At 63.3% G+C, this 87,588-nt stretch carries 77 protein-coding genes and 4 pseudogenes; 45 read left to right on the forward strand and 36 right to left on the reverse strand.

What is annotated here, in order from left to right:
- The first annotated feature begins 187 nt into the window (after nucleotides 1-187).
- A complete protein-coding gene (locus tag AWB74_RS27995) occupies nucleotides 188-943 on the forward strand; it encodes a COG4705 family protein (RefSeq protein WP_061149900.1) in 756 nt (251 codons plus the stop codon).
- Between the two features lie 62 nt (nucleotides 944-1,005).
- Here the strand turns inward: AWB74_RS27995 and AWB74_RS28000 are convergent, their stop codons facing one another.
- The 6 genes from AWB74_RS28000 to AWB74_RS28025 all read right to left on the reverse strand — a co-directional run bounded on the left by AWB74_RS28000 (nucleotide 1,006) and on the right by AWB74_RS28025 (nucleotide 7,089).
- Complete coding sequence (locus AWB74_RS28000) at nucleotides 1,006-2,799, reverse strand: serine hydrolase domain-containing protein (RefSeq protein ID WP_235024701.1); 1,794 nt, start codon at nucleotides 2,797-2,799, stop codon at nucleotides 1,006-1,008.
- A 219-nt stretch (nucleotides 2,800-3,018) separates the two neighbouring features.
- Entirely contained in the window at nucleotides 3,019-3,234 is a 216-nt protein-coding gene (locus tag AWB74_RS28005; RefSeq protein ID WP_061149902.1) for a hypothetical protein, read from the reverse strand.
- Nucleotides 3,235-3,304: 70 nt separating this feature from the next.
- Complete coding sequence (locus AWB74_RS28010) at nucleotides 3,305-3,895, reverse strand: ParB-like protein (RefSeq protein ID WP_061149966.1); 591 nt, start codon at nucleotides 3,893-3,895, stop codon at nucleotides 3,305-3,307.
- Nucleotides 3,896-4,027: 132 nt separating this feature from the next.
- Nucleotides 4,028-4,327, reverse strand: coding sequence for a hypothetical protein (locus AWB74_RS28015; RefSeq protein WP_235024696.1), 300 nt, complete (start codon nucleotides 4,325-4,327; stop codon nucleotides 4,028-4,030).
- A gap of 136 nt (nucleotides 4,328-4,463) precedes the next feature.
- Nucleotides 4,464-6,428 carry an RICIN domain-containing protein gene (locus AWB74_RS28020; protein ID WP_061149904.1) on the reverse strand — a complete coding sequence of 655 codons (1,965 nt, stop codon included), beginning with the start codon at nucleotides 6,426-6,428 and terminating at the stop codon, nucleotides 4,464-4,466.
- Between the two features lie 25 nt (nucleotides 6,429-6,453).
- Nucleotides 6,454-7,089, reverse strand: a complete 636-nt coding sequence (locus tag AWB74_RS28025) for an SCO family protein (RefSeq protein WP_061149905.1) — start codon at nucleotides 7,087-7,089, stop codon at nucleotides 6,454-6,456.
- 470 nt (nucleotides 7,090-7,559) lie between these two features.
- On the opposite strand from AWB74_RS28025, the gene AWB74_RS28030 reads away from it, so the two are divergent.
- The gene (locus AWB74_RS28030) at nucleotides 7,560-9,224 is read left to right on the forward strand and encodes a PQQ-binding-like beta-propeller repeat protein (RefSeq protein ID WP_061149906.1); all 1,665 of its coding nucleotides are present in this window, start codon (nucleotides 7,560-7,562) and stop codon (nucleotides 9,222-9,224) included.
- A 67-nt stretch (nucleotides 9,225-9,291) separates the two neighbouring features.
- Here the strand turns inward: AWB74_RS28030 and AWB74_RS28035 are convergent, their stop codons facing one another.
- From AWB74_RS28035 to AWB74_RS28130, 20 genes are all read right to left on the reverse strand, one after another.
- Nucleotides 9,292-10,224 carry a vWA domain-containing protein gene (locus AWB74_RS28035; protein ID WP_061149907.1) on the reverse strand — a complete coding sequence of 311 codons (933 nt, stop codon included), beginning with the start codon at nucleotides 10,222-10,224 and terminating at the stop codon, nucleotides 9,292-9,294.
- On the reverse strand, nucleotides 10,221-10,760 hold the full coding sequence (locus AWB74_RS28040) for a hypothetical protein (RefSeq protein WP_061149908.1): 540 nt from the start codon (nucleotides 10,758-10,760) through the stop codon (nucleotides 10,221-10,223). The genes AWB74_RS28035 and AWB74_RS28040 overlap by 4 nt, the downstream gene beginning before the upstream one ends.
- Nucleotides 10,757-11,737, reverse strand: coding sequence for a vWA domain-containing protein (locus AWB74_RS28045; protein ID WP_061149909.1), 981 nt, complete (start codon nucleotides 11,735-11,737; stop codon nucleotides 10,757-10,759). Before AWB74_RS28045 ends, AWB74_RS28040 begins: the two co-directional genes overlap by 4 nt.
- Nucleotides 11,738-11,742: 5 nt before the next feature.
- Nucleotides 11,743-12,621 carry a hypothetical protein gene (locus AWB74_RS28050; RefSeq protein WP_061149910.1) on the reverse strand — a complete coding sequence of 293 codons (879 nt, stop codon included), beginning with the start codon at nucleotides 12,619-12,621 and terminating at the stop codon, nucleotides 11,743-11,745.
- Nucleotides 12,618-13,481: a DUF58 domain-containing protein gene (locus AWB74_RS28055; protein WP_061149911.1), complete on the reverse strand. Its 864-nt coding sequence runs from the start codon at nucleotides 13,479-13,481 to the stop codon at nucleotides 12,618-12,620. The genes AWB74_RS28050 and AWB74_RS28055 overlap by 4 nt, the downstream gene beginning before the upstream one ends.
- A gap of 3 nt (nucleotides 13,482-13,484) precedes the next feature.
- Entirely contained in the window at nucleotides 13,485-14,504 is a 1,020-nt protein-coding gene (locus tag AWB74_RS28060; protein ID WP_061149967.1) for an AAA family ATPase, read from the reverse strand.
- 166 nt (nucleotides 14,505-14,670) lie between these two features.
- Entirely contained in the window at nucleotides 14,671-15,798 is a 1,128-nt protein-coding gene (locus tag AWB74_RS28065; RefSeq protein ID WP_061149912.1) for an aminotransferase class V-fold PLP-dependent enzyme, read from the reverse strand.
- A 38-nt stretch (nucleotides 15,799-15,836) separates the two neighbouring features.
- A complete protein-coding gene (locus tag AWB74_RS28070) occupies nucleotides 15,837-16,880 on the reverse strand; it encodes an XdhC family protein (RefSeq protein ID WP_061149913.1) in 1,044 nt (347 codons plus the stop codon).
- Between the two features lie 69 nt (nucleotides 16,881-16,949).
- Complete coding sequence (locus AWB74_RS28075) at nucleotides 16,950-18,308, reverse strand: MFS transporter (protein ID WP_061149914.1); 1,359 nt, start codon at nucleotides 18,306-18,308, stop codon at nucleotides 16,950-16,952.
- Between the two features lie 148 nt (nucleotides 18,309-18,456).
- The gene (locus AWB74_RS28080; protein ID WP_061149915.1) at nucleotides 18,457-20,115 is read right to left on the reverse strand and encodes a UbiD family decarboxylase; all 1,659 of its coding nucleotides are present in this window, start codon (nucleotides 20,113-20,115) and stop codon (nucleotides 18,457-18,459) included.
- A gap of 83 nt (nucleotides 20,116-20,198) precedes the next feature.
- Nucleotides 20,199-21,671, reverse strand: a complete 1,473-nt coding sequence (locus AWB74_RS28085) for an NAD-dependent succinate-semialdehyde dehydrogenase (protein WP_061149968.1) — start codon at nucleotides 21,669-21,671, stop codon at nucleotides 20,199-20,201.
- Between the two features lie 71 nt (nucleotides 21,672-21,742).
- Nucleotides 21,743-22,336 (reverse strand): UbiX family flavin prenyltransferase, encoded by a 594-nt coding sequence (locus AWB74_RS28090; RefSeq protein ID WP_061149916.1) that lies wholly within the window; start codon nucleotides 22,334-22,336, stop codon nucleotides 21,743-21,745.
- A complete protein-coding gene (locus AWB74_RS28095) occupies nucleotides 22,323-23,990 on the reverse strand; it encodes a UbiD family decarboxylase (RefSeq protein WP_061149917.1) in 1,668 nt (555 codons plus the stop codon). The genes AWB74_RS28090 and AWB74_RS28095 overlap by 14 nt, the downstream gene beginning before the upstream one ends.
- A gap of 87 nt (nucleotides 23,991-24,077) precedes the next feature.
- The gene (locus AWB74_RS28100; protein ID WP_061149918.1) at nucleotides 24,078-24,806 is read right to left on the reverse strand and encodes an enoyl-CoA hydratase/isomerase family protein; all 729 of its coding nucleotides are present in this window, start codon (nucleotides 24,804-24,806) and stop codon (nucleotides 24,078-24,080) included.
- A 65-nt stretch (nucleotides 24,807-24,871) separates the two neighbouring features.
- Nucleotides 24,872-27,238 (reverse strand): xanthine dehydrogenase family protein molybdopterin-binding subunit, encoded by a 2,367-nt coding sequence (locus tag AWB74_RS28105; protein ID WP_061149919.1) that lies wholly within the window; start codon nucleotides 27,236-27,238, stop codon nucleotides 24,872-24,874.
- 4 nt (nucleotides 27,239-27,242) lie between these two features.
- Entirely contained in the window at nucleotides 27,243-27,755 is a 513-nt protein-coding gene (locus tag AWB74_RS28110; protein WP_061149920.1) for a (2Fe-2S)-binding protein, read from the reverse strand.
- A 14-nt stretch (nucleotides 27,756-27,769) separates the two neighbouring features.
- The gene (locus tag AWB74_RS28115; RefSeq protein WP_061149921.1) at nucleotides 27,770-28,657 is read right to left on the reverse strand and encodes an FAD binding domain-containing protein; all 888 of its coding nucleotides are present in this window, start codon (nucleotides 28,655-28,657) and stop codon (nucleotides 27,770-27,772) included.
- A gap of 30 nt (nucleotides 28,658-28,687) precedes the next feature.
- Nucleotides 28,688-29,392 (reverse strand): SRPBCC family protein, encoded by a 705-nt coding sequence (locus AWB74_RS28120; protein ID WP_087039226.1) that lies wholly within the window; start codon nucleotides 29,390-29,392, stop codon nucleotides 28,688-28,690.
- A gap of 78 nt (nucleotides 29,393-29,470) precedes the next feature.
- Nucleotides 29,471-30,265, reverse strand: a complete 795-nt coding sequence (locus AWB74_RS28125; RefSeq protein ID WP_061149922.1) for an alpha/beta fold hydrolase — start codon at nucleotides 30,263-30,265, stop codon at nucleotides 29,471-29,473.
- 75 nt (nucleotides 30,266-30,340) lie between these two features.
- The gene (locus AWB74_RS28130) at nucleotides 30,341-30,736 is read right to left on the reverse strand and encodes a carboxymuconolactone decarboxylase family protein (RefSeq protein ID WP_061149923.1); all 396 of its coding nucleotides are present in this window, start codon (nucleotides 30,734-30,736) and stop codon (nucleotides 30,341-30,343) included.
- A 127-nt stretch (nucleotides 30,737-30,863) separates the two neighbouring features.
- Here AWB74_RS28130 and AWB74_RS28135 point away from each other — a divergent pair, with 127 nt between their 5' ends.
- From AWB74_RS28135 to AWB74_RS28155, 5 genes are all read left to right on the forward strand, one after another.
- Nucleotides 30,864-31,577: a GntR family transcriptional regulator gene (locus AWB74_RS28135; protein WP_061149924.1), complete on the forward strand. Its 714-nt coding sequence runs from the start codon at nucleotides 30,864-30,866 to the stop codon at nucleotides 31,575-31,577.
- 288 nt (nucleotides 31,578-31,865) lie between these two features.
- On the forward strand, nucleotides 31,866-33,164 hold the full coding sequence (locus tag AWB74_RS28140) for an MFS transporter (protein WP_061149925.1): 1,299 nt from the start codon (nucleotides 31,866-31,868) through the stop codon (nucleotides 33,162-33,164).
- Between the two features lie 87 nt (nucleotides 33,165-33,251).
- Nucleotides 33,252-34,643, forward strand: a complete 1,392-nt coding sequence (locus AWB74_RS28145; protein ID WP_235024697.1) for a uracil-xanthine permease family protein — start codon at nucleotides 33,252-33,254, stop codon at nucleotides 34,641-34,643.
- Between the two features lie 159 nt (nucleotides 34,644-34,802).
- Nucleotides 34,803-35,849, forward strand: a complete 1,047-nt coding sequence (locus tag AWB74_RS28150) for a porin (RefSeq protein WP_235024698.1) — start codon at nucleotides 34,803-34,805, stop codon at nucleotides 35,847-35,849.
- Between the two features lie 164 nt (nucleotides 35,850-36,013).
- Nucleotides 36,014-37,456 (forward strand): DEAD/DEAH box helicase, encoded by a 1,443-nt coding sequence (locus AWB74_RS28155; RefSeq protein WP_061149928.1) that lies wholly within the window; start codon nucleotides 36,014-36,016, stop codon nucleotides 37,454-37,456.
- Between the two features lie 40 nt (nucleotides 37,457-37,496).
- Here AWB74_RS28155 and AWB74_RS28160 read toward each other — a convergent pair whose 3' ends face one another.
- Nucleotides 37,497-37,760, reverse strand: a complete 264-nt coding sequence (locus AWB74_RS28160; RefSeq protein ID WP_061149929.1) for a hypothetical protein — start codon at nucleotides 37,758-37,760, stop codon at nucleotides 37,497-37,499.
- Nucleotides 37,761-38,044: 284 nt separating this feature from the next.
- Between AWB74_RS28160 and deoC the strand changes: the two genes are divergently transcribed.
- The 8 genes from deoC to AWB74_RS28200 all read left to right on the forward strand — a co-directional run bounded on the left by deoC (nucleotide 38,045) and on the right by AWB74_RS28200 (nucleotide 47,676).
- Nucleotides 38,045-39,052, forward strand: a complete 1,008-nt coding sequence (gene deoC, locus AWB74_RS28165; protein WP_061149970.1) for a deoxyribose-phosphate aldolase — start codon at nucleotides 38,045-38,047, stop codon at nucleotides 39,050-39,052.
- A 28-nt stretch (nucleotides 39,053-39,080) separates the two neighbouring features.
- Nucleotides 39,081-41,471: an aldehyde dehydrogenase family protein gene (locus AWB74_RS28170; protein ID WP_061149930.1), complete on the forward strand. Its 2,391-nt coding sequence runs from the start codon at nucleotides 39,081-39,083 to the stop codon at nucleotides 41,469-41,471.
- A gap of 61 nt (nucleotides 41,472-41,532) precedes the next feature.
- Nucleotides 41,533-42,006 carry an RbsD/FucU family protein gene (locus AWB74_RS28175; protein WP_061149971.1) on the forward strand — a complete coding sequence of 158 codons (474 nt, stop codon included), beginning with the start codon at nucleotides 41,533-41,535 and terminating at the stop codon, nucleotides 42,004-42,006.
- Complete coding sequence (gene rbsK, locus AWB74_RS28180; RefSeq protein ID WP_061149931.1) at nucleotides 42,003-42,935, forward strand: ribokinase; 933 nt, start codon at nucleotides 42,003-42,005, stop codon at nucleotides 42,933-42,935. The genes AWB74_RS28175 and rbsK overlap by 4 nt, the downstream gene beginning before the upstream one ends.
- Complete coding sequence (locus AWB74_RS28185) at nucleotides 42,932-43,975, forward strand: ABC transporter permease (RefSeq protein ID WP_061149932.1); 1,044 nt, start codon at nucleotides 42,932-42,934, stop codon at nucleotides 43,973-43,975. Before rbsK ends, AWB74_RS28185 begins: the two co-directional genes overlap by 4 nt.
- 54 nt (nucleotides 43,976-44,029) lie before the next feature.
- Nucleotides 44,030-45,034: an autoinducer 2 ABC transporter substrate-binding protein gene (locus AWB74_RS28190; RefSeq protein ID WP_061149933.1), complete on the forward strand. Its 1,005-nt coding sequence runs from the start codon at nucleotides 44,030-44,032 to the stop codon at nucleotides 45,032-45,034.
- Between the two features lie 54 nt (nucleotides 45,035-45,088).
- Nucleotides 45,089-46,618 (forward strand): sugar ABC transporter ATP-binding protein, encoded by a 1,530-nt coding sequence (locus AWB74_RS28195; protein ID WP_061149972.1) that lies wholly within the window; start codon nucleotides 45,089-45,091, stop codon nucleotides 46,616-46,618.
- Complete coding sequence (locus AWB74_RS28200; RefSeq protein ID WP_061149934.1) at nucleotides 46,615-47,676, forward strand: ABC transporter permease; 1,062 nt, start codon at nucleotides 46,615-46,617, stop codon at nucleotides 47,674-47,676. The genes AWB74_RS28195 and AWB74_RS28200 overlap by 4 nt, the downstream gene beginning before the upstream one ends.
- A 73-nt stretch (nucleotides 47,677-47,749) precedes the next feature.
- On the opposite strand, the gene AWB74_RS28205 is transcribed toward AWB74_RS28200, so the two are convergent.
- The 3 genes from AWB74_RS28205 to AWB74_RS28215 all read right to left on the reverse strand — a co-directional run bounded on the left by AWB74_RS28205 (nucleotide 47,750) and on the right by AWB74_RS28215 (nucleotide 49,745).
- A complete protein-coding gene (locus AWB74_RS28205) occupies nucleotides 47,750-48,472 on the reverse strand; it encodes a DeoR/GlpR family DNA-binding transcription regulator (RefSeq protein ID WP_061149935.1) in 723 nt (240 codons plus the stop codon).
- Between the two features lie 140 nt (nucleotides 48,473-48,612).
- Complete coding sequence (locus AWB74_RS28210; protein ID WP_087039229.1) at nucleotides 48,613-48,996, reverse strand: hypothetical protein; 384 nt, start codon at nucleotides 48,994-48,996, stop codon at nucleotides 48,613-48,615.
- A gap of 41 nt (nucleotides 48,997-49,037) precedes the next feature.
- Nucleotides 49,038-49,745: a TetR/AcrR family transcriptional regulator gene (locus AWB74_RS28215; RefSeq protein WP_061149937.1), complete on the reverse strand. Its 708-nt coding sequence runs from the start codon at nucleotides 49,743-49,745 to the stop codon at nucleotides 49,038-49,040.
- Nucleotides 49,746-49,936: 191 nt separating this feature from the next.
- Here AWB74_RS28215 and AWB74_RS28220 point away from each other — a divergent pair, with 191 nt between their 5' ends.
- Genes AWB74_RS28220 through AWB74_RS28245 form a run of 6 tightly spaced genes read left to right on the forward strand, consistent with a single transcriptional unit; the run spans nucleotide 49,937 to nucleotide 57,243 of the window.
- On the forward strand, nucleotides 49,937-51,211 hold the full coding sequence (locus AWB74_RS28220; RefSeq protein WP_061149938.1) for an alpha/beta fold hydrolase: 1,275 nt from the start codon (nucleotides 49,937-49,939) through the stop codon (nucleotides 51,209-51,211).
- Nucleotides 51,212-51,247: 36 nt separating this feature from the next.
- Nucleotides 51,248-52,120 carry a VOC family protein gene (locus tag AWB74_RS28225; protein WP_061149973.1) on the forward strand — a complete coding sequence of 291 codons (873 nt, stop codon included), beginning with the start codon at nucleotides 51,248-51,250 and terminating at the stop codon, nucleotides 52,118-52,120.
- Nucleotides 52,121-52,152: 32 nt separating this feature from the next.
- On the forward strand, nucleotides 52,153-53,853 hold the full coding sequence (locus tag AWB74_RS28230; RefSeq protein WP_061149974.1) for an AMP-binding protein: 1,701 nt from the start codon (nucleotides 52,153-52,155) through the stop codon (nucleotides 53,851-53,853).
- A 34-nt stretch (nucleotides 53,854-53,887) separates the two neighbouring features.
- On the forward strand, nucleotides 53,888-54,670 hold the full coding sequence (locus tag AWB74_RS28235) for a maleate cis-trans isomerase family protein (protein WP_061149939.1): 783 nt from the start codon (nucleotides 53,888-53,890) through the stop codon (nucleotides 54,668-54,670).
- A gap of 11 nt (nucleotides 54,671-54,681) precedes the next feature.
- A complete protein-coding gene (locus AWB74_RS28240; RefSeq protein ID WP_061149975.1) occupies nucleotides 54,682-55,833 on the forward strand; it encodes an FAD-dependent monooxygenase in 1,152 nt (383 codons plus the stop codon).
- Nucleotides 55,834-55,854: 21 nt separating this feature from the next.
- Nucleotides 55,855-57,243 (forward strand): MFS transporter, encoded by a 1,389-nt coding sequence (locus AWB74_RS28245; RefSeq protein WP_061149940.1) that lies wholly within the window; start codon nucleotides 55,855-55,857, stop codon nucleotides 57,241-57,243.
- Nucleotides 57,244-57,304: 61 nt separating this feature from the next.
- On the opposite strand, the gene AWB74_RS28250 is transcribed toward AWB74_RS28245, so the two are convergent.
- The 3 genes from AWB74_RS28250 to AWB74_RS28260 form a co-directional block, all read right to left on the reverse strand.
- Nucleotides 57,305-58,666: an MFS transporter gene (locus AWB74_RS28250; protein WP_061149941.1), complete on the reverse strand. Its 1,362-nt coding sequence runs from the start codon at nucleotides 58,664-58,666 to the stop codon at nucleotides 57,305-57,307.
- Nucleotides 58,667-58,751: 85 nt separating this feature from the next.
- Nucleotides 58,752-60,953 (reverse strand): acetate--CoA ligase family protein, encoded by a 2,202-nt coding sequence (locus AWB74_RS28255; protein ID WP_235024699.1) that lies wholly within the window; start codon nucleotides 60,951-60,953, stop codon nucleotides 58,752-58,754.
- Between the two features lie 11 nt (nucleotides 60,954-60,964).
- Nucleotides 60,965-62,161 (reverse strand): acyl-CoA dehydrogenase family protein, encoded by a 1,197-nt coding sequence (locus AWB74_RS28260; protein ID WP_061149943.1) that lies wholly within the window; start codon nucleotides 62,159-62,161, stop codon nucleotides 60,965-60,967.
- 149 nt (nucleotides 62,162-62,310) lie between these two features.
- Here AWB74_RS28260 and AWB74_RS28265 point away from each other — a divergent pair, with 149 nt between their 5' ends.
- The 7 genes from AWB74_RS28265 to AWB74_RS28290 all read left to right on the forward strand — a co-directional run bounded on the left by AWB74_RS28265 (nucleotide 62,311) and on the right by AWB74_RS28290 (nucleotide 69,877).
- Entirely contained in the window at nucleotides 62,311-63,156 is an 846-nt protein-coding gene (locus AWB74_RS28265; RefSeq protein ID WP_200822039.1) for an IclR family transcriptional regulator, read from the forward strand.
- A gap of 347 nt (nucleotides 63,157-63,503) precedes the next feature.
- Nucleotides 63,504-65,003 (forward strand): aldehyde dehydrogenase, encoded by a 1,500-nt coding sequence (locus AWB74_RS28270; RefSeq protein ID WP_061149944.1) that lies wholly within the window; start codon nucleotides 63,504-63,506, stop codon nucleotides 65,001-65,003.
- Between the two features lie 331 nt (nucleotides 65,004-65,334).
- Nucleotides 65,335-66,696 (forward strand): MFS transporter, encoded by a 1,362-nt coding sequence (locus AWB74_RS28275; protein WP_061149945.1) that lies wholly within the window; start codon nucleotides 65,335-65,337, stop codon nucleotides 66,694-66,696.
- A gap of 34 nt (nucleotides 66,697-66,730) precedes the next feature.
- A complete protein-coding gene (locus AWB74_RS28280; protein WP_061149946.1) occupies nucleotides 66,731-66,916 on the forward strand; it encodes a hypothetical protein in 186 nt (61 codons plus the stop codon).
- Nucleotides 66,917-66,999: 83 nt separating this feature from the next.
- Complete coding sequence (locus AWB74_RS45780) at nucleotides 67,000-67,356, forward strand: hypothetical protein (RefSeq protein ID WP_143749317.1); 357 nt, start codon at nucleotides 67,000-67,002, stop codon at nucleotides 67,354-67,356.
- Between the two features lie 223 nt (nucleotides 67,357-67,579).
- On the forward strand, nucleotides 67,580-68,899 hold the full coding sequence (locus AWB74_RS28285; RefSeq protein ID WP_061149947.1) for an NAD(P)/FAD-dependent oxidoreductase: 1,320 nt from the start codon (nucleotides 67,580-67,582) through the stop codon (nucleotides 68,897-68,899).
- A gap of 72 nt (nucleotides 68,900-68,971) precedes the next feature.
- Entirely contained in the window at nucleotides 68,972-69,877 is a 906-nt protein-coding gene (locus tag AWB74_RS28290) for a dihydrodipicolinate synthase family protein (RefSeq protein WP_061149948.1), read from the forward strand.
- Between the two features lie 74 nt (nucleotides 69,878-69,951).
- Here AWB74_RS28290 and AWB74_RS28295 read toward each other — a convergent pair.
- Nucleotides 69,952-70,629, reverse strand: a pseudogene (locus AWB74_RS28295) (amino acid permease); the annotation flags it as partial.
- Between the two features lie 32 nt (nucleotides 70,630-70,661).
- Between AWB74_RS28295 and AWB74_RS28300 the strand changes: the two are divergent.
- The 3 genes from AWB74_RS28300 to AWB74_RS28310 all read left to right on the forward strand — a co-directional run bounded on the left by AWB74_RS28300 (nucleotide 70,662) and on the right by AWB74_RS28310 (nucleotide 73,633).
- Nucleotides 70,662-70,907: a type 2 periplasmic-binding domain-containing protein gene (locus AWB74_RS28300; protein ID WP_061149950.1), complete on the forward strand. Its 246-nt coding sequence runs from the start codon at nucleotides 70,662-70,664 to the stop codon at nucleotides 70,905-70,907.
- Nucleotides 70,908-71,178: 271 nt separating this feature from the next.
- Nucleotides 71,179-72,759 (forward strand): isocitrate lyase, encoded by a 1,581-nt coding sequence (locus AWB74_RS28305; RefSeq protein ID WP_061149951.1) that lies wholly within the window; start codon nucleotides 71,179-71,181, stop codon nucleotides 72,757-72,759.
- 403 nt (nucleotides 72,760-73,162) lie between these two features.
- Complete coding sequence (locus AWB74_RS28310; protein WP_407642473.1) at nucleotides 73,163-73,633, forward strand: hypothetical protein; 471 nt, start codon at nucleotides 73,163-73,165, stop codon at nucleotides 73,631-73,633.
- A gap of 6 nt (nucleotides 73,634-73,639) precedes the next feature.
- Here AWB74_RS28310 and AWB74_RS28315 read toward each other — a convergent pair whose 3' ends face one another.
- Complete coding sequence (locus AWB74_RS28315; protein ID WP_061149953.1) at nucleotides 73,640-73,909, reverse strand: citrate/2-methylcitrate synthase; 270 nt, start codon at nucleotides 73,907-73,909, stop codon at nucleotides 73,640-73,642.
- A 213-nt stretch (nucleotides 73,910-74,122) separates the two neighbouring features.
- On the opposite strand from AWB74_RS28315, the gene AWB74_RS28320 reads away from it, so the two are divergent.
- From AWB74_RS28320 to AWB74_RS28370, 11 genes and pseudogenes are all read left to right on the forward strand, one after another.
- A complete protein-coding gene (locus tag AWB74_RS28320; protein ID WP_008346896.1) occupies nucleotides 74,123-74,626 on the forward strand; it encodes a MaoC family dehydratase in 504 nt (167 codons plus the stop codon).
- A 156-nt stretch (nucleotides 74,627-74,782) separates the two neighbouring features.
- The gene (locus AWB74_RS28325) at nucleotides 74,783-76,129 is read left to right on the forward strand and encodes an MFS transporter (protein WP_407642474.1); all 1,347 of its coding nucleotides are present in this window, start codon (nucleotides 74,783-74,785) and stop codon (nucleotides 76,127-76,129) included.
- The gene (locus AWB74_RS28330) at nucleotides 76,126-77,526 is read left to right on the forward strand and encodes an MmgE/PrpD family protein (RefSeq protein ID WP_061149955.1); all 1,401 of its coding nucleotides are present in this window, start codon (nucleotides 76,126-76,128) and stop codon (nucleotides 77,524-77,526) included. The genes AWB74_RS28325 and AWB74_RS28330 overlap by 4 nt, the downstream gene beginning before the upstream one ends.
- A 27-nt stretch (nucleotides 77,527-77,553) precedes the next feature.
- Nucleotides 77,554-78,738: an acyl-CoA dehydrogenase family protein gene (locus AWB74_RS28335; RefSeq protein WP_061149956.1), complete on the forward strand. Its 1,185-nt coding sequence runs from the start codon at nucleotides 77,554-77,556 to the stop codon at nucleotides 78,736-78,738.
- Complete coding sequence (locus AWB74_RS28340; protein WP_061149957.1) at nucleotides 78,735-79,925, forward strand: CaiB/BaiF CoA transferase family protein; 1,191 nt, start codon at nucleotides 78,735-78,737, stop codon at nucleotides 79,923-79,925. The genes AWB74_RS28335 and AWB74_RS28340 overlap by 4 nt, the downstream gene beginning before the upstream one ends.
- Before the next feature lie 71 nt (nucleotides 79,926-79,996).
- Nucleotides 79,997-80,746: a GntR family transcriptional regulator gene (locus AWB74_RS28345; protein WP_061149977.1), complete on the forward strand. Its 750-nt coding sequence runs from the start codon at nucleotides 79,997-79,999 to the stop codon at nucleotides 80,744-80,746.
- 19 nt (nucleotides 80,747-80,765) lie between these two features.
- A complete protein-coding gene (locus tag AWB74_RS28350; RefSeq protein WP_061149958.1) occupies nucleotides 80,766-81,575 on the forward strand; it encodes an HpcH/HpaI aldolase/citrate lyase family protein in 810 nt (269 codons plus the stop codon).
- A 24-nt stretch (nucleotides 81,576-81,599) separates the two neighbouring features.
- The gene (locus AWB74_RS28355) at nucleotides 81,600-82,349 is read left to right on the forward strand and encodes an electron transfer flavoprotein subunit beta/FixA family protein (RefSeq protein WP_061149959.1); all 750 of its coding nucleotides are present in this window, start codon (nucleotides 81,600-81,602) and stop codon (nucleotides 82,347-82,349) included.
- Between the two features lie 2 nt (nucleotides 82,350-82,351).
- On the forward strand, nucleotides 82,352-83,284 hold the full coding sequence (locus tag AWB74_RS28360; RefSeq protein WP_061149960.1) for an electron transfer flavoprotein subunit alpha/FixB family protein: 933 nt from the start codon (nucleotides 82,352-82,354) through the stop codon (nucleotides 83,282-83,284).
- Between the two features lie 11 nt (nucleotides 83,285-83,295).
- Nucleotides 83,296-83,811: a DUF2889 domain-containing protein gene (locus AWB74_RS28365; protein ID WP_235024700.1), complete on the forward strand. Its 516-nt coding sequence runs from the start codon at nucleotides 83,296-83,298 to the stop codon at nucleotides 83,809-83,811.
- A gap of 117 nt (nucleotides 83,812-83,928) precedes the next feature.
- Nucleotides 83,929-84,099 (forward strand): annotated as a pseudogene (locus AWB74_RS28370) (RNA polymerase sigma factor region1.1 domain-containing protein); the annotation flags it as partial.
- On the opposite strand, the pseudogene AWB74_RS28375 reads toward AWB74_RS28370, so the two are convergent.
- Nucleotides 84,088-84,358, reverse strand: a pseudogene (locus AWB74_RS28375) (hypothetical protein); the annotation flags it as partial. The pseudogenes AWB74_RS28370 and AWB74_RS28375 sit on opposite strands and share 12 nt — an antisense overlap.
- Before the next feature lie 776 nt (nucleotides 84,359-85,134).
- Here AWB74_RS28375 and AWB74_RS28385 point away from each other — a divergent pair.
- The 3 genes and pseudogenes from AWB74_RS28385 to AWB74_RS28395 form a co-directional block, all read left to right on the forward strand.
- The gene (locus tag AWB74_RS28385) at nucleotides 85,135-86,493 is read left to right on the forward strand and encodes an MFS family transporter (RefSeq protein WP_061149964.1); all 1,359 of its coding nucleotides are present in this window, start codon (nucleotides 85,135-85,137) and stop codon (nucleotides 86,491-86,493) included.
- A 77-nt stretch (nucleotides 86,494-86,570) separates the two neighbouring features.
- Nucleotides 86,571-87,320, forward strand: a complete 750-nt coding sequence (locus AWB74_RS28390) for an electron transfer flavoprotein subunit beta/FixA family protein (protein ID WP_061149965.1) — start codon at nucleotides 86,571-86,573, stop codon at nucleotides 87,318-87,320.
- 2 nt (nucleotides 87,321-87,322) lie between these two features.
- Nucleotides 87,323-87,588, forward strand: a pseudogene (locus AWB74_RS28395) (electron transfer flavoprotein subunit alpha/FixB family protein); the annotation flags it as partial.

Genomic DNA, 87,588 nt, shown 5'->3' on the forward strand with positions numbered 1-87,588 from the left:
CTGATAGTCGCCGGAAATTCGACAAACGGGAATTGCGAGTTTTGGAAGGATTGATGTTCTTTGAACATCAATCCTTCCTTATCTGCCAATGTAGACACGGGCTGGCTTTCGGCATTTCCCTGCGTCCTAAGCCTTTCTTAAGCTTGAAACCTTTATCTTTGGCCGTTTTCAGTACAGCGAGACAAGGATGGAACGAGCAAGCAACGCGTACGCCAAGGTTCCCGAGATCACCCTGGTGTTCTGGGCTATCAAGATCGCCGCGACGACCCTTGGCGAAACGGGTGGAGACGCGGTATCCATGTCCATGGACCTCGGCTATCTGGTCAGCAGCTTTATCTTCGGAGCGGTATTTATCGTCGCGGTGCTCGCGCAGATCAAGGCGCAGCGTTTCAATGCGCCGCTCTACTGGACCACGATCATAGCGACAACGACCGTTGGCACGACCCTCGCCGATTTCGCGGATCGTTCTCTCGGCATTGGGTATGCCGGTGGCAGCGCCGTCTTGCTCGCGCTGTTGCTTGTCTCGCTCGTCGTTTGGCGTTGCGTGATGGGCTCGGTGTCCGTCGCTGCGATACGTTCTCCGAAGGCCGAGATGTTCTACTGGGTCACGATCCTGTTTTCGCAGACGCTCGGAACCGCGCTGGGTGACTGGGTCGCTGACACCGTTGGATTGGGGTACTCAGGCGCCGCGGGCATCTTCGGTGGATTGTTGTTGTTGCTGACGATCGCGCATTACGCAACCCGCGTCTCGCGCACGCTGCTTTTCTGGTGTGCGTTCATCCTGACGCGACCGCTTGGCGCGGTGGTTGGCGATTTCCTCGATAAACCCATTGCGCATGGCGGTCTGGCGATGAGCCGCTACGGCGCGTCGATCGGGCTTTTCATGTTCATAGTCGTGTGCATGTTCATGTTCAAGCAACGGCCCGCGCGTGCGCCGCATTAGACTTCGCAAGCCTCCCTCCGCCGCGCTTGCCTGATGCAGGCCGGCGGACTCACGCCCACCAATCAGAGCTTCGTATAAATCGAACTTCCCAGCGTCAAAGTCGCTCCGCTGCCCGCCGATGCAAAGCGAATCTCATAGAGATCGCGACCAAAATTGCCGGGAATCTTGACCGACATTCCGACACGGTCATCAGCGAGCGGCACGAAGAGCTGATAGCGAAGATCGGTGTTGCCGTACAGGACATAACCCGGCAGTTCGGACAGGGTAGTGAGGAAGGCCGGCTCGTTGCCGAGGATGACGATCGGCACGGCCGTCGGCGAATCGTTCGTCAGGGTCCACTGCGTGCCCAGGCGCTGCTGCCACGCGTTGTCGAGCGCCGCAAGCGGGGCTAGCTGCTGACCGATCGGCAGCGTCAGATAGGCATAACCCGCGCCCGGCACGACGCGCTTCATCAGATAGCGGTAGCTGAATGCATTGCCGTTTTCGTCCGTTCCGGATGCGACCGTGAAACGATACGACGCGGTATCGGTGCCGTTCCACCACCAGCCATCGCTACGATATTGGTAAGCGCCTAGCTGCTTCCACGCACGCGAAGGCCCATCCCACTGATTGAGTTGTAGGCTGCCGTCCGGATTGGCAATCGCCTGAAGCGGCGAATCGGAATTGCCATAGATTCCGCCCGCCGTGGCGATGCCCGGACCGGACGCGGCGGGCGGCGCGGTCGTACTGACCTTTGCGGGCAACGATGCGATGGTGCCGTCTTCCTTCAGCGCGGACAGCACGAGGCTTTCCGCAAGTTTGCGGGCGTCGTAGCCTGAGTTGCCGGTCACCATCAATGCCAGTTGCGCCTTCGGCACGACGAAGAATTCGCTCGTGTAGAACGCGGTCCCGCCATCCTTTTCCCATCCGAGGACGCCCGCTGCCTGCAGTGCGGGCTGCTGGACCGAATCCCAGCCGAGACCCCAACGCCATTCGGGTGACGGGTTGATCAGCAGGCCCGTCGACTGGTCCGTGCCCATCTGCGCGATGCCTTCGGCGGACACCACACGCTTCCCATCGAACACGCCACCACCGAGGAACATCTGCGCGAGATTCATCATGTCGGCGGGCGTCGAACTCAGGCCGCCGGTCGCGTAGGCATTGACGAATTCCTGATACTGCTTGCCCTGCGCAAACGGATACGAGAAGGAACCATCGGTGGGCACGGCCGTGAGATAACTGGAGTTCGTCATCTTCAGCGGCGCGAGAATGTTCTCCTGAACGAAGCTCGCAAAACTCTGCCCGGTCCTCGCGAGGACGATCTGCTCGACCATCGTGAAGCCGTCGTTGCAATACACGGCGAGTTCGCCGGGAAGATGCTTCAGATGCGTATTCGCCAGTTCGGACTGGGTATCGGCCGCGTAACCGGGAACCGGCGCGAAGGTGAAAAGATTGCGCGAATTGGTGCCGGGCAGTCCCGACGAATGCGACAGCAGATGACGCGTGGTGATCTTCGCGAACTCGGGTGAAAGCATCGTGAACGTCGGCAGATACTGGACGATCGGCGTATCGAGCGTGATCAGGCCGCGATCCTGGAGAATCGTGGCGGCGAGCGCCGGAAAAAGCTTGCTGACCGAGCCGATATTGAAGCGCGTCTGAGTCGTCGCCTTAGTCTGGTTCGGCACCGACGATACGCCGAATGCCTGCTGCCAGAAGACGTTGTTGCCCTTGAGCATGGCCACGGAAATCGCCGCCACGGGTTGCGCCGGGTCGTCGATCGCCTGCTGGATCGCCTGTTGCCCCATGGCGACCGTTTGCGGATACAACTGTGAACCGGAGTCATCGCTGCCGCACCCCGGCAGCAGTGTCGCAAGCATCCCGGCGCCGGCAAGACCGAGGAACTGACGACGGCCCGCGCTGGACGGGGTCGGGCTGAAGGGCAATGCGTTACTGGCATGGCGGGATCGGGGCACGACGTCTCTCCTTATTGTTTTTCGCAGGGCGTACTCTGTGCGGCTCGAACCTTTTGCGCTGGATTATAGGCATGAAAATCATGCCGGGACGCTTTCGTTAGATTAAAAATAGATGTCAGCCGATCAGGTGCCGACTGGGTCGGCGGATTCGCGCCCCTTGGTCGGGCGACTCGCTGCCCCCGGATTGGCGGCACACGCTGCCTTCCCGAGCTCGCGCAGCAATGGCGGAACGGTGCCGAGTTCCGCGATCGTCAGTTGCGCCCATCCGTCGCCGATGAGCAGAATCGGACGCCGCCGCAGCGCTGCCAGCGATGCACCGAGTTCATGCAGGCAATTCAAAAGATAGTTAGTCTAGCTAAACAATGATGAAGTAACGCAATGACATCTCGACTAGTGGACCGCCCGTCAGTTACCCATTTCCCAGATACCCCGGAAGCCCTATCGCCGATTTGCTCTTCGCAAGTTTCACGGCTTTCTTGACGAGCGAATCGAACTCCGCGTCGCTTTTAGGCAGCGGAAAGGCGTGACGGAAAAAGTCCGCCCATCGGAATTCCTCGAGCGGAACGGAAGTTTTCTCATATCCTCCCGCGTCGCGCACCGACGCGGACAGGCTGCGGAATTCGTCGTCTTCAAGATCCCAGATGTGTTCACGCATTTCGGGAAAGGGCACACGCTGACCGAGGGCGGTGTAGGGGTAAGTCCAGCGATGGTTTTCCAGCGTGAGCCAGAATTCGGCCACCGAGAGCGTCGAGAGGTCTTTGACGAGCACGACCGGGACGCGCTTGACATGCGCCCGCCAAAGCGCGGTGGCGACATGATGATGGTCGATTGCATAGGGCGTGGCGCCCGGGCCGTACACGATTGGAACCGGCTTTTCCGCGATTGCCATCTCCAGGTCATGGCCCTCGAGCTTTGCGTAAGCTTTGGTTTTGTTGCGGATTTCGCGCAGGCCATGCGTCAGCTGGGTAGGACGCAGCTGGTCGATTTTTATGGTTTTCATTTTGCCCTCCAATCCATCTTCCTCGACCAGGTCCGGAGCAAGGCTCGCGCCAGGACTGCGCACGCGGCATGGCGCATTCGTCGACGACCGTCGCTGCGCCGCCACACGCCAGGAAATTCGATCAGAACACGATCATCGATGCACGACGTACCGCCAGAGCGCCATGCACTCGGCATCGGCGATCTGATAGCGGGGCATCGACTTGCGCAGCAGGACGCTCGCCGGATCGATGCCGTCTTTGACCGCACGGCAGAAGGCCGTCGCGTCGTAGTGACTGATCGGTCCTCCCCGGCGGCTGGTCGCGCCGAGCAGGGCGTCGTGCGTCAGCGGCGGCGCAAAGGCGGGCGCCTTCGACGTGCCCACGTGGCAGTTGACGCATCGCGTCGTCCCCGCAGGCAACGGGCGATCGTCGTCGCGCAGATGCGCGGCCATCGGATGCTGTCCGTTGAAGAGCGCACACCCCAGATCGTTCGCATCGCACGCGGTCTCCGCGCGCGCAAGAGGCGTCATCGCGACAAGCACAAGGCCGATAGCGACAGCCCGCATTGCGGAGTGGCGTCGGGCCATTTCAATGTACGAGCAGTACGCGCGAGACGCTCGGCACGCCGTTCGAGTTCAGGGCGAACAGCATGTAATAGCCAGGGATCACGACACCGGGATCGGACGGAATGCGCAAGTGATATTCGCCTGCGGTGCCCACGGTGAACGACAGCGGCACGCGGCGCTGCTCGTTGTTCAGCGAATGCGTGACCGACGAGGAACGCATCAGCGCGAATGCGCGCATGTTCCTGCTGGCCGTCACGACGATCGTCGTGCCGAGTTGCGCTTCGGAGGGAACGGACGAGAGACTCGGCCGGGACGCGGCGGACCCGTCCGCATTGAGCAGATAGGGCGGTGTCAATATCTCCACATCGGTGTGATTGGTCGCGCATCCCCCGCACAAGCCGCCGCCGCCGCTCAGCACGCGTCCGTCGTTGAGGAGCAGCGCGACGCTGTGATAGGTGCGCGGCACGGCCTGACGGACGAGCGGGGAAAACGAATTGTTCGACGGGTCCCACAGCTCCGGGGTGAGAATCGCGTTGTCGTCCGAGAAAGGCGCAGCAAACGTCTGTCCGCCGACCACGACGACCTGCCCGTTCGGCAGCACGACGCTGTTGCTGAACGCGCGCTGGTAGCTCATCGGCGCGATGGTTTGCGTCTTCGCGGTCCCCTTGCTGATGTCGATGAGCGTCGCATGGGACGTGGCCTGCGACTGGTCGTAGCTCGGCGCGCCCCCGACCGTGAGAATCTTGCCGATGTCGTACATGACTGCGTTGCCGTTCATCGCATCGCTGTCGCTTCCCCGGTTGCCGGCTGCGGTGACGCTGCCGTTGCCTGCCGTGTCGAACCAGTGCATGGCCCGGCTTGGTCCCGCGTGAAACACCCGTCCATTGCTCACCGCGAACAGCCATGCGTGATTGTCGGAGCGAAACACGCCCGCATTGTCGTTCGTGAGGATGTAATCGTCGACGATAGCCCCGTTGGTCTGCCAGCCCGAACCCGGGGTCCAGGTTTCACCGGTCTTTCCCCCGAGCCCTCCGCTCCAGGAGCCGCCCACCAGGAACACATTGCCGTTGCTCAGTGTCAGGCTTCCCTGATAGCCGCGCGGAATGTGCATCTGATCGCCGGCGGTCCATCTGTTCGTCGAGGGCGAATAAATGCTGGTCCGACTCGAGCTCAATCCGCCGGTCACGAAAATCCGGCCATCGGGGAGATTGGCGATGCCTGGGCAGAACATGTCGTGCCCGGTATTGGTCACGATCACCTGCGTGCTATTGCCAGTCGCCGGATTGAAGATCGCGGTGTACGTCCGGCCCGGCGGGTTACCGCTATTGGTGAAGTCGAGCGCGCTGTCAGCTGCCCAGACCAGCACGTTTCCATTGGGAAGATTGGCGGCGTGCAGCGGGACGAGCGGTAGCGTGACGGGCGCCGACCACTTCGAAGGCAATGTAGGCTTCTGCGGTGGCAGGCCGCTCACTTGCCACGTCTGGGTCGCGCTTCCGTTGCACACCTGCTGCGTCAACTGGACACCCTGCGAGGTCGTGCTCGACGCGGTCACGCACAGGCCGCTATGTCCCGCGACGATCGCGTAGCCCGTGCCTTGCGGCATCAGCGAGAAGGCCTGATTCAAGCCGCCATTGCAGGTCCACTGGATGATGGGTCCGCCCGGGTCCGGGCTTTGACCCGACACGTCCATGCACAGGTCGCTGTTCAGATTGATGAGGTTGTACCGGGCACCGGTCGCAATCGGGAGCCATTGCTGATTTGCGCCGCCCCAGCAGGGCCAGGAAATCACGGGCGCTCCCGGCGTCAGGGATTGGCCGCTGACGTCCGCGCACATGCTGGTGCCGGTCAGTGTGATGGGAGCGGAGGTTTGCGCCTGGACAGCGGGCGATACGCCTGCAAGAGCCAGCGGCAACGCGATCAGGAGCAAGAAGCGCACGCATCGGACGAGCAAGCTGGAAACGTGTCGATTCGAACGAATTCCTGGCATGGTTGCTCCCGTACATTGAGTCGGGTTATGCACGTCCAAGCGCGCCGAGCACATCGCAGACGTCGTCGACGCGAGGAAGGTCGGCGCTTCGCCAGCGCAACATCGCGTTGGCATCGAAACAATAGATCTGCGTGGAATGGTCTGCGATGTCGCCCAGGGGCAACGTGCTGCCCGACAGCGCCACGCGCATCCGGTCCACATCGGCAAGTGCCGGTGTCGCCGCATTCCACGCGGGACCGGCATGAAAACGCGCGAGCCAGGCGCGCAATGCCGAGGGTGAATCCGAAAGCGGATCGATTCCAACCGACAACAATTGCACGGGATGACCGCTACGGATTCCCGGAATGCGTTCCTGAACCGCGCTGAAAAGCGCGCCTTGCAGCGGACATACCGTGCCGCAACCGGTGTAGACCGTCTGCAATGCGGTGATCCCCTGGCGCAGCGAGTCGTTAAGCAGGCGCTTTCTGCCGGTCTGGTCGACGAGCCAGATATCGTCGAGGCGAATCGGCGGCGTGACGAGTCCCAGCCCGCCATGCTGCGCGAACGATAAGGGGGACACTGCGCCAAGCGCGAGCGCGGCCATGTCGCGAAGCAAGGTGCGGCGAGTTGGTGAGGGAGCAAACGGACGCATGCGGGATTTCACGCAGTCGGGCACTTTCATGATCCCTGTTCCGAGCTGTCAGGGTGTGACTCGCACTTCGAAAGCATCCAGTCGGGCGGGGCGAGAAGCGTGTCGAAGCCACTTGGTCTTGCGTATTGCAATACCATCGGATGGAAGATTAGCAGCCCAAATCCGGAGATAAAGGTTTTGCGCAGGAAATGGATAGATAAATATGTGCCCTTGGACACATTCGGTTTCAGAGCCTGAACGGCGGGTCATCAAGGCGGAATTGTCTCGTCGAAAGTTGCGGCTTTCGAGCCAATCAACCTTTCGATGCTTTATCGGATATCGTTCTCGCCGAAAGTCGCCGGTAATACGAGCCGAAGCCAATCGTATTATTCCTGACTGGCGTTCCTGACGTGCTCGTCTAGGATTAAGGCTGCTACCGCGCACGACGATTGCTGAATTGCGGCATCGTCGATGTTCGATACCGCGTTGCCTGTTCCGGCCCTCCGGAGAAGGAGACTGCAATGAATGCGCGTTTTTCCGCTTATTCCGCAGCACTCGGCGCCGTGCTGGTCGCGGCAATCATCGGCGCGTGCAGCGGCGGTGACTCCAGTGGCGATTCGACATCGGCAGCCGCAAGCAGGACGCCGTCGAGCGTATCGAATGCAGCGGCCTCCGCCAACCCGATGGATGTCGTCACCTGGCACAACGACATCGCCCGCACCGGCCAGCAACTGGCGGAAACGATCCTCACGCCCGCGAACGTCCGTTCGAGCACCTTCGGCAAGCTCGGGTTCTTTTCCGTCGATGGCCTCGTCGACGCCGAGCCGCTGTTTCTCGCGAACGTGTCGATCGCGGGCGGCACGCACAACGTGCTCTACGTCGCGACCGAAAACGCCAGCGTCTACGCATTCGACGCCGACAACGGCACCGTGCTCTGGAAAGTCTCGACTCTCGGCAGTGGCGAGAGTCCGAGCGACGACCACGGCTGCACCCAGATCACGCCGAAGATCGGCATCACGGCGACGCCGGTCATCGACCGTTCGCGCGGGCCGAATGGCGCGATGTATGTCGTCGGCATGTCGAAGGATGGCGCGGGCGGCTATCACCAGCGCATTCACGCGCTCGACGTCACCACGGGCGCCGAACTCTTCAACGGGCCCACGGAAATCCGCGCGACCTATCCGGGCAACGGCGCGGGCAGCCAGAACGGCACGCTCACGTTCGATCCGGGCCAGTACGCCGAGCGCGCGTCGCTGCTTTTGCTCAGAGGCTCCGTCTATACCGCTTGGACCTCGCATTGCGATTTCATGCCGTACACCGGCTGGGTGATCGGCTACGACGCCAATACGCTGCAGCAATCGAGCGTGCTGAACGTGACGCCGAACGGCCAGATGGGTTCGATCTGGATGAGCGGCGCGGGACCGGCGTCGGACGGCGAGGCGATCTTTTTGCTCGATGCCAACGGCACCTTCGACGTAACGCAAAACGAACACGAGATGCCGATCCACGGGGACCACGGCAATGGCTTTCTGAGGATCAACCTGGCGCCGCTGCGGGTGCAGGATTATTTCCAGCCGTCGAACACGGTGCAGGAATCGAATCAGGATGAAGATCTCGGCTCGGGCGGCGCGATGGTACTGCCCGATTTCACCGACGCGAACGGCATCGTGCGTCATCTCGCGATCGGCGCAGGCAAGAACGGGGTCATCTATGTCGTGAACCGCTTCTCGCTGGGCAAGTTCGATTCGAACGGGGATCACATCTATCAGGAACTGGTCGGCCGGATACGCGGACCGATGTTCGGTTCGCCCGCCTATTTCAACAACACGGTGTATTTCGGCGCGGTCGGCGACAGCATCAAGGCGTTCACGATTTCGAACGCCGCGCTCTCGGGAACGCCGACGAGCCAGACGCGGGAATCGTTCGGCTTCCCGGGGGCGACGCCCGGCATTTCCGCCAACGGCACGACGAACGGCATCTTGTGGGCGGCGGAGAACGGCGCGGTCGGCGTGCTGCGCGCCTACGACGCGACCAATCTCGACTTCGAGCTCTACAGCAGCAACGATGCCGGCGCACGAGACCAGTTCGGCCAGGGCAACAAGTTCATCACGCCGATGATCGCGAACGGCAAGGTGTATGTGGGCACGAGGACCGGCGTCGCCGTGTTCGGATTGCTGTCGAACTAGCGCTCGTCGATCCGCGACTCGACGCCATCGTCCATGCGGATCGCGAACGGGCGCTCAAGACCGCGAATCAGGCAGACGCTTTACTGCGAAGCACCGACGGCATGAACCGCCACACGAGCAGAACGAACGCGAGCGCGACGGGCATCCAGTTAAGCCGTGTCGGCACGCGATCGCGAAGGGCGTAACGTTCGTCCGTCATCGCCGCGATCAGGTCTCGCGGCGTGCGCAAGCGTCGATACGCGAAGCCGATTTGCCCGGCCACCGACGACAGATACTGCCCGCGCAATTCCGACAACTCTTCGTGACTTTCGATGGCCCCGCCCGCACGCGATTGAGCGGGCACCTGAATCACTTCATCGGCGCGCCAATAGCCGATGCGCCTGCCGTTGCGGTCGGTCTTCGGAATGGGCGCGGGCTGATCGCCGCCGACGCCGATGAGCCACCCCTTCACCTCGCCGCGCGGAATATCGCGCACGCGCCGATCGTCGGGCAAAACGGGCGGCGCTTCCTGTCCGTCCGTCAGAAACAGCACGCTCGCGCCCTGACCGACGCTTGTCGCCGTGCGCACGGCGGCAAAGACACCGCCTTCGGCGACGCGGCTCCAGTTGGTCCAGCGCATGCTGCCGTCGATACCATCCAGCGACGCGAGCAGCGCATCGAAGTTCGCGCAGACTTCGATGGGCGGTACGAGCAGCAACGTATTCTGCCCCGTGAAAATGCTCCAACCGATCTTCGATCCGCACGGCAGGCGCCCCAGCGCTTCGCGCATGGCCGCGCGCGCGAAGTCGAGCCGGCTGACCGGCGCGGCGCCTCCATCGATATCCGCGGCATCTTCGACATCCATGCTCTGCGTGATATCGAATGTGACGATGGTCCTGAACACATCGCGCTGGAACATCACGTCCGGCATCCAGACCGCGGCGGCGAGCAAGGGCACGGCGGCGACGATCGCCCAGTTTCTCCGGCGCAACAGCGCGAGCACGGCCGACGCGGCGCTCATGGCAGATCGTCGCTCTGTGCGCCGCGCAGCTTCACGCTGGAGCGCTTCTTCACATCGGCATCCTCCTGATCGCCGGGCGATTCGGGCGCGAGCCACAGCGCGCGTTCGAGGTTGTAGCGCGCGTCCCAGTCGCCGGGCGCGAGCCGCAGCGTCGCGCGGTAACGCTCCTTGGCCTGTTCGAGCGATGGCAGCGAGCGGATCGGACCTGCGGCATCGGGGCCGGCCGCCTCGCGCAGTTGCATGTTCGCGAGATCGAACAGCGCGGCGGCGCGTAGCGTCTGATCGTCGTCTTGCGCGATGAGCGCATCGAAGAGACGTTGCGCATCGTTCGCGCGTCCCGCCTTCGAAAGCGCGACCGCGCGCGCGAGCCGCACTTCGGGCGCTTTCTCCGGCGCGTTCGGATTGCCGGCGCTCACTGCGCTCACCGCGTTCGCAACGGCTTGCGCGTGTCGGAGCGTCGCCCAGTCGTAGCATGCGATCGCGGCGAATACGCATGTCGCGGCGCCGAATGCGATGTGGATGGCGCGGCGCTTCATCGCCAGCTCCGCACCTGAACGAGCCGCAGCGCGAGCAGCGCCGTGCAGGCCGTCAACGCGACGGCGAAGCAGGCCGTGCTGTCATCCTGCCGCGGCAGGCGTTCCTCGAACGCAACGAGCGAGCGATGCTGCCTGTCGATGTCCGACATCGCGGCGGCCATCGCCGCTGCGTCCTCCGTCTGATAGAGCCGGTACGGCGTTGCGAGCCCCTGAAAGTAGCGATGCAGTTCCGCTTCCTCGGATGGGTCGTCGGCGGATGTGGGCTTCGTTAGGTCGGGGCTGTACACGCCGCTTCGCAGATACACGAAGTACAGCGCGATGCGATTGCGCGCCAGTCCGCTGCCGATGGCGGCGCGCGCGTCGGCATCGAGACGGGCGCCGCCATCCGAGACCAGCACGATGGTTCTGCGGCCCGCAAGATCATGACCGTCGAATTGGCGGATCGCGGCGATGAGACCACGGTCGAGCCGCGTGTCCGGTGTGCCGCGGCCGATCGCGGTGCCCGAAAGCGCCGCTTCGATGATGCGATGATTCGCGGTGAACGGCACGGCGAGAATCGGGCTGATGCCGAACATCATGAACGCGAAGCGGTCGTCGGGCCTTCCGGCGACGAAGCGTTCGAGCGAATGGCGCGCCACCGCGTTCTTCGACTGGCCGCCTGGCTCGACGACGGGCGTCTTCGACATCACGGCGTCCATGCTTGCGCTGCGGTCCATCAGAATGAGGATTTCCGATGCCGTGCCCGTGCGCATCACGCGCACATTCGAGCGCCCCGGACCCGCGAGCCCGACGACGATGGCCAGCATCGCCAGCAGCGCGCACACGCGCCGGGCGTATTCGATCGCCGTGCCGAGACTGTCGCGGGGCAGCCAGCCGACGAACGAATAGGCGAAAGTCTCCGACGGCCTCGGCAGCAAAGGCAGGAACGCGAGCGGCAGCATGAGAAGCAGCCAGGGCCGGAGGAAATCGAACGACATGGCGGTCACTGCCTTCTCTTTTCGGCGCGATACAGCGCCCGCGCGAACGCGCGCAAAGGGAACGGCGCCGGGGCAGCATCGCGGCCGAAGAAGCGCTGCTGCGAGCCGGCATAGAACGCTTCGAGCTGCGTCCTGAGCGTTTCGAGCCACGGCACGCGGACAAACAGCGCGTTCAGCGAGCGGGCATGCACGACCTGACCGGCGGTTTCGTCGAGCGCGCGGTGCAGGCAGACCCAGGCCTGATCGTCGGCGTCGATATCGACCGCGCCGCGTTTGCGGATCGATTCCCACGCGCGGGCGAAGGGCAGCCGCCGCGCGTCCTCGCGCCTGCGCCATGACCACCATGCGATCCAGCCGAGCAGCGTGGCGAACGTGAGTGCGAGCGTCGCGAACATTCGATGCCGCGTTTCGATGGGCGGCTGCGGCACGACGATGCGGTCCGGCCTCAGCGGCTGAAGATCGCCCGCGCGGAACGACGCACGCGGCGTCAGCGAGCCGATGCTGATGGGCCATGCGGCGACCCGCAGCGTCGCGCCCGCCGTGGACGTCAGTTCGAATGCGGGCACTTCGGCTTGCGTCAGCGATTGCGCCGCATTGACGATCTGATAGTCGATGACCATCCACGCGCGACCCTGCGCATCCTTCTCGATGCGCGGCTGCCGGCGTTCGAGCCATACGCCGACGCGGCCCGTCGAGGGCAGCGCAACGTCGCGCATGTCGTGACCATCGACGGAAAGGAGCACGCGTTGCGTCAGCATGTCGCCCAGCACATGGCCGAATGCGCGCGGTTGCTGCACGACGGCGTCGACGGACCGTTCGGCTTCGGCGCGGCATGTGCCGTTCAGCGCGAACGCCATCAGCACGATGATGCAGCCGCGCTTCATACAGCGGTTTCCAGAAAATGGCGCGAAAGCGCTTCCGCATCGAACGCGCCTTCGACAAAGAAGGGAAACGCGCCGTGTCGGCCGAAAGCCTTCTTCAGTTCGACGCGGCGCGCGGCGACATTCGCGCGCCACTGTTCGATCACGCGTGGACGCAGCCAGAGCGTGCGCTTGCCGCCGGTTTCCATGTCGCGCACCGGCAGAAACTTGCCGGCATCGGGCGGCTCGATCTCGGCGGTGTCCCAGATCACGATCGGCACGACGCGCGCGCTGACGAGGTGGTGCAGGGCGGCGTCGAGCCGGGCGAGCGGCCAGTGGAAATCGGAGACGAGGAAGACGAGACCGTGACGGCCCGCGAGACCGTCGAGCGTGCGCACGAGGGCGCTGTCGTCGTGCGTCCTGTGCGGAGATGGAGCGACCCGGCGCAACGCCGCCGCCATGTCGTCGCCGACTGCGCGGCCGTGCCGGGGCGGCACGAACAGATCGTCGCGCACGCGATGATCGAACGCGAGCATGCCGACCTGATCGCCCGTCCGGAACGCGCTGTAGCCCAGCGCTTCGACGAAGTCGGCAGCGAGATCGAGTTTCGTGCGCTTCGTGCCGAAGTGCATCGATGGCGAGACGTCCGCCACCACGTGCAGCGGAACGGCGACGCGCTGCAGATGCAGCCGCACGAGCCATTGCTGCGGCACCGAACGCTGGCTCGCGCGCAGATCGAGGCGGCGCGGATCGGGATGATCGAACAGGCGCGCGTGCATGGCGAACTCCTGTCCCGCGCCGAAGCTCGATCCCGGATGCGAGCCGGGCCGGAAGCCCTTTGCGCGCCCCGGCAGCCGGTAGTGGAATTCGACCGGATCTTTCATGCGTCAGGGCACCGCGATCTTCTGCACGATCATCGCCGTCAATGTCTCCGCGAGCGCCTGACGCCGCATTTCGTAGACCGGCGTGAAGAACACGCGATGCCCCAGCGCGGGCAGCAGCACGGCGTGCACGTCCTCGGGGAGCGCGTGCAGCCGTCCGTCGAGCCAGGCGTGGGCGCGCACCGCGCGGACCAGCGCGCTCATGCCGCGCGGACTCGCGCCCGCGAGAATCAGCCGGTCCATGTCGACGCCATCGATCTCGATGCCGAAGCGCTGCGGCGTTTCGGTCGCCTGCCAGATATCGAGCACGTATTGCTCGATGCTCGCGCTCAGGCTCACGCAGCGCTGGATCGCCGCGCCGATATGGTTCAGCCGCGCCGCATCGATCACAGCGGCGGGCACGCTTTCGAGCAGCGCATCGACGTCATGGAAGACGGGATCGAAAACGAGCGCGCGGCGTATGTCCGGCGTCGCGGGCGTCGGCATGTTGAGCTCGAAAAGAAAACGGTCGCGGGCGGCGGAGGCCAGCTCGAACGTCTCGTCCTTCTCGACCTTGTTGCGGTCGGCGAAGACCGTCAGATGCGGGAACCGATAGTCGCGGCCGAATGCCGACACGGAGCGCTCGGCCATCGCGCGCAGCATGAGCGACTGGACCTGCGGGCGCGAACGGTTGATCTCGTTGAAGAAGAAGGTCGTCAGATGCGCGCCGTGACGCAGCAGCGGGCCGGGATCGATGCGCGGTTTGCCGTCGGCATCGACGAAGGTGTGATAGATCAGATCGCCGGGCATGAGGTCGATCGTGCCTTCGATGCGTTCGAAAGCGCCGCCCGCCGCGCGCGCGAACGCACGCAGCAGCGTCGTCTTGCCGACGCCCACGCCGCCCTCGAGCAGCACGTGTCCCCGCGCATACAGCGCCACGTTGATCAGATGGATCGTGTCCTTCTGGCCCACGACGGCGTTCGCGACCGCGTCTTCCATTTTCAGCGCGTCGGCGCGCCAGTCCTGCAATTCGCTTTCCGTTGCCATGATTATCGTGACGATGCGTTCGCCAATGAACGCCATCGTGCGAGGAAAGCACGAGCCGTGCCGTCAGGATTTGGCCAGGAGGAGAGCGGGGAAGCGGGGCAGTGTGTCATCGCGCGAGACAACCTGTGGCAGGACTCGCGCGTCATGGGCCAGCCGGAAACGCGTTCTATACGATGCTGTCCAGCGCTTTTGTGAACCGGGCCACCGCACCGTCGACATCGTGCAGCTTATCCAGCCCGAACAATCCGATACGGAAGGTCTTGAAATCGTCAGGCTCGTCGCATTGCAGAGGAACGCCAGCCGCGATCTGCACGCCGGCATCGGCGAACTTCTTGCCGGACCGTATGCCGTCGTCGTCCGTGTAGCAGACCACGACGCCGGGCGCCTCGAAACCTTCGGCCGCCACGCTTTTGAAACCCTTGTCAGCAAGAAGCGAGCGAATGCGCTTGCCGAGTTCGAGCTGTTCCGCTCTCACCTTGTCGAGGCCGTAAGCCTCGGTTTCCTTGATGACGTCACGCAGCTTCGCAAGACTGTCCGTGGGCATCGTGGCGTGATACGCGAAGCCATTGTTTTCGTAGGCTTCCATGATTTGCAGCCACTTGCGAAGGTCGCAGGCAAAACTGGTGCTGGTCGTTGCGTCGATTCGTTCGCGGGCGAGGGCGCCGAGCATGACGAGTGCACAGCAGGGCGGCGCGCTCCATCCCTTTTGCGGCGCGCTGATCAGCACGTCGATGCCGCTCGCCTGCATGTCGACCCAGACCGTGCCGGACGCGATGCAATCCAGTACGAACATTCCGCCGACGGCATGAACCGCGTCGGCCACCGCGCGCAAATAGTCATCAGGCAGCATCATGCCGGATGCGGTTTCGACATGCGGCGCGAAGACCAGATCCGGCCTGTTCTTCATGATCGCGGCGACGACTTCTTCGACCGGAGGCGGTGCGTATCCGGCCTGCCTGCCTTGTTCGACCGGGCGCGCCTTCAACACCGTCGACTCGGAAGGAATGCCGCCCATGTCGAAAATCTGCGACCAGCGGAAACTGAACCAGCCATTGCGGATGACGAGACATTTCTTGTTCGTCGCGAACTGGCGCGCGACGGCTTCCATGCCGAACGTCCCGCTGCCGGGGACGACAACGACGGACTTCGCGTTGTAGACCTTCTTCAGGCCATCGGAAATGTCGCGCATGACGCCCTGAAAGCGCTGCGACATATGATTGATCGATCGGTCGGTGTACACGACCGAATATTCGAGCAGTCCCTCGCGGTCGACATCGGGAAGTAATCCAGGCACGCTCGCCTCCGGTAACAGACGGAAAAAGCCGATTGTAGTCAGGTTTGACGAAAGCCGTCTGGGATGCAACTGGTCTGCTCATTGGCGGCGACATCGAGCGCGGATTTCGCCTCGTCGATTCGCAGTCCGTCCGGCAAGGTCACGCCATTTTTGGCCGCGGTGACTTCGGCAAGTATCGATATCGCAATCTCCGGCGGCGTCCGGCTGCCGATATAGATGCCGACCGGTCCGCGCAACCGGGCAAGTTCTTCCTTGCTCAGATCGAAATGGGTCTCCAGCCGTTCGCGTCGCGCCGTGTTGTTCCTGCGCGAGCCGAGCGCGCCGACGTAGAACGCAGGCGTTCGCAGCGCCTCCATCAACGCGAGGTCGTCGAGCTTCGGATCGTGCGTCAGTGCGATCACGGCGCAGCGATCATCGAGTTTCATGTCGAGCACGGTATCGTCCGGCATGGTCCGCACGAGCGTCGTGCCGGGCACCTGCCACGTGTCGCTGTATTCCTCGCGCGGGTCGCAGACGGTGACCTTGTAGTCCAGTCCCAGCGCGATTTCGCAGAGATAGCGCGAAAGCTGGCCGGCGCCGATCACGAGCATCCGATGGCGCGGGCCGTGAACGGTCAGCAGCCGGCGTCCGTCGAAAGCCACGCCCTCAGCCGAAGACCCCGGCACGAGTCGCACTTCGCCGCTCTCCATATCCAGCGAGCGCCTGACGACCTCGCCGGCCATCACCCGCCGGCACAGATCGTCGATCCTGCTGTCGCGCGTGAGCGGTTCGAGAACCAGCTCGATCGTGCCGCCGCATGGCAATCCGAAACGATGCGCCTCCTCGGCCGAGATCCCGTACTTCACGGCTTCCGGGCGCGTCTGCCGGATGCCGAGTCGCCGCACGCGATCGATCAGATCGTCCTCGATGCAGCCGCCGGACACCGACCCTGCGACCGAGCCATCCTCGCCTATCGCCAGCATGGCGCCTTCAGGCCGTGGCGATGAACCCCACGTCCTGACGACGGTGACGAGCAGCACGCGACGCCCGCCTTGAATCCAGCGGGCGCTGGCCTTGAGCACATCGAGATCGATGCTATCCATGAAGATCGTTGTTCCCTGAATCCGCCGCTCGCGACCGGCGAACGCGAATCCGTGCTTCGAAAGAACGCGCTAGTGCCGCGACAGCGCCGAGCGCGAGGACATCTCCCGCGCCACTTCCGGCGTGATGGTCCGGTTGAGCATGAAGCAGGCGACACCGGCCGCCAGCAACGGCAACGCACCGAGAAAGAAGATCGTTCCGATCGGCGTTCCGATGGCGATCAGCACCCCGGCGAGTAGCGGGCCGATGATCGCGCCGATACGCGCCACCGCGAAGGAGGCGCCGGTCGCGGTCGAGCGGATGAAGGTCGGATAGATCATGCTCGAGATGGCGTTGAGGCCGATATTGCCGCCCAGCACCAGCACACCCGAAGCGAGCGACATCGCCATCGTGAGACCGGCGCCCGTACCGACGGCCAGCCCGAGGGCCGCGACGGGAATCGCGCCGAAGATCATCGTTAGCGTCATCACCTGCACGCCCTTCTTGTCGATCAGCCAGCCGAAGAAGCAGCTGAAGCCGGCACCGAGCTGAAACAACGCCTGGCTGCGGGCCGCGTTGGCGAAGCCGATTTCATCGGTCAGCAAGGTCGTCATCCACTGCGACAGGAAGAAGTGAGTGACGAAGGAGAGACCGAGCCCCAGCCACAGAAAGGCGGTCATGGCCGAACGGCCTTCGGTGAAGAGGTGCTTCACCGGCACGCCCGTGCGCACCTGCTCCTGGATGGTGAAGCGCGTGTCGTCCGCGAATTGCGCGCTGGGTTTCAGCTTGCGGGAATAGACCAGGATTCGGTTGCTGGCGGGATTGCGCAGCGCCAGATAGCGGATGGATTCCGGCAGGCCGATGAACAGGATGACGCCCACCACCACGGCGCCGGCCCCGCCCAGATAGAAGACCGAGCGCCAGCCATAGGCCGGAATCATCTCGGCCGCGAGCAGGCCGCCGCCGGACGAACCCGCCGTGTAGCCGAGATAGAGCAGGGTGATGATCAGCCCTCGATTCGCCGAGCGGGCATAGTCCGTGATGAGCGAGACCGCCATCGGCATGCCGCCGCCGATGCCGAGCGCGGCGCAGAAACGCATGATCGACAGTTCGACCAGATTGTGGGCGAACGGCACGGCGAAGGTGAAGCCACCGAACACCACGGTCGCCAGCAGGATGGCGCGCCGCCGCCCGATGCGGTCGGCCAGCATGGCGAAGAGGACCGAACCCGCCATCCAGCCGACGATGCTGATGTTGAACACGGGCGTCATCAGCGCCCGGTTGATGCCCAGTTCCTTGATGATGCCGGGAGCGGCGTAATTCAATGCCTGATTGTCGAAACCGTCCGCCAGCATGACGAGGGCGCACAGGACGAACAGGGTCACGGTGAACCAGCTCCGCTCCTGCGTCTCGACGACTTGGGCGATATCGACGGTATTTCCTTGGGTCATGGCGGTCTCCGAATGTCTTTGCTCTGGCAGCCTGGGCTGCATCCGACGGCGTGTCGCGTGCCGGACGCCCGGCCATGCGCGCGATGTCATGGCCGGAGTCGGCATGTCGTGGGACGACTCGCGGGTCGGGTGCGATTGCCGAAGGCGCTTACTCGCCGTGACTGCCCGACGCGTCGCGCACCGGGGTTTCCGGCTTCACGCCGCCGCGCCGGTTGGCCCACGTGCGCTCCCCCGTCTCGCGCCAGCCGCCGGATGTGGCCGCCTCCGCGTATTCGTCCCAGCGCTTGTCCCAGTCGCCCAGGTGATAGCCGTGCCACGGTGGCTGCGGCGTGAGGCTGGGGAGCTCCAGCTCTTCCCAGATCTTGCGTGCGGCCGTCATGTAGGGCTCTGTCGGCAGCGCCAGTGGCGGCATGGCGTGCTTCAGCGTCGCGTCGATCAGGAGCGTGCTTTCGAGCGGCGCGCGGCCCGACTTCGGCCCGTGGCCGCTGGTGCGATAGGGCGTCACATGCAGGTCATGCGTGAAGTCGGCCCGATAGGCCAACGACCAGAAGATCGCGTCGGCGTTTTCCGGGTTGATGTCCTCGGACACCGCGATGACGAGCTTGCCGCACTGCGCCTGGAGCGTCGCGGCCCCCTGCAGGCCGCGCCAGACCTCCGCCTGCTGCGTGCCGCGCGCGAACTGTAGAAAGATCACCTTGCGCAGATTGGTCAGCGGCTCGTGCATCACTACCCGCTTGATGCCGCGCACGCCCATCACCTTGCTCAGATGCTCGAGGTACAAGGGCTCGTAGGCCACCTTCTTCAGCACCGAGCTTTCGCTGGGCGTCACCTGGCTGATGATCGAAACGAAGACGGGCTTCTTCTTCATCGTGATCGCGGTGACGTGCATCGACATGTTGTAGTCTTCGAGCGCGATGTGGCCGTGGCTTTCGCCGAACGGGCCTTCGGGCTCGAGCGCATCGGTGTCGATCAGGCCTTCGATCACGATTTCGGCATCGGCGGGCACGACGAGATCGATGGTCTTGCAGCGCACCACCTCGACCGGCGCGCGCATCAGCCCGCCGGCGACGGCCATCTCGTCCTGATCGATCTGGAGCTTTTGCGGCCCGGTGAACAGCACGGCCGGCGCGCAGCCCAGCACGATGGCGCAGGGCATCTGCTGACCCTTGGCGCGATACTTCTCCCAATGGAGATAGCCCCCGGCTCCCGACAGCCGGCTCGCCATACGCACACCCAGGCGGTTCTCCGACTTCAGGGCGGCGCGGTACGTGCCCATGTTCTGCACGCCGTTCTCGGGGTCTTTGGTCACGCAGAGCGTCGCGGTCAGATAGGGCGCCGCATCGAAACCGGGCGTGGAGACCGGCACCGGCAGCCGCGACAGGCCCTTTTCCTTCAGCGCATCGCCGCTGATCACCACTTCCTGACAGGGCGCGCGCTCGACCATCACCGGCGGGACCGGCTCGGCGATCGCACCCGTCCAGGCCTTTCCGATCTGCTCGACCGGCAGTCCCAGGCCGGTGGCGTAGATTTCCGGCGATGCCGCCAGCCCGCCGATCAGCACCGGAATGTCATAGGCGTGACCGTCGCCGTCGACCACGTTGGTGAACAGAAACGCACGGCGCTGATCTTCGTGCAGACCGCCCTGAAACTGCCAGCGCGCGAGCGGATGCAGCTCCGTGTCCTTGTTGATCGGCCGCTCGATGCGCGTCAGCAAGCCCCTGGCCTCCAGGCGCGCGATGTGTTCCTGCAGGTCGCGCGGGGCGCCATCGGCGGTGGCGCTTGGCGAAATTTCGCGAGGCGATGTCATTCTTGCTCCTTCGTGTGAGATCCGGCGAGCGGGATCATCACGGTGATTGTTCGATTTCGTTGCGATGTGACCGGGCGTGCCGCTCAGACGCCGCCCATGCACAGGTATTTGAGTTCGAGGTATTCCTCGATGCCGTATTTCGAGCCTTCGCGGCCCAGACCGGACTGCTTGACGCCGCCGAACGGCGCGACCTCGTTCGAGATCAGACCGGTGTTGATGCCGACCATCCCGTATTCGAGCGCCTCCGAGACGCGCCAGATCCGGCCGATATCGCGGCTGTAGAAGTAGGCCGCCAGCCCGAACTCGGTGGCGTTCGCCGCGTCGACGGCTTCGCGCTCGTCACGAAAGCGAAAGAGCGGGGCGACCGGCCCGAAGGTTTCCTCGGTCGCGAAGCGCATCGATGCCGTGACGCCCTCCACCACGGTCGGCTCGAAGAAGAGCTTGCCGGCTGCGTGACGCTTGCCGCCGGTGATCACGCGCGCGCCGTGCGCCACCGCGTCCGCGATATGCGCTTCGACTTTCCCGACGGCGGCCTCGTTGATGAGCGGGCCTTGCGTGACGCCGCTCTCGAAACCGTTGCCGACCTTGATCCGGCCGACCGCGGCCGCGAATTTATCGGCGAAGGCGTCGTACACACCGTCTTGCACATAGAAGCGGTTCGTGCAGACGCAGGTTTGCCCGGCGTTCCGATACTTCGAGGCGAGCGCGCCTTCGACCGCGGCGTCGAGGTCGGCGTCATCGAAGACGATGAACGGCGCGTTGCCGCCGAGTTCGAGCGAAAGCTTCTTGACCGTCGGCGCGCACTGGCTCATCAACAAGCGGCCGACCGGCGTCGAGCCCGTGAACGAGAGCTTGCGCACGATCGGATTGGCGGTCATCTCCGCGCCGATTTCGCGCGGATCGCCGACGACCACGCTGAACACGCCCGCCGGCACGCCCGCGCGATGCGCGAGTTCGGCCAGCGCGAGCGCCGAGAGCGGCGTGGCTTCGGCCGGCTTCACGATCATCGCGCAGCCGGCGGCGAGCGCGGGCGCAACCTTGCGAGTGATCATCGCGGCCGGGAAATTCCACGGCGTGATCGCGGCGCAGACTCCGATCGGTTCCTTCGTGACCAGCATCCGCTTGTCGGTGGCGGGCGATGCGAGCACGTCGCCATCGACCCGTTTGGCCTGCTCGGCAAACCATTCGATGAACGATGCCGCATAGCCGATCTCGCCTTTCGCTTCCGCGACCGGCTTGCCTTGCTCGGCCGACATGATGATCGCGAGGTCGTCGGTGTTCGCGACCATCAGCGCGTGCCAGCGCTTCAGGACCGAGGCACGCTGCGCGCCGGTGAGCGCGCGCCAGCCGCGCTGCGCACGCTCGCCGGCTTCGATCGCGCGGCGCGTCTCGACGCCGGTCATCAGCGGGACGTCGGCGATTGTCTCGCCGGTGGCGGGATCGTCGACGGCGAACGTGCGGGCGTCGTCGGCAGCGCACCATGCGCCGTCGACATAGGCGAGCGTGCGCAACAGGCTCGGGTCGGCGAGCCGGGAAAGCGGATTGGATTCGGTCATGGTCATCGCAAGAGGGCTGCTGCCGCCGGATGCGGCGGGCGTGTGACGTTGATGAAAGCGGGGCGGCTGTTCTAGCGCTCTTCCTGCTGCTCTTTCCAGCGCTTGACCACGCCGGTTTCGATGTCGAACAGATCGAGCATGCGGCCGATCGTGTGATTCACGATGTCGTCGATCGTCTTCGGCTTCGAGTAGAAAGCCGGGACGATCGGCGCGATGACCGCGCCCATGTCGGAGAGCTGGACGAGCGTGCGCAGGTGGCCGCCATGCAGCGGCGTCTCACGCACGCCGAGCACGAGGCGCCTGCGCTCTTTCAGGACGACGTCGGCCGCGCGGCTGACCAGCGAACTCGTGATGCCCGTGGCGATCTCGCTCATGGAGCGCACCGAGCACGGCACGATCAGCATGCCCTTCGTCTTGAACGAGCCCGAGGAAATGGCGGCGCCGATATCGCCCGCCGAATACCACTTCGACGCACGCGCACGCAGATCGGCGGCGCGGATGTCGGTTTCGTAGGTCATCGTCAGCTCGGCGGCCTTGCTGATCACGAGATGCGTCTCGACGCCCGCCTCGGCGAGCAGTTCGAGCGCGCGAATCCCGTAGATCACGCCGGACGCGCCCGTGATGCCGACGATGATCCGTTCCGGAGTGCTGTTATTGGTTGCCACGATCGTCCTCGAAGGTGCGCGCCGGGGAATTCGGCTCGACGCCGCTGCGACCGCGCGCCTGGTACGACGCATCGCGCTGCATCCATTCGCCGCGCGTCGCCTGCTCGGCATTGCGGTCCCATTCCTCGGTCCAGTCGCCGAGCGAGTAGCCGTACCACGGCGACTCCGGCTTGAGCGTGGGCAAGCCGAGGCGTTCCCAGAGCAGCTTCGCGTTCTCCATGTATTCCTTCTTCGGCAGTGCGAGCGGCGGCATCGGCGTCTTCATGGTCGCGTCGATCAGCATCGCCGAATCGAGGCCGGTCGCGTGGTCCGAGCGCGGACCGTGGCCCGGTTCGCGGTACGGAATCATCTTCACGTCCTCGACGGGATTGCAGCGATAACCCATCGCCCAGAACACGGCGTCGGCGTTGTCCGGATCGATGTCGTCGTCGACGGCGATCACGAACTTGCCGATCGCGGCCTGCAGCGACATCGTGCCGTACAGCGCGCGCCATACTTCCGTGCGCTTCGAGCCGCGCTCGAACTGCAGGAATACGAAGCGGCGCAGGTTCGTGAGCGGTTCGTGCAGCGACACCTTCTTGATGCCGCGAATGCCGAGATGGTCGCGCAGGTGGCGCAGGAACATCGGTTCGTAAGCGAGCCGCTTGATGACGCTCGATTCGGACGGCGTGACCTGCGAGATGATCGACGTCAGCACCGCGTCCTTGCGTCGCGTGATCGCGGTCACTTCGATCACGAGGTTGAAATCCTCGAGCGCGACGTAGCCGTGGCTTTCGCCGAACGGGCCTTCCGGTTCGAGATACTGCGGATCGACATAACCTTCCACGACGACTTCCGCTTCGGCGGGCACCAGCAGATCGACGGTGCGGCCCTTGACGACGCGGATCGGCGCACCGGCAAGGCCGCCCGCGACACCGAGTTCATCGACGTTCGGACGCAGCTTCTGCGGGCCCTGAAACGCGACGACGGGCGGCGCGCCGAGCACGATCGCGACCGGCATCTTCTCGCCCTTCTCGGCGTATTTGCGCCAATGGTCGAGACCGCCCGCGCGCAGATTGACGAGCATCATCATGCCGAGGCGCGTCGCCGATTTCAGATGGCCGCGATACGTGCCCATGTTCTGCACGCCGGTTTCCGGATCGCGCGAGATCACGCCGGTCATCGTCATGTAAGGCGCGGCGTCGAAGCCTGGCGTCGAGATCGGCAGCGGCAGCGATTCTAGGCCGTTGCCCGGACCTTCGAGGTCCTTGCCTTCGATCACGATGTCGTGCACCGGGCCGCTTTCGACGACGACCGGCGGCACCGGATGGTCGATCGCGCGGTTCCACGCGTCACCAATATCGTCGAGCGACGGCACGTTCATGCCGATCCGGTAAATCTCCGGATTCGCCGCGATCCCGCCGACGATCACCGGAATGTCGTACTTGCGTCCCTTGCTGTCGACGATGTTCGTGAAGAGAAACGCCTTGCGTTCCGCTTCCGGAATGCCGCCGCGAAACTGCCATCGCACGAGCGGATGCATTTCGGTGTCTTTATTGACCGGCTCGTCGATCCGATACAGCAGGCCCGCCGCGTCGAGCCGCGCGATGTGTTCGTGCAGGTCCGCGTAACCCGTGGTCGCGGAGGCCGTGGAAGTGGTGTCTTGATCAGCCATGACTGGAAGTCCCGTGAAGCGCCGCATTGCGCGGCGCCTTTGTTGCTTGAGATGAAATGTGTGGCGTGACGGGTCGTCGTCGACGCTTTAGCGACGCATCGACGTCATCGCGTTCGCGAGCGATGCGCCGGCCACTTCGCTTGCGAGCGAGAAATCGGGAATCGTGATTTCACGGAAGTACGTCTTCAACGTGGCGATGGCGATGCGGTCGCGCGTGCAGATCGACGCGACCATTGCGTCGGCGCGTGCGCTCAAAGTGTCGCCCGGCACGACTTCCGCGACGATGCCCCATTCGCGCGCATTCGCGGCATCGATGGTCTCGGTCAGATAGACCAGATGCGCGGACGCCTTCGGCGGCACCTTGTGGCGCAGCACGGACAGCACGAGCGTGGGCGGCAGGTTCTTTTGCAGCTCGGGCAGGCTGAAGCGCGCGTTATCCGATGCGATGGCCATGTCGCACGCGGTGACGAGCGCACAACCGAAGCCTTCCGCATCGCCTTGCACTTCGGCGATGAGCGGCACTTCGCTTTCGTGCATCGCGCGGTAGACGTCGAGAATCGGATCGGCGACGTTGCGGCGGAACTGCGCGGAGCTCGGCGGCGTGGCGGGCGGCGCGCCGACCGCGCGGCCACGGCAGAACGCCGGGCCCGACGCGCGGAGGCGAATGATCTTCACCTCAGGGTCGCGGCCGGCCTTGCGGATTTCGGCGGCGAGCGCGCACATCGCGTCGAGCGTCAGCGTGTTGCCGAGGTCCGGCTGGTTCAGGGTGATCCGGTATTCGGATTCGTGGAGTGCTGCGTTGAATTCGGTCGTCATGGCGTAGGGATGCAGTCAATGAAAACAGGGAATCGACACTTCTGATGAGCGGGCGCACGCGCCGGTCAGCGAGCGTAGGCGCCGGCCTCCTTGAGCTTCTGGAATACGCGTTGCGGCACGAGCGGGGCTTCGGTGAACTCGACGCCGTATTCCGAGAGCGCGTCCTCGATCGCCGCGACGATCGCCGCCGCGGCCGGAATCGTGCCGCCTTCGCCCGCGCCTTTGACGCCGAGCGGGTTCAGCGGCGACGGCGTTTCGAGATGCACGATGTCGACGTTCGGTACGTCGGTTGCCATCGGCAGCAGGTATTCGCCGAAGTTCGTCGTGGTCGGCTGTGCGTTCTCGTCGTACTGCATCCATTCGAGCGTCGCGTTGCCGATGCCATGCGCGACCGAGCCGATCACCTGGCCATCGACGATCAATGGATTGATGAGCTTGCCGGAGTCGTGCGCCATCACATAGTTGAGGATCGTGATGTGACCGGTTTCGCGATCCACTTCGAGTTCGACGACAGCGGTGCCGTTGCAATACGTCGATTGCGCGGGCGAGAAGTATTTCGTCTCCTCGAGGCCCGCGGTGAGGCCCTTCGGCATCGTGAAACCGGGCATGCCCTGCGAGATCTTCGCGAGCTGGCCATAGCTCATGCGCTGTTCGATTCCCGCGCGGCGCGCGACATGACCTTCGACGAGCAGCAGTTCTTCGGGCTCGCACTTCCACAGGTGGGCGGCGAGCGTGAGCATCTTTTCGCCGACGGCCTGCGCGGCAATGTAGACCGAGTTGCCGGCATTCACCGTCACGCGGCTCGCGAACGTGCCGACGCCCATCGAGATGCCGCCCGTGTCGCCGGTAATGACGTCGATGGTTTCGAGCGGCACGTTCAGCTGTTCGGCGCAGATCTGCGCGAAGGTCGTCTTGTGGCCCTGGCCTTGCGGCGACGCGCCCGTAATCACGACGATGCGGCCGTTCGCCTGCACGCGCACCGTCGCGCCTTCGAACGGTCCCATGCCGGTGCCTTCGACGAAGCTCGCCATGCCGATGCCGACGAAGCGCCCCTGGCGGCGCGCCTCGGCCTTGCGCGCAGGGAAGCCCGCGTAATTCGCGCGTTCGAGCGCCGCCTTCTGAGTCGCCGGATAGTCGCCGCTGTCGTAGCGCAGCGGACTGCCGTCGCGATAGATGAAGCCCGCGTCATACGGCATCTGCTCCGGCTGGATCAGATTGCGCCAGCGCAGCTCTGCGCGATCCATGCCGAGCGTGCGCGCGGCCTTGTCGAGAATCCGCTCCATCGCGAACACCGCTTGCGGGCGGCCCGCGCCGCGCACCGGCGAGGTCGCGCACTTGTTCGTGTAGACGACGTCGAGCTTTGCGCCCATCGCCGGGATCACGTAAGGGCCGGGCGTCGTCGTGATCGAGATGTACGGCGTGATGATGCCCCACGGCAGGAACGCGCCGTTGTCGTGCACCATCTCGAGCTTCACGCCGCGAATCTTGCCGTCGTTTTCGAGCGCGATGCGCACGGTCCACCACTGGTCGCGCTCCTGCGTGACCGCGAGAAAGTGCTCGCGCCGGTCTTCGATCCATTTGACGGGACGCTTGAGCGCGACCGCCGCGATCGCGACGAGCGCCTCTTCCGGATAGAACGGCAGCTTCGGACCGAAGCCGCCGCCGACGTCGTTCATCAGCACGCGCAGCTTCTCGGCATCCCATTCGAGCAGCTCGACGAGATTCTTCTTCTCGTGATGCGGCGCCTGTCCCGACGACCAGACGGTCAGCTCGCCGTTGGTCGCGTGATATTCGGCGAGATAGCCGCGCGTTTCCATCGGATGGGCGGAGCCGCGGTTCTGCCAGTACGTTTCCTCGACCACATGCGGCGCATCGGTGAAGGCCGCGTCGATATCGCCGAAACCCATTTCGATATGCGCGACGACGTTGTCTTTCGCCTCGGTGTGGCAAAGCGGCGACTCGGGGCGCAGTCCGTCGCGGCAATCGGCGACGGCGGGCAGCGTGTCGTACTCGACTTCGATCAGACCGCACGCGTCTTCGGCGATATATCGGTTGTCCGCGACGACGAACGCCACCGCTTCGCCCGCGAACGTGACTTCGGTCGACGCGAGCAGTTCCTGCGTGCGCTCGAAACGGATCGCCGGGTTGGGCAGCATCGAAGGCGCGCGGCCGCGTGCGCGGCCGCTCAGGTCCGCGTGCGTGTAGACGGCATGTACGCCCTTGAGCTCGCGTGCAGCCGTGCAGTCGATCGAGACGATTTTCGCGTGCGCATGCGGGCTGCGCAGCACGGCGGCCTGCAGCATGTTCGGCAGATGCACGTCGTCCACGTAGGAGCCCTGGCCTTGCAGCAGCTTTTTGTCCTCGGTGCGCATGACGCGCTTGCCGATGTAACGCTGGTCGGTGGGCGCGCCTTTCAGATCATCGATTTCCATCGTGTCACTCCGTCGCGTAGGTCGCGGGTGCGGCGGCGCGCTGATCGCGGATGCGCTGCGCGGCGAGCAAGGCCGCGGCCACGATCGGCTGATAGCCCGTGCAGCGGCACAGATTGCCCGTGATCGCTTCGCGGATTTCGGCTTCGGTCGGCGAATCCGTTTCGTTCAGCAATTCGGTCAGTGTCATCAGCATGCCGGGCGTGCAGAAGCCGCATTGCAGCGCGTGCTTTTCGGTGAAGGCTTTTTGCAGCTCGTTGAGCGTGCCGTCCGCGTGGGCGAGCCCTTCGACGGTGGTGAGCGTCCGGCCGTTCACCTGGGCGGCGAGCGTGAGGCAGGCGCGCGCGGTGCGGCCTTCGATCAGCACGGTGCATGCGCCGCACACGCCGTGCTCGCAGCCGTAGTGCGTGCCGGTGAGTTCGAGGTCGTGACGCAGGAAGTCACCGAGCATGCGGCGCGATTCGACTTCGCGCTCGTAAGCGGTGCCGTTGACGACGACTCTGACGGTACGAGTCTCCATGTCTCTCTCCTTAGTCACTCTACGTTGTGTCTTGCGACGCGCGAGAACGCCCGTTTCAGCGCTCTTTCGGTCAGGACGCCGGCGAGATGCTGGCGGTAGTCGGTGCTCACGTGCGCGTCGGTCATCACGTCGAGCGCACGGGCGGCGTCGCTTGCGATGCGCAGCGCGCTGTCGTCCATCGGACGGCCGCGCAGGGCGGTTTCGACGTCGTGCATCCGCACGGGTCCGGGCGCGACGCCGCAGATCGTCAGCGAAAGGCGGTCGATGTTCCCTCGCGCATCGGCGGTGCAGAGCGCCGCGACGCCGACGATGGCGTAATCGCCGTGGCGCCGCGCGAACTCTTCGAAGGCATAGCCGTGGCCTTCGGGCCAGATGTCGAGCGAGATGCCGGCGAGCAGTTCGCCTTCTTCGAGCGCGGGCGTCATGTACATCAGCGCCCAGTCGGACATCGGCAGTTCGCGATGCGTCACCGCGCCGTCTTCGTAACGCGCGATCGTCAGCACGCCGTCGAGCGCCGCGGTGAAGCAGGGCTGTTCCGACGACGGATCGAGCTGGCACAGGCTGCCGCCGAGCGTGCCGCGATTGCGGATCTGCTTGTGGCTCACGAGCTGATACGCCTCGCGGATCAGCGGCGCGCGCTTCGTGACGAGCGGCGACAGTTCGATGTCGCGCTGCCGCGCCATCGCGCCGATGTGAAGGCGACCGTCCCGCTCCTCGATGCGCGTCAGTGCATCGACACCGTTCAGGTCGATCAGGTGACTCGTCATCAGATAGCGGAAGTTCATCATCGGCATCAGCGACTGGCCGCCGGCGAGCACGCGCGCATCCTCGAGCGTGCCGAGCAAGCGCGCGGCTTCGTCGACGGTGGTCGGCGCGTGATACTGGAATTCACTGGGTTTCATGGCTGCTCCACGGGTGCGACGGCCGCCTCGTCAATGCTGTTGCCCGGGTCTGAAAATCCGGGCGAAGAAGTTTCGGATCGACTGCCACATCGCCTTGCGCATCAGCGCGCCGGCATCGAGCGGCGCGACCGGCGCGGGAGCGGGCCGCACGCGGCGCGGCTCGGCGGGCGGCGCCGGCGCGGCGGTCTCGGCGGCGTCCTGCGGTGCGGCAGCGGCGGCGCCGTTCGGGACATCGCCGCCGACGAGCGTGTGTGTCACCGGCTCGGCGTGCGCCGCGTCGGCCTCGATGAGCGCCGTCAGATTCTTCGCGAACTGGTTGAGCAACTGCTGCGAAAGCGCTTCGATCATCCCCGCGCCGCGACCGTACTGCGCGACCGTGCCCGACAGGTTCACTTCAGAGACGACGTCGACTTTCGTCTTGGCGCCGGCTTCGGTGACGGCCGCGTTGATCTGCGCGTCGGCGCCGCCGCGGCCTTTGGTATCGGTGCCGCTCGCCGAGACGACGACCGTGCGGTTGGCGTCGTTCTGATCGGCGATCTTGAATTTGCCTGCGAACTTCAGCGTGAGCGGACCGAGCTTGACGGTGAAGCCGCCCTTGTAGCTGCCGTCGGGCTGCTGTTCCTTGAGTTCCGCGCCCGGAAAACACGGCGCGGACCGCTCGATGTCAGTCATCGTTTTCCAGACGTCGGCGGGTTGCGCATCGACGGTGAACGACGAACGGATGGTGATTGCCATACTGCCTCCTCGGAGCGATCGGCCCGTGCGGGCGTGCTCCACTTATCTGGTTGATTCTGCGCCGCGCGGGCTCGGGTCTTACTGCGCGATTCCTGTCAGGAACGCGTCGAACACGGGCGTAAAGGTCTCGCGCATGTCGAATGCGCCGAAATGCGCCGCGCCCGGAATCGAGACGAAGCGGCCGTCCGGCAGCGCATCGGCGATTTTTTGCGACACCGCCGGAGGAATGCTCGCGTCGGCGTCGCCCGCGACGACGAGCGCCGGCTTGGGCACGTCGCGCAATTCGGCCAGATTGTCGAGCCGGGAAATCGCTTCCCAGTTTGCGCTCCAACTGAACCAGTCGTCGGCGGCGAGGCGCGCGCGGCATTTCGCGACGAGATCGGGGCGCGGCGTGTCCGTCGTGAACCAGCGCCCGATGGTTTCGTCGATGACTTCCGACATCGCGCCCTGGCGGTTCGTGTCGCCGCGCGCACGAATACGCGGCCGCACGTCGTCGGGGAAGCCGCCGGCCGTCGCGCACAAGATCATCGCGCCGACGAGCTCCGGAAACTGGATGGCGACGCGCTGGGCGACCATTCCGCCCATCGACACACCAATCAGTGCGGCACCGGCGACGCCTTCCTTGTGCAGCACGGCGGCGACGTCGGCGGCATGGTCGGCGAGCGAGATCGTCGATGTGACCGCGCTCGAATCGCCGTGACCGCGCATGTCGATGGCGATGACGTCGTACGACTTGGTCCAGGACTCGGAATATTCGTCCCACCAGCTCCGGTCGACGCCGATCGGATGAAGCAGCACCAGCGGCCGGCCCGTCCCGCGGCGCGAGTAGGCGATACGGCCGGCTTGAATTTCGCAGTAACTTGACTGAGACATGACGTATGCGGGAAAAGCAGGATAGGCACGCGCGCCCGACGATCGAACGCGCGAATCAGCAACGGCTCGCACTGCTCATGCGGCTTTGGCCTTGAGCTCCAGAATGACCGCCTTGGCGCGGCGCAGCGCTTCCGCCGCCACAGGAATGCCCGCGTACACGCCCGCCTGCAGCAGGACTTCGGCGATCTCTTCTTCGGTCACGCCGTTGTTCACTGCACCGCGTGTATGCACTTCGAACTCGTGCCAGCGGCCGAGCGAGGCGAGCATGGCGAGGTTCAGCATGCTGCGTGTCGAGCGCGTCAGGCCGGGACGGCTCCAGACGTTGCCCCAGCAGAAATCCTCGGTGAACTCGAGAAATACGGCGTCGAACAAGTGAGGCTCGGCGTTGCGCTGCGTGTGCGCCGTGCCGAGCACTTCCTTGCGGATCGTTGCCCCGATAGCCCTGCGTTCAGATGACGTGATGTCTTGCATGAAAACCTCATTGGTGCAGTGGTTTGGACGGTTGTACGATTGTATAATCACAGACAGTATGAACACGCGTCGAAGTCGTGTCAATATGATTGTATTACGGGTCATGAAAAAGAGAGAGGGAATTCGAATGTCAGAAACGCAAACGGCGGTCAAGGACGGCATGGGTACGAACAGGCAAGTAGTGCGACCGGCGGCCACGTTGCGGCAGCAGGTCATCGAAGGGCTGCGCTCTTGTATTAGCGATCTGACCTTCAAGCCGGGCGACCGGCTCATCGAACGCGAGCTTTGCGAGATGCTGGGCGTGAGCCGGACGCTGATTCGCGAAGCGCTGAGCCAACTGGTCGCGGAAGGGCTGGTGCAGATCATTCCGCACAAGGGGCCGATCGTCGCCGTCATCACGAAGAACGAGGCGAAGGGACTGTATGAAGTGCGCGCGGCGCTCGAGGCGCTGGCCGGGCATCAGTTCACCGAGCGGGCGTCGAACGATCAGCGTGTCGCGCTGATGCAGGCGCTGAAGGATCTCGCCGCGATCCGGGATATGACCGCCGACGGTTCGATCCTTCTGTTCCTGAAGCAGAAAGCCAAGTTTTACGACGTGATTCTCGAAGGCGCCGGCAATCCGGTGCTGACGGAGATGCTGCGTCTCGTGCATACGCGGGTCATGATGCTGCGCGCCACGACGCTCTCGCAGGAAGGACGCCTCAAGGAAAGCTATAGCGAGATCTCGGCGATCGTCGACGCGGTCATGCGCAACGACGCCGATCAGGCCGCCGCTGCCTGCAAGCGGCATGTGCAGCAAGCCGAACGGCTCGCCGTCGAAGTCCTCGCGGACATCAACTGACGGAGCCTCCCGTCGTCCTGACGTGCGAGCGACTAGCGCCGCACGTCAGGACGAATTCTCCGCTCGCCTCAGCGCTCGACAGCTCTCGTCGGCTTTCGCTTTCTCCCGCCTTTCTTCCCCTTTGCGTGGCCCTTCGGTCAGGCAGCGGTACGTTTATCAATCCGACAATACTCCGTATTGCAATATCATTGTATTACGGCATATACTCCCGGCATTGAATCGGCGTGTGCCGACAAGACTGAGTGCGTCCGGTCGTTTAAAACGATAGAAGACCAGGAGACAGCAGGCATGGACACTTCGCAGGAGGTAGGCGAGCGCGTGGCGGCATCGGCCGCGGCGCCGAAGTTCCGGTTATCGCGCTATCAGTGGCTGACGCTGATTTCCGCGTTCCTCGGCTGGATGTTCGATTCGATGGACCTGAACCTCTTCACGCTCGTGCTCGTGCCGAGCGTGAGCCAGTTGATGCACACCACGGATGCGGCGCAGATCAGCAAGATCGGCAGCTACATCATCGCGGGCAAGCTGCTGACGTGGGGTATCGGCGGCGTGCTGTTCGGTGTGGCCGCCGACCGGCTCGGCCGCTCGCGCGTCATGACATGGACGATCCTGATCTATGCCACCTTCACGCTGCTGAGCGCGTTCTCGCAGACCTGGACGCAGCTGGCGGCGGCGCAGGCGATGGCCGGCTTCGGCATCGGCGGCGAATGGGCGGCCGGTGCCGCGCTCGTCGCCGAGTCGTGGCCCGAGCGGCATCGCGCCCGCGCGATGCAGATCATGCAGATGGCCTTCGCGTTCGGATTTCTCGCCGCGGCGCTCGACAATCTGCTGCTCGGCAGCCTCGGCTGGCGCTGGGTGCTCGGCATGGGCGCCGCGCCCGCGCTCGTCACGATTCTCATACGGTTCTTCGTTCCGGAGCCGCAGCGCTGGGTAAAAGTGCGGGCAAGCGTCGACGCCGAGCCGGCCATGCAGACCTTCGCCGCGATCTTCGCGCCGGGGTTGCGCCGCAAGACGATCGTCGGCGTGCTCGTCGCGTCGGCGGCCATGCTGGGCTGCTGGGGCGGACTCACCTTCCTGCCGAGCTGGGTTCATCAGTTGTCGGTGCTGGCGTCGGATCACCGCGATGTCGGCTCGACGGTGAGCTACGCGTTCATCCTCATGATGATCGGCGCAACCCTCGGCTATCTGACGCTCATCTGGATGCTCGACGCGCTCGGCCGGCGGATGTCGTACTTCATCTTCTCGCTCGGCTCGCTCGCCATTTCGCTCGTGCTCTTCATGACGGCGCACGACATCGCCCGCGTGCTGTGGCTGATGCCCTTGTACGGATACTTCGTTATCGGCGCATTCGGCACCTTCGCCGCCTATTTGCCCGAGCTTTTTCCGACACGGGTGCGGGCGACCGGCCAGGGTTTCTGCTGGAACATGGCGCGTGCGCTGACGAGCATCGGCCCGATTGCCGGCAATGTCGTCGTCGCGAAGTTCGGCTCGTTCCCTGCGGCGTCGGCGGCGGTCTCGCTCCTGTTCATCGTCGGGATGGTGTCGATCTGGCTCGGTCCCGAAACCAGAGGCGTTCCGCTCGATGACTGAGTGAACGACGTTGCGCGACGAACGCTGCCGACGCGCGGTCAGCGCGCGCGCCCGCAGAGATCCGCTTAAACCAGAATGGAACAGACCTTGAGTTCAGATATGTCGAATCCAGGCGCCTCAAGCCAGAACGCGGTCTCCGCACGCGTCTTCGATGTCGGCATCAACGAGCGCTTGCCGATTTCGCAACTGGCCGTGCTCGGCTTGCAGAACGTCTTCGGCATGACGGGAATGTTCGTATTTCCCGGCATTCTCGGCCGCGCATTCCATCTGCCCGATGCGCAGATCGCGTATCTCTACGGCATGACGTTCATGGCGTGCGGGATCATCACGATCCTTCAGTCGGTGTTCCTGCTGCGACTGCCGATTGCGCAAGGCCCTTATGCGGGCAGCTTCGGCGCACTGTTGACAGTCGGCCATATGCAGGCCGGCGGGCTCGGCACCGCGTTCGGCTCGTTCTTCGCCGCTTCGCTGATCTGGTGCCTGCTTACGGTCCCGATCCGCGGGCGTAGCGTGGCCGGACTGTTCGCGCGTCATCTGCGCGTGCCGATCATCTCCGGGATGATCGTGATGCTGATCATGGTGCAGATCGCGAGCGTCGCGCTGCCGTCGTGGATCGGCAACCGCGCGAGCCCCGGCTTTCCGGGCGTGAATCTTTTCGCGGGCGGGGTCGCGGTGTGCGGCATCGTGTTCGCGATGCTGTGGGGCGGCCGCTGGATTCGCCGCGTCTCTATCCTGCTCGGCCTGGCGCTCGGCACGCTCGCCTATACGCTGTTCCAGCCGATTTCGTTCGACGCCGTGGCCGCCGCGCCGCTCGTCGTCTTGCCGCGCGTTTTTCCGTTTGGTTTCGGCGTGCGTGCCGACTTCGTCGCGGTGTTTCTGCTCGTGCTGATTCCGGCCGGAATGGGATCGATGGCGCTTTATCAGACGGTCGCGGACTGGGGAAACGAAACGCTGACGCCGGGCCGAATGTCCGAGGGGCTTTTCGGTGTCGCGCTCGGCTCGGTCGTCGCGGCGACGTGGGGCGGTTTCAGCACGATCGCCTATCCCGACAATATCGGCATACTGCGCGCGACGCGCGTCGGCTCGCGTTTCGTGACCCTGATGGCAGGCATCTTACTGATCGTGCTCGGCGGCTGCGTCAAGTTCGACATGTTGCTTGTCGTGGTGCCGATTCCCGTGATCTCGGCTGCCGCGACGCTGCTGTTCGGCGTCGTCTTCATGCACGGCGTGCATATTCTGGCGCAGGTCGAGTGGGACGACCGCCGGCTGATCGCGACGGGACTCTCTTTCCTGATCGGCCTGGGCGGACTCTTCGTCTCTCCGGACGTCATGCACGCCATGCCGCTGATGCTGCAACTCGTGCTTCAGCAACCGGTCATCTCGGGCGGCCTAACGCTCGTCGTGCTGCACGCGTTGCTGTGCTCTGCGCGACGGCCATCGGCAACGCCATCCACTGCGGCCACGCATACGCAGCACTGAGCAGGAAGGGCGTGCGCGGTTCGCGCAATGTATGCATCGATTAGTATGCCGAATCTGTTTCTGATGGATGGTCGACGACACGAGGAGTGCGATGACACCGCACATCCTCGTAGCACAAATTGAACGATGTCAAATGGAGGAGATATGGTTAGAAGTGGGATGAGACGGTCGCTGACTGCACTGACGTTGGTGGGGCTTTCGAGCGGCGCCGCGTACGGACAAAACAACGTCACGTTATATGGCTCGCTGGATGGCGGTCTGCGCAATCTCGTGAACGGCACCAAGGCAGGCGGTGCGGCGCTGACGATGGCATCGAACGGCGTCTACAAATCGAATCGCTGGGGCTTTCTCGGCACCGAGGACCTGGGCGGCGGATACTACGTTCGCTTCAATCTGGAGGCAGGCTACGTTCTGTCGACCGGCGCAAACAGCAGTACGACCAATCAGATCTTCCAGCGCAATTCGACGATCGGTATCGGCGGGCCGTTCGGACGGGTCGACATCGGCCATCAGTTCACGCTGCAGCACCGATTGATCAAGGAGTTCGAGCCGTTCGATCTCGACTACCTCCAGGTGACCGAGGCCGCAGCGATATCGGGGGGCACCAGCGGACGAGACGACAACGCCATGTACTACCACGGCGACTTCGGTCCCTGGACGGCTCGCGCGGATTACGCGCCGGGCGGCGTGCCGGGCAGTCTCGCCAGCGGCTCGATGATCGCGGGCGGTTTCAACTACCACACGCAGCGTTTCAATTTCGGCGCCGGCTATACACGCCGGTCGACGCCGGTGCCGTCCACGTCCAGCGCGTATTTCGGCAACGATCAATACACCGCGGGCGGCGGCGTGACGTTCGGTCCCGTCGAAGTGATGGGCGGCTATTCACTCGTGATGCAAGCCGTTCCATCGACGATGGCGGGAAAGACGCGCAATCAGTACATGTGGGGCGGCGTGCGCTATCACGCGACGCCGTTCTTCAACGTGACGGCCGCGTACTACGACAACAAGAACACGACCAACGGCGTGAGCGGCAGAAAGGACGTCTCGATTCTTGGCGTCACTTATGCGCTGTCGAAACGCACCTTGCTTTATGCGGATATCGACTACACGCATTTCACGGGAGGCTATGTGACCAATGCAACGCTGAATCCGTCCGGGCATGAGAAACAGACGGGCGTCTCGTTCGGTATGAATCACTGGTTCTGAGCGCGGCCGTGCCTTCGAGCCGCCTGCGGGATACGCTGCATTTCTCCGTAGTCGCGCTCGATACAGCCTTGCGTGAGCAGCGGCGATCATCTTGACCAAAAGATCTGCGCGGTGCGATCAATGCGGTAACAGCTAAAATCGGGGTTTTGCCCTGGAATACGCGCATGTCTTTTGCCTCGCTCGGCCTGATCGATCCATTGCTGCGCAATGTGCAGGACCTCAATTACCAGACACCGACGCCGGTACAGGCCAAGGCGATTCCTGCTGTGCTCAGTGGCAAGGACGTCATGGCTGCGGCACAGACCGGCACGGGAAAGACTGCGGGTTTTGCACTGCCGCTGTTGCAGCGGCTGGTGCAGCATGGTCCGGCGGTATCCAGCAACCGCGCGCGTGTTCTGGTTCTAGTGCCGACGCGTGAACTGGCTGAACAAGTGCTGCAAAGCTTTATCGACTACGGCAAAGGCCTCGATCTGCGATTTCTGGCCGCGTACGGCGGGGTGAGCATCAACCCGCAGATGATGAAGTTGCGCAAAGGCGTGGATGTGCTCGTCGCCACGCCTGGCCGTTTGCTGGATCTCAATCGCCAGAACGCAGTGCAGTTCGATCAGGTAGAAACGCTGGTGCTGGATGAAGCCGACCGCATGCTGGATCTGGGCTTTGCACGCGAACTCAACGCCGTGTTTGCTGCCTTGCCCGCTCAGCGCCAGACCTTGCTGTTCTCTGCCACGTTCACTGATGATATCCGCGCCATGGCGGCGAGCATTCTGCGCGACCCGGTCAATATCAGCGTCAGTCCGCCCAATGCCACGGCCAGCAAGATCAGGCAGTGGGTCGTGCCGGTGGACAAAAGGAACAAGCCCGAGCTCTTCATGCACCTTGTGGATGAGAACGACTGGCAGCACGCGCTGGTGTTCGTCAAAACCCGCAATGGCGTGGATTATCTGGCGGGCATCCTGGATGCAGCAGGCTATTCGGTCGACACCATCCACGGCGACAGACCGCAACCCACGCGCCTGCGTGCGCTGGAGCGCTTCAAGACGGGTGAAGTAGATATGCTGGTCGCCACCGATGTGGCTGCGCGCGGACTGGATATCGACGACCTGCCTCTGGTGATCAACGTCGATCTGCCGATCGTGGCGCAAGACTATGTGCATCGTATTGGCCGCACCGGCCGTGCGGGCGCCAGCGGCGTGGCGGTGTCCCTCGTGTGTGCCGATGAAGCGCCGCAACTGGCCGCGATCGAAGCGCTCATCCGGCAAACGCTGCCTCGTGAAGAAGTGCCGGGTTTCGAAGCCGAACACCGAGTGCCGCAGACCAGCGCGACAGGGCAGATCATCAAGAAACCCAAAAAACCCAAGAAGCCCAAAGTGCCGCAAGTTGCACCGGGCGCCATGCAGGCGCTCAGTAAAAAACCGCGTCAGCAAACTGGCGAAAGCAAACGCAAGCCTGCGGCGCCGGGCGCGGTAGCCGCAGGGAAAGACACAAGCTTGTCCGCCAATCCATTCAGCGTGCAAAAGCGACGCAACAAGCCCGCCAGCAAGTCAGTTGCAGGTTCACGTGAGCCGACTGGCAAGGACGCTGGTGGCCGCGGTAAACGCCAACCCTGATGATTTGTGTGGCTGCTTTCGCTGAGCGCTTCGCTTTCACTCAGTCATCGAACTCGCCAGCCTCCAGAGCATCAGCGAAATCCGTGAGCCAGGTGGCGAAGTGATCGGTCTCGTAGATCGCCTTCTTGCCGTTGGTGATTCGCGTGACGGAGATCTGCCGCGTGGCGCCGGTTCCGTTGTTCTCCGGAACAACCACATTGTCAGTAATCTGGAAATCACGAAGTTCGAGGCCCCGATCCGCAAGGACGGCTTTGACGTCTTCCTGTTCGTCCCAGGAAAACTGGGAAAAGTCATGGGCTGTCATGCGGTCTCCTCGCGAGGATGAGGGTAAGGTTTCTTCTCTTGCGGAAACGAACGATCGCTTTGAAATGTTCTCGACGTTGGGCGAAGCCATAAGGAATGCATTGCTGCCGGCGCGGTTCCTCCATTGTGATCTGAACCGCATTCGCGATCAAAGCGCGTGACACGCTGCACGGTCCGAATCTAGGCACTTTCCCTATGTTACGATCCTAACATCCATGCTTTAAACTGAGATCAACCTATCAATAATTGTCGTGCGTCCCACAAGACGCCGGCTATACCGATCTCATGCTGGAAACCGCATCGAAGTCCATCGTCGCATGGCCTGGAAAGGCTCAGGTCCACGCGCAGGCCCGCAATCCCGGCGTGCCGTTCGATCTGTCGTGGCTCGACGGCCTGCGCGTGAACCAGTCGGCGGTGGCGCGCCGCGCATCGACGCTCGGCACGCGTCGCGCCGTGAAGAAAGACGCGCAGGCGGCGTGGCTGCTCAAAGCGATCACCTGCATCGACCTCACGACCCTCAGCGGCGACGACACGCACGGCCGCGTCGAGCGCCTGTGCGCGAAAGCCCGCCGTCCGCTGCGTGACGATCTGCTCGACGCGCTCGGCATGGCGCACGCTTCGATCAAAACGGGCGCGGTGTGCGTCTATCACCGCTATGTGAAAACGGCCGTGGGCGCGCTCGAAGGCAGCGGCATTCCGGTCGCGGCCGTATCGACGGGCTTTCCGGCGGGCCTCAATCCGCATGATCTCAAGTTGCGCGAAATCGAGGCGTCGGTACGGGATGGCGCCTCCGAGATCGATATCGTCGTCACGCGCGAGCATGTGCTGACGGGCAACTGGCAGGCGCTCTACGACGAGATGCGCGATTTCCGCGCGGCATGCGGCGATGCGCACGTCAAGGCGATTCTCGCGACCGGCGATATCCACACGCTTTCGAACGTCGCGAAGGCGTCGATGATCTGCATGATGGCCGGCGCCGATTTCATCAAGACGTCGACGGGCAAGGAAAGCGTCAACGCAACGCTCGACGTGTCGCTCGTCATGGTGCGCATGATTCGCGAATATCTCGCGCGCACCGGCGTCGCGATCGGTTTCAAGCCCGCGGGCGGCGTGTCCACCGCGAAGTCGGTGCTCGAGTATCAGATCCTCATGAAGGAAGAGCTCGGGCGCGAATGGCTCGAACAAGACCTTTTCCGCATCGGCGCATCGAGCCTGCTCGCGGATATCGAACGCCAGCTCGAACATCACGTGAGCGGACGCTATTCGGCGTTCAATCGCCATCCCGTCGCCTGATTCATCAGACTCCCACATTCAAAGCCTCATGAGCGTTGCCGAATACTTCTCTTCGATGGAATACGGACCCGCACCGGAAGACGATCGCGCCGCGCGCGCATGGCTCGATCAGCATGACGGGCGCTTCGGTCACTTCATCAACGGCGTATGGCGCGACAGCGACGCCGCCGCCCGCTTCGACTCGCGCGAACCCGCGACCGGCCGCGTGCTCGCTTCGATCGCACAAGGCGATAACGCCGATGTCGACGCCGCCGTGCAAGCCGCGCATGCCGCGCTCGAAGGCTGGCAGGCGATCGGCGGGGCGGGGCGCGCACGGCATCTGTATGCGCTCTCGCGCATGGTGCAGCGGCATGGCCGCCTCTTCGCCGTGCTCGAATCGCTGGACAACGGCAAGCCGATTCGCGAGTCGCGCGATATCGATATCCCGCTTGTAGCAAGGCACTTTCTGCATCATGCGGGCTGGGCGCAGTTGCAGGACAAGGAGTTCGCGGACTGGGCGCCGCTCGGCGTGATCGGCCAGATCGTGCCGTGGAATTTTCCGCTGCTGATGCTCGCGTGGAAGATCGCGCCCGCGCTCGCGCTCGGCAATACGGTCGTGCTCAAGCCCGCCGAATTCACGCCGCTGACCGCGCTTTTGTTCGCGGAGCTGGCGCATCGCGCGGGCTTGCCGAAGGGCGTGCTCAACGTCGTGACCGGCGATGGGCGCGCGGGCGCGGCGCTCGTCGAGCATGAGGGCGTCGCGAAGATCGCATTCACGGGCTCGACCGAAGTGGGCCGGCAGATTCGCGCGACCACGGCGGGCAAGGGCAAATCTCTGACGCTCGAACTCGGCGGCAAATCGCCCTTCATCGTCTTCGACGATGCCGATCTCGACAGCGCCGTGGAAGGCGTCGTCGATGCAATCTGGTTCAATCAGGGCCAAGTGTGCTGCGCGGGCTCGCGGCTGCTCGTGCAGGAAGGCATCGAGGCGCGCTTCGTCGAGAAGCTCAGGCGCCGCATGGATACGCTGCGCGTCGGAACATCGCTCGACAAAGGTATCGATATGAGCGCGGTCGTCGACGACGTGCAGCTCGAACGCATCCGCGCGCTGGTCGATAAGGGCGAACGCGAAGGCTGCGAAATCTATCAGTCGCCGCGGACCGCGTTGCCCGATGGCGGTGCGTTCTTCCCGCCGACGCTCGTCACGAACGTCGCGCCCGCATCGACGCTCGCGCAGGAAGAGATTTTCGGCCCGGTGCTCGTGACGATGAGCTTCCGCACGCCGGAAGAAGCCGTCGCGCTCGCGAACAACACGCGCTACGGCCTCGCCGCGAGCGTGTGGAGCGAGAACATCAGCCGCGCGCTCGACGTCGCGCCGCGCCTGCAATGCGGCGTCGTGTGGATCAACGCGACCAATCTCTTCGATGCAGCTGTCGGCTTCGGCGGCTATCGCGAATCGGGCTTCGGCCGCGAAGGCGGACGCGAGGGCATCTACGAATACCTGAAGCCGCGCGCATGGGTAAAGCTCCCGGTTCGCGGCGAGACGAAGCCGCTGCAGGCGCAGCCCGATTCGCTCGTCGATGCCGGCAAGGTCAGCGCGCTCGATCGCACGGCGAAGCTCTTTATCGGCGGCAAGCAGGCGCGGCCCGACAGCGGTTATTCGCGGCTCGTGCTTTCTCCCGCCGGCGAGATCGTCGGCGAAGTGGGCGAGGGCAATCGCAAGGACATACGCAATGCGGTGGCGGCCGCGCGGGGCATGACGAAGTGGTCGTCGGCGAGCGCGCACAACCGCGCGCAAGTGCTGTACTACCTCGCCGAAAACCTGAGCGCCCGCGCCGACGAATTCGCGAAGCAGCTCGTGACGCGCGCGGGCGCGAGCGAGCGCGATGCGAAGCGCGAAGTGGACGCATCGATCGCACGCTTCTTCACGTATGCCGCATGGACCGACAAGTACGACGGCGCCGTGCATGCGCCGCCGCTGCATGGCGTCGCGCTCGCGATGCACGAGCCGCTCGGCGTGATCGGCATCGTCTGTCCGGATGAAGCGCCGCTGCTCGGATTCGTGTCGCTCGTGGCGCCCGCGCTCGCGCTCGGCAATCGCGTGGTCGTGGTGCCGAGCGAGACGTGTCCGCTGATGGCGACGGATTTCTATCAGGTGGTCGAGACCTCGGATGTGCCGGGCGGCGCGCTGAACATCGTCACCGGCGATGCGCGTTCGCTCGCGCAGACGCTCGCGCAGCACGACGACGTCGATGCGCTCTGGTGCTTCCACGGCGCGTCGCTGTCGGCGATGGCCGAGCGGGAATCGGTCGGCAACCTGAAGCGCACGTTCGTCGATCAGGGCCGCGTGTTCGACTGGCACGATGCCGCGAGCGAAGGCTTGCCGTTTCTTCGCCAGGCGGTGCAGGTGAAGAATATCTGGGTGCCGTACGGAGACTGATCAACGAATCGTTTGAGCGTAGATCTCGACAGGAGACACGCTCGTGCATGGAGGAGACGCTGTGCTGAAGAACATCGATCCGCTCTTGAACGCCGATATCCTGTACGCGCTCGCCGCGATGGGACACGGCGACGAAGTGGTGATCTGCGACGCTCATTTCCCCGCGGATTCCATCGCGCGGCAAACGGTGCTGGGCAAAGTGCTGCGCATCGACGGCGCCAGCGCGCCGCATGCGGTGCGCGCGGTGCTGTCGCTGCTGCCGCTCGATACGTTCGTCGACGACCCCGCCGGCCGCATGGAGATCGTCGGCGATGCAAGCACCTTGCCGGCGGTGCAGCGCGAAGCGCAACGCGAAGTGGACGACGCGCAAGGCCGCGCATTGCCGTTCGCGCCGGTCGAGCGCTTCGCATTCTATGAGCGCGCGAAGAAGGCTTACTGCGTGATCGCCACGGGCGAAGCGCGCGGCTACGGCTGCTTCATCTTCAAGAAGGGCGTGCTACTCGCATCGGATGCGCCGGAAGGAGGCGCGCGATGAAAAGCGTCGTCATTCTTGGCATCTATGTGACGGATCTCGCGTTTCGCGCGGCGCGCATGCCGCTGCTCGGCGAAACGGTGCCGGGCTCCGCGTTCAAGATGGGACCGGGCGGCAAGGGCTCGAATCAGGCCGTGGCCGCCGCGCGCGCGGGCGCGGACGTGATCTTCTGCACGCGCATCGGCGCGGACGCGTTCGGCGAGATCGCGCAGGCGACGTGGGCCGCCGAAGGCATCACATCGCGCGCGACCGTGATGAACGAGGTCGCCACGGGCGCCGCGCATATCTACGTCGATGAAAACACGGGCAGCAACGCGATCATCGTCGCGGCGGGGGCGGCGGGCGCGCTCGTGCCCGAAGACGTCGATGCCATCGAGAAGGACATCGCGCGCGCGGGCGTCTTCGTCACGCAATTGGAGCAGCCGATTCCGGCCGCGCGGCGCGGACTCGAACTCGCGCGCAAGCATGGCGTGACGACGGTCTTCAATCCCGCGCCCGCGATGCCCCTCACCGACGAAATCTATCCGCTGTGCGACTACATCACGCCGAACGAAACGGAAGCGCAGGCGCTCACCGGCATCGAGATCCGCTCGGTGGACGATGCGCGCCGCGCCGCGAACGTGCTGCTCGACAAAGGAGCGCGCGCGGTCATCGTCACGCTGGGCGAAGCGGGCGCGCTGCTGCATACGGCGAATGAATCGACGCTCGTGCCGGCGTTCGACTGCGGCCGCGTCGTGGAAACGGCAGGCGCGGGCGATGGCTTCACCGGCGGCTTCGCGGCGGCGCTCGCACGCGGCGAAAGCCCGCTCGATGCGGTGCGCTTCGGCTGCGCGCTCGCGAGCCTGTCGGTGACGCGTCCGGGCACTGCGCCGTCGATGCCGCGTCTTCACGAGATCAACGCGGTGCTCGAACAAAGGAGCGTTACGCAATGAACGCGTCGAAGTGGCTCGCCGACCGCCAGTTCAACTTTCTGATCGGCGTGAACGTGCTCGTCGTGATCGTCGCGACGTGGATGTCGCGCGGCCAGTTCCTCGACATCGACAACCTTCAGTCGATGGGCGGCCAGTTGCCCGAGCTCGGCCTGCTCGCGCTCGGCATCATGCTGTCGATGGTGTCGGGCAATGGCGGGATCGATCTGTCGGGCGTCGGGCTCGCGAACCTGTCCGGCATGGTCGCGGCGATGCTGCTGCCGCACATGGTCTCCGCCGATGATTCCCCCGCGCTCTACACGGGCGTGTTCGTGTGCATCGTGGTGGCGATGGGCGCGATCGGCGGCTTGCTCAACGGCGTCGTGATCGCGAAGCTGAGGCTCACGCCGATTCTCTGCACGCTCGGCACGCAACTGCTCTTCACCGGCATCGCGGTCGTGCTGAGCAACGGCGCGTCGGTGCGCGTCGAGTATGTGGACCCGCTCTCGAACATCGGCAACGGCACCTTCCTGCAAGTGCCCATCTCTTTCTGGATCTTCGTCGCCGCCGTGCTGCTGCTCGGCTGGGTACTGAAGCGCACGCCGTTCGGCCTGCGTCTCTATCTGATGGGCACGAACCCGAAGGCCGCATTCTATGCGGGCATCCCGCGCGCGCGCATGCTGATTCTCACCTATGGCATGTGCGGCGTGCTCGCGTCGCTCGCAGGTCTCATCAGCGCGACGCATACGTCGAGCGCGAAGTGGGACTACGGCAATTCGTATCTGCTGATCGCGATCCTGATCGCGGTGATGGGCGGCGTGAATCCCGCGGGCGGTTATGGACGCATCGTCTGCGTGTTTCTCGCCGCAACGGTGTTGCAGTTCCTGTCGAGCCTGTTCAATCTGCTCGGCGTGTCGCAGTTTTTCGGCGATTGCGCGTGGGGCTTTCTGCTGCTCGCATCGCTCGCCTTCGCGGGCGGCGAACGCGTGCGCGCGATCTTCGGCATTGGCGGGGCGACACCCAAAAGCAGTGTGCCGCCGCCGCCCGCATCGACCGGACGTTGATATTCGCGTGTGATTGTTCAAAGAGACCAGACGAAACATAAAGGAGACAACGCAATGAAGCTCAGCAAACTCGGCACCGCGCTCACGGCGGTCGCACTCGCAGCGGGCGCGATCGCGGCCGCGCAGGCCGCCACCAACGAAACCATCGTGACGGTCGTGAAGGTGACTGGCATCAACTGGTTCAATCGCATGGACGAGGGCGTGAAGGAGTTCGGCAAGGAGAACCCGAACGTCAATGCGTATCAGACCGGACCGGGCCGCGCCGACGCCGCGCAGCAACTGAAGATCATCGAAGACCTGATCGCCAAGAAAGTCACGGCGATCGCCGTCGTGCCCTACGATCCGCCGACGCTCGAACCCGCGCTCAAGAAGGCGATGGATCGCGGCATCAAGGTCGTCACGCATGAAGCGGACAACGCGAAGAACACGATGGTCGACATCGAAGCCTTCGACAACACCGCGTACGGCGCGGGCCTGAACGAGCGGCTCGCGAAGTGCATGAACGATCAGGGCAAGTGGGCGGTGCTCGTCGGCTCGCTCGGCTCGCGCTCGCAGGTTCAATGGGCCGATGGCGGCATCGGCAACGCGAAGGCGAAGTACCCGAAGATGGACCTCGTCGAGCCGAAGCTCGAAACCAATAACGATGGCGAGCGCGCGTATCAGGTCGCCAAGGAAGTGCTGCGCAAGCATCCGGATCTGACGGGCTTCCAGGGCTCGTCGTCGCTCGATGTGATCGGCATCGGCCGCGCCGTGGAAGAGGCGGGCAAGGTCGGCAAGATCTGCGTCTACGGCACGGGCCTGCCGACGGAAGCCGGCAAGTTCCTCGAAAGCGGTGCGATCAACGGCATCGCGTTCTGGGATCCGAAGCTCGCGGGTCTCGCGATGAACAAGGTCGCGCAGATGCTCGTCGACGGCAAGGAAGTGCAGAACGGCGCGGACCTCGGCATCACCGGCTATAACAAGGTGACGGTTACGAAGGGTCCGGGCAAGGGCGTGATCGTGCGCGGCACCGGCTGGGTCGATGTCGACAAGACGAACTACAAGCAATACAACTTCTGATGTGACGTGCGCGGCGCGCTTCTTCCCAAAGTGCGCCGCGTGCCCTGGAAAGATATGACCACAACGACACCGCTTCTCGAAGTCGTCAATATCCACAAGCGCTTCACCGGCGTCTATGCGCTGCGTGGCGTGAGTCTCGCGTTCGAGCGCGGACAGATCTATCACCTGCTCGGCGAGAACGGCTGCGGCAAGAGCACGCTCATCAAGATCATTTCAGGCGCGCAACCGCCCGACGAGGGCGAGCTCGTGATCGAAGGCGCGCGTCACAAGAAGCTCTCGCCGCTCGAATCGCTTTCGGCGGGCATCGAGACGGTTTATCAGGACTTGTCGCTGCTGCCGAACATGAGCGTCGCGGAGAACGTGGCGCTCACAGCCGAGCTTGCCGAGCATGCGGGCAAGCTCGCGCGCACCTTCGACCGACGTGCGCTCGCGGCGACCGCGGCCCGCGCGCTCGAAGCCGTGGGTCTGCCGGGCGATGCGGATTTCCAGAAGACGCTCATCGAGCAACTGCCGCTCGCGACGCGTCAGCTGGTGGCGATCGCGCGCGCGATTGCGAGCGAAGCGAAGTTCGTCATCATGGACGAACCGACGACGTCGCTCACGCAGAAGGAAGTCGATAACCTCATCGCCGTGCTCGCACGCTTGCGGGCGGACGGCGTCGCGGTGCTGTTCGTGAGTCACAAGCTCGACGAGTGCTACGCGATCGGCGGCGAAGTGATCGTCCTGCGCGACGGCCAGAAGATGGCGCAAGGTCCGATCGAAAACTACACGAAGGCGCAAATCAGCGAACTGATGACGGGCAAGCATCTCTCGACCGAACGCTATCGCGCGCAAGGCGAAGAAGGCGCGTCGCAGGTCGTGCTCGACGTTCATGGCCTCGGCCGCAAAGGGCAATTCACCGACGTATCGTTCAGGCTGCACAAAGGCGAGATTCTCGGCGTAACCGGTCTGCTCGATTCGGGCCGCAACGAGCTCGCGCGCGCATTGGCAGGCGTCGCGCCTGCCGACACGGGCGCCGTGACGCTCGACGGCATGCGCGTGCGGCTGCAATCGCCGGGCGACGCGAAGGCGCAGCGCATCGGCTATGTGCCGGAAGACCGCCTGAACGAAGGCCTGTTTCTCGACAAGCCGATCCGCGACAACGTCGTTACTGCGATGATCGCGGGCCTGCGCGACCGCTTCGGCCAGATCGACCGCAAACGCGCGCAAGCACTCGCGGAACGCACCGTGAAGGACTTGCAGATCGCGACACCCGATGTCGACAAGCCGGTGCAATCGCTTTCGGGCGGCAACCAGCAGCGCGTGCTGATCGGCCGCTGGCTCGCGATCGAGCCGCGCGTGCTGATCCTGCATGGCCCGACGGTCGGCGTCGACGTGGGGTCGAAGGACATCATTTACCGCATCATGCAGCGGCTGTCGAAGGAGGGCATCGGCATCATCCTGATCAGCGATGACCTGCCCGAGTTGCTGCAGAACTGCGACCGCATTTTGATGATGAAGAAAGGCCGCGTCGCGAATGAATATCGCGCGGACACGCTGAACGAGGCCGACCTTTATCACGCGCTACTTTCAGAGGCAGCATGAGCATGAGCGAATCCATCCGCCGCACGGGAAGCGAGACGATGCCGCAGCGCGTGGCCGACGTCGCGCCGCGTGTGCGCAAGGGCAATCTGTACGCGCGGCTGATGCGCAATCCCGAGTGGTTCACGGCCGGGTTGATCGTGGTGACGTGCCTGGTCGTGGGCAGCCTCAACCCGCGCTTCTTCCAGTTCGCCACGCTGTTCGACCTGCTGCATTCCGCGACGACGGTGTCGCTTTTCGCGCTCGGCACGCTCGTCGTGCTGGCCTCGGGCGGCATCGACGTATCGTTCACGGCCATCGCCGCATTGACGATGTACTCGATCACCAAGGCCGTATTCGCATGGTGGCCTGAGTGCCCGTTCGCGCTGATCCTGCTTGCGGGCGCGATCGGCGGCGTGATGCTCGGTGTGATCAACGGCATGCTCGTGCACCGGCTGAAGGCGCCGTCGCTGATCGTCACGATCGGCACGCAGTATTTGTTTCGCGGCTTGCTGCTGACCTTCGTCGGCACGCAGTTCTTCATGAACATTCCGCACAGCATGGATACGTTCGGACGCTTGCCGCTGTTTTTCTATCACACGTCCGATGGTTTGCGTGCCGTGTTGCCGGTGTCCGTGCTCGCGCTCGTGATCGCGGCGGTGGTCACGTGGTGGCTCCTGAATCGCACGATGATGGGCCGCGGCGTGTATGCGATGGGCGGCTCGCTCGCGATCGCAGAACGTCTCGGCTACAACCTGCGCGCGATTCATCTGTTCGTGTTCGGTTATACCGGCCTGCTCGCCGGCGTCGCGGGCATTCTGCACGTGTCGACGAACCGGCTCGCGAATCCGTTCGATCTCGTCGGCACGGAACTCGACGTGATCGCTGCGGTGATTCTCGGCGGCGCGCGCATTACCGGCGGCACCGGAACGGTGGCCGGGACACTGCTGGGCGTCGTTCTGGTGACCCTCATCAACAGCGTGCTGATTCTCATCGGTGTGCCGAGCACCTGGCAGAAGGTGATCATCGGTGCGTTCATTCTCGTCGCAGGGACGCTGTTCGCGTTGGGACGGCGTCAGTAACGGCTTTCGAAAGCGCGATAAGAAAGGCTCGTTCGATTTCCGAACGAGCCTTTCTGTTCTTGTTCGAAATGATTCAAGCGCGTTTGCGTACCGTTTGCCCTTCTTCCGTGATCACCGAATCGAATTCGGAAAGCTGCGAGAAACGCACGGCCTTCACCTTGCCGAACTTGCTCGCATCGACGACGAGGTGCCTTTCCACCGCGCTTGCCATCGCGGCCTGCTTGATCGGGACTTCATGAAAGTTCCAGCAGGTGACGCCGCGCATTTCATCGACGCCGCCCGCCGACATGAACGCCTTGTTGATACCCATGCGCCGCAAGATTTCGACGCTGTCGTCGCTCGCGAACGATTCGGACGAAGGCACGTACACGCCGCCGAGCAAAATCATCCGCACATTGGGCTTGTGCCGCAGAATCTCCGCGACATTGAGCGAGTAACACACGACAGTCAGATGCATCTCCGCCGGAATTTGCCGGGCGAGCGTGGTCAATGTCGTGCCGCAGTCGATGAAGACGGTTTCGTTATCGACGAGCAAGCGCGCCGCATGAGTCGACGCGATCGCCTTCGCCTGCGCGAAATGATCCTTCTCTTCCTCGATCGTATAGCCCGCGTTGGGCACGTCGGCGGCGCTGACGATATAGCCGCCGAGATAGGTGAACTGGCCGGGATGCGCGGCGATATCGCGGCGCACCGTCATTTCCGACACGCCCAGCAATGCAGCCGCATCCCGCAGCCGCATCACATTCTGTTTTTCAAGCGCGCCGGAAAGGGCACGCAGGCGTTCGTTCTTGGCCATCGGAAGAGCGCGTTGAGTGATGTTATGTTTTGCTCGTGAATTGAGATAATTATAACAACGAAAGCGCTGTTTTCGACCCGTACACGCGACACGACCCGACGCTTCACGACGGCCAAGGCACAACTTGCCCGTGACGGCGTCTATTGGCGCGGCGGGACCATCGTTGGCGGGACGACCCAAGCTGCCGTCGGCGCCATGTAATAGGGCGGCGCGTTTCGTCGCATCAGCGTGCCGGTGACCGAAAGCGTCACGCCGGTCGGAAGCGGCGGTCCGATGATCAGCACCCGGGGGACCAGAACCCGGCCCTGCGCGTCCTGAGAAAAACGCTTGTCGATCACGCATAGCGGCGGGTCCATCGCCAGCATCCAGACAGGTTGTCGGGCGCCGCCGTCCGTTTCCATGACGTCCTGCACGGGTGTGCCGCGAAGCGTCATGGTCGTTCCGACCGGGAAGCAGACGGGTCCGGCAGCCCAGGCCGCGCTGGCCCACGTCAACGACAGCACGCAGAGAAGGCGATTCTTCACGGGACAACTCTCCTGTTCCATTGGCGCGCCCGGCCGGACATTCAGTCACGGTCGTGGAAATCACCGCCCGCCGCGAGACGCCGTTCCAGCATGTCGATATCGTCGCGCAGCAACCGGATCACCGCGGCTGCGCTCGGCTCTCGCAACTGCCTCTCGTTTTCCATCTGCACCGAATGCAAGGCCATGTCGGCGATCTGCTCCGAGACCTGTTCGAGCGTACGCGGGCCGGAGGGCGAATACCACCACGCGCTCCAGTTGCACATGCCGATGATCGAGAACGCGGCGACCTTCGCGTCCAGTGCGCGAAAGTGTCCCTGTTCGATGCCGAATTCGATCGCGTGCTGAAACTGTTCCAGCACCGCGCGCCGCGCCTGCTCCGCGAACTCGCGTTGCTTCGGCGGCAGATTGCCTTCGTTTCTCTCGACGACCCGAAACTGCAACGGATGCGTGAGGATCAACTGCGCATGACGCAGCACGAGATGCCGCAGCATGCCGGCCGCATGCTTCATGTGCCCGGGCACCGCTTCCGACGCCAGTTGTCCCGCCGCGCGCGTGACCGTCTCCGTGAGGACTTCGAGAATCGCTTCCTTGCTCTTGAAGTAGTAGTAGAGCGCGGGCCGGCTCACGCCGATCGCGTCGGAGATGTCGTTGAAGCTCGTGCCGTCGAAGCCACGCTCGATGAAAAGCCGCGTCGCCACTTCTAGGATGTTTTCGCGCAAGGCGTCGCTCTTGGTCTGGGTTCGGGTCATATCGCGTTTTCGACGACTGCGTCAGAAAAATCAACACGATACCGCAAACCGGCGTTGCGCCGTGAACTGGCGGCACGGTTCATCTGAGCTATCGCGCCGCCGCTTAGTCGACGCATCCGTAAAAACGATAATAAAAAATCTACTACATCGTCAAATTATTCGACTAAGATGTAAAAAAAGGAGATGACCCGATGAATCGATCTGAGCAAACGCGCACCGGCCACGGAAGCGCGACCGCAGGATTTCTCAACACGGACTGGAATCCGCGCGAACTGCCAGCCGGCGTCAGTACCCGTAACGTCGTGCTGCGCACGCAGGACGGCGCCGCGACGAGCGGTTCGCTGTATTCGCCCGGGGCGACGGATACCGTCGTGTGCATCATGCATCCGCGCGAGTTCATGGCCTGCCATTACCTGATTCCGGATATCGCCGGCGCGGGCTATGCGGCGTGGACGCAAGCGCCGCGTTCGGTGGGCAACGACATGCGCCTCGAACACGAATTCGCGCTCTACGACGTGGCGGCCGGCATGCGCTTTCTGCGCGAAGCCGGTTTCAAACGAATCGTGCTGCTCGGAAACTCGGGCGGCAGCGGCCTCTACGCGCTCTATGCGCAGCAATCGAATCTCGCACCGGAAAAGCGCATCGAGCGCACGCCGGGCGGACGTCCGACGAAACTCGCGTCGCTCGACATGCCGATGATCGATGGCGTGATCTTCGTGGCGCCGCATCCGGGGCAGGGCGCGCTGTTACAGGGATGCATCGATCCATCGGTGACGGACGAGAACGATGCGCTGAGCGTCGACGATGCGCTCGATCCGTTCGCACCGTCCAACGGTTTCAACGCGCCGCCGCATTCGTCGCGCTACGACGCGGCTTTCGTCGCGCGCTATCGCGCGGCGCAAACTGCGCGTGTGGCGCGGCTCGACGCCATCGCACGCAATCTGATCGCCGAACGTCTCGACGCCCGCGCGCGCGTCAAGTCAGCGGGCGATGCAGCCGATTCCCGCTCGCGCCGTGTCGCCGCGCACACGCCGCTGATGACCATCTGGCGCACCGACGCCGATCCGCGCTGCTTCGATCTTTCGCTCGATCCGTCCGATCGCCGATACGGCTCGCTGTGGGGCGCGGACCCGTTCGCGTCGAACTACGGCTCGGTCGGCTTCGCCCGATGCTGCTCGCCGGAAGCCTGGCTATCGACGTGGTCGGGCGTGTCCTCGAACGCGCTGCTTTCGAAGACCGCGCCCGCGATCACGCAGCCGTCGCTCGTCGTGGAATACACCGGCGATCAGGCGTGCTTCCCGACCGTCATCGCGAACATTTACGCGAGCCTCGGCTCATCGGCGAAAACGCATCGTCGCGTGCGCGGCGATCACCACGGCCGCGCGCTCGCCGAGGGCGAAGAGGCGGGCCGCTATGTCGCCGGGCGCATCGTGCGCGACTGGCTGCGCGAGACCTTTCCTCAATGAGATCCGCTTGATCAAACCCGGAGTAACGACATGAACATGAACGACACGCCCGCCGTCGATCTGGCCTTGCGCCTGCGCGGCGTGGACCACACCGCGCGGCCGACCTGGCGGCTGAAGGAGACCGTCGAGTTTTATCGCGACGTGCTCGGCCTGCCTCTGATTCATACGATTTCCGCGCGCGGCTGGGGCCCCGCCACGCATCCGGATTTCCTTCACTTCTTTTTCGATAGCGGCAACGGCAGCACGATCGCGTTCTTTCATTACCTCGGAAGCCGGGAGCCGGAGACGTTGAGCGGAAGATCGACGCATCCGCCGCGTCCCGACGATCACGTATTCGACGCGACGCACACGGCCTGGCTCGTCGACACGCAAGACGAACTGCAGGCGTGGAAGTCGCGGCTGGAGGCGCGCGGCGTGGACGTGTCGGTGGAGACGGCGCACGAGGTGATCGAGTCGATCTACTTTCGCGATCCGAACGGCTATTTCATCGAAATCACGCGCAAGCTGCGCTCGCTCGCGCCGCTGGATGCACGCGACGCCGCCGCGACGCTCGAAGCGGCGATCGAACTGCAGACGTATTCGCGCGGCGCGACATGTATCGATGAAATCTGGGCGCACAAGGCGGCGCGCTTCGGTGAACGTCTTGAGACGGACGGAAAGCGGCTGCAGATCTTCGTGCTGAACGTGCCGGAGTTCTCGACGCTGATCGATGCCGCGCGCAAGCTCGAAACCTGTCGCGTCGAGGATAAGGGCGATTACACGGTGATCAGCGCCGCGGAGCCGGTTTCGTTCGAACGCCGCGCGCTGGGCATGAAGCCCGCGGTCTGGTACGGGCTCTTCACCGGTGGACTGAACGGACGCATCGAGTGCTACGACCGCGATGTCGTGCGCATCGCGCCGCGCGATTGAAACGGCACGTGGACATGCAGGAGACACCATACATGAGAGGCATCTTTCATCCGATCGACGGCGTGATCTATTGTCCGCCCGAGCTTGCGCAACGCTATCTCGCATCGGGCGCATGGACCGACACGACACTCGGCGACGCGCTGCGCGCCACCGCCGCGCGCGTGCCCGAGCGGCCCGCTTATATTTCCGACGAAGCCACCATCACCTTCGCGGAACTCGACGCGCGCAGCGAGCGGCTCGGCGCGGCGCTGCTCGAAACCGGTCTCGTGCCGGGCGATCGCGCGCTCTTCCAGATGGGCACGACCGTCGACACGGCCGTCGCGCTGATGGGCGCCTACAAGGCGGGCGTCGTGCCGGTGTGCGCGGTGCCGCAGTATCGCGAAGTCGAAATCGGCCAGCTCGCGGCGCAGTCCGAGCCGCGCGGCTACTTCGTGCAGGCGGATTTCTCGGCGTTCGATCTCGTCGGCTTCGCGCGGCAGATGTTCGGCCGGATCGCATCGCTCGAACATCTGATCGTCGCACGCGGCGCAGGCGGCGAGGGACATCGCACGATCGACGCGCTCATCGAGTCGATGCCGCTGGCGCGTGCGCGGGCCATGCTGGCCGACATCCGCATCGGCAGCGAAGACGTGCTGAGCTTCCAGCTTTCGGGCGGCACGACCGGCGTGCCGAAGATCATCCCACGCTTTCATGCGGAGTACATCGGCCACGCGCTCGACTGGATGCGGCATATCGGCATGAGCGAGGCGAGCCGCATGATCTGGTCGCTGCCGCTCCTGCACAACGCGGGTCAACTGTATGCGCTCGTCTCGACGGTCGCCGCGGGCACGACGACCGTGCTGATGCCGCGCGTGGATATCGCGCGGATGCTGGAACTCATCGAGACGCATCGCGTGACGCACGGGCTTTCCATCGGCCCTGTCGCGCCGCAGATGATCGCGTATCAGGAGATCGCGCGGCACGATCTGTCGTCGCTGCAACTGTTCGGCACGATGAGCCGCGCCGATTCGCTCGAAGCGCATCTCGGCGTGCCGTGCTTCAACCTGTACGGCACGACCGAAGGCCTGTTGCTCGGCGCGGGACCGGCGCATGACGTCCAGTTGCGGCACTTCACACAAGGGCTGTCGGGCAGTGCGGCCGATGAAATCCGCGTGCTCGTGCCGGGCACCGACGAACCCGTGCCGGACGGCGAGGCGGGCGAACTGTGCTTTCGCGGGCCATCGAGTCTGCGCGGCTATTTTCGTGCGCCCGAGGCGAGCGCGCAGACGCTGACGTCCGATGGTTTCGTGCGCACCGGCGACATGGTGACGCAAAGGCTCATCGACGGCGTGCGTTGTTACGCGTTCGAAGGCCGGCTGCGCGACAACATCAATCGCGGCGGCGAGAAGATCGGCTGCGAGGAAGTCGAGGCATACGTGAGCCATCATCCGGCGGTCGCCGATGCGAAGCTCGTCGCCATGCCCGATGCGCTGTATGGCGAGAAGGCCTGCGTCTATCTCATCCTGCGCGCGGACCATGCCGCGCCGACAGTGCGGCAGCTTGCCGATTTCCTCATCGGTCAGGGGCTTGCGAAGTTCAAGTGTCCGGAGCGCATCGAGATCGTCGACGAGTTTCCGGTGACGCGCGTCGGCAAGGTCGACAAGGCGGCCTTGCGCCACGACGTCGCCACGCGTCTCGCGCACGAGCACGCCGCGCGCGCCGATGCGCCGGGCATCGCGAAGGAGGGCGCATGATCAGCACCGAACATCCCCACGCAGGAGAAACGCAATGATGCAGGCCCTGTCCCGAACGTATCGAATCGGCCAGATCGTACCGAGCTCGAACACGACCATGGAAACCGAAATCCCCGCGATGCTGCGCGCGCGGGAAGCGATTCTGCCCGAGCGCTTCACGTTCCATTCGAGCCGCATGCGCATGCATCGCGTCGTCAAGGAAGAACTGGAGGCGATGAATCGCGAAGGCCTGCGCTGCGCGGCGGAACTCGCCGATGCGCGCGTCGACGTGATGAGCACCGCGTGTCTCGTCGCGATCATGGCGATGGGGCCGGGCTATCACAGGCAGGTCGAGGAAGACTTGCGGCGCATCGCGCGTGAGAACCACTGCGAGGCGCCCGTGATGACATCCGCGGGTGCGCTCGTCGCTGGTTTGAAGGCGATGGGCGCGCGCAGGATCGCGCTCATGGCGCCGTACATGAAGCCGCTGACGGCGGCTGTGGTCGCGTATATCGAGGAAGAGGGCATCGAAGTGCTGGACGCGCTGTCGTTCGAGATTCCGGACAACCTCGAAGTCGGCCGCCGCGATCCGCTGCAATTGCTCGACGACGTGAAGCGACTCCATATCGCCAATGCGGACGCGGTCGTGTTGTCCGCGTGCGTGCAGATGCCGTCGCTCGCCGCGATCCAGATCGCGCAGGACAGGCTCGGCGTGCCGGTGACGTCGACGGCCGTCTGCACCACGCGGCAGATGCTCGATCATCTCGGCCTCGCGCCGGTCGTGCCGGATGCAGGCGCACTGCTGGGCGAGTCTGTTCGACACATTACGGAATGCTAAAGGACAACATCATGAAGATCGCGGTGATCGGCGGCGGCCCCGCCGGACTGTATTTCTCGATGCTGATGAAGCAGCGTCATCCCGGCGACGAGATCGTCGTTCACGAACGCAACGAGGCGGGCGCGACCTATGGCTGGGGCGTGGTGTTCTCCGATGTCGCGCTGAGCTTTCTCAAGGAAGCGGATGAAGCGTTCTTCCGCAAGTTCACTGCGCATCACGAGCGCTGCGACTATATGGAAGTCGTGCATCGCGGCGTGCCGGTGCGGCTCTCGAACAACCATTTCTCGCGCACATCGCGCATCGATTTGCTGAACGTCTTGCGCCAGGCTTGCCGCGACACGGGCGTCGACGTGCGCTACAACAGTTGCGTGAACGATCCGGCCGCTCTGCAAGATTACGACGTCGTCGTCGCCGCCGACGGCGTGAACAGCGAAGTGCGTGCGCGTCTCGCCGAGCACTTCCAGCCGAGCTTCGACGAGCGGCGCAACAAGTTCGCGTGGTACGGCACGACGCGTCTGTTTCATCCGGTGTCGCTGATCTTCCGCGAGACGCCGCAGGGCGTATTCATCGCGCATGCATATCAGTACAGCAAGACGCATTCGACGTTTCTCGTCGAAGTCGATCCGCAGACGTGGCAGCGTTGCGGTCTGGATCACGCGACCGAAGACGAAAGCCGCGCTTTCTGCGAAAACGTCTTCGCCGACGACCTGCGCGGCGAACCGCTGCTGACCAATCGGTCGCAATGGTTCCAGGCGAAAGTCGTGAGCAATGCGCGCTGGTCGCACGGCAACGTGGTGCTGCTCGGCGATGCGCTGCGCAGCGTGCATTTCTCGCTCGGCTCGGGCACGCGCATGGCGATGCAGGATGCCATCGCGCTGTGCGAGGCATTGTCGATTCATCGCGATGACGTTCCCGTTGCCTTCGCCGCCTTTGAAGCGAGCCGGAAAGAAGCATCGAACCGCTTTCAGGACGCGGCGCGCAAGAGTCTCGACTGGTACGAATCCGTCGATAAGCGCATGAATCTCGATCCCGTCAGCTTCGCGTACGACTATATGCGGCGCACCGGGCGCGTCAGTCATGAAGACCTGCGCGAGCGCGATCCCGCGTTCATCGAACAAGTCGAGGCCGTCGCCGGCAACAAGGCGCAAAGCGCGCACGCGTAAGCGTCACATCGAGGAGAGTTCATGGAAGCTTTCGAATCGCGGCGCGAGCCGCTTGACGTGCGCGACATCATCGACCATGCGCGCGTGTCGTGCTATCAGGTGATGATCGGCGTGCTCTGCTTTTTCATCGTCGCGCTGGATGGCTTCGACATCGCCATCATCGGCTTTATCGCGCCGCATGTGCGCAGCGACTGGAATCTGTCGGTGATATCGCTCGGGCCGCTGTTCAGCGCGGGTCTGCTCGGCCTCATGATGGGCGCCTTCCTGAGCGGTCCGCTCGCCGATCGCATCGGGCGGCGCGGCGTGCTGATTCTGTCGGTCGTATGGTTCGGTGCGGCGTGCCTCGCATCGGCGGCCGCGCCGGACATCGTGTGGCTGGTCGCGCTGCGGTTCCTGACCGGGTTCGGACTCGGCGGCGCGATGCCGAACGCCATCACGCTCACATCGGAATTCAGTCCCGAGCGGCGGCGCGGCACCTTGCTGACCTTGATGTTCTGCGGCTTCTCGCTGGGCTCCGCGCTCGGCGGCGTGGTCACGGCGTATCTCGTCGCGGCATTCGGCTGGCGCGGCGTGCTGGTCATCGGCGGACTGCTCCCGTTGATGCTGGTGCCGGTACTGTGGTTCGCGTTGCCCGAATCCGTACGCTTCCTCGCGCTCGGCAAAGGGAACGACGCGCGCATCGCGGCCATCCTGAAACGCGTTGCGCCGGATCGCGCGGCAGCCGACCGGCGTTATCTCACATCCGACGAACGCGCCAGCGATTCGCCGGTCGCGCGGCTCTTCGACCCGGACTACCGGCGTGGGACGCTTCTCCTGTGGCTCGCATTCTTCATGAGTCTGTTGCTGCTGTACATGCTGATCAACTGGCTGCCGTTTCTCGGGGCGCGAGCGGGGCTGTCGCTCAAGCAGGCATCGGTCTTTGCGGGCTTGCTGCAAGGCGGCGGCGTGCTCGGCGCGATCGTGCTGGGCATCCTGATCGACCGGTTCGATGCATACCGGGTCGTGAGCGCGGCCTATCTCGTCGGCGCCGCGGCGGTCGCATCGCTCGCGGTCGCGGACTCCGCCTTGTGGCTCGCCGCGGGCATTTTCGTGACAGGGTTTTGCGTGAGCGGTTCGCAGGTTTGCGCGAATGTCATTGCGTCAGGGTTCTATCCGACATCGAGCCGGGCGACGGGCGTGGCGTGGGCGCTCGGGGTCGGGCGGATCGGCGCGATCGTCGGATCTTTCGGCGGGGCCCTGATGTTGTCCGCGGGGTGGTCCAACGCGGCGCTCTATCTCATCCTGGCGCTGCCCGCGACGCTTTCCGCCGCGGGCATCGTCTTCGCAGGCATCTGCCGCGCGCGGACAGCGGCGGTTTCGCCCGATGCGGACGTTGCAATGGAACTGAACGGTGCCGAGGCGGGATCGTAGTTGGTCGGCACGTCACGGTGTCGATGAGGACATCAGCGCTCTCATCGTCGGTCGGGATTCCTCATGCTGGTACGCGTCTGGATCGTTTGGACGCTTCAACAGTCTTCGCACGAGCAGGAAATGCCACCAGGAGAAGGGCGGCGCCGGCCAGCAGAACGATCCCCAGCCCGATGAGTCCGTATTCGGCATTGCCCGTCTGAGTCTTCATCCAGCCGACGAAGGCAGGACTGACAAAACCGCCGGTTCCGCCGAGGCTCGTGATCATCGCAATGCCTCCGGCCGCGGACGAACGCGGCAGAAACGTCTGCGGGATCGTCCAGAACACGACGAAGCTGCCATAAGAAGCGGAGGCAGCGAGCGCGAGCAGGCCGACGCCGAGCGGCACGTTGTGACCCGCGAGCGGCAATAGGGCGAACGCAAGCGCCGTGACCGCCGCGCTTCCGGCAACATGCCAGCGCCGCTCCATGGTCCGGTCCGAGTGCGAGCCCACGACATACGTCCCAAGCGCGGCCGCCACGAATACGAGCGCTGAAAGCAGGCCGACATCCAGCAGGTTCGTCACGCCCAGATCGCGAATCACGGTCGGCGCCCAGAAGCCGATGGCGTTGAACGGCATCATCACGGCGAAGTAGACGAGCGCCGCGAGATAGACACGCGGATTGGCGAGCGCGCCGCGCAGACCCTCGAGATGCCCCGTGTGCTTCGTCTTTTCCTCGGCGAGCAGATCGGCCTTGACGAGCGCTTTCTCGGCATCGGAGAGCCAGGGCACGTCGGCGGGCGCATCGCCGAGCGCGAAGTACACGATGAAACCGAGCATCACCGCCGGAATCCCTTCGAGCAGAAAGAGCCATTGCCAGCCGGGGAGGCCAGCCACCCCCGCGAGTCGCGTCATGATGAAGCCCGATATCGGCCCGCCTACGATGCCCGCGACGGCCGTCGCCATCATGAAGAACGCGGTGACCCGGGCTCGCCGCGCGCCCGGAAACCAGCACGAGAGATAGAAGATGATGCCCGGAAAGAAGCCCGCTTCCGTCACGCCGAGCAGAAAGCGCATGACGTAGAACTGCGTGGGCGTGCGCACGAACATCATGAGGCTGGACATCACGCCCCACGCGAGCATGATGCGCAACAGCGTGCGGCGCGCGCCGATGCGCTGCATCCAGAGATTGCTCGGCACCTCGAAAAGCACATAGCCGATGAAAAAGAGTCCCGCGCCCAGGCCGTAAGTCGCCTCGGAAAAGCCGAGATCGTGCATGAACTGCAGTTTCGCGAAGCTGATGTTGACGCGGTCGACATAGCTCACGACATAGCAAAGAAACAAGAGCGGAATGAGCCGGAAGAAGATCTTGCGGTACGTGCGCTCGACTTCGCCAGGAGAAAGCTCGCTCGCGGCTGACGTGTCGGTGGAGGAAAGGTCGTGCATGGTCGGATCGTCTCGCGGAAATGGGCCGGAATCGATGAGGGCACGGTAATGTCCGCGCCCGCGGAAGCAGCGAGGCGTGGCCTCACTATCCATCCATGACGGCGCTTGCGCAACGCTCGTCTTCACTCACGGGTTCGGCGCGCGCATGCGCTCGCTGCGCGGGCCGGGCAAGCGCATCGCCGGCGCGCACGCCCTGGCCGTGCGGCAGCACGAAGAGCGGATTGATGTCGAGTTCTTTCAGGCAGCCTTCCAGATCGAGCGCCATGTTCGACAGCGCGACGATCGTATCGGCGAGCGCGTCGATGTCGGCGGCGGGCTTGCCGCGCGCGCCTTTCAGGATCGCATAGGCGCGCAGTTCGCGGAGCATCGCGTGGGCTTCGTCGCGCGTGACGGGCGCGAGGCGAAACGCGACGTCCTTCAGCACCTCCGCATAGATGCCGCCGAGACCGCACATCACGGCCGGCCCGAATGACGGATCGTTTTCTATGCCGACGATGATCTCTACCGCGTCGCGAATCTCTTCCTGCAGCAGAACGCCCTCGATGCGCGCACCGGGCACGTGATGACGCGCGTTGACGAGAATCGCGTCATAGGCCTCGACGAGCATGGCTTCGTCTTGAATGCCGACGCGCACGGCGCCCGCTTCGGTCTTGTGAGGAATGTCGGGCGACTGCACCTTGACGACGAGCGGAAAGCCGATCGAACGGGCGGCAGCGAGCGCTTCATCGCGGTCACGTGCGAGCGCGCTCTTCGGGGCGTCGATGCCATACGCGCGCAGCAGGGCTTGCGCGGCGTGCTCGGTCAGATCGCCTTCGGCTTGCGAGAGCAGGGCGCTCGCCTGTGGCGCGGAACGCGGCGCACGACGCAGCGCGTGCCGCGACGCGCCGTGCTCGCGCTTCGCTTGCGCATACGTGGACAGCGCCGCGAGGGCACGGGCGCAGCGCACGGGTGTCGGAAAGAGCGGCACGCCGGCGGCCTCGAGCACGCGGTAGGCGTCGCCCGCCATATCGCGCCGCGCGTTCCAGGCGACGATCAGCGGTTTGGCCGTCGCGCCATAGACGCGTGCGATCGCCCGGGCCATCGCGTGTGCGACCTCGCCGCTCGCGGCCGCCGCCATGATCGCGATCGAATCGATGTTCGGATCGTCCGCGATGCTTTGCAGCGTATCGGCGAAAATGCGCGGATCGGCGAGAATGCCCGCCGTCAGATCGATCGGATTGTTGAGCGAGGCGAACGCGGGCACACGCGGCTGAAGATGATCGAGCGTCTCGCGCGTGAGCGACGGCAGCGACATGCCGTTCTGCACGCACACGTCCGTGGCGAGAATGCCCGCGCCGCCCGACAGCGTCACGACGGCGACGCGTCCGCCGCGCGGCAGCCGTTGCATGCCGAAGGCCTTTGCATAGTCACCGAGATCGGCCACGTCGCTCACTTCGATCACGCCGGCCTGACGGAACGCCGTGCGGTAAAGCGCCGACGCGCCGCCGAGGTTCGCCGTGTGCGAGGCGGCGGCTTTCGCGCCGTCGCTCGTGTTGCCAACTTTCCACGCGAGGATCGGCTTGCCGGCGTCGAGCGCGCGACGGGCCACGCCCACGAGACGGCGCGCATCCTTGAGCCCTTCGATATACGCGGCGATCAGCGAAGTCTGCGGGTCGTCGATACACGCGTCGACCAGATCGAGCAGGCTGACGTCGGCTTCATTGCCGGTCGTGATGAAGTGGCGCAGGCCGATGCCGAGCTCATCGGCCATCAGGAGCAGCGCGCAGCCGAAGCCGCCGCTTTGCGAGATCAGCGAAAGATTGCCGCCGCGGTACGACACGCCGAAGGGGGCGCCGAAGCCCGCGTAGACTTGGGCGCTGGTGCTGACCATGCCCTGGCAGTTGGGGCCGATCACGCGCATGCCGAAGCGCTTTGCGATCTGCGTGCATTCCTGCTGGAGCGCCGCGCCCGCTTCGCCCGCTTCGGCGAAGCCCGAGCTGTAGACGATCGCATAGGGAACGCCGCGCTCGCCGCATTCGCGCAACATCTCCGGCACGCGCTTCGCCGCGACGAGAATCAGCGCGAGATCGGGCGTGTCCGGCAGTGCAGCGATGCTCGGGCTGCATGCGACGCCGTCGATCTCCGCGTACTTCGGATTGACGGGAAAGAGCGCGCCGCGATATCCGTGCTGCATGAGAAAGCGCATCGGCTGGCCGCTGATCGAGCGGGCGTCGTTCGATGCGCCGATGATCGCAATCGAGCGCGGATTCACGAGACGTTCGATCGAGAGTGTCGGGTTGTCGGTCATGATGACTCTCCTCACGCGGCGCAGGCGGCTTCGCTGCCGGCGCGCTTTTCGAGCTGCGATGCGGCGCGCTTCAGCGTGATCTTCGCGATGTTCAACTGGTGAATCTGCGTCGTGCCTTCATAGATGCGAAACGCGCGCACGTCGCGATAGAAGCGTTCCACCGCATTGCCCGACAGATAGCCCAGGCCGCCCAGCATCTGCACCGCGCGGTCCGCGACGCGGCCGCACATCTCGGAAGCGAACATCTTGCACATCGAGGCTTCCATCGTGACGTCCTCGCCGGCGTCGCGCTTGCGGGCGGCGGTGAGAATCATCGAACGGGCCGCGAAGATGTCCGTCTGCGATTCGGCGATGAGCGCCTGAATCAGCTGGAATTCGGCGATGGGTTTGCCGAACTGCTCGCGCGTCATCGTGTACGCGACGGCTTCTTCCAGCATGCGCATGGCCGGTCCCGTGCAGAGCGCCGCGAGATGGATGCGCTGCTTGTTGAGCACCTTCATTGCGGTCCGAAAACCTTCACCCTCCACGCCGCCGATGAGATTCGCGGCCGGCACGCGGCAGTCGCGCAGAATCACGTCGCCGACCGGCGAACCGGACTGCCCCATCTTGTCGTAAGGCGCGCTCGTCGATAGACCGGGCATCGAACGTTCGACGATGAACGCCGAAATGCCCGCCGCGCCGGGCTTCGACGGGTCCGTGCGCGCCAGCACGGTGAAGACGTCCGCGATCGGCGCGTTGGTGATGAAGCACTTGCTGCCGTTCAGAACGTAGTGGTCGCCGTCGCGACGCGCGCTCGTGGCGAGCGCGGTGGCATCCGAGCCTGCGTTCGGCTCGGTGAGCGCGAACGCGCCCGTCAGTTCGCCGGACGCGAGGCGCGGCAGATAGCGACGCTTCTGATCCGGCGTGCCATCGGCGACGAGCGCTTCAGAGCCGATGCCCGTGTTCGTGCCGACGCGCGCCCGGAATGCGACCGATGCCTGCGAAAGCATCATCGCGCCGCGCACGAGTTGTTCGGTCGTGAGGCCCGCGCCGTCGAATTCGCGCGGAATGCTCCAGCCGAAATAGCCGAGCTCGCGCATCCGCGCGACGAGATCGGGCGGCACTTCGTTCATGTTTTCGACTTCGTTTTCGCGCGGTGTCGCCTCGTCGCGCACGAAACGTTCTACGTCCGCGAGCCATGCGTCGAAAGTCGGATTGTTCTGCGTCATGTGTGTCTCCGCCAAGTGGATCGATGTGTGGGGACACTATTGAGCACAGCGCGCGGCAAAAGCGCGGTTGTTCGACTATGCTGAACAGAGTTTGAATATGCGGAACATTTCCGCGCAAAATGGCGAAATGATTGAGGAGAAACCCGTATATGTCCCGCCGCGACTCGCATACCGTTCCGCCGACCAGCGATTACGCCGATTCGAAAGTGCGCTATGAACCGGACGATTTCGAAGGCGATCGCCAGTTCGCGACGACGCTCGCGCGCGGGCTCGACATCCTGCAATGCTTCACGCCGCGCGAATCGCAGCTCGGCAATGCGGAATTGGCCGCCCGCACGGGCATGACCAAGGCCACGATTTCGCGCTTCACCTACACGCTGACGCGGCTCGGCTATCTGCGCGTGAATCGCCTCAACAACAAGTTTCAGCTCGGCTCGGCGGTGCTTTCGCTCGGCTATCCGCTGCTCGCGAGTCTCACGGTTCGGCAGATCGCGCGGCCATCGATGCGCGAGCTCGCCGATCAGGTGCGCGGCTCCGTGTCGCTCGGCATGCGCGACCGGCTGAATGTCGTGTATCTGGAAAGCAGCCGCAGCGCGACGCCGCTCGGCTTGCCCGCGGACATTGGTCTGAGCTATCCGATCGTGCGCACGGCGATGGGGCGCGCGCTGCTCGCGGCCATGCCGCTCGAGCGGCGCGAGGCGGTGTGCAACGAGATTTCCGTCAAGACGCCCGACGACTGGACGACTTTCCGCGAACGCGTGATGGCGAGCATCGAATCGTTCCATCAGCGCGGGTTCTGTGCATCGTACGGCGACTTGCGCCGCGAAGTGCATGCCGTCGCAGTGCCGATGAAGCCTGCCGCTGACGGCGAAATACTCGTCTTCAATTGCGGCGTGCCGTCGTATTTGCTGAAAGAAGGGCAGCTGGAGGGCGATATCGGGCCGCGCCTGGTGTCGATGGTTCGCGCGCTCGAAGGCGCGATGGGCATTTTCTAGCTAATCGAAACCCGGGTGCCAGGCCTGGAGATTCAGGCAATCGGTCAGTATAACGAAATTACTTCGCCGTACTTTGTACCGAAATCAAAGGCGGTCGGTCACGGCATGAAGCGCGACGATGGCGGACTTCGCCGTTTCTGAAACCGCATTGTCAGCTGCCGGTTTTGAACGCGTCCATAACCAAAAGTACCGGTTTCTTCCAAGAAAATATCGTTGGTGAGCGCGTTGGCAGTTCGATATTGTCTCAGACGTGATGCCTCGCTTCCTGCGTCCGGCCGGTTCGGCGCCAGGACGATGCGGACCGCACTGTTCGGTCGGCCTCACCAACTTATATCAATGGAGACTGCATGACTGATTTTCTGTCCGCGAGCGAGTATCACAGAATCGCTCATGACCTGACGCTGCCGACCTCTGCCATCATCGATGGCAAGCCCTGCAAGGCGTTGTCCGGCGAGACGTTCACGACCACCAATCCGGCGACGGGCGAGCGCCTCGCGGACGTGCCGGCCTGTTCGAAGGCAGATGTCGATCTGGCCGTCGCAAGCGCACGCACCGCATTCAACGATGGCCGCTGGTCGAAGCTGCATCCCGCCGAACGCAAGCAGGCCATTCTCCGTCTCGCGGCGCTCGTCGAGAAGAACGCGCTCGAACTCGCGGTGATGGAAAGTCTCGACGCCGGCAAGACCATCTTCGACTGTCAGACCGTCGACGTTCCCGAGACCGTCAATGTGCTCCGCTGGCACGCCGAGGCAATCGACAAGATTTACGATCAGGTCTCGCCCGCATCGGACAATCACATTTCGATGATCGTGCGTGAACCGGTCGGTGTCGTCGGTCTGGTCCTGCCGTGGAATTTTCCGCTGCTGATGCTCGCATGGAAGATCGGCCCGTCTCTCGCTGCGGGTTGCTCGCTCGTCGTGAAGCCGGCCGTCGAAACCTCGCTTACCACCATGCGAGTCGCCGAACTCGCGCTCGAGGCGGGGATTCCCGCTGGCGTGTTCAATGTCGTGACCGGCAGCGGCCGTTCGGTGGGCGAGTCGATTGGCCGCCATCCCGACATCGACATGGTGTCGTTCACCGGTTCGACCGCCACGGGACGGCGCTTCCTTGCCTACTCGTCGGAAAGCAATCTCAAGGAAGTCGTGCTCGAGATGGGCGGGAAAAACCCTTGCATCGTGATGCCCGATGCAACGAACCTCGACGCCGTGGCCGCGCACATCGTCAACGGCGCGCTCTGGAACATGGGCGAGAACTGCTCGGCGATCGCGAGGCTGATCGTGCATCGTGACATCAAGGCGACGCTGCTCGAGCGGATCGTGAAGCTGGCCGCGGAATGGCGCGTGGGCGACCCGCTCGATCCCGTCAACCGGGTCGGACCGCTGGTTTCGAAGCAGCATTTCGAGAAGGTTCAGTCCTATCTGTCCGGCGAGATCAACGTGCTTTTCGGTGGCGAGACGAGCGCGGGGCGCTATGTCCATCCGACCATCGTCGATGTCGAAAGCAACGACGCAAAGCTTGCGCGCGAGGAAATCTTCGGGCCGATCCTGACGGTGATCACGGTGGACAGCCTCAACGAAGCAATCGACATCGCGAACGACACCGAATACGGCCTCTGTGCTTCCGTTTTCATCGGCAATGGCAAGCGGGCATTGCGCGCCGCGCGTGCGATCCGGGCAGGCACCGTGACCGTGAACTCCTTCGGTGAGGGCGACATCACCACCCCGTTCGGCGGCTATAAGCAATCGGGTTTTGGCGGGCGTGATAACTCGCTGCATGCACACGATCAGTACACGCAACTGAAGACGCTCTGGCTCGATCTGAGCGACGACGAAGCGGAAGAAGGTTGAGCGCGGTTCGTTTTCAAGCGCGTTACGTGTCGCAAACGGTCTAGCCGACAGACGCGTGTCTGACCTCAAATAGCAATACGGGACGAAGCCGTTCCATCCCATCCTGGATACGCGATGCGGCCGAAAAGGACGCATCGCGATTCGCAGGCGACGACTGTCGTCAGTACATAACCCTGTCGCCCGCAGATCAAATGAAATAGAGCCATCGCCTCGCACGAAACACATCGCGCGGGGGAAAGGGCCTTGCCTGGAGACCATTCGGCGCTGCAGCACGGGCGCGCAAGCCGAGCATCCACCGGATGCCAGCTGAATGAAAATTTGGAGGAGCTGTATGTCATTGCAGAACAAGACTTTGAGCGCATTCGGCGAAAAGATCGAAACGGAAACATCGGTCGCGTTCAAACGACGTTTCATGATGAGGATGATTTTCGTCCTTACCGGCGGCATGTTTCTCGACGGATACATCCTCGGGATCGTCGGCCCGGTGAGCGCGAGGCTGACCGCCGAGCTCGGCGTTTCGACGTTCTGGGAAGGCCTGATTGCCGCCGGCGCATTGTTCGGCATCTTGTTCGGCTCTCCGGTGGGCGGCTGGGCCGCCGACAAGTACGGTCGCAAACCGCTCTTCATGGCGGATATGGGTCTGTTCCTGATTTCTTCCGCCATGCAGTTCTTTGTCAGCTCGCCATTGCAGTTATTGATCGTGCGCCTTTTGATGGGCATCGCGATCGGCGCGGAATACTCCGTTGGCTGGCCACTCATGTCGGAGTTTGCACCTTCACGGCTGCGTGGACGACTCATGGGTTTGACCCAGGTCGCGTGGTACACGGGATTCATGGTCGCCTTTGCTGTCGGATTCGCACTGAATGAATCCACTCACCTGGGCTGGCGCTTCATCCTCGGTACGAGCTCATTCATCGCGGCGGTCCTGTTTGTTGCCCGCTTTGGTTTGCCGGAGTCGCCGCGGTGGCTGTGGAATCAGAAGCGCGTCAGCGAGGCTCGCGCGATTGCCCGGCGTTACATGGAAAGTCCCGCGGACGTAGCGGACGTCGAGCGCGAATGCAGCAGCGTGCACGGTGCGAAGCTCGGAATGCTCTTCTCGCCGAAACACTGGCGGGCCACGCTGTTCATGTCGATGTTCTGGTTCTGCGCCGTTACGCCGTACTTCGCGATCGGCACTTTCGCGGACAGCGTGCTTCAGAAGTACGGCCTCGGCGGCGGGCTTTCGGGTGGGATCGGTCTCTCCGCGGTTGCTCTGGCTGGTGTCGTGGTAACCGTTCTCCTGATCGACAAGCTCGGCCGGCGCACGCTGACCGTTCCGCCGCAGTGGCTGTGCACCGTGGTCCTCGCGATCATCGGTTTATGGACCGGGGCACCGCCGATGGCCGTGCTGGTCTTGTTCCTCGTCTTCTCGTTTTTCAACGCAGGGTACAACACGCTGACCGGCATCTACCCGGGAGAGGTTTTCCCGACTGAGGTGCGCTGCATCGGAACGGGCTTTGCGGCTGCCGTCAGCCGGGTCGGAGCGGGTCTCGGCACGTTCCTTCTTCCCTGGTCGATGACGCATATCGGCGCCTCCGGGACCATGCTGATCGCCGCCGGCGTCGCCGGTCTGGGGGCCGCATTGTCGCAATGGCTTGCGCCCGAGACCAAAGGCAAGAGCCTCTCGGAGACGGCCGCTGGTTTCGCCCATTAGATGACCAGGTTGAACATTCATTGGAGAGAGGCGCATGCAACACGAACACAGTATCGATACGAAGGGCCCGTTTTTTTCCGGGCGCAACCAGGAAACTGACCAGGGTCACATGACTCCGGAAACCGCTCGCAAGTGGCCTTGGGCGGAGGCCGGCAGGCACTACGACTGGATGGACCGCCACCTGCCGTTTGAACATGACGCGAGCCTGAACGGCATCTGAGCGCGGCGCGGATGGCGACGGCACCCACGACGTCGTCATCCCTTTCATAACGAAAAGTAGCGCTACGTCCCGAAAAAATATCGTTGGTGGCGCAGATTTCATTTGGTTATTGTTGTACCCAAGATATCTCTCGAGACAACCACACAGCTTCTCGGGAAAAAATAGACCTCGACGAGCCGATTCTGGAGACAAGGCTTGCCGTGGGAGACACCTTAAAAACAGTAGAAGAGCACGAAATGTTTTCTCGACTGAAGTTTGCGATCGAACGCAACTCGATCGAACTGGTGGGGCGGATCGCCCGGCCGCTCAACATGCTTCCAGCAATCCCGAGACACGCGATCCATTCAGGCGGCCGTGTTTTGCCGCGCGGACCACGCATTCTCGCTTGCAGCCCGCATCTCGTGCCCGTTTGCGAATTCGCGGTCAAGATGCGCTGCTGATTCTGCTTACCTGCGTGCGTAAATCAAATAAGCAGATTCCGCACGTTGAAATCCTTGAGATGCTGACGGGATTTAAAACAGGCTTTTGATTTTTAGAGATTCAGTCCGGTGTAGAAGCCGCTCGTCTGTAAGTCGGATCATGCGACTGATGGCGTGCATAAGGTGCTCTCGCACCGGCCCGAATCGACGTTGTGCGGAACGGAATCAACCCTTGGAATCGAGAATGCAAAAGGTCACTTCAACGCCAGCGGATGATTCCGCGTGTGGCTGGTATCACCTTAGCGCCCCCCGCCAACCCAGGCCGCCGCATGAAGGGAAAAAGAATGCGCGCTGGACGGTCATCGGTGCCGGGTACACCGGGCTCGCCGCCGCCCGACAACTCGCGCTGAATTTTCCTGACCAGGAGATCGTCCTTGTCGAAGCGCAAGAAGTCGGCTTTGGTACGGCCGGGCGAAATGCGGGCTTCGCGATCGATCTGCCGCACGACATCGGTGCCGACGATTATATCGGCGACATCGAGACGGCGAGGGCGACACTCCAGCTGAATCTTCTGGGCCAGTCGATTCTTCGCAATATCGTTGAAGAGCACGGTATCGACTGCGCGATGCGCGCCTCGGGCAAGTATCAGGCTGCAGTGGAAAGCCGCGGGATCGAAGTTCTCGATGCGTACCGCCGCGGTCTCGACAAGCTCGGTCAGCAATACGAAATGATCGAAGGAAGAGACCTGCCTGGGCACATCGGGACGAGCTTCTACAAACGCGCCCTCTACACGCCGGGAACGATCCTGGTGCAGCCATCCGCGCTTGTCAAAGGCCTCGCCGACAGTCTGCCGGCCAACGTGACGCTGTATGAACGCACGCCGATCACTGAGGTGGAATATGGCAAGAAGGTCGTGCTGGGCCATGCGCGAGGACAGATCGTCACGGACAAACTCATCCTGGCCAACAATGCGTTCGGCATGAGGTTCGGTTTCCTCAGACGTTCGATGCTGCCCGTTTTCCTGTACGCGAGCCTGACCAGACCTTTGACTCCGCAAGAGCAGGAGGCGCTGGGCGGCAAGTCATTCTGGGGCGTCATTCCGGCGGACCCGTTCGGAAGCACGGTTCGGCGTACGCATGACAACCGGATCCTGATTCGCAACAGCTTCAGCTTCAATCCCGATGGGCGTCCGAAGACGCAGTATCTCGCGCGGATGGCAAAAAGGCATAAGCTGTCCTTTCAGCGAAGGTTTCCGATGCTGCCCGATGTCGATTTCGACTACACGTGGAGCGGATCGCTGGCGCTTTCGCAAAACCACGAAGGGTTCTTTGGTCAGCTGGGTCCCAACGTGTATGGCGCGCTGTGCTGTAACGGTCTCGGCATCACGCGCGGGACGGTGACGGGCACGCTGCTGGCCGACTGGATCGCAGGCAAGAGCAATCGCCTTGTCGAGCATCTGTTGAAGTCTCCCGGACCTAAAACGGCTCCGCCCGAACCGTTCCTCTCGTTGGGGGTGAACGCAACCTTATGGTGGGGGCAGCAAATGGCCGGTCTCGAGAGTTGAGCGCAGTTCCTGCATCCACGAGTAACGAAGCGATTTATAACCTGTTCACCTTTTTATAGCCGAGGCTATAGCATGAAATTCGAAGGCATTTACACCCCCGCGATCACACCGTTGTCGAGCGATGGCAGCATCGACAAGAAAGGCTTTGCCGAAGTCCTCGAGTACCTGATCGGCGCGAAGGTGCATGGCGTCATCATTGGCGGGTCCACCGGCGAATACTATTCGCATACACCTCAGGAGCGATTCGAGCTTGCATCGCTTGCCAAGGAGATCATCGGCACACGTATTCCGCTCATCGTCGGAACCGGCGCGATTCGCACGGAAGATTCGGTAGAGTATGCAAAGGCGGCGAAGTCGATCGGCGCAGATGCGATCCTCGTCAGTTCGCCTCCTTACGCTTTGCCCACCGAGGAAGAGAACGCTATCCATGCGCTTGCGGTCGATCAGGCAGCGGGTCTCCCGGCGATGCTCTATAACTATCCCGGACGCACGAATGCGCTGATGGGACGGAAGTTCTTCGAAACTGTCGTTTCGAAATCGAAGAACTTCGTCGCGATCAAGGAAAGCTCGGGCAGCACAGGCCAGTTGCACATGCTCGCGCGACACTTTCCGAGTATCAATCTCTCTTGCGGCTGGGACGATCAGGCGCTCGAATTCTTTGCATGGGGCGCGCGCAGCTGGGTATGTGCAGGATCGAACTTTCTGCCTGAAGAACATATCGCGCTGTATGAGGCGTGCGTGGTCGAGAAGGATTTCGACAAGGGCCGTCGAATCATGTCCGCGATGATGCCGTTGATGGATTTCCTCGAGGACGCCGGCAAGTTCGTTCAATCGATCAAGCAAGGTTGCGAGTTCGCCGGACTGCGCACCGGCGGCTTGCGCACACCGTTGCAGCCGCTCGACGATGAGCAAAAGCAGGCGTTGAAGCAGATCATCGTTGCGCTCAAGGCGGAAGTGAAATCGGTCACAGGCGCGTGATTCGTCGATTGAAGTAAGAAGGACTCTGCGCCACTGCCGCCATCGAACAGCACGCGCGCAGAGTCATTCACGAGTTATCCGGCTCGTCGCTTTTGCAGATACCAGCCGATCAACGCGAGCACGACAGAAGATCCCAGTGTAAGGACGACCTCCTGACGATGATCCGGAGCGTTCACCATGACGACGAACGCGCCGACAATCAGAAGAACCACGATCATCGAGAGATACGGGTGACCCCACATGCGAACCTGGAGAGAGCCCTCGCGGACCAGCCGGGTCCGAAGCCGAAGCTGACTGAGCGCAATGATGAAGTAGACCAGCAGCGCAATGGCTCCCGTCGTCGCTAGCAGCGTATCGAACACATACTTGGGTGCGACATAGTTTGCAGCACATCCGGCGAAGGCCACCAGGGTAGAGGCCAGCACCGCATTCGCGGGCACGCCGGAACTCGTGGTCGATGTCACGAACGCCGGTGCTTGCCCACGCGTGCCGAGTGAAAACAGCATTCGCGATGCCGTGTACAGCGCGCTATTCAGGCAACTCGCGACAGCGACGAGAATGAGCGTGTCGATGATCAGCTTCGCATGAGGCACATGGAAGACTTCGAGCACCGCCTGATAGCATCCGATGCTCGTCAGAGCGGGATCGTTCCACGGTACGACCGAGATGATGATGGCGATCGAGCCGATGTAAAAGAGCGAAATTCTCCACACGACTGATGTGATCGCATGAGCGATTTCCTTCGCCGGCTTTTCGGATTCGGCATCCTGTACGGAGACGGTGAATGGAAATCACTCGAAACGATTCGGCTGTTTCCAGAGATCGTCTATACGAGGCCGCCAGACTCGGGCTTGGCATTGGGCTCGGCTGGGACTTCATTGTGAAGCCTGCCATTCGAACGGGTGAGCTGGCTGCAATCCCGGAGATGGCATTGGTCAGCGGCCGCCATGACCATCTCGTTCATCCGCGAGGCAAGTCGCTCACCGGGGACGAGTCTACATTTCGCGACTGGCTGGTCGGCAGCGTATGACGCCTGGTGTTCCACGATCAACAGCCGAAAGGGCGTTTCACATTACGGAATTAACCTCGAATTCCCGCAGTGTCATCTTTTCATCGCCTGAAAGCGTGTTTTGCATTGCAAAAATTGCCATGTAACCCATTGAACATTAAGCATAAATTCTGTCTTATGTCTTATATAAGAGTTGCGCCGGGCAGCGTTACTATTAAGTCATGCGGTTCGCTTCGACAAACGTAGCGCCCCGAGTCATTCACGAAACGCGCTTTGCACTTAGGAGAGACACATGAGCCAATATCAAGACGACATCAAGGCAGTGGCTGGTTTGAAGGAGCAACAAGGCAGCGCCTGGAATGCCATCAATCCCGAATCTGCCGCACGCATGCGCGCCCAGAACAAGTTCAAAACGGGCCTGGACATCGCCCGGTACACGGCGAAGATCATGCGCGCCGACATGGCCGCCTACGACGCCGACCCGTCCAAGTACACCCAGTCGCTTGGCTGCTGGCACGGCTTCATCGGCCAGCAGAAGATGATCTCCATCAAGAAGCACTTCAACAGCACCGAGCGCCGCTACCTTTATCTGTCCGGCTGGATGGTGGCCGCGCTGCGCTCCGAGTTCGGCCCGCTGCCGGACCAGTCGATGCACGAAAAAACCTCCGTCAGCGCGCTGATCCGCGAGCTGTACACCTTCCTGCGTCAAGCCGACGCCCGTGAGCTGGGCGGCCTGTTCCGCCAGCTGGATGCGGCCGAAGGCTCCGCGAAGGCGGCCATCCAGGAAAAAATCGACAACCACGTCACGCACGTCGTGCCTATCATCGCCGACATCGACGCGGGTTTCGGCAACGCCGAAGCAACCTACTTGCTGGCCAAGCAGTTCATCGAAGCGGGCGCATGCTGCATTCAGATCGAAAACCAGGTGTCCGATGAAAAGCAGTGCGGCCATCAGGATGGCAAGGTCACCGTGCCTCACGAAGACTTCCTGGCCAAGGTCCGCGCCATTCGCTACGCCTTCCTGGAACTGGGCGTGGACGACGGCATCATCGTGTGCCGTACCGACTCGCTGGGCGCCGGTTTGACCAAGCAGATCGCCGTGACCAGCACGCCAGGCGACCTGGGCGATCAATACAACTCGTTCCTCGATTGCGAAGAATTGTCGGCCGACGAACTGGGCAATGGCGACGTCATCATCAAGCGCGACGGCAAGTTGCTGCGTCCCAAGCGTCTGCCTAGCAACCTGTTCCAGTTCCGCGCCGGCACGGGCGAAGCTCGCTGCGTTCTGGATTGCGTCACCGCGCTGCAAAACGGCGCCGACCTGCTGTGGATCGAGACCGAAAAGCCGCATATCGCGCAGATCGGCGGCATGGTCAGCGAGATTCGCAAAGTCATCCCGAACGCGAAGCTGGTGTACAACAACAGCCCGTCGTTCAACTGGACGCTGAATTTCCGTCAGCAGGCGTATGACGCGATGAAGGCCGAAGGCAAGGACGTGTCGGCCTACGAGCGCGCCCAGCTGATGAGCGCGGAATACGATCAGACCGAGCTGGCGACACTCGCCGACGAGAAGATCCGGACCTTCCAGGCCGACTCTTCGCGCGAAGCGGGCATCTTCCACCACTTGATTACGCTGCCGACCTACCACACCGCCGCGCTGTCTACCGACAACCTGGCAAAGGAATACTTCGGCGATCAAGGCATGCTCGGTTATGTGGCTGGCGTGCAGCGCAAGGAGATCCGTCAGGGCATCGCCTGCGTCAAGCACCAGAACATGTCGGGCTCGGACATCGGCGACGACCACAAGGAATATTTCAGCGGTGAAGCAGCCCTGAAAGCGGCGGGCAAAGACAACACCATGAATCAGTTCTGATAGCTGTAGCTGCTCAAGCAAAACGCCAACCGTACAGGTTGGCGTTTTCTTATATTGCGAATCGTTGTTCGTGCCATCTGTTTTACTTATCGGCATTTTCATTCGGACATACGGTCCGCGACGTTTCGGTTGCTCGCAGCGAGCCTTCAAAGGTCTTGTCGCGACTCGCATTGCGGCGTTGCGGCGACCTGGCTTTCGACCCGAAAGCTTTCTGCCGGGATTCGATGATCTGGTTAACCCCGTCTACGCATTGCGCGCTGCGCTTTCTAACCTCGCGACAGTCTGATCGTCGAATAAGGCGCAACCGAGGAGATGCAACATGGACGGCAATGTCAATGCAGGCAGCAAGCAATTCGATCGGCTTACGGCGGGAAGGGCAGCGGCCGAGCCGCCGTTTGCATCGATCCTTCGCGCCGGTGTGGCGGGCGGACTGGCAGGCGCGATCATCATCTGGATTTATGAGGCGTTGATCTGGGTGGGCGTGCAGCACCTCATGCCGCTCGCCGGCATTCCCCGGAATGCGACCGGGCTCGTTTTCGGCAAGGCCTTTCAAGAATCGATTGGTATCTGGGCGTACGTCATCGGTACTGCCATTCATTTCGTCTTCGCCATTGGCTGGGGCGTACTGTTCGCCGCGATCTGGCCGTACTTCCGCCGGCGCGGTTATGAGGCGACATTCGTGGCCCTGTTCTACGCGATCTTCGCCTGGATCGTGATGCACGTCGCGATCGCGATTGCATCCGACAATCATCCGAACTACCTGGATCCGGTTGTGATCATCGGCGGCTTCATGTCGCATTTTTGCTTCACCGTTCCGCTTGCGCTCGTCGTAAAACGAATGCTCGCTCCGGCTGCGGCCAGAACGTCCGTCTGACTGGCCCTACGCGTGCGGTTCATTCTTTGAAGCACAGCCAACGGCTGGCATGAGCGCGACTGCGGGCCCGGCATAACGCGCCCGCGGCCGCAGCATGTTTCCTTCCATGATCTGCTCGATCGAATGCGCCATCCAGCCGACGCTTCGGGCAGTCGAAACCAGGGCAAAGGCCGCTTCTTCGGTAAGCTGCCAATGATCGACTAATGCGGCAAGCGCGACACCGATCGCGGGCAGCTTGCCGGTCATTCGCTGCACGCAGTCGATCAGCTCGCGCACCGCATCGGGCGCATCGGTCAGGTTTCCTGAATAAAAAGATCGGTATTACGAGAAGGCACCGGCCACGCAGGATAAGCACGGTCGCTTTTTTCCGGCCGAAACCTACGCAAATTAAACAAGGGTTTACCGCAACGCATTCCCGCTTGACGCGATCCGCTCCGCGCCCGATACTTTGTCCGTACAAAGTGATGTTTAAGACAGGAGGCGGGACACATGCATTCGGACAGAGTAGGCAAGCAGCGCTATCGGGCCAGCTACGGTCGTTATCTCGAGGACTTCACCGTCGGCGATATCTACGAGCATCGCCCCGGCCGCACGATCACGGACGCGGACAACATCCAGTTCTCGCTGCTGACGATGAACTTTCATCCGATGCATTGCGACGCGCATCACGCGTCGAAGAGCGAGTTCGGCAAGCTTCTCGTGAGCAGCGGCCTGACAGTGGCAATTGTGCTCGGCATGTCGGTGAACGACGTGAGCGGCAAGGCCATCGCCAATCTCGGCTGGAAGGAAATCCGCCTGACGGGCCCCGTTTTTGCGGGCGATACGCTCTATGCGGAATCGGAAGTGCTCGAAGTGCGCGAATCGAAATCGCGCCCAACGCAGGGCATCGTCACGGTTCATACGCGCGCGTTCAATCAGGACGGCAAGCCCGTCATGGACTTCATCCGTACCGCGCTGATCGCCAAGCGCGGCCACGGCACCGCCGAAGACTGAAACGCAGCGCGCCGGCCGATTCGCGCCGGCTGCGCACCGCGCATCGCAGCCGAGGCCGCCATTCGACGAGCGGCCGCGATGCGATTCACCGTCACAGTACAGGAGACAACTGTGAGCCATTACGTAAGCTCGGGCGCCCGGCTGGACCGGCTGCCCATGTCGCGCTTTCACTGGAAGATGCTCGGTCTCATCAGCGCGGGCGCGTGCCTCGACGCATTCGACGTCTATCTCGCGGGCGGCGTGTCCGCCGCGATGCTCAAGAGCGGCTTCTCGACGCTGCAACTCAATGCGCTGTTCGTCTCGTCGGGCTTCTTCGGCATGGTGATCGGCGCGGGCCTGTCGGGCTATCTCGGCGATCGTTTCGGACGCCGCTCGTCGTATCAGTTCAATCTGGCGCTCTTCGGTCTGATGTCGTTCGTCGCCGCGTTCGCGCCGAACATCCAGTGGCTCATCGGCGCGCGCTTCATCATGGGCATCGGCCTCGGCGCGGAACTGGTGGTCGCGGCCGGCACGCTGTGCGAGTTCATCCCGCCTGCCTGGCGCGGACGATGGATCTCGCTGCTCGCGCTCATCGTCAACTCGGGGCTCGTGATCGCGACGAGCGTCGGCTACGTGGTGATTCCGCATCTGGGCTGGCGCTGGATGTTCGGCATCGCGGGCATCGGCGCGTTGATCGTGTGGGCGCTGCGCCATAGCATGCCGGAGTCGCCGCGCTGGCTTGAAGCGGTCGGGCGTATCGAAGAAGCCGAAGCGACGGTGAGCGCGATCGAAGCCGAAGTCGCGCGCCAGAAGGGACCGCTGCCCGAATGTGCGCGCACGCAGAATCTCGAAGTGCCGCGTGTGCCGCTGTCCGCGCTGTTCCGGCGCGGCATGATCGGCCGCACGCTGACTGCCGCGCTGACGGCGGTCGCGGTCAACGCCGCGGTGTACGGCTTCGTCGCATGGTTGCCGACCTTCTTCGTGCGTGAAGGGCGCGATGTCGTGACCTCGCTCGGCTTCACGACGCTGATGTCGTTCGGCGCTCCGTTCGGCGCGCTGCTCGGCTATGTCACCGCCGACCGTCTGGGCCGCGCGAAGGGCATCGTGTTCTACAGCATCGCCACGATCGTGCTCGGCTTCGTCTATCCGCAGATGACGGCCAATGCGGCCATTGCCATCGTGGGCTTCACGCTCGTTAGCTGCATCTTCGGCATCGTCACGCTGGGCCTCTTCGGCTATGTGCCTGAGCTCTTCCCGACAGCCCTGCGCCTGCGCGGCACGGGCGTGGCGGGCGTGTGCGGACGCGTCGCGTCGATGCTGACGTCGTATATCGCCGTGATCCTGTTCGCGCAGTTCGGCCTGTTCGGCGTGCTCGGCATGGTCGCGGGCATCCTGCTGCTGCTCGTGATCGCCGTGCTGAGCCTCGGCGCGGACGCGAACCAGTACTCACTCGAAGAAGCCTCGCCCGATGAAGACACGACGGCGAACGATCTCTCGTTCAACCAACAGGGAGCCGCACGATGAATGCGCGTCATGATATCCAGCAACGAGCGCACACCGTCTCGCAACGACTGGCCGCGTTCACGACGCATCTGCAATTGAGCGACGTGCCACAGAGCGTGCGCGAACGTGCGAAGCATCTGATCCTCGACAGCATCGGCCTCGCTTATGCGACGCTGAAGCTGCCTTACGCGACCTCCACGCTCGCCGCGATGCAGGAACTCGGCACGGGCGAAGCGACGGTCATCGGCCACGCGCAAAAGCTCGCACTGCGCGATGCGATGCTGCTCAACGGCCTTCTGATTCACAGCCTCGACTTCGACGACACGCATGCACGCGGCGTAATCCACTCGACGGCGAGCGCATTGCCGGTGGCGTTCAATCTCGCGGAGCGCGAAAACGCAAGCGGCGCGGATCTTCTCACGGCCTATCTCTGCGCGATGGAAGTGTCGACGCGCGTCGGCTCCGCTGCGAAAAGCGGCTTCCACAACGCGGGTTTTCATCCGACAGGCCTCGTCGGCGCGTTCGGATGCTCGCTGGGCGCCGCGCGGCTTCTCGGCTTGTCGGTCGAGGAGGCGCAGCATGCGCAAGGCATCGTGTTGTCGATGGCTTCGGGCAATCTCGAATTCCTGCAGGACGGCGCATGGACCAAGCGTCTGCATCCGGGCTGGGCCGCGGTGGCGGGCACGACGGCGGCGACGCTGGCGAAGCATGGCTACATCGGTCCGGGCGCGACCTATGAAGGCCGTTTCGGTCTCTACGCGCTCTACATGAAGACGCCGCTCGAATCCGGCGATATCGACATCGCCACGGCGGGCCTCGGCGAGACATGGGAAATCGACGGCGTCGCGCTCAAGCCGATTCCTGCTTGCCACTTCACGCATGCATCGTCGGATGCGGCGGTCGCGCTGCATCGCGCACATGGTTTGCAGGCGAGCGATATCGAGCGCGTGATCGTGCGCGTGCCCGGCCCGACGATCCCGATCGTCTGCGAACCCGTCGCGCCGAAGCAAAAGCCGTCGAACAGCTACGACGCGCAGTTCAGCATCCCGTACATCGTTGCGACCGGACTCATGCGCGGCCGCTTCACGCTCGACGATCTCGAAGCCGATGCGCTCGCAAACGAAGCCGTGCGCGCCGTGGCCGCCCGCGTCACGCACGAGGCGGACCCGGACTCGACCTTCCCGCGCCACTACACGGGCGAGGTGATCGTTCATACGCGCGACGGCCGCACGCTCACGCATCGCGAGTCGATCAACCGCGGCTCGTCGGACCGGCCGCTCACGAACGACGACATCGTCGCGAAGTTCTTCGACAACGCGCAGCGCAACGTCTCGCGCCATGACGCCGAGCGCATCTGCGAAGCCGTGCTGTCGCTCGACACGCAACCGGCGCGCGCGCTGGCAAAAGCGCTCGCGTAAGCAGCCCACCCGACTACAGGAGACAGAATGGCCACCATCGACGCCGATCAACAGCAGGACATGAGCGATTACGAAGAGAACGAGACGCTGATTCTCGACATGCTCGACCGCTTCCTCAAGACGGAAGTGAAACCCTACGTGCACGAACTCGACGCGAAGGACGAATACCCGCATGCGATCGTCGAGAAGATGAAGGACATGGGTTTGTTCGGTTGCCTGATCTCGACCGAATACGGCGGTCTGGGCCTCACGACGGCGACCTACGCGAAGATCGTCGATCGCATTTCGGCGGTGTGGATGTCGGTGAGCGGCATCATCAACTCGCATCTCATCATGGCGATGACGATCCAGCGCAACGGCACCGAAGCGCAGAAGCGGGCATATCTGCCGCGCATGGCGACGGGCGAATTGCGCGGTGGCATCGCATTGACGGAGCCGGATTGCGGCACGGACCTTCAGGCGATCCGCACCGTCGCGCGCCGTGAAGGTGACGAGTATGTCGTGAATGGCAGCAAGACCTGGATCACGAACAGCAAGTACGGGAATACTCTCGCGCTGCTCGTCAAGACCGATCCGCAGGCGCAGCCGCGTCACAAGGGCATGAGCCTGCTGATCGTCGAGAAGGGACCGGGCTTCGAAGTGAGCCGTCAGTTGCAGAAGCTCGGCTACAAGGGCATCGATACGTGCGAGCTCACGTTCAGCAATTTCCGCGTGCCGGTGTCGAGCGTGATCGGCGCGCAGGAAGGGCTCGGGCTCAAGCAGATCCTGAGCGGTCTGGAACTCGGCCGCATCAACGTCGCGGCGCGCGGCGTTGGCGTCGCTCAGGCCGCGCTCGATGAGGCGGTCGCGTATTCGCAGCAGCGCAAGACCTTCGGCAAGCCGATCTGCGAGCATCAGGCGATCGCGCTCAAGCTCGGCGAAATGGCGACACGCGTGGAAGCGGCACGCCTCCTGACCGACTCGGCCGCGCGCGCATACGACAAAGGCCTGCGCTGTGACATGGAAGCGGGCATGGCGAAGTATTTCGCGACCGAAGCGGCCGTCGAGAACAGCATGGAAGCGATGCGCATTCATGGCGCGTATGGCTATTCGAAGGAATACAACGTCGAGCGGCTGTATCGCGATGCGCCGCTTCTGACCATCGGCGAGGGCACCAACGAGATGCAACGCCTGATCATCGCCAAGATGCTGATTGCGAGGAACCCTGCATGAGCCTGCCTCTTTCCGGCGTACGCATCGTCGCCATCGAACAATACGGCGCGGGTCCGTTCGCGACCCAGCATCTCGCCGATCTCGGCGCTGAAGTCATCAAGATCGAGAACTTCCGCGAGGGCGGCGATGTCGGCCGCAACGTGGGCCCGCATTTCTTCGGCGAGGGCGACAGTCACTTCTTCGAGGCGTTCAACCGCAACAAGTGCAGCCTGACGCTGGACCTGAAGAAGCCCGAAGCGCGCGACGTGCTGCTCGATCTCGTGAAGACGAGCGATGCGGTCTTCAACAATCTGCGCGGCGATCTCCCCGTGAAACTGGGCCTCACGTACGATCAGTTGAAGGACGCGAATCCGGCCATCGTGTGCGCGCACCTGTCCGCATACGGACGCACGGGCAGCCGCGCCTCGTGGCCCGGCTACGACTATCTGATGCAGGCGGAAGCGGGCTATCTCTCGGTGACCGGCGAGCCGGACAGCCCGCCTGCGCGCTTCGGCCTTTCGATCATCGATCTGATGACCGGCACCACGGCCGCGATGGCGCTGCTCGCGGGCCTCGTGCAGGCGCGCACGACGGGCGTGGGCCGCGACATGGACACGAGCCTTTTCGATGTCGCGCTGCATAACCTCGCGTATGTCGGCACGTGGTATCTGAATGGCGGCACGGTGACCGGACGCGACCGTCGATCGGCGCATCCGTCGCTCACGCCCAGCCAGTTGTACAAGACGAAGGATGGCTGGATCTTCCTGATGTGCAACAAGGAGAAGTTCTGGGGCGTGCTGGCCGAGATACTCGATAAACCATCGTGGATCACCGACGAGCGCTTCTGCAATTTCAAGGCGCGGCTCGCGAATCGCGATCTGGTCGAGCAGGAACTGGATGCGGCGCTCTCGCGCGCGACGACCGCCGAATGGCTCGAACGTCTGGGCGGCCGCGTGCCCGCCGCGCCGGTCTACGACATCGAACAGGCGCTCGATAACCCGTTCGTGGCGGAGCGTCAGGGCGTGACGGAGGCGGAGCATCCGCGCTTCGGCAAGGTACGCAACGTGGCCGCGCCGGTGCGCGTGAACGAGTCCCTGCCGGCGCGCGCGGCGCCCGAGCTCGGGCAGGACGACGCGAGGCTTCTGGCCGAACTCGGTTACGATGCTGATCGGATCGCCCATTTGCGCGAAAGCGGCGCGGTGCAATGATGATGCTTGCACCGGATGATGTCGCGCGAAAGGCGGGTCCGTCCGTCAATCCTTCATCACGCGTGCAAAAGATGGTCAACGTGCTCGGTCAGCAGCCGCGCTATCTGCAACTCGCGCAGACGCTCATCAACGAAATCCAGAGCGGGCGCTTTCCGGTGGGCTCCACCATTCCCACCGAATTCGAGCTTTGCGAGCAGTTCGGCGCGAGCCGCTCGACCGTGCGCGAGGCGGTCAAGCAGCTCGTGCAGCTCGGCATGGTGGTGCGGCAGGCCGGCATCGGCACGACCGTCAAGGCGCTGAATTCGGAAGGCAGCTATCGCCAGGTCATGCAGCAGTTGAGCGATCTGCATCGTTATTCCGCCGATACCGCGCTTCAGGTTCTCAGGAAAGAGACCATCGAGGTGAGCGATGCCTCGCTCTGCGCCATGTTGCAGGCCAAACCCGGCGAAACGTGGCTGCGCCTGGAAGGTATCCGGCGCTCGCCCGAGAGCGTCGATCCGATCTGTCATACCGAGGTCTATATCCAGCCTGCGTTCCGTTCGCTGACGGGCATCGAGGACGATCCGCATACGCCCATCTTCACGATGATCGAGCGCCAGTTCGGCGAGCAGATCGCGCGGGTGCAGCAGGAAATTCGCGCGGTGGCCTTGCCCGCGAACATCGCGCGTCTGGTGAACGCCAAGGCGCGCTCGCCCGCGCTGTGGCTGTCGCGCCGATATTTCAACAAGCGGGGCGAGATCGTCGAAGCGGCGGTCAGCATTCATCCCGCCGACCGCTTCAGCTATTCGGAGACGTTTCAGCGCGGCTGGAGCGGCACCTGACGCTTTCGAGGAATTCCGCATGATTGCACGCAGTTATCTGTTCGTTCCGGGCGATCGTCCGGAGCGCTTCGGCAAGGCATTGGCGACAGAGGCGCATCGCGTCGTGATCGATCTGGAAGATGCCGTTGCCATCGATGCAAAAGCGCAGGCGCGCGGGCAGGTCGCCGAATGGCTGCAGTCGCGGCAGTTCGATGAGGCGCGCGAGCGCGTCGTGATACGCGTGAACGCGCATGGCACGCCGTGGCATGAAGAAGATGTGTCGATGGTCCGCGCGGCGAACGTGCGCGCGTTGATGGTTCCGAAGGCCGAGGACGCGGCGCAGCTCATGGACATCGCAGAGCGCTGTGCCGAGGGCGTCGAACTGGTTGCGCTGGTGGAGAGCGTCGCGGGCGTGGTGCGCATGCGTGAGATCGCGCAGTGCGAGCGCGTGGCGCGGCTCGCGTTCGGCTCGTTCGATTTCGGCGTCGATGCGGGCATCGATGGCACCGGGCGCGAACTGGACTATGTGCGTTCGCAGTTCGTGATCGAGTCGCGCTTTGCGGGCTTGCCGCCGCCGATCGACGGCGTGACGCTCGCCACCGGCGACATCGACGCGATCGACGCCGATGTGCTCGATGCACGCCGCTTCGGTTTCGGCGGCAAGCTGTGCATCCATCCGAAGCAGGTGCAGGCGGTGAACGACGGGTTCGCACCGAGCGCGGCCGAGCGCGAATGGGCGGCACGCGTTCTGGCCGCGCTGGAAGCGAACCCTCGCGGCGCCATTTCGGTGGATGGAAAACTGGTCGACAAGCCGATTGTCGATCGTGCCCGAAGAATTCAGGCCGCCTGAAGCGGACATTGGGAGACGATGGGAATGAAGGTTCTGGTGCCGGTGAAGCGCGTGGTCGACTACAACGTGAAGGTCCGTGTGAAGTCGGATAACACGGAGGTCGAACTCGCCAACGTGAAGATGTCGATGAATCCGTTCGACGAGATCGCCGTGGAAGAGGCGGTCCGGTTGAGGGAAGCGGGTGTTGCTACCGAAGTGATCGCCGTGTCGTGTGGCGTGACGCAATGTCAGGAGACGTTGCGCACGGCACTGGCGATTGGCGCGGATCGGGCAGTGCTGGTGGAGACGGATGCGGAGTTGCAGCCGCTCGCCGTGGCGAAACTGCTCAAAGCATTGGTCGATCAGGAAAAGCCCGAGCTCGTGATTCTCGGCAAGCAGGCCATCGATGACGATTCGAATCAGACCGGTCAGATGCTTGCCGCCCTGGCGGGTTTACCGCAGGCGACGTTCGCATCGAAGGTTGTGGTTGCAGATGGCAAGGCCACGGTATCGCGTGAAGTCGATGGCGGCGCGGAAACGCTGTCGCTGACGCTTCCTGCTGTTGTCACAACGGACCTGCGCCTTAACGAGCCGCGCTACGTGACGCTGCCGAACATCATGAAGGCGAAGAAGAAGCCGCTGACGACGGTGAAGCCCGCGGACCTCGGCGTCGATGTCACGCCGCGTCTGAAGACGTTGAAAGTCACCGAGCCGCCGAAGCGCAGTGCGGGCGTCATGGTGCCGGACGTGAAGACGCTGGTCGAGAAACTGAAGACCGAAGCGAAGGTGATCTGACCATGACGATCCTCGTAATTGCAGAACACGATAACGCGTCGATCAAGGCAGCGACGCTGAACACGATTGCGGCGGCTGCGAAGATCGGCGGCGATATTCATGTGCTGATCGCGGGTGCGAACGCTCAAGGCGCGGCGGACGCGGCGGCGAAGATCGCGGGCGTGGCGAAAGTGCTGCTCGCCGATGCGCCCCAACTCGCCGATGGCCTTGCGGAAAACGTCGAAGCGACGGTGCTGAACATCGCGAAAGATTATTCGCACATTCTGGCTCCGGCGACGGCTTACGGTAAGAACATCGCGCCGCGCATAGCAGCGCATCTCGATGTCGCGCAGATCAGCGATATCACCGCAGTGGATAGCACCGATACGTTCGAGCGTCCGATCTACGCGGGCAACGCAATCGCTATCGTGCAGTCGATCGATCCGATCAAGGTCATCACCGTGCGCTCGACGGGTTTCGATCCCGTCGCAGCAGAAGGCGGCAGCGCAGCGGTTGAAAAAATCAAAGCCGCCGCCGATGCAGGAATCTCGCAGTTCGTGAGCCGCGAAGTCACGAAGCTCGATCGTCCGGAACTGACGAGCGCGAAGATCATCGTGTCGGGTGGCCGCGGTCTGGGTAGCGGCGAGAACTACACGAAGACGCTGGAGCCGCTGGCCGACAAGTTGGGCGCGGCGCTAGGCGCATCGCGCGCGGCCGTCGATGCCGGCTACGTGCCGAACGATTTTCAAGTCGGGCAGACCGGCAAGATCGTCGCGCCGCAGTTGTATGTTGCCGTCGGCATCTCGGGCGCGATTCAGCATCTGGCCGGTATGAAAGACAGCAAGGTCATCGTCGCGATCAACAAGGATTCCGAAGCACCGATCTTCAGCGTGGCCGATTACGGTCTCGTCGGGGATCTGTTCACGGTCGTGCCGGAACTCGTGAGCGCATTGTGACGACGGAACGCGTGCCGCTGCATAAGCGGCAAATCACGCTGCAAGGCTTCAAACGCGCGGATGGTCTTTACGACATCGAAGGCCGTCTGCTCGACACGAAGTCGTACGATCGCGCGTCGCATGGCGTCGTAGTCAAGGCGGGCGATCCGGTGCACGAGATGATGTTGCGTATCACGATCGGCATCGACTTCGTGATACGGAGCGCGCATGCCGAGTCGCTCACCGTGCCATACGTCGGTCATTGCGACACGATCACGCCCGAGTATCGCAAGTTGCAAGGCATGACGCTCGCGCCGGGTTTCATGCGCGAGATCAGGAGCATGTTCGGCGGCGTTCAAGGGTGCACGCATCTGACCGAACTGATCGGCGCGGTGGCGACTGCTGCTTTCCAGACCATGAGCGAGGAAATCAACGCGAGCGGCACCGCACGCCCGTTCCAGCTCGACGGCTGCCACGCGCTTCGCACCGACGGTTCGCTCGTGCAGTTATTTCATCCGAAATGGTACGAGGCGCCGCAGCGCACCTGATGCAAAGGCCAATCCAATCACCGGTGCGAGCGTGCAGCGCAGGTGGCGTTACGCGTCGGGTGCGACATCTGTAAATAGCCAGAACACGATCAGCGCCGCGCTCTCGCCGAGAAACACGACAACTTCGCGCAGACCGCTGCGATCGAAACCATTGTCAGCACCTTCAACGACATGGGCGTGGCGGTCTATGAGCAGACGCCGGATGCCGAGACGCTCCTCCTGAACGACGCCACGCCGGCTGCCATGTCGGACGATCAGACTGACGAGGAAGCGGAAGTCACCCTCGCGGTGCGCCTTCGCTGCAGCGCGCTTCGTTGGTACCTTGCGCTGAGTTGCCAGCGCAGGCGGCTCCTCGTGTTGAACGGATGCGCGACCCCCGCGCAGCAGGGGTGAGCAAGCGTGACACCGAATCCGGGATCTCGGCTTCAGAGCGCGGCGTATCGAGCCAGTCAACCGGCAAGCCAAGGCGCTCCGTGAAACGGCTTGCTTCGACATCGTCCATGCGTTTCTTGCCACGTAGCCGATGAGCCATGTTGGACCCGCTCAATCACCTATCTTCCTGTCCTGAGCTTCGATCATCCTGTCCGGGACGGTCTGCTGCAGACTCTCGACGTCAGTCCGAAGCTTCCAGCGATCAACTACGTCGCGATGTACAAGGCCAACCGAGGAAGCGAACTCGTGTCCTCGTTCGTTCAGATGGCTCAGACGTGCTGCGACTTCTCCAACAAACTTTCGACCATCCCGGTGCGGGTGCATGAAAACTGATGCGGTTCTCACGCGCGCCATCCGTGGCTGACCGCGACCGTTGTCGGAAACGGCGGCCACCGCTAGCCATGAATCTTTAAAAGGGTTTACCTCTAGGTGGAACTGCCAGGGCATAGGATTGCCCTATGTGCGGCAAATAAAACTCGTATTTCCGCCATATCGCGCTTTCCAATAGAGTCCATTCAATGCAAAAACGGTTGTGCGATGCGCGCAGCAGAGACCTCGGTGGGCGAACCCGGCGGGGCTGCGAGAGTGGCAACCGGTCTTGTAGTTCTCGCACCACCGCAGCGAATGACGTCGCGCTCAAGGGTCAACAACATGAAGAAGTTATCGCCGGCTTTGAGTGAGTCCGGAGGCTCATATTTGCGCGGCCGGCAAACTCATGTCTAACGAGCCGACACGGTAGCAACGTCAAGCCGGTTGGTTGCGCCAGCGAATACAAAAATAAGAACTGAATCAAATCAAGCGGTCGAGCAACAGTGCTTGCTCTGAGATGCGTCGGTCGGCTGATCCGTTCGAAACAGGTGGGCCGTCTAATTAGAATTTCAGGAGACACAGATGCAAAATGATCTAGGGCATTTCAGAATAGAAAGTGATTCGTCCCCGCCTTCCACCTCGACGTCCGTCCGAGTAAAAGGAATTATCGGCGCCTGCTCAGGCAACCTCGTCGAATGGTTCGACTTCTTCATCTATGCGTACACGTCGATTTATTTCGCCGCGGCGTTCTTCCCATCTGGCAATCAGGTGAGTCAGCTTCTAGCGACTGCAGGTGTATTCGCCGTGGGATTTTTCATGAGGCCACTTGGAGGGTGGATATTCGGATGGATCGCGGACACCAGGGGTCGAAAGGTGTCGATGATCATCTCCGTCTTCATGATGTGTGCGGGCTCGCTACTGATTGCGCTGTTGCCGACCTACCAGACGATCGGGATTGCCGCACCGGTGCTCCTGGTAGTCGCCCGTCTGATTCAGGGCTTGTCCGTGGGTGCAGAGTATGGGACTGGAGCAACATATCTCAGTGAAGCATCCGTGACCGGCCGCCGTGGCTTCTTCGGCTCGTTTCAGTACTTCACGATCATCTCTGGGCAACTACTTGCGTTACTCACGGTTGCCATTCTCCAGCATACCCTATCACTTGTTGAGTTGAAGGAGTGGGGATGGCGCATCCCGTTTTTCATGGGTGCGGCAAGCTCGATCGTGGTCGTCTATCTCCGGCGCTCGATGGTGGAGACTGCGTCAAGGCAGGACATGAAGCGTAAGGAAGCAGGGTCCATCTCGAGCTTGCTGCAGCACAAACGCGCCGTACTTCTCGTTCTTGCATTTACCGGTGGCGGGTCGCTGTATTTCTATACCTTCACAACCTACATGCAGAAGTTCCTGGTTGTTTCGGCCGGTATGTCGCCACAGGTGGTCAGCTTTGTCATGACTGCCTCGCTCATCTGCTTCATGCTTAGCCAGCCAATTCTCGGCTTAGTTGCGGACAAGATTGGAGTCAAAACGCACATGCTGCTGTTCTCCGGGCTGGCGACGTTGTTGGTTGTGCCGATCCTGTTCGCGCTGAAGACGGTCACGAGCCCATACATGGCCTTCGCGCTTGTTGCAGCGGGCCTGTTGATCGCATCGTTCTACACGCCGATTTCGGGCTTGGTAAAAGCCGACCTTTTTCCGCCCACCGTGCGTGCACTCGGTGTTGGCCTCCCATATGCGCTGGCGAATGCGACTTTCGGAGGAACGGCGGAGTATGTGGCCCTTTCCTTGCGCTCGGCGAACGTTGAATCGACGTTTTTCTACTACGTCGCGGTGCTCACGGGAATAACCTTCGTGGCATCTCTCCTAATGCCTGATCTTGGCAAGCACGGCTATCTGGATGGAAGCGGAGAGATCGAGGCGAATACTGGATTGAGAAAACAAGGCTAGCGACTGCGAAGCCATCTTAGGCGGATGAAAGTTGATCGCCTCGAATTTGAGCAGGCGACGTTAAAAGGGAGACGATCTTGAGGATTTTGATACCAGTCAAGCGCGTGGTCGACTACAACGTGAAGGTCCGCGTGAAGTCGGATAACACGGGAGTCGATATCGCCAACGTGAAGATGTCGATGAACCCGTTCGACGAGATCGCCGTGGAAGAGGCGGTCCGGTTGAGGGAAGCGGGTGTTGCTACCGAAGTGATCGCCGTGTCGTGCGGCGTGACGCAATGTCAGGAGACGTTGCGCACGGCGTTGGCTATTGGCGCGGATCGCGCTGTGCTGGTGGAAACGGACGCAGAGTTGCAACCGCTCGCCGTGGCCAAACTGCTCAAAGCATTGGTCGATCAGGAAAAGCCTGAGCTCGTGATTCTCGGCAAGCAGGCGATCGACGACGATTCGAATCAGACCGGGCAGATGCTCGCTGCACTGGCGGGTTTGCCGCAAGCGACGTTCGCATCGAAGGTCGTGATCGCCGATGGTAAAGCGACGGTATCGCGTGAAGTCGATGGCGGCGCGGAGACGCTGTCGCTGAAGCTACCCGCAGTCGTGACGACGGACCTGCGTCTGAACGAGCCGCGCTATGTGACGCTGCCCAACATCATGAAGGCGAAGAAGAAGCCGCTGACGACGGTGAAGCCTGCGGACTTGGGCGTCGATGTCACGCCGCGTCTGAAGACGCTGAAGGTTACCGAGCCGCCCAAGCGCAGTGCGGGCGTCATGGTGCCGGACGTGAAGACGCTGGTCGAGAAACTGAAGAACGAAGCGAAGGTGATCTGACCATGACGAGTCTCATCATTGCAGAACACGATAACGCCTCGATCAAGGCAGCGACGCTGAATACGGTTGCGGCGGCTGCGAAGATTGGCGGCGATGTTCACGTGCTTGTTGCAGGTTCGAACGCGCAAGGCGCGGCGAATGCTGCGGCGAAGATCGCGGGCGTGGCGAAAGTGCTGCTCGCCGATGCGCCCCAACTCGCCGATGGCCTCGCGGAAAACATCGAAGGCACGGTGCTGAACATCGCGAAGGATTACTCGCACATTCTGGC

This window comes from Caballeronia arvi (genome assembly GCF_001544695.2).
Classification (GTDB): Bacteria; Pseudomonadota; Gammaproteobacteria; order Burkholderiales; family Burkholderiaceae; genus Caballeronia; species Caballeronia arvi.

Bases quoted from the DNA above. Each gene is read 5' to 3' on its own strand.
- AWB74_RS27995 (WP_061149900.1), top strand. From the start codon at position 188: ATGGAACGAGCAAGCAACGCGTACGCCAAGGTTCCCGAGATCACCCTG.
- AWB74_RS28000 (WP_235024701.1), bottom strand. From the start codon at position 2,799: ATGCTTGCGACACTGCTGCCGGGGTGCGGCAGCGATGACTCCGGTTCA.
- AWB74_RS28010 (WP_061149966.1), bottom strand. From the start codon at position 3,895: ATGAAAACCATAAAAATCGACCAGCTGCGTCCTACCCAGCTGACGCAT.
- AWB74_RS28015 (WP_235024696.1), bottom strand. From the start codon at position 4,327: ATGGCCGCGCATCTGCGCGACGACGATCGCCCGTTGCCTGCGGGGACG.
- AWB74_RS28020 (WP_061149904.1), bottom strand. From the start codon at position 6,428: ATGCCAGGAATTCGTTCGAATCGACACGTTTCCAGCTTGCTCGTCCGA.
- AWB74_RS28025 (WP_061149905.1), bottom strand. From the start codon at position 7,089: ATGAAAGTGCCCGACTGCGTGAAATCCCGCATGCGTCCGTTTGCTCCC.
- AWB74_RS28030 (WP_061149906.1), top strand. From the start codon at position 7,560: ATGAATGCGCGTTTTTCCGCTTATTCCGCAGCACTCGGCGCCGTGCTG.
- AWB74_RS28035 (WP_061149907.1), bottom strand. From the start codon at position 10,224: ATGAGCGCCGCGTCGGCCGTGCTCGCGCTGTTGCGCCGGAGAAACTGG.
- AWB74_RS28040 (WP_061149908.1), bottom strand. From the start codon at position 10,760: ATGAAGCGCCGCGCCATCCACATCGCATTCGGCGCCGCGACATGCGTA.
- AWB74_RS28045 (WP_061149909.1), bottom strand. From the start codon at position 11,737: ATGTCGTTCGATTTCCTCCGGCCCTGGCTGCTTCTCATGCTGCCGCTC.
- AWB74_RS28050 (WP_061149910.1), bottom strand. From the start codon at position 12,621: ATGAAGCGCGGCTGCATCATCGTGCTGATGGCGTTCGCGCTGAACGGC.
- AWB74_RS28055 (WP_061149911.1), bottom strand. From the start codon at position 13,481: ATGAAAGATCCGGTCGAATTCCACTACCGGCTGCCGGGGCGCGCAAAG.
- AWB74_RS28060 (WP_061149967.1), bottom strand. From the start codon at position 14,504: ATGGCAACGGAAAGCGAATTGCAGGACTGGCGCGCCGACGCGCTGAAA.
- AWB74_RS28070 (WP_061149913.1), bottom strand. From the start codon at position 16,880: ATGGATAGCATCGATCTCGATGTGCTCAAGGCCAGCGCCCGCTGGATT.
- AWB74_RS28075 (WP_061149914.1), bottom strand. From the start codon at position 18,308: ATGACCCAAGGAAATACCGTCGATATCGCCCAAGTCGTCGAGACGCAG.
- AWB74_RS28080 (WP_061149915.1), bottom strand. From the start codon at position 20,115: ATGACATCGCCTCGCGAAATTTCGCCAAGCGCCACCGCCGATGGCGCC.
- AWB74_RS28085 (WP_061149968.1), bottom strand. From the start codon at position 21,671: ATGACCGAATCCAATCCGCTTTCCCGGCTCGCCGACCCGAGCCTGTTG.
- AWB74_RS28095 (WP_061149917.1), bottom strand. From the start codon at position 23,990: ATGGCTGATCAAGACACCACTTCCACGGCCTCCGCGACCACGGGTTAC.
- AWB74_RS28100 (WP_061149918.1), bottom strand. From the start codon at position 24,806: ATGACGACCGAATTCAACGCAGCACTCCACGAATCCGAATACCGGATC.
- AWB74_RS28105 (WP_061149919.1), bottom strand. From the start codon at position 27,238: ATGGAAATCGATGATCTGAAAGGCGCGCCCACCGACCAGCGTTACATC.
- AWB74_RS28110 (WP_061149920.1), bottom strand. From the start codon at position 27,755: ATGGAGACTCGTACCGTCAGAGTCGTCGTCAACGGCACCGCTTACGAG.
- AWB74_RS28115 (WP_061149921.1), bottom strand. From the start codon at position 28,657: ATGAAACCCAGTGAATTCCAGTATCACGCGCCGACCACCGTCGACGAA.
- AWB74_RS28120 (WP_087039226.1), bottom strand. From the start codon at position 29,392: ATGGCAATCACCATCCGTTCGTCGTTCACCGTCGATGCGCAACCCGCC.
- AWB74_RS28125 (WP_061149922.1), bottom strand. From the start codon at position 30,265: ATGTCTCAGTCAAGTTACTGCGAAATTCAAGCCGGCCGTATCGCCTAC.
- AWB74_RS28130 (WP_061149923.1), bottom strand. From the start codon at position 30,736: ATGCAAGACATCACGTCATCTGAACGCAGGGCTATCGGGGCAACGATC.
- AWB74_RS28135 (WP_061149924.1), top strand. From the start codon at position 30,864: ATGTCAGAAACGCAAACGGCGGTCAAGGACGGCATGGGTACGAACAGG.
- AWB74_RS28140 (WP_061149925.1), top strand. From the start codon at position 31,866: ATGGACACTTCGCAGGAGGTAGGCGAGCGCGTGGCGGCATCGGCCGCG.
- AWB74_RS28150 (WP_235024698.1), top strand. From the start codon at position 34,803: ATGAGACGGTCGCTGACTGCACTGACGTTGGTGGGGCTTTCGAGCGGC.
- AWB74_RS28155 (WP_061149928.1), top strand. From the start codon at position 36,014: ATGTCTTTTGCCTCGCTCGGCCTGATCGATCCATTGCTGCGCAATGTG.
- AWB74_RS28160 (WP_061149929.1), bottom strand. From the start codon at position 37,760: ATGACAGCCCATGACTTTTCCCAGTTTTCCTGGGACGAACAGGAAGAC.
- deoC (WP_061149970.1), top strand. From the start codon at position 38,045: ATGCTGGAAACCGCATCGAAGTCCATCGTCGCATGGCCTGGAAAGGCT.
- AWB74_RS28170 (WP_061149930.1), top strand. From the start codon at position 39,081: ATGAGCGTTGCCGAATACTTCTCTTCGATGGAATACGGACCCGCACCG.
- rbsK (WP_061149931.1), top strand. From the start codon at position 42,003: ATGAAAAGCGTCGTCATTCTTGGCATCTATGTGACGGATCTCGCGTTT.
- AWB74_RS28185 (WP_061149932.1), top strand. From the start codon at position 42,932: ATGAACGCGTCGAAGTGGCTCGCCGACCGCCAGTTCAACTTTCTGATC.
- AWB74_RS28190 (WP_061149933.1), top strand. From the start codon at position 44,030: ATGAAGCTCAGCAAACTCGGCACCGCGCTCACGGCGGTCGCACTCGCA.
- AWB74_RS28195 (WP_061149972.1), top strand. From the start codon at position 45,089: ATGACCACAACGACACCGCTTCTCGAAGTCGTCAATATCCACAAGCGC.
- AWB74_RS28200 (WP_061149934.1), top strand. From the start codon at position 46,615: ATGAGCATGAGCGAATCCATCCGCCGCACGGGAAGCGAGACGATGCCG.
- AWB74_RS28205 (WP_061149935.1), bottom strand. From the start codon at position 48,472: ATGGCCAAGAACGAACGCCTGCGTGCCCTTTCCGGCGCGCTTGAAAAA.
- AWB74_RS28215 (WP_061149937.1), bottom strand. From the start codon at position 49,745: ATGACCCGAACCCAGACCAAGAGCGACGCCTTGCGCGAAAACATCCTA.
- AWB74_RS28220 (WP_061149938.1), top strand. From the start codon at position 49,937: ATGAATCGATCTGAGCAAACGCGCACCGGCCACGGAAGCGCGACCGCA.
- AWB74_RS28225 (WP_061149973.1), top strand. From the start codon at position 51,248: ATGAACGACACGCCCGCCGTCGATCTGGCCTTGCGCCTGCGCGGCGTG.
- AWB74_RS28230 (WP_061149974.1), top strand. From the start codon at position 52,153: ATGAGAGGCATCTTTCATCCGATCGACGGCGTGATCTATTGTCCGCCC.
- AWB74_RS28235 (WP_061149939.1), top strand. From the start codon at position 53,888: ATGATGCAGGCCCTGTCCCGAACGTATCGAATCGGCCAGATCGTACCG.
- AWB74_RS28240 (WP_061149975.1), top strand. From the start codon at position 54,682: ATGAAGATCGCGGTGATCGGCGGCGGCCCCGCCGGACTGTATTTCTCG.
- AWB74_RS28245 (WP_061149940.1), top strand. From the start codon at position 55,855: ATGGAAGCTTTCGAATCGCGGCGCGAGCCGCTTGACGTGCGCGACATC.
- AWB74_RS28250 (WP_061149941.1), bottom strand. From the start codon at position 58,666: ATGCACGACCTTTCCTCCACCGACACGTCAGCCGCGAGCGAGCTTTCT.
- AWB74_RS28255 (WP_235024699.1), bottom strand. From the start codon at position 60,953: ATGACCGACAACCCGACACTCTCGATCGAACGTCTCGTGAATCCGCGC.
- AWB74_RS28260 (WP_061149943.1), bottom strand. From the start codon at position 62,161: ATGACGCAGAACAATCCGACTTTCGACGCATGGCTCGCGGACGTAGAA.
- AWB74_RS28265 (WP_200822039.1), top strand. From the start codon at position 62,311: ATGTCCCGCCGCGACTCGCATACCGTTCCGCCGACCAGCGATTACGCC.
- AWB74_RS28270 (WP_061149944.1), top strand. From the start codon at position 63,504: ATGACTGATTTTCTGTCCGCGAGCGAGTATCACAGAATCGCTCATGAC.
- AWB74_RS28275 (WP_061149945.1), top strand. From the start codon at position 65,335: ATGTCATTGCAGAACAAGACTTTGAGCGCATTCGGCGAAAAGATCGAA.
- AWB74_RS28280 (WP_061149946.1), top strand. From the start codon at position 66,731: ATGCAACACGAACACAGTATCGATACGAAGGGCCCGTTTTTTTCCGGG.
- AWB74_RS28285 (WP_061149947.1), top strand. From the start codon at position 67,580: ATGCAAAAGGTCACTTCAACGCCAGCGGATGATTCCGCGTGTGGCTGG.
- AWB74_RS28290 (WP_061149948.1), top strand. From the start codon at position 68,972: ATGAAATTCGAAGGCATTTACACCCCCGCGATCACACCGTTGTCGAGC.
- AWB74_RS28300 (WP_061149950.1), top strand. From the start codon at position 70,662: ATGGAAATCACTCGAAACGATTCGGCTGTTTCCAGAGATCGTCTATAC.
- AWB74_RS28305 (WP_061149951.1), top strand. From the start codon at position 71,179: ATGAGCCAATATCAAGACGACATCAAGGCAGTGGCTGGTTTGAAGGAG.
- AWB74_RS28320 (WP_008346896.1), top strand. From the start codon at position 74,123: ATGCATTCGGACAGAGTAGGCAAGCAGCGCTATCGGGCCAGCTACGGT.
- AWB74_RS28325 (WP_407642474.1), top strand. From the start codon at position 74,783: ATGTCGCGCTTTCACTGGAAGATGCTCGGTCTCATCAGCGCGGGCGCG.
- AWB74_RS28330 (WP_061149955.1), top strand. From the start codon at position 76,126: ATGAATGCGCGTCATGATATCCAGCAACGAGCGCACACCGTCTCGCAA.
- AWB74_RS28335 (WP_061149956.1), top strand. From the start codon at position 77,554: ATGGCCACCATCGACGCCGATCAACAGCAGGACATGAGCGATTACGAA.
- AWB74_RS28340 (WP_061149957.1), top strand. From the start codon at position 78,735: ATGAGCCTGCCTCTTTCCGGCGTACGCATCGTCGCCATCGAACAATAC.
- AWB74_RS28345 (WP_061149977.1), top strand. From the start codon at position 79,997: ATGGTCAACGTGCTCGGTCAGCAGCCGCGCTATCTGCAACTCGCGCAG.
- AWB74_RS28350 (WP_061149958.1), top strand. From the start codon at position 80,766: ATGATTGCACGCAGTTATCTGTTCGTTCCGGGCGATCGTCCGGAGCGC.
- AWB74_RS28355 (WP_061149959.1), top strand. From the start codon at position 81,600: ATGAAGGTTCTGGTGCCGGTGAAGCGCGTGGTCGACTACAACGTGAAG.
- AWB74_RS28360 (WP_061149960.1), top strand. From the start codon at position 82,352: ATGACGATCCTCGTAATTGCAGAACACGATAACGCGTCGATCAAGGCA.
- AWB74_RS28385 (WP_061149964.1), top strand. From the start codon at position 85,135: ATGCAAAATGATCTAGGGCATTTCAGAATAGAAAGTGATTCGTCCCCG.